Source organism: Flavobacterium salilacus subsp. salilacus, assembly GCF_004634195.1.
GTDB classification, from domain to species: domain Bacteria; phylum Bacteroidota; class Bacteroidia; order Flavobacteriales; family Flavobacteriaceae; genus Flavobacterium; species Flavobacterium salilacus.
Window position 1 is genome coordinate 115,343 of the sequence record NZ_SKBP01000001.1, and the last position, 115,343, is coordinate 230,685.

General features: G+C 36.9%; 123 protein-coding genes and 1 pseudogene (2 of these 124 running past the window's edge). 17 read left to right on the plus strand and 107 right to left on the minus strand.

Annotation, left to right across the window (positions count from 1 at the left end; genetic code table 11):
• The 31 genes and pseudogenes from E0W68_RS00575 to recR form a co-directional block, all read right to left on the minus strand.
• Positions 1 to 849 carry the 5' portion of a sugar-transfer associated ATP-grasp domain-containing protein gene (locus tag E0W68_RS00575; RefSeq protein WP_135217466.1) on the minus strand. It extends 165 nt beyond the left edge of the window, so only the first 849 of its 1,014 coding nucleotides appear in the window; it begins with the start codon at positions 847 to 849; its stop codon lies off the left edge, out of view.
• Between the two features lies 1 nt (position 850).
• Positions 851 to 1,456: a sugar transferase gene (locus E0W68_RS00580; RefSeq protein WP_135217467.1), complete on the minus strand. Its 606-nt coding sequence runs from the start codon at positions 1,454 to 1,456 to the stop codon at positions 851 to 853.
• The gene (locus E0W68_RS00585; protein WP_135217468.1) at positions 1,449 to 2,573 is read right to left on the minus strand and encodes a hypothetical protein; all 1,125 of its coding nucleotides are present in this window, start codon (positions 2,571 to 2,573) and stop codon (positions 1,449 to 1,451) included. Before E0W68_RS00585 ends, E0W68_RS00580 begins: the two co-directional genes overlap by 8 nt.
• A 48-nt stretch (positions 2,574 to 2,621) precedes the next feature.
• The gene (locus tag E0W68_RS00590; RefSeq protein WP_135217469.1) at positions 2,622 to 3,758 is read right to left on the minus strand and encodes a glycosyltransferase family 4 protein; all 1,137 of its coding nucleotides are present in this window, start codon (positions 3,756 to 3,758) and stop codon (positions 2,622 to 2,624) included.
• A gap of 7 nt (positions 3,759 to 3,765) precedes the next feature.
• A complete protein-coding gene (locus tag E0W68_RS00595; RefSeq protein ID WP_135217470.1) occupies positions 3,766 to 4,968 on the minus strand; it encodes a glycosyltransferase family 4 protein in 1,203 nt (400 codons plus the stop codon).
• 4 nt (positions 4,969 to 4,972) lie between these two features.
• Positions 4,973 to 6,112: a glycosyltransferase gene (locus E0W68_RS00600; protein WP_135217471.1), complete on the minus strand. Its 1,140-nt coding sequence runs from the start codon at positions 6,110 to 6,112 to the stop codon at positions 4,973 to 4,975.
• Positions 6,105 to 7,223, minus strand: coding sequence for a hypothetical protein (locus tag E0W68_RS00605; RefSeq protein WP_135217472.1), 1,119 nt, complete (start codon positions 7,221 to 7,223; stop codon positions 6,105 to 6,107). The genes E0W68_RS00600 and E0W68_RS00605 overlap by 8 nt, the downstream gene beginning before the upstream one ends.
• Entirely contained in the window at positions 7,223 to 8,059 is an 837-nt protein-coding gene (locus E0W68_RS00610) for an NAD-dependent epimerase/dehydratase family protein (protein ID WP_135217473.1), read from the minus strand. Before E0W68_RS00610 ends, E0W68_RS00605 begins: the two co-directional genes overlap by 1 nt.
• Positions 8,060 to 8,764 carry a sugar phosphate nucleotidyltransferase gene (locus E0W68_RS00615; RefSeq protein WP_135217474.1) on the minus strand — a complete coding sequence of 235 codons (705 nt, stop codon included), beginning with the start codon at positions 8,762 to 8,764 and terminating at the stop codon, positions 8,060 to 8,062.
• A gap of 94 nt (positions 8,765 to 8,858) precedes the next feature.
• Positions 8,859 to 10,046, minus strand: coding sequence for a UDP-N-acetylglucosamine 4,6-dehydratase (locus tag E0W68_RS00620; protein WP_205435307.1), 1,188 nt, complete (start codon positions 10,044 to 10,046; stop codon positions 8,859 to 8,861).
• Between the two features lie 43 nt (positions 10,047 to 10,089).
• A complete protein-coding gene (locus E0W68_RS00625; protein ID WP_135217476.1) occupies positions 10,090 to 11,346 on the minus strand; it encodes an EpsG family protein in 1,257 nt (418 codons plus the stop codon).
• A 7-nt stretch (positions 11,347 to 11,353) separates the two neighbouring features.
• On the minus strand, positions 11,354 to 12,406 hold the full coding sequence (locus tag E0W68_RS00630; RefSeq protein WP_135217477.1) for a hypothetical protein: 1,053 nt from the start codon (positions 12,404 to 12,406) through the stop codon (positions 11,354 to 11,356).
• 7 nt (positions 12,407 to 12,413) lie between these two features.
• Complete coding sequence (locus tag E0W68_RS00635; protein WP_135217478.1) at positions 12,414 to 13,046, minus strand: HAD family hydrolase; 633 nt, start codon at positions 13,044 to 13,046, stop codon at positions 12,414 to 12,416.
• Positions 13,039 to 13,764, minus strand: coding sequence for a 3-deoxy-manno-octulosonate cytidylyltransferase (locus E0W68_RS00640; RefSeq protein WP_135217479.1), 726 nt, complete (start codon positions 13,762 to 13,764; stop codon positions 13,039 to 13,041). The genes E0W68_RS00635 and E0W68_RS00640 overlap by 8 nt, the downstream gene beginning before the upstream one ends.
• Positions 13,765 to 13,770: 6 nt before the next feature.
• Positions 13,771 to 15,309: an aldolase catalytic domain-containing protein gene (locus E0W68_RS00645; protein WP_192824550.1), complete on the minus strand. Its 1,539-nt coding sequence runs from the start codon at positions 15,307 to 15,309 to the stop codon at positions 13,771 to 13,773.
• A gap of 12 nt (positions 15,310 to 15,321) precedes the next feature.
• Entirely contained in the window at positions 15,322 to 16,842 is a 1,521-nt protein-coding gene (locus E0W68_RS00650) for a capsular polysaccharide export protein, LipB/KpsS family (RefSeq protein WP_135217481.1), read from the minus strand.
• An 8-nt stretch (positions 16,843 to 16,850) separates the two neighbouring features.
• Positions 16,851 to 18,152 (minus strand): lipopolysaccharide biosynthesis protein, encoded by a 1,302-nt coding sequence (locus E0W68_RS00655; RefSeq protein WP_135217482.1) that lies wholly within the window; start codon positions 18,150 to 18,152, stop codon positions 16,851 to 16,853.
• Positions 18,153 to 18,155: 3 nt separating this feature from the next.
• On the minus strand, positions 18,156 to 19,181 hold the full coding sequence (gene pseI / locus E0W68_RS00660) for a pseudaminic acid synthase (RefSeq protein WP_225990314.1): 1,026 nt from the start codon (positions 19,179 to 19,181) through the stop codon (positions 18,156 to 18,158).
• Positions 19,150 to 19,677: an acyltransferase gene (locus tag E0W68_RS00665; RefSeq protein ID WP_135217483.1), complete on the minus strand. Its 528-nt coding sequence runs from the start codon at positions 19,675 to 19,677 to the stop codon at positions 19,150 to 19,152. Before E0W68_RS00665 ends, pseI begins: the two co-directional genes overlap by 32 nt.
• On the minus strand, positions 19,670 to 20,707 hold the full coding sequence (locus E0W68_RS00670; RefSeq protein WP_135217484.1) for a hypothetical protein: 1,038 nt from the start codon (positions 20,705 to 20,707) through the stop codon (positions 19,670 to 19,672). The genes E0W68_RS00665 and E0W68_RS00670 overlap by 8 nt, the downstream gene beginning before the upstream one ends.
• Complete coding sequence (locus tag E0W68_RS00675; protein WP_135217485.1) at positions 20,697 to 21,899, minus strand: ATP-grasp domain-containing protein; 1,203 nt, start codon at positions 21,897 to 21,899, stop codon at positions 20,697 to 20,699. Before E0W68_RS00675 ends, E0W68_RS00670 begins: the two co-directional genes overlap by 11 nt.
• A gap of 45 nt (positions 21,900 to 21,944) precedes the next feature.
• A complete protein-coding gene (locus E0W68_RS00680; protein WP_135217486.1) occupies positions 21,945 to 22,811 on the minus strand; it encodes a cytidylyltransferase domain-containing protein in 867 nt (288 codons plus the stop codon).
• Positions 22,789 to 23,580, minus strand: a complete 792-nt coding sequence (locus E0W68_RS00685) for an SDR family oxidoreductase (RefSeq protein ID WP_205435308.1) — start codon at positions 23,578 to 23,580, stop codon at positions 22,789 to 22,791. Before E0W68_RS00685 ends, E0W68_RS00680 begins: the two co-directional genes overlap by 23 nt.
• Positions 23,577 to 24,428, minus strand: coding sequence for an aldo/keto reductase (locus tag E0W68_RS00690; protein ID WP_135217487.1), 852 nt, complete (start codon positions 24,426 to 24,428; stop codon positions 23,577 to 23,579). The genes E0W68_RS00685 and E0W68_RS00690 overlap by 4 nt, the downstream gene beginning before the upstream one ends.
• A complete protein-coding gene (pseC, locus tag E0W68_RS00695) occupies positions 24,418 to 25,614 on the minus strand; it encodes a UDP-4-amino-4,6-dideoxy-N-acetyl-beta-L-altrosamine transaminase (protein WP_135217488.1) in 1,197 nt (398 codons plus the stop codon). The genes E0W68_RS00690 and pseC overlap by 11 nt, the downstream gene beginning before the upstream one ends.
• Entirely contained in the window at positions 25,614 to 26,624 is a 1,011-nt protein-coding gene (gene pseB, locus E0W68_RS00700; RefSeq protein WP_135217489.1) for a UDP-N-acetylglucosamine 4,6-dehydratase (inverting), read from the minus strand. The genes pseC and pseB overlap by 1 nt, the downstream gene beginning before the upstream one ends.
• Positions 26,625 to 26,797: 173 nt before the next feature.
• Entirely contained in the window at positions 26,798 to 27,808 is a 1,011-nt protein-coding gene (locus tag E0W68_RS00705; RefSeq protein WP_135217490.1) for an NAD-dependent epimerase, read from the minus strand.
• A gap of 97 nt (positions 27,809 to 27,905) precedes the next feature.
• Positions 27,906 to 29,297: a UDP-glucose 6-dehydrogenase gene (locus tag E0W68_RS00710; protein ID WP_135217491.1), complete on the minus strand. Its 1,392-nt coding sequence runs from the start codon at positions 29,295 to 29,297 to the stop codon at positions 27,906 to 27,908.
• Positions 29,298 to 29,328: 31 nt separating this feature from the next.
• The gene (locus E0W68_RS00715; RefSeq protein WP_135217492.1) at positions 29,329 to 30,600 is read right to left on the minus strand and encodes a nucleotide sugar dehydrogenase; all 1,272 of its coding nucleotides are present in this window, start codon (positions 30,598 to 30,600) and stop codon (positions 29,329 to 29,331) included.
• A gap of 83 nt (positions 30,601 to 30,683) precedes the next feature.
• A pseudogene (locus tag E0W68_RS13895) lies at positions 30,684 to 30,813 on the minus strand (NAD-dependent epimerase/dehydratase family protein); the annotation flags it as partial.
• A 170-nt stretch (positions 30,814 to 30,983) separates the two neighbouring features.
• Complete coding sequence (gene recR / locus E0W68_RS00725) at positions 30,984 to 31,604, minus strand: recombination mediator RecR (RefSeq protein WP_135217493.1); 621 nt, start codon at positions 31,602 to 31,604, stop codon at positions 30,984 to 30,986.
• Between the two features lie 112 nt (positions 31,605 to 31,716).
• On the opposite strand from recR, the gene E0W68_RS00730 reads away from it, so the two are divergent.
• Positions 31,717 to 33,231 (plus strand): sodium:solute symporter, encoded by a 1,515-nt coding sequence (locus E0W68_RS00730; protein ID WP_135217494.1) that lies wholly within the window; start codon positions 31,717 to 31,719, stop codon positions 33,229 to 33,231.
• Here E0W68_RS00730 and E0W68_RS00735 read toward each other — a convergent pair.
• From E0W68_RS00735 to E0W68_RS00745, 3 genes are all read right to left on the minus strand, one after another.
• On the minus strand, positions 33,215 to 33,583 hold the full coding sequence (locus E0W68_RS00735) for a CoA-binding protein (RefSeq protein ID WP_135217495.1): 369 nt from the start codon (positions 33,581 to 33,583) through the stop codon (positions 33,215 to 33,217). The two genes, E0W68_RS00730 and E0W68_RS00735, sit on opposite strands and share 17 nt — an antisense overlap.
• 84 nt (positions 33,584 to 33,667) lie before the next feature.
• Entirely contained in the window at positions 33,668 to 34,759 is a 1,092-nt protein-coding gene (locus tag E0W68_RS00740; RefSeq protein WP_135217496.1) for a carboxypeptidase-like regulatory domain-containing protein, read from the minus strand.
• A gap of 83 nt (positions 34,760 to 34,842) precedes the next feature.
• Positions 34,843 to 35,301, minus strand: coding sequence for a gliding motility lipoprotein GldH family protein (locus tag E0W68_RS00745; protein ID WP_135217497.1), 459 nt, complete (start codon positions 35,299 to 35,301; stop codon positions 34,843 to 34,845).
• Between the two features lie 281 nt (positions 35,302 to 35,582).
• Here E0W68_RS00745 and E0W68_RS00750 point away from each other — a divergent pair, with 281 nt between their 5' ends.
• A complete protein-coding gene (locus E0W68_RS00750; RefSeq protein ID WP_135217498.1) occupies positions 35,583 to 36,215 on the plus strand; it encodes a MarC family NAAT transporter in 633 nt (210 codons plus the stop codon).
• A gap of 58 nt (positions 36,216 to 36,273) precedes the next feature.
• Here E0W68_RS00750 and E0W68_RS00755 read toward each other — a convergent pair whose 3' ends face one another.
• From E0W68_RS00755 to rpsL, 45 genes are all read right to left on the minus strand, one after another.
• Positions 36,274 to 37,518 carry a sulfate adenylyltransferase subunit 1 gene (locus tag E0W68_RS00755; RefSeq protein ID WP_135217499.1) on the minus strand — a complete coding sequence of 415 codons (1,245 nt, stop codon included), beginning with the start codon at positions 37,516 to 37,518 and terminating at the stop codon, positions 36,274 to 36,276.
• 2 nt (positions 37,519 to 37,520) lie between these two features.
• Positions 37,521 to 38,426: a sulfate adenylyltransferase subunit CysD gene (gene cysD, locus E0W68_RS00760; RefSeq protein ID WP_135217500.1), complete on the minus strand. Its 906-nt coding sequence runs from the start codon at positions 38,424 to 38,426 to the stop codon at positions 37,521 to 37,523.
• A 2-nt stretch (positions 38,427 to 38,428) separates the two neighbouring features.
• Positions 38,429 to 39,148: a phosphoadenylyl-sulfate reductase gene (locus E0W68_RS00765; protein WP_135217501.1), complete on the minus strand. Its 720-nt coding sequence runs from the start codon at positions 39,146 to 39,148 to the stop codon at positions 38,429 to 38,431.
• The gene (locus tag E0W68_RS00770) at positions 39,135 to 39,380 is read right to left on the minus strand and encodes a DUF2061 domain-containing protein (protein ID WP_135217502.1); all 246 of its coding nucleotides are present in this window, start codon (positions 39,378 to 39,380) and stop codon (positions 39,135 to 39,137) included. The genes E0W68_RS00765 and E0W68_RS00770 overlap by 14 nt, the downstream gene beginning before the upstream one ends.
• A gap of 74 nt (positions 39,381 to 39,454) precedes the next feature.
• Positions 39,455 to 39,868, minus strand: a complete 414-nt coding sequence (locus E0W68_RS00775; protein ID WP_135217503.1) for an RrF2 family transcriptional regulator — start codon at positions 39,866 to 39,868, stop codon at positions 39,455 to 39,457.
• A gap of 3 nt (positions 39,869 to 39,871) precedes the next feature.
• Positions 39,872 to 40,807: a citrulline utilization hydrolase CtlX gene (ctlX, locus tag E0W68_RS00780; RefSeq protein ID WP_135217504.1), complete on the minus strand. Its 936-nt coding sequence runs from the start codon at positions 40,805 to 40,807 to the stop codon at positions 39,872 to 39,874.
• A 19-nt stretch (positions 40,808 to 40,826) separates the two neighbouring features.
• Positions 40,827 to 41,741 (minus strand): dimethylarginine dimethylaminohydrolase family protein, encoded by a 915-nt coding sequence (locus E0W68_RS00785; RefSeq protein ID WP_135217505.1) that lies wholly within the window; start codon positions 41,739 to 41,741, stop codon positions 40,827 to 40,829.
• A 198-nt stretch (positions 41,742 to 41,939) separates the two neighbouring features.
• On the minus strand, positions 41,940 to 43,223 hold the full coding sequence (locus E0W68_RS00790) for a citrate synthase (protein ID WP_135217506.1): 1,284 nt from the start codon (positions 43,221 to 43,223) through the stop codon (positions 41,940 to 41,942).
• Between the two features lie 189 nt (positions 43,224 to 43,412).
• Positions 43,413 to 45,794: a DUF7619 domain-containing protein gene (locus E0W68_RS00795; protein WP_135217507.1), complete on the minus strand. Its 2,382-nt coding sequence runs from the start codon at positions 45,792 to 45,794 to the stop codon at positions 43,413 to 43,415.
• A 75-nt stretch (positions 45,795 to 45,869) separates the two neighbouring features.
• A complete protein-coding gene (locus E0W68_RS00800; RefSeq protein ID WP_135217508.1) occupies positions 45,870 to 46,631 on the minus strand; it encodes a LytR/AlgR family response regulator transcription factor in 762 nt (253 codons plus the stop codon).
• On the minus strand, positions 46,628 to 48,613 hold the full coding sequence (locus E0W68_RS00805; protein WP_162845782.1) for a tetratricopeptide repeat-containing sensor histidine kinase: 1,986 nt from the start codon (positions 48,611 to 48,613) through the stop codon (positions 46,628 to 46,630). Before E0W68_RS00805 ends, E0W68_RS00800 begins: the two co-directional genes overlap by 4 nt.
• A gap of 157 nt (positions 48,614 to 48,770) precedes the next feature.
• Complete coding sequence (gene eno, locus E0W68_RS00810) at positions 48,771 to 50,063, minus strand: phosphopyruvate hydratase (RefSeq protein ID WP_135217510.1); 1,293 nt, start codon at positions 50,061 to 50,063, stop codon at positions 48,771 to 48,773.
• A 124-nt stretch (positions 50,064 to 50,187) separates the two neighbouring features.
• Positions 50,188 to 51,303, minus strand: coding sequence for a glutamine-hydrolyzing carbamoyl-phosphate synthase small subunit (gene carA, locus E0W68_RS00815; protein ID WP_135217511.1), 1,116 nt, complete (start codon positions 51,301 to 51,303; stop codon positions 50,188 to 50,190).
• Positions 51,304 to 51,471: 168 nt separating this feature from the next.
• Positions 51,472 to 51,969 carry a 50S ribosomal protein L17 gene (rplQ, locus tag E0W68_RS00820; RefSeq protein ID WP_135217512.1) on the minus strand — a complete coding sequence of 166 codons (498 nt, stop codon included), beginning with the start codon at positions 51,967 to 51,969 and terminating at the stop codon, positions 51,472 to 51,474.
• Positions 51,970 to 52,002: 33 nt separating this feature from the next.
• Positions 52,003 to 52,995 carry a DNA-directed RNA polymerase subunit alpha gene (locus E0W68_RS00825; RefSeq protein ID WP_135217513.1) on the minus strand — a complete coding sequence of 331 codons (993 nt, stop codon included), beginning with the start codon at positions 52,993 to 52,995 and terminating at the stop codon, positions 52,003 to 52,005.
• Positions 52,996 to 53,015: 20 nt separating this feature from the next.
• Entirely contained in the window at positions 53,016 to 53,621 is a 606-nt protein-coding gene (gene rpsD / locus E0W68_RS00830) for a 30S ribosomal protein S4 (protein ID WP_135217514.1), read from the minus strand.
• 90 nt (positions 53,622 to 53,711) lie between these two features.
• Positions 53,712 to 54,095: a 30S ribosomal protein S11 gene (gene rpsK / locus E0W68_RS00835; RefSeq protein WP_135217515.1), complete on the minus strand. Its 384-nt coding sequence runs from the start codon at positions 54,093 to 54,095 to the stop codon at positions 53,712 to 53,714.
• An 11-nt stretch (positions 54,096 to 54,106) separates the two neighbouring features.
• Entirely contained in the window at positions 54,107 to 54,481 is a 375-nt protein-coding gene (gene rpsM, locus E0W68_RS00840) for a 30S ribosomal protein S13 (RefSeq protein WP_135217516.1), read from the minus strand.
• A gap of 2 nt (positions 54,482 to 54,483) precedes the next feature.
• Positions 54,484 to 54,600, minus strand: coding sequence for a type B 50S ribosomal protein L36 (gene ykgO, locus E0W68_RS00845; RefSeq protein WP_114676954.1), 117 nt, complete (start codon positions 54,598 to 54,600; stop codon positions 54,484 to 54,486).
• A 12-nt stretch (positions 54,601 to 54,612) separates the two neighbouring features.
• Positions 54,613 to 54,828 carry a translation initiation factor IF-1 gene (gene infA / locus E0W68_RS00850; RefSeq protein ID WP_035129818.1) on the minus strand — a complete coding sequence of 72 codons (216 nt, stop codon included), beginning with the start codon at positions 54,826 to 54,828 and terminating at the stop codon, positions 54,613 to 54,615.
• An 8-nt stretch (positions 54,829 to 54,836) separates the two neighbouring features.
• On the minus strand, positions 54,837 to 56,180 hold the full coding sequence (secY, locus tag E0W68_RS00855; protein WP_135217517.1) for a preprotein translocase subunit SecY: 1,344 nt from the start codon (positions 56,178 to 56,180) through the stop codon (positions 54,837 to 54,839).
• A gap of 11 nt (positions 56,181 to 56,191) precedes the next feature.
• Positions 56,192 to 56,644 (minus strand): 50S ribosomal protein L15, encoded by a 453-nt coding sequence (gene rplO, locus E0W68_RS00860; protein ID WP_135217518.1) that lies wholly within the window; start codon positions 56,642 to 56,644, stop codon positions 56,192 to 56,194.
• Positions 56,645 to 56,656: 12 nt separating this feature from the next.
• The gene (gene rpmD / locus E0W68_RS00865; protein WP_135217519.1) at positions 56,657 to 56,839 is read right to left on the minus strand and encodes a 50S ribosomal protein L30; all 183 of its coding nucleotides are present in this window, start codon (positions 56,837 to 56,839) and stop codon (positions 56,657 to 56,659) included.
• A 12-nt stretch (positions 56,840 to 56,851) separates the two neighbouring features.
• Positions 56,852 to 57,376 carry a 30S ribosomal protein S5 gene (gene rpsE, locus E0W68_RS00870; protein WP_135217520.1) on the minus strand — a complete coding sequence of 175 codons (525 nt, stop codon included), beginning with the start codon at positions 57,374 to 57,376 and terminating at the stop codon, positions 56,852 to 56,854.
• A 6-nt stretch (positions 57,377 to 57,382) separates the two neighbouring features.
• Positions 57,383 to 57,733, minus strand: a complete 351-nt coding sequence (rplR, locus tag E0W68_RS00875) for a 50S ribosomal protein L18 (RefSeq protein WP_135217521.1) — start codon at positions 57,731 to 57,733, stop codon at positions 57,383 to 57,385.
• A gap of 11 nt (positions 57,734 to 57,744) precedes the next feature.
• Entirely contained in the window at positions 57,745 to 58,287 is a 543-nt protein-coding gene (gene rplF / locus E0W68_RS00880; RefSeq protein ID WP_135217522.1) for a 50S ribosomal protein L6, read from the minus strand.
• 19 nt (positions 58,288 to 58,306) lie between these two features.
• Positions 58,307 to 58,705, minus strand: coding sequence for a 30S ribosomal protein S8 (gene rpsH, locus E0W68_RS00885; protein WP_135217523.1), 399 nt, complete (start codon positions 58,703 to 58,705; stop codon positions 58,307 to 58,309).
• A 22-nt stretch (positions 58,706 to 58,727) separates the two neighbouring features.
• Positions 58,728 to 58,997: a 30S ribosomal protein S14 gene (rpsN, locus tag E0W68_RS00890; RefSeq protein ID WP_114676962.1), complete on the minus strand. Its 270-nt coding sequence runs from the start codon at positions 58,995 to 58,997 to the stop codon at positions 58,728 to 58,730.
• 3 nt (positions 58,998 to 59,000) lie between these two features.
• Complete coding sequence (rplE, locus tag E0W68_RS00895; RefSeq protein ID WP_135217524.1) at positions 59,001 to 59,552, minus strand: 50S ribosomal protein L5; 552 nt, start codon at positions 59,550 to 59,552, stop codon at positions 59,001 to 59,003.
• A 2-nt stretch (positions 59,553 to 59,554) separates the two neighbouring features.
• Positions 59,555 to 59,869 carry a 50S ribosomal protein L24 gene (rplX, locus tag E0W68_RS00900; RefSeq protein ID WP_135217525.1) on the minus strand — a complete coding sequence of 105 codons (315 nt, stop codon included), beginning with the start codon at positions 59,867 to 59,869 and terminating at the stop codon, positions 59,555 to 59,557.
• Positions 59,870 to 59,880: 11 nt separating this feature from the next.
• On the minus strand, positions 59,881 to 60,249 hold the full coding sequence (gene rplN, locus E0W68_RS00905; protein ID WP_091467604.1) for a 50S ribosomal protein L14: 369 nt from the start codon (positions 60,247 to 60,249) through the stop codon (positions 59,881 to 59,883).
• 2 nt (positions 60,250 to 60,251) lie between these two features.
• A complete protein-coding gene (gene rpsQ, locus E0W68_RS00910; RefSeq protein WP_135217526.1) occupies positions 60,252 to 60,509 on the minus strand; it encodes a 30S ribosomal protein S17 in 258 nt (85 codons plus the stop codon).
• Between the two features lie 18 nt (positions 60,510 to 60,527).
• On the minus strand, positions 60,528 to 60,719 hold the full coding sequence (gene rpmC / locus E0W68_RS00915; RefSeq protein WP_114676967.1) for a 50S ribosomal protein L29: 192 nt from the start codon (positions 60,717 to 60,719) through the stop codon (positions 60,528 to 60,530).
• A 13-nt stretch (positions 60,720 to 60,732) separates the two neighbouring features.
• Entirely contained in the window at positions 60,733 to 61,152 is a 420-nt protein-coding gene (gene rplP, locus E0W68_RS00920; protein ID WP_135217527.1) for a 50S ribosomal protein L16, read from the minus strand.
• Positions 61,153 to 61,171: 19 nt separating this feature from the next.
• A complete protein-coding gene (gene rpsC, locus E0W68_RS00925) occupies positions 61,172 to 61,915 on the minus strand; it encodes a 30S ribosomal protein S3 (protein WP_135217528.1) in 744 nt (247 codons plus the stop codon).
• 8 nt (positions 61,916 to 61,923) lie between these two features.
• Positions 61,924 to 62,337 carry a 50S ribosomal protein L22 gene (rplV, locus tag E0W68_RS00930; RefSeq protein WP_135217529.1) on the minus strand — a complete coding sequence of 138 codons (414 nt, stop codon included), beginning with the start codon at positions 62,335 to 62,337 and terminating at the stop codon, positions 61,924 to 61,926.
• Positions 62,338 to 62,346: 9 nt separating this feature from the next.
• Positions 62,347 to 62,625: a 30S ribosomal protein S19 gene (rpsS, locus tag E0W68_RS00935; RefSeq protein ID WP_135217530.1), complete on the minus strand. Its 279-nt coding sequence runs from the start codon at positions 62,623 to 62,625 to the stop codon at positions 62,347 to 62,349.
• A gap of 10 nt (positions 62,626 to 62,635) precedes the next feature.
• Entirely contained in the window at positions 62,636 to 63,460 is an 825-nt protein-coding gene (rplB, locus tag E0W68_RS00940; RefSeq protein ID WP_135217531.1) for a 50S ribosomal protein L2, read from the minus strand.
• Between the two features lie 6 nt (positions 63,461 to 63,466).
• Positions 63,467 to 63,757, minus strand: a complete 291-nt coding sequence (gene rplW, locus E0W68_RS00945; protein ID WP_135217532.1) for a 50S ribosomal protein L23 — start codon at positions 63,755 to 63,757, stop codon at positions 63,467 to 63,469.
• Between the two features lie 7 nt (positions 63,758 to 63,764).
• A complete protein-coding gene (rplD, locus tag E0W68_RS00950) occupies positions 63,765 to 64,394 on the minus strand; it encodes a 50S ribosomal protein L4 (protein WP_135217533.1) in 630 nt (209 codons plus the stop codon).
• Positions 64,394 to 65,011: a 50S ribosomal protein L3 gene (rplC, locus tag E0W68_RS00955; RefSeq protein WP_135217534.1), complete on the minus strand. Its 618-nt coding sequence runs from the start codon at positions 65,009 to 65,011 to the stop codon at positions 64,394 to 64,396. Before rplC ends, rplD begins: the two co-directional genes overlap by 1 nt.
• A gap of 115 nt (positions 65,012 to 65,126) precedes the next feature.
• On the minus strand, positions 65,127 to 65,432 hold the full coding sequence (rpsJ, locus tag E0W68_RS00960; protein WP_114676975.1) for a 30S ribosomal protein S10: 306 nt from the start codon (positions 65,430 to 65,432) through the stop codon (positions 65,127 to 65,129).
• An 11-nt stretch (positions 65,433 to 65,443) separates the two neighbouring features.
• A complete protein-coding gene (gene fusA / locus E0W68_RS00965) occupies positions 65,444 to 67,567 on the minus strand; it encodes an elongation factor G (protein WP_135217535.1) in 2,124 nt (707 codons plus the stop codon).
• 22 nt (positions 67,568 to 67,589) lie between these two features.
• The gene (rpsG, locus tag E0W68_RS00970; RefSeq protein WP_135217536.1) at positions 67,590 to 68,066 is read right to left on the minus strand and encodes a 30S ribosomal protein S7; all 477 of its coding nucleotides are present in this window, start codon (positions 68,064 to 68,066) and stop codon (positions 67,590 to 67,592) included.
• A 26-nt stretch (positions 68,067 to 68,092) separates the two neighbouring features.
• On the minus strand, positions 68,093 to 68,473 hold the full coding sequence (gene rpsL / locus E0W68_RS00975; protein ID WP_135217537.1) for a 30S ribosomal protein S12: 381 nt from the start codon (positions 68,471 to 68,473) through the stop codon (positions 68,093 to 68,095).
• A gap of 182 nt (positions 68,474 to 68,655) precedes the next feature.
• Between rpsL and E0W68_RS00980 the strand changes: the two genes are divergently transcribed.
• Positions 68,656 to 70,323 carry a BamA/TamA family outer membrane protein gene (locus tag E0W68_RS00980; protein ID WP_135217538.1) on the plus strand — a complete coding sequence of 556 codons (1,668 nt, stop codon included), beginning with the start codon at positions 68,656 to 68,658 and terminating at the stop codon, positions 70,321 to 70,323.
• Between the two features lie 65 nt (positions 70,324 to 70,388).
• Here E0W68_RS00980 and E0W68_RS00985 read toward each other — a convergent pair whose 3' ends face one another.
• Positions 70,389 to 73,127 carry a fibronectin type III domain-containing protein gene (locus E0W68_RS00985; protein ID WP_135217539.1) on the minus strand — a complete coding sequence of 913 codons (2,739 nt, stop codon included), beginning with the start codon at positions 73,125 to 73,127 and terminating at the stop codon, positions 70,389 to 70,391.
• Positions 73,128 to 73,356: 229 nt separating this feature from the next.
• Between E0W68_RS00985 and rlmB the strand changes: the two genes are divergently transcribed.
• Positions 73,357 to 74,091, plus strand: a complete 735-nt coding sequence (gene rlmB, locus E0W68_RS00990; RefSeq protein WP_135217540.1) for a 23S rRNA (guanosine(2251)-2'-O)-methyltransferase RlmB — start codon at positions 73,357 to 73,359, stop codon at positions 74,089 to 74,091.
• 11 nt (positions 74,092 to 74,102) lie between these two features.
• Here rlmB and E0W68_RS00995 read toward each other — a convergent pair whose 3' ends face one another.
• A complete protein-coding gene (locus tag E0W68_RS00995) occupies positions 74,103 to 74,906 on the minus strand; it encodes a rhomboid family intramembrane serine protease (protein ID WP_135217541.1) in 804 nt (267 codons plus the stop codon).
• Between the two features lie 93 nt (positions 74,907 to 74,999).
• Between E0W68_RS00995 and E0W68_RS01000 the strand changes: the two genes are divergently transcribed.
• Positions 75,000 to 76,277 carry a replication-associated recombination protein A gene (locus tag E0W68_RS01000; RefSeq protein ID WP_135217542.1) on the plus strand — a complete coding sequence of 426 codons (1,278 nt, stop codon included), beginning with the start codon at positions 75,000 to 75,002 and terminating at the stop codon, positions 76,275 to 76,277.
• A gap of 42 nt (positions 76,278 to 76,319) precedes the next feature.
• Here E0W68_RS01000 and E0W68_RS01005 read toward each other — a convergent pair whose 3' ends face one another.
• Genes E0W68_RS01005 through radC form a run of 6 tightly spaced genes read right to left on the minus strand, consistent with a single transcriptional unit; the run spans position 76,320 to position 80,926 of the window.
• A complete protein-coding gene (locus E0W68_RS01005; RefSeq protein WP_135217543.1) occupies positions 76,320 to 77,054 on the minus strand; it encodes a hypothetical protein in 735 nt (244 codons plus the stop codon).
• A 6-nt stretch (positions 77,055 to 77,060) separates the two neighbouring features.
• Positions 77,061 to 77,750, minus strand: a complete 690-nt coding sequence (locus E0W68_RS01010) for a YjjG family noncanonical pyrimidine nucleotidase (RefSeq protein ID WP_135217544.1) — start codon at positions 77,748 to 77,750, stop codon at positions 77,061 to 77,063.
• Positions 77,750 to 78,256: a hypothetical protein gene (locus E0W68_RS01015; protein ID WP_135217545.1), complete on the minus strand. Its 507-nt coding sequence runs from the start codon at positions 78,254 to 78,256 to the stop codon at positions 77,750 to 77,752. Before E0W68_RS01015 ends, E0W68_RS01010 begins: the two co-directional genes overlap by 1 nt.
• A complete protein-coding gene (locus tag E0W68_RS01020; RefSeq protein ID WP_135217546.1) occupies positions 78,249 to 79,556 on the minus strand; it encodes an ABC transporter permease in 1,308 nt (435 codons plus the stop codon). Before E0W68_RS01020 ends, E0W68_RS01015 begins: the two co-directional genes overlap by 8 nt.
• Complete coding sequence (locus tag E0W68_RS01025) at positions 79,553 to 80,182, minus strand: ABC transporter ATP-binding protein (RefSeq protein ID WP_135217547.1); 630 nt, start codon at positions 80,180 to 80,182, stop codon at positions 79,553 to 79,555. Before E0W68_RS01025 ends, E0W68_RS01020 begins: the two co-directional genes overlap by 4 nt.
• Positions 80,183 to 80,227: 45 nt before the next feature.
• The gene (radC, locus tag E0W68_RS01030) at positions 80,228 to 80,926 is read right to left on the minus strand and encodes a RadC family protein (RefSeq protein ID WP_135217548.1); all 699 of its coding nucleotides are present in this window, start codon (positions 80,924 to 80,926) and stop codon (positions 80,228 to 80,230) included.
• A 98-nt stretch (positions 80,927 to 81,024) separates the two neighbouring features.
• Between radC and E0W68_RS01035 the strand changes: the two genes are divergently transcribed.
• Positions 81,025 to 81,594, plus strand: coding sequence for a DUF1287 domain-containing protein (locus E0W68_RS01035; protein WP_135217549.1), 570 nt, complete (start codon positions 81,025 to 81,027; stop codon positions 81,592 to 81,594).
• Position 81,595: 1 nt separating this feature from the next.
• On the opposite strand, the gene E0W68_RS01040 is transcribed toward E0W68_RS01035, so the two are convergent.
• The 6 genes from E0W68_RS01040 to hpt form a co-directional block, all read right to left on the minus strand.
• Entirely contained in the window at positions 81,596 to 82,954 is a 1,359-nt protein-coding gene (locus tag E0W68_RS01040; protein ID WP_135217550.1) for a UDP-N-acetylmuramate--L-alanine ligase, read from the minus strand.
• A 106-nt stretch (positions 82,955 to 83,060) separates the two neighbouring features.
• Complete coding sequence (locus E0W68_RS01045; protein ID WP_135217551.1) at positions 83,061 to 85,205, minus strand: S46 family peptidase; 2,145 nt, start codon at positions 85,203 to 85,205, stop codon at positions 83,061 to 83,063.
• 195 nt (positions 85,206 to 85,400) lie between these two features.
• Complete coding sequence (obgE, locus tag E0W68_RS01050; protein ID WP_135217552.1) at positions 85,401 to 86,411, minus strand: GTPase ObgE; 1,011 nt, start codon at positions 86,409 to 86,411, stop codon at positions 85,401 to 85,403.
• A 78-nt stretch (positions 86,412 to 86,489) separates the two neighbouring features.
• Positions 86,490 to 87,713 (minus strand): hemolysin family protein, encoded by a 1,224-nt coding sequence (locus tag E0W68_RS01055; RefSeq protein WP_235831819.1) that lies wholly within the window; start codon positions 87,711 to 87,713, stop codon positions 86,490 to 86,492.
• 62 nt (positions 87,714 to 87,775) lie between these two features.
• Positions 87,776 to 88,351: an adenylate kinase gene (locus E0W68_RS13910; protein ID WP_192824549.1), complete on the minus strand. Its 576-nt coding sequence runs from the start codon at positions 88,349 to 88,351 to the stop codon at positions 87,776 to 87,778.
• Between the two features lie 21 nt (positions 88,352 to 88,372).
• Complete coding sequence (gene hpt, locus E0W68_RS13915; RefSeq protein ID WP_192824548.1) at positions 88,373 to 88,900, minus strand: hypoxanthine phosphoribosyltransferase; 528 nt, start codon at positions 88,898 to 88,900, stop codon at positions 88,373 to 88,375.
• A gap of 134 nt (positions 88,901 to 89,034) precedes the next feature.
• Here hpt and E0W68_RS01065 point away from each other — a divergent pair, with 134 nt between their 5' ends.
• Positions 89,035 to 89,598 (plus strand): hypothetical protein, encoded by a 564-nt coding sequence (locus tag E0W68_RS01065; protein ID WP_135217554.1) that lies wholly within the window; start codon positions 89,035 to 89,037, stop codon positions 89,596 to 89,598.
• Here the strand turns inward: E0W68_RS01065 and E0W68_RS01070 are convergent.
• Complete coding sequence (locus E0W68_RS01070) at positions 89,595 to 90,932, minus strand: MFS transporter (RefSeq protein ID WP_225990313.1); 1,338 nt, start codon at positions 90,930 to 90,932, stop codon at positions 89,595 to 89,597. The two genes, E0W68_RS01065 and E0W68_RS01070, sit on opposite strands and share 4 nt — an antisense overlap.
• A 135-nt stretch (positions 90,933 to 91,067) precedes the next feature.
• Between E0W68_RS01070 and E0W68_RS01075 the strand changes: the two genes are divergently transcribed.
• From E0W68_RS01075 to E0W68_RS01095, 5 genes are all read left to right on the plus strand, one after another.
• A complete protein-coding gene (locus E0W68_RS01075; protein WP_135217555.1) occupies positions 91,068 to 92,243 on the plus strand; it encodes a 5-(carboxyamino)imidazole ribonucleotide synthase in 1,176 nt (391 codons plus the stop codon).
• Positions 92,244 to 92,321: 78 nt separating this feature from the next.
• Complete coding sequence (purE, locus tag E0W68_RS01080) at positions 92,322 to 92,810, plus strand: 5-(carboxyamino)imidazole ribonucleotide mutase (RefSeq protein ID WP_135217556.1); 489 nt, start codon at positions 92,322 to 92,324, stop codon at positions 92,808 to 92,810.
• A gap of 30 nt (positions 92,811 to 92,840) precedes the next feature.
• Entirely contained in the window at positions 92,841 to 93,059 is a 219-nt protein-coding gene (locus E0W68_RS01085; protein WP_135217557.1) for a hypothetical protein, read from the plus strand.
• Positions 93,060 to 93,062: 3 nt separating this feature from the next.
• Positions 93,063 to 93,380 (plus strand): type II toxin-antitoxin system RelE/ParE family toxin, encoded by a 318-nt coding sequence (locus E0W68_RS01090; protein WP_135217558.1) that lies wholly within the window; start codon positions 93,063 to 93,065, stop codon positions 93,378 to 93,380.
• A gap of 9 nt (positions 93,381 to 93,389) precedes the next feature.
• A complete protein-coding gene (locus E0W68_RS01095; protein WP_135217559.1) occupies positions 93,390 to 95,417 on the plus strand; it encodes a M3 family metallopeptidase in 2,028 nt (675 codons plus the stop codon).
• Positions 95,418 to 95,471: 54 nt separating this feature from the next.
• On the opposite strand, the gene E0W68_RS01100 is transcribed toward E0W68_RS01095, so the two are convergent.
• The 5 genes from E0W68_RS01100 to E0W68_RS13810 all read right to left on the minus strand — a co-directional run bounded on the left by E0W68_RS01100 (position 95,472) and on the right by E0W68_RS13810 (position 102,878).
• A complete protein-coding gene (locus tag E0W68_RS01100) occupies positions 95,472 to 97,235 on the minus strand; it encodes an aromatic amino acid hydroxylase (protein ID WP_135217560.1) in 1,764 nt (587 codons plus the stop codon).
• Positions 97,236 to 97,502: 267 nt separating this feature from the next.
• The gene (locus E0W68_RS01105) at positions 97,503 to 99,908 is read right to left on the minus strand and encodes a DUF7619 domain-containing protein (protein WP_135217561.1); all 2,406 of its coding nucleotides are present in this window, start codon (positions 99,906 to 99,908) and stop codon (positions 97,503 to 97,505) included.
• A 143-nt stretch (positions 99,909 to 100,051) separates the two neighbouring features.
• Positions 100,052 to 100,585 (minus strand): DUF4136 domain-containing protein, encoded by a 534-nt coding sequence (locus E0W68_RS01110; RefSeq protein ID WP_135217562.1) that lies wholly within the window; start codon positions 100,583 to 100,585, stop codon positions 100,052 to 100,054.
• A 49-nt stretch (positions 100,586 to 100,634) separates the two neighbouring features.
• On the minus strand, positions 100,635 to 102,623 hold the full coding sequence (locus E0W68_RS01115) for a urocanate hydratase (protein WP_135217563.1): 1,989 nt from the start codon (positions 102,621 to 102,623) through the stop codon (positions 100,635 to 100,637).
• 81 nt (positions 102,624 to 102,704) lie between these two features.
• Positions 102,705 to 102,878 carry a DUF5522 domain-containing protein gene (locus tag E0W68_RS13810; protein ID WP_162845783.1) on the minus strand — a complete coding sequence of 58 codons (174 nt, stop codon included), beginning with the start codon at positions 102,876 to 102,878 and terminating at the stop codon, positions 102,705 to 102,707.
• A gap of 179 nt (positions 102,879 to 103,057) precedes the next feature.
• Here E0W68_RS13810 and E0W68_RS01120 point away from each other — a divergent pair, with 179 nt between their 5' ends.
• A complete protein-coding gene (locus E0W68_RS01120) occupies positions 103,058 to 103,540 on the plus strand; it encodes a DUF1761 domain-containing protein (RefSeq protein ID WP_135217564.1) in 483 nt (160 codons plus the stop codon).
• A gap of 60 nt (positions 103,541 to 103,600) precedes the next feature.
• Positions 103,601 to 104,743 carry a GNAT family N-acetyltransferase gene (locus E0W68_RS01125; protein ID WP_192824547.1) on the plus strand — a complete coding sequence of 381 codons (1,143 nt, stop codon included), beginning with the start codon at positions 103,601 to 103,603 and terminating at the stop codon, positions 104,741 to 104,743.
• Here E0W68_RS01125 and E0W68_RS01130 read toward each other — a convergent pair.
• Complete coding sequence (locus E0W68_RS01130) at positions 104,736 to 105,623, minus strand: diacylglycerol/lipid kinase family protein (protein ID WP_135217565.1); 888 nt, start codon at positions 105,621 to 105,623, stop codon at positions 104,736 to 104,738. The two genes, E0W68_RS01125 and E0W68_RS01130, sit on opposite strands and share 8 nt — an antisense overlap.
• A gap of 66 nt (positions 105,624 to 105,689) precedes the next feature.
• Between E0W68_RS01130 and E0W68_RS01135 the strand changes: the two genes are divergently transcribed.
• Together E0W68_RS01135 and E0W68_RS01140 are read left to right on the plus strand one after the other, a co-directional pair.
• A complete protein-coding gene (locus E0W68_RS01135; protein WP_135217566.1) occupies positions 105,690 to 106,658 on the plus strand; it encodes an App1 family protein in 969 nt (322 codons plus the stop codon).
• A gap of 72 nt (positions 106,659 to 106,730) precedes the next feature.
• Positions 106,731 to 107,003, plus strand: a complete 273-nt coding sequence (locus tag E0W68_RS01140; RefSeq protein WP_135217567.1) for a hypothetical protein — start codon at positions 106,731 to 106,733, stop codon at positions 107,001 to 107,003.
• Between the two features lie 49 nt (positions 107,004 to 107,052).
• On the opposite strand, the gene E0W68_RS01145 is transcribed toward E0W68_RS01140, so the two are convergent.
• Positions 107,053 to 108,963: an ABC-F family ATP-binding cassette domain-containing protein gene (locus E0W68_RS01145; protein WP_135217568.1), complete on the minus strand. Its 1,911-nt coding sequence runs from the start codon at positions 108,961 to 108,963 to the stop codon at positions 107,053 to 107,055.
• A gap of 54 nt (positions 108,964 to 109,017) precedes the next feature.
• Here E0W68_RS01145 and E0W68_RS01150 point away from each other — a divergent pair, with 54 nt between their 5' ends.
• On the plus strand, positions 109,018 to 109,413 hold the full coding sequence (locus tag E0W68_RS01150) for a DUF983 domain-containing protein (protein ID WP_135217569.1): 396 nt from the start codon (positions 109,018 to 109,020) through the stop codon (positions 109,411 to 109,413).
• On the opposite strand, the gene E0W68_RS01155 is transcribed toward E0W68_RS01150, so the two are convergent.
• The 6 genes from E0W68_RS01155 to E0W68_RS01180 all read right to left on the minus strand — a co-directional run.
• Positions 109,403 to 110,443, minus strand: a complete 1,041-nt coding sequence (locus E0W68_RS01155; RefSeq protein ID WP_135217570.1) for an NAD(P)/FAD-dependent oxidoreductase — start codon at positions 110,441 to 110,443, stop codon at positions 109,403 to 109,405. The two genes, E0W68_RS01150 and E0W68_RS01155, sit on opposite strands and share 11 nt — an antisense overlap.
• A 64-nt stretch (positions 110,444 to 110,507) precedes the next feature.
• The gene (porN, locus tag E0W68_RS01160) at positions 110,508 to 111,434 is read right to left on the minus strand and encodes a type IX secretion system ring subunit PorN/GldN (RefSeq protein ID WP_135217571.1); all 927 of its coding nucleotides are present in this window, start codon (positions 111,432 to 111,434) and stop codon (positions 110,508 to 110,510) included.
• Positions 111,435 to 111,478: 44 nt separating this feature from the next.
• On the minus strand, positions 111,479 to 113,029 hold the full coding sequence (gene porM / locus E0W68_RS01165) for a type IX secretion system motor protein PorM/GldM (protein ID WP_135217572.1): 1,551 nt from the start codon (positions 113,027 to 113,029) through the stop codon (positions 111,479 to 111,481).
• Between the two features lie 49 nt (positions 113,030 to 113,078).
• Entirely contained in the window at positions 113,079 to 113,714 is a 636-nt protein-coding gene (gene porL, locus E0W68_RS01170) for a type IX secretion system motor protein PorL/GldL (RefSeq protein ID WP_135217573.1), read from the minus strand.
• A 68-nt stretch (positions 113,715 to 113,782) separates the two neighbouring features.
• The gene (gene porK, locus E0W68_RS01175) at positions 113,783 to 115,165 is read right to left on the minus strand and encodes a T9SS ring complex lipoprotein PorK/GldK (RefSeq protein ID WP_135217574.1); all 1,383 of its coding nucleotides are present in this window, start codon (positions 115,163 to 115,165) and stop codon (positions 113,783 to 113,785) included.
• A gap of 149 nt (positions 115,166 to 115,314) precedes the next feature.
• On the minus strand, positions 115,315 to 115,343 hold the final stretch of the coding sequence (locus E0W68_RS01180; protein ID WP_135217575.1) for a formimidoylglutamase. 1,123 nt of this gene lie beyond the right edge of the window; 29 of the gene's 1,152 nt are visible here — the last part of the coding sequence; its start codon lies off the right edge, out of view; its stop codon occupies positions 115,315 to 115,317.

Here is a 115,343-nt window from a genome sequence, read left to right on the forward strand (position 1 = left end):
TAGTGCTGCTTTTTTTACCATATCAATGGTCTCTGCCCAATAAGGAATTTCAAAACCTACAATAGATACTCCTGTAACCGGATGTACTTCTTCATCTTTCTTGGTAATATCACTATAAACACCAGGGCCTTCTACTACTCCGGTAGCAACATTAATAGGTGCCGCTATATTACCCGCTGCAAGATTATCTACAGAGGAGTTTATTGTTATTCTAAATCTGGCGCCCAGTATATCTACGTTACTATCTTTATCTAATTGGGTAATGATTCTTATAGTATTAAGTCCTGATGGAGACATTCCGTTGATTTTGTCATGCTGCATAACATACTCTTCTGCAAAATCATTATTAAGCTCTTCTAATCGTTTAATGAGGCTTTCGGGAGTAAAATCAGAAGAATTCCTTACTTCAATACCTCTTCCGCATTGACCGTCAGAACCTTTTAAAACTATTTTTCCTGATTTATTGGATAATATCCTGTTTGCCACGCCCGGGTCTTTAAGATCTCCTATTGACGCGAAATCATGAAAAACACAATCTTTATATACTTCAAGAAACTGAAGTTTATCTTCGAGTACATTTCTGCTACTTTTCGGATTCATTTTTAGCTGATACTCATACATAAATCCTGTACCGGCATAGGTTTCTCGCAACTCTTTATTGCTTTTATAAAAATGGAAAAGGTAATATTCGTTAATAGAGATATTATATTTTAATGAAGATATTAATATATCTGCATATAATCCTATTTTTGACTTGTTGTAATTAGATACTACATAGTTAGTAAATTTCCTGAACTTTTCCTTATCGAGTTCCTTTAGATAATATCCAAAATATAATAATCTTTTCATATTAATTATTTCCGTTAAATGGTTGCATTGGTCTGTCATCACTCTGATTAACATCTGCTCTTTTGATTACTTTCATAACAGTTTGCCAAAGTATTTTAATATCCAAAAGTAATGAAACATTATTAACATAATATACATCTAACTTAAACTTATCTGTCCAGCTAATGCTGTTGCGCCCGTTTACTTGTGCCCAACCTGTTATTCCCGGCCTTACTTCATGCCTTCTCAACTGCTCAGTATTGTATAATGAGATATATTTAAAAAGTAACGGGCGTGGGCCTACCAAACTCATATCTCCTTTTAAAACATTGATTAACTGAGGTAACTCGTCCATTGAAGTTTTGCGTACTATACCTCCAAGTTTAGTTATCCTTTCGTTATCGGGAAGCAAATTACCATCGGTATCTTTTGCATCTGTCATCGATTTAAATTTGATTATCTTAAAGGCTTTTTGGTCTTTACCAGGCCTTGTTTGAAAAAAGAAAGGCTTACCGTTATTTTGAATACTTAACAATATAATCACAATAATCAATACAGGAGACAATAAAATCAGCCCTGTAAGAGCGGCCACAAAATCGATTATACGTTTAAAAAAAAATTTATACATCTTTCTCTGCCAGTATTAATTCGCCTAATTCATTGGCTGCCATAAACTCTGCTTCAGGCCAGCGCGTAACTATCTGCTTTAGTAATTCTTTAAGATCTTCAAGCCCTTTTTGCCTGTTCTTTTCGTCAATATGCCCACAAAAATTAACTCTATGCGAACTTATAACCGCAGGTTTTTTCCATTTAAAAGCTGTAGCTACCTGTTTCATAGTATTGCCTACCCAATCTCTTCCGTCTTGCGTGGGTTCAAAAACAGCATTCCTTACCAAATATACCTGTCCTAAATCATTCATTTTACCCATGTAGTTATATACTTTTCTGTACTCTCCGTTGCCTAAATGTTCTTTTTTATTAGAAGGTTCATCAAGTATTTTTATTCCGTTTTCTTTCAGCCATGAGTGTACTATTGGGTGTTCCCTGCCTCCTGGTGGGTTAAAGTGTATTGCTTTATACCCGAAAACTTTTTCAAATGCATTAAGCCCGTCAACTATTATTTCTTTAAAACTTTCGTTTTCTTCAAATTTATCAAAATCAAAAGCGGCACTAATTGCTATTGATGGATATTTATTAAAATTAATGCTTGTATAAGAGCGGTTTTGTAATGCTGTTATAATCTGAGGGTCTTTGGCTGCAAGAAGTTCTTTAAAAACTTTCAGGTTAAGGTGTTCTCTGCCATGAAACTGTGGTACCAGTAACCTGTTTTTCATACCTTCCTGCCACAAGCCCCAAACTTTTTCATATCCGGGCAGCTTATTAAGTGTATCCGGTAAAAGTTCATAATAATATTCTTGGTAGTTATTCTCGATTATCTTTTCAAAGTCAATATTTGCAGGGAGCGCAAAGGGCGTAAATACAGCATGGCTTCCGTTTTTATCTTTCACGCTCGTAAGAACATCAAATAAATATTCTAAATCCTCCTGAGTTTCCAGTGTGTCATACTGATCAAACCTCGATTCTACAGGCATACCTGCTTTATCAAGATTATCTCGTGCTTCTTTGGACGCCAGCCTGACATTGCCATAATCATCTACAGAGAACACTATAATTTTCCTGTCAGTTTTCCAACCCTTAATATTTTTAAAGTTGTTGGTCAATTCTGTTTTTAATTTGCCAAGCATAACTATTTAATTTGCATTTTAATTACACAACTACTTCTTTATTCGGAATTAAGATTCATAAAGCCCGTACATTGCTTCCCAAATTACTTCAGGTTTAAAATTTTTAGCCCATTCCACACCATTTTCGCCATATTTTTTTACTTCTTCCTGATTATTATAGAAGTACTCCATAGCTTCTTCAAATTCAGAAACTGAATATGGGGCTACGAGCACTCCGTTATATCCGTTACTAACCGCATCTTTGCAACCGGTAGAATTTGTACCTATAATAGGCACACCCATGGCTGCTGCCTGTGTTAATACATTTCCGAAACCTTCCCACCATGCCGGTAAGACAAAAACATTAAATACCGAAAGAAATGCAGGTATGGTATCCTGTGGCTGTATACCTGCCATTACAATACCGGGATGCGAATTGTAATCGTCAATAAGTTTAGGATTTTTTATCTGATCCCAATATGGGCGGCCTACTACTAATAGCTTTACATTTTTATTCCTGCTATAAAGGTTGTCAAATGCGGCATATAGTTCAGCAATTCCTTTTCTGTCCACAAGCCTGCCTACAAAACCATATACATAAAAGCCTTCTAAACCATATTTCTCGATATACTCTTTACGTTCTTCCTCTGTAACCCTGTCTCTGCTAAAAAGTTCGAGGTTTAATCCGTTACTGCTTCCTTTACCAAAAACTACGACTTTGGATTCTTTAAATATTCCTTCGGAGATACCTAAATCTTTTACGGAATTACTAATGCATATAACTTTATGGGAACAAGAGGATATGAGCTTCTCAATAGTAATAAGAAATTTTCTGAAACGTCCTTTTTCGTGCTCAAACCTAAAGCCTCTACAGGTATATATACGTTTAGGTACTCCCGTAATTTTGGCTGCTATCATCCCGACAAGACTAATTTTCGGGGTGCCTAGATTTACTATATCCGGTCGGTACTTAAGGAAAATAAGTATAATCTGTATCAAAGATATAAAATCATAGAAAAGATGAATGTTTCTTTCTATTTTTACGGGTATATGCTTGGCGTTTTCTTTTTTGCAAAAATCAACAACCTGCTCTGTATCAGGCGCTAAAAGATACACATCATATCCTTTTTGCACAAAAAAATTTAACTGCCCGTTTATTAAGTCTACGCTTTGCGGAGCGGTTATACCAACTATAAGCTTTTTCATACTTGCTTTAATTATTATTTAGTCCGTGATCTTCAAGAAACCTGTCATAGAAAGAGAATCTTCTTTCTGCAAGCACATGAGATACATAATCTTTTGATGTATTAAAGTTGGTTTCTGCCATTTGCAAAAGTTCATCCTTTTTTAGCATACTTAACAGTTCTGCTATTTTGTTTACATCTCCTTTTTCAAATATATACTTATTATCAATAAGTTCCGGGATACCGCCTGTACGGGCTCCTAAAACAGGGCAAGCCATGCTCATAGCTTCTATAACAGCTCTTGGCAGCCCCTCCTGTTTACTTGGTTGTATATAAATATCTATTTTTTTTAAAAATTCAAAAACCTCATCGTGCTTCAGCGGCCCTACAATTTCTACATTGTCATTAAGGTTATATTTATCAATTTTAGATTGAAGATATGCCGGATTACCCTGCCCTATGAGCTTATACTTAAAGTTTATGCCTTGTTTTTTAAGCTTGTGTAATGCTTCAATTACATCTGCCTGCCCCTTATAAAGTACATCTATAGCCGCTACTGTACATAGTGTAAGTACCTCGTCTTGGGTATAGGAATTAATTTTTTCTTTTCTGGCTATTAACGATTCTTCTTTTACTTCTTTGAGTTCTACATTAGAACAATTGGTTGAAATACCTTTGGTGGGGTAACGTTGTTGTAAAAACTCTTTTGTTACATATACTACATAGGGTACTTCATTCTTCATGCGCAATTTTTGCCTAATAAAAAAGTATGGCGCTACTAGCTTTCCTTTAAGGCTATGATTCCACAAGGCATCCCAACTGCATGCTACAAATTCGCACATCAGCGGTTTTTTATGTTTATTGGCATATGTAATGGCAATAGACCCTAACATACTGGGTATTCTGGCTACAATAATGTCATGATCTAAAACGGCTTGCTCTACAATTTTCTCAACCTCTTTTTTATTGAATAAAAAACGGCTCATTTTTTTAAAATCATCCCGTATCTCGATAACTCCAAAATTATCGGGGTTAATTGGAGAATATTTAGATGTATTTTCTTGAGGAATATGCTTTGTGCGTATCAAGGCAGTCATTTTGCCCCCCATATAAAGGTATCTTTCTTTTATTTTATTGGTTATATGGATACCATAGTAATTACCGGCAGCATCTTTAAACAAAGGCCCATCGTGTGCAAACAAAACTTTTCTTTCGCTCTTTTCCTTTTTCATGTGCTTAATTTTTGTTATTTCCTATCAGGCTATAATATTGCTGCATTGCAGTTTCATCATCAAAGAATTTTGCCCTTGTCAGTGCAAGTTCCGCATATTCTTTTCTTAAATCTTCACTGTCAATCAATTTTTCAAGCCCGTTTGCAATCGATTCTCCTTCCGGCTCTACCATTATTCCATACTTACCATTATCAATTACTTCCCTGCATCCCGAAACATTGGTTGCTACCAGCGGCCTGCCTAAAATAGCAGCCTCTATAGGCGCAGTTGGCAATCCTTCGGAGTAAGAAGGTATTATATAAATATCAGAATTTTTAATTATTGGGTATGGGTTTTCTACAAACCCATGTAATGTTACATATTTTTCCACCTTCAACTCTGTTATTAGGGCATTAAGGTCGTTTTCCAACGGTCCTTTCCCTATAATATGTATATGGAAGGATTTGTTTCTGTCTTTAAGTATTGCTGCTGCTTTAATTAAATTCTCAAATCCTTTTATAGGTATTAGCCTACCAATGGCAACTATGGAAATAGCTGAATCAGGATGGGAATAAGTTCCCTGATTGGCCATTTCAAGTACTTTATTTAGATTGATAGGGTTGAATATTACCCTTATCTTATCATTTTTTCCAAAAAATGCTTCAAAGTCATCTTTAATACTTTGAGAAGAGGCAATTATGCCATCAACTTTTTCATAGCGTGAGGTTGCTCTTTTCATGTTACTCGCCGTTAAGTACTTTGTTTTTTGCTTATAGTTACTGTAGCTGCTTTGCACCACCGTATAATAAGCATTGTACTTAAGGTTACTCATAAAAACATAGTCTGTAAAAACGCCATCCAAAAAGCAAAAAACAGTATCGTAACTACCTTTTAATTTTCGGGCAAGGGTTTTTACTAAAATAGGGTTGTTATACTTGCCATACAAATAGTTGGCTGTCCTATAATATAAATCAGAATGTGCAAGGTGCTGCACCTTAACCTGAGGAGGTACTTTTTCCAGTAGTACTCCTTTTTTTAATATAACGCACAAATCCACCTCATAAGATTCAAAATCAAACAGGTTCAGTAAATTAATAAGTACTGTTTCAGCCCCACCGGTATTTAGGGTAGATATAATAAATAATACTTTTTTCTTGTTACTCATAAATCTTATCGCTACTTAAAAATTGTACATCCGGCCAGCGTTCTAAAACCTTACTAATTAGTAATTTTAAAAGTCTAAGGTTTTCATCTCTATTGTTTATATCCCTGCTGCCTATAAAATTCAATCTGTGTACGCTTATTACTGCAGGTTTTCCAAACTTAAAGGCAAACTCTATTTCTTTAAGGCACTTTCTGTATTCTTCTTCTCTGGAGGTATATAGCGAGGGCTCAAAAAAAGCATTTCTCAATATATATTGCTGTCCATATTTATTTTTCCTGCCAAAGTAATTATGCTTTACCGTATATGGGTTGCCCTTTCCGCGTGGTATTTTTTGTCCGTAAATGCCTTGCAGGTACTTTACTCCAAGCTCTGACAATGCTTTTTCGTGCTCCTCGCCCCATGTGTAGCACTGTGCTATAAATGTAAGCGGAGAAAAACCGAAAATGCGTTCAAATTCTTTAAATGATTGTACCAACGCATCTTTTTGAAACTCAAGCTCTGCATTTTCCTGATAGTCTAATGCTGCTTTAAAATCTCTCCTATTGCCTATCCTGTTATTAACAGGTATGCACGAAACATTTAGTTTACAGGCTTCCTGAAGATTAGTATTGTTTTGCATTTCGCGCAGCCACGGAATTACATTTAAATGTTCCCTGCCGTGCAGTTGTGGCATAAATACTTTCTCTTTAATTCCTTTGTGCCAATGTTCTAAAATATTACTGCCTGACGAATATTTATCAAGAGTAACATCCAAAGGTTCAAAATAAAATTCTTTATAATGGTTTTCGGAAATTTTATCAAAATCCGGGTTACCCATATTTGTGTTGGCTGTAATTACCGGCGGATTACCATTTACATCTTTAAAACTTAGCAATAAATCAAATAGGGTATCTAAATCTTCAATAGATGCTATATTATCATACTTGCTATATGGGTCGCTATCTACTGGAAAGCCTAACCCTTTAATTTTATCAAATGTTTTATTATCAGAAATAGTTACCGACCCCCAGTCATCTGATTCAAAAACTATAACTTTTCTTTTTGAATAAGGTGGAACGGCGCTATAAGCTAATTTTCCTGAATAGGATTTTAATGTTTTTAAAACTGACATTAAATCAAAGTTTTCAATCCGGCTTTTAAATCGGTTTTTGGCATCCAGCCCAGCTTGTTTTTAATTTTGGAGATATCGGCTACAGAATCTAATACTTCACCTTTTCTAAACTCATTAGTATATTCTACATCAAATGAAAGTTCATCAAAACTCTGTAACGTATCTACCAGTTCTTTTACAGAATATGATTGCCCATAACCAAGGTTATAAATATCAAAACCTTCATTTCGGGACTCAATTTCTGTAATAACTGCATCTACCACATCATTAATGTGTATATAATCTCTTTTTGGTCTTGGGTCTTTTAAAACCACACGCCCTGTTTTCACTTGGTCTAATATTGTTGGCAATAACAGCATACCTGTTTGACCGGGTCCGTAAATATTAAAAAGTCGGAATGCTGTACATGAAATATCAAAATCTCTGTGATATGCTTTACAAAGCTCTTCCGAAATTAATTTTGTTTCCGCATAAGGGTTATGAGGGTGAAGCCCATGTTGCTCATCTACAGGAAGGTATTGAGGTGGTCCATAAAAATAGGAACTCATGTATATTACTTTTGCCTTCCATTTTCTTGCAAGCTCCAATGCATTAATAGTTGCAGAGAAATTAACATTATAGAAATCTCTTGGGTTATCAAATGAATCAGGTACATAAGTCCTTGCCGCAAGGTGTACTACTATATCGCAGGCAGGCAGTTCTTTAACCTGATCCCAGTCGCAAATGTCCAAACCTTGAGCACGGGAAACTTCTAAAACGTCAAACCCTTTTTCCTTTAGCAAGGGAACAAGGTTGCTCCCTATAAACCCTGAACTTCCCGTTACAGCTATACGCATTTATATCTCGATTTCGGAGTTAGTAACTTTATTAACTGCAATTTCATAATCAGACGGGCGTCCTATGTCAAGCCAGTAACCGTTGTATTCGTATATTTTTGGAAGCCTTTTTTCATCAAGTAGTTTGTACATGAGGTGGTCAAACCCAAAAAATGTATCTTCCGGTACATATTGTAAAACATTTTTGCTAACCATATATACACCCATACTTACTAAAAAGTTATAGTCAGGCTTTTCTTCAAACTTTATAAGTTCGCCATTTTCATTTTGATGCAACAGACCATAATCAATTTTATCTGTTCTTCTAAATGATCCTATTGTAAAAACTGCTCCATTTTCCTTATGATAATCATAAAATGCACTATAGTTCATATCTGTAAGTACATCGCCGTTCATAACTAAGAAATTATCGGGCAGGTCATTAATAAGTGTTAATGGCCCTATAGTGCTTAAGGCCTTGGTTTCTGTGGTATAGTCTATTTTAATATTCCATTTAGAACCATCTCCAAAGAATGCCTTGATTATGTCGGCCATATGATTAACCGTAATAGTGATGTGATCAAAACCATGCTTTTTTAACTGAGATATTATGATTTCAAGTATTGGTTTATCACCAACAGGAACTAAAGGTTTTGGTAAGCTAACTGTATATGGCTTTAAACGAGTTCCTTTTCCTCCTGCTAAAATTACAGCTCTTTTGCTCATATTTAATAAGTGTTTGTGTTGTTAAAGTGGTAAAATTACCTATTTTAATTTAGTTATTGCTACAAAAATGTTAACAAATATTTATTAATATCACTTACATTTTACTATCCAAATATTTCCCCAGCTCCTTGTGTTCAAAAAGTGGAAGGAGTTCATGAAACAATTCCACAATATCTGTTTTACTCCAGACACCTTGTTCTTTAAAGTATTCTATCTTGCTTTCAAAATAGTTTAGTTTGGCTTCATCAAAATCAAGCCTACTTTTTACTATGCCTAAATTTTCGAATCTTTCAAGGTCCAGCTGCTCGTTTTCGGTAAAAAATTCTTCAAAATCTTTTTCTCCAGTTGTGTCGCTGGGAGCAAAGAGACATGGCCATTTTTTTTGGGCTACCAGTTCGTCAATTCTTGATCTTGCTTCATCTTCATTACTACACAGGTAGGGTTCATAACCCAATTCGTTAAGGTATAATACAGCTATATCTGAAAAAGTTATGAGATGTAACGATTCGCTTAATTTTGGAAAAAAAATGTCATTTTTTTCTCCTAACATACAGGAAAAAAGGCAAAGTTGTCCTGCTTCTTCAGGGGTTACAAAATATCTTTTAACGTCGTTTGGTGCTACTATAGGCTGCCTTTTTTGTATACGCATATTAAAGCCATGAAGTAATGAGCCATCAGAAAATGCTACATTGGCAAAACGTGCTGTAGATATATCTATATTTTTGCTTTCACGCATCAAAAACATTTCCATAATTCTTTTGGAAGCTCCCATCATATTAACCGGATTAGCGGCTTTATCTGTTGATACTGCAAAATATTTTACACTCCCTTTGTTTAGCGATTGCCTTACTGTTTTTACTGTATTAAAAATATTTACATCTATCATCCTCATTAATGTAAATTCATCTTTTTCGCTTCGCACGTGTTTAAGAGCAGAAAGATTTAGTACATAATCATACTCACCATCTTTATTTATAAAAGCATCATATTGCCAGGAGCCGGCATCTAGCGCAAATGTTTTGAAGTCGCCATCTATATATCCAATAGAGCTTCTCAAATCGCGCACTAGTTCTACCATGTTATTTTCGCTGATATCTACAACGTGGAGTTTTTTGGGATTTCGCTTAAAAATCTCTTTTGTAACTGCCTGCCCTATAGAGCCTGCTCCTCCAATGACTAAAAACGAAGAGGTCTTTACAAGATTATTAAGTTCTTCCCCAAAATTCTTAAGGTCATTTTCAAAAAGAGGACGACTCCTCCCAATTAATTTTAGGATATCCATAATTTGTGTATTAAAAGTTAAGCATGGTGTATGTCAAACTGAATTATTTTATAAAGTTTATAATGTTTTCGTTACTATGATAAAACATTAACATTAAAGGGTTTGATATTAGAGTATCTATGGTCATGGTATCAAACCAGCCTCTTATGCTGACTATTATAAATAATGAGGCAGCCGCTATATAATAGGGGTGAATTTTACGGTACCATTGTGTGTTTTTCTTTTTAAGAAAAAACAAAAACAGGAATGCGTAAATAAACATTTGCCCAATGCGGTTATATCGTCCAAAAACTGGTACTGAGCTCATTATTGTAAAGGAAATAGAAAATATAAAAAGACCGGCACAAAATAATGGCAACAAATCACTCTGTGTAATCTCATCTTTATGTTTAAAGAATATAATTGCCAAAATCAGGAAAGTGAGATATTTTACAGGTAGCGATCTGTATTTTGCATACCAATTTAAACTTTGAGAACTTTCGGCTCGGTCTTCAATATAGCCTTCGCTTGTATAACCTGTTGTTTTATCATCCAAGGACTCTATTGATGTTGTGGGAAGAACACTTTGTACAGACTTAGTTATATTAAACTGTCCTAAAAATATTGAGGACATTAAAATGATAAAGTGTATTGTAATCTTATTGCCTATTAGTTTATATATAAAAAAGAGGATTATGACAAAAACGAAACTGAAATGAATAAAAGGGGTAATAAATATTGCTAAATAGGCTATATTTTTTTTGTGAAAAAGAATTTTAAAGCCTGCCAAAACGAAGATATGTGCTGCTAACCAAAACCTGAAAGAATTAATTTCCCACATGGGTATGGTAATAGCGAACATAAAAAGGAAGATAGCAGAATATTTATTAATTTTAAGGTTGTAATAACTTAATATGAAGCGAATATTCCTTGAATAAAAATATCCAAACAAACAACCCAGAACACCATAAAAAATATTTGGGTCATCTGTAACACGGCTTACCAAAAACTTAAGTAGTGGTAGTAATATATCTACAAAACTCACATCATCACCATACAATCGGTTTAGAAAGTAGTCAAATGTCATTTCTCTCTCTGTTGCCCATCTCAAAAAGTCTTCCCTATGCCTGAAAGAATCCATGGTATTACGTACAGGGTAAAAGGTATAACCATAAAAAGTACAAAATAGCCAAATAATGTTTGTAAAGTATTTAGACAAGTAATCTCTGCCGGAAACAACCAGAGAGAGAAACGGATTAATAAAAAATATTATTAATATCCAGAAAGAATTACTTTTTTTTCCTTGTTCACTATACTCCATCTATTCTTTAATATATTATTTCATCAACGTTATACACATCTTTTATATGTTTAGTAGGGTTAATTATAGACCACCATTTCATCAGCTTCTGCTTTTCAAGCATTTTTTGAAGCCAATAGAACTTACAGGTAGGATTATTTATTAATAAAGATGCCGACCAAAAACTGAAAATAATACTGTTAGTTAAATTAGCAATAAATATTTCGGCAGGAATAGTACTTTTATTAAGTATTACCCTGTCAATTTTTTCCAAACGCTCTACTTGAAACTTATGAGTATTAGGATGCAATTTTATATATATCTTCTTATCCGGATATCTCTCTAAAAGTGCTTTTAATATTTCTATCTCAAAGTCATATACTTTAAATTCTACATACCATTGGTTAAGATAAAACAAAATACCATCACGTTCTGGTATTTCTTTTTGTATATCAAAATCAAAAACTTTTGATGCAAGCTCTATCTCTTCTGGTGTAGTAAAAAACTCTACAGGAACCACTTTTTTGCGTGTAAGGTTAGGGTACTTTTCAGGATGATTTATCATCACCTCTTCAGTTTCTTTTAAATACCCGTTCTTATTAGTAACAAAGTAAAATTTGTTTATTTTTAATTTTTGTGTTCGGTAAAAACGATAATTTTTTAAAGTAGCTTTAATTCTGGAGGGTAAAGCAGCTTTTGCTATCGTTATATAAGGCTTAGTGCCTTCGGGAGCAAGCGTAATAATAGTATCTGTAACCGAAAGTTTATTAACAAGATATTGATTTATTGCGGTTTGTTCTAAAAAAAAGATGAACCTTTCATAATCTTTTGATAGAATTCTCTCTAAAGTTTCAGAAACTACAGGATCAAATTTTTTGGAATTAAGATCTATTTCAAGAATAATTACATTAGACTTAAGGTGCTCAAAAGAATGGGTGTTTTTAAATTGGTTAACTCCCTTATTTGTTTGTATTACGATTGTAACATTATATTTTGACGTGTCCCAATACATCTGCTTTATCAAGCTGCTGATAATAAATATATGGTACTCGGTATTAATTGAAAATAAAATATTTTTCATGGAACTGCTAATACAAAATTTTTAAAACATCTCTTAAATCATCAACATATAGTTCTGAATCTTTTAGACTATCATTATGATATCCTATAAAGCTTATATTGTTAGCCTGAGCCGCATCTCTGTCATTAATAGCATCGCCAATTAATATAAATTCCGAAGGTTCAAAATCGCTATCTGTAATTATCTGGCGTACAAGTTCTTTTTTTGTAATGGGCGACCCGTAAATGAATTTAAAATTATCAGAAATTCCAAGCTCACCACAAAGATAGTTTAATTCTTTACCATCAGACCCTGAAGCTATAGAATGTACAAATTTATTACCTATTTCTTCCATCAAAGAAACCCATTCTTTATTTATAAGCTTCCTATCCGTTAATGCCTCACGCATTATTACAGAAAATTCTTCGGCATGCTTATTTATCTGTTCTTCCGTTATAGGCTCTCCTAGTACATTTTCATAAAAGTATTTTATTTTTACATAGCGAGAAAGCCCTCCGTTTTGAAGATGGTAATCAATTAGCTTTTGAACCAATTCGTTTGAGTGATTTTCAAAAACTTTCCTGAACCCATATTCTCTTACAGCATCCGAGAGCAATATAACACCATCAAAATCCCAAATAATTTCTTTGTATCTACTCATTTTCAAGTCTTTTCATTACTTTTTCAAGGTCCTCAGGATGATCTACGGGTATAGAAGTATCTGACAACTCCAGCATTCTTACCTCATATCCTAATTCAAGGAAACGCAATATCTCAATATCCTCCATCTCCTCAAGAACGGTTTTATGTTTTATAGAAGAGAAATCCAGTAATGCCTTTTTTGGAAATGCATATATACATACCTGTCTCCATGATTTTATAAATGCCTCTTTTTTATTACCGGGTATAGCAGCTCTGGACATATAAAGCATTCTTCCGTCAGGTCTGAAAACAACCTTAGGTACGGAAACACTTTTATATTGTTCCTCTTCATGTATAGCACAATAGCCGTTTATAATTTCCCCTTTATATTTATCAAGGTTGCTTATTACCTTTGTAATATCTTCGGGATCAAAAACAGGTTCATCTCCTTGCACATTGATATAATAATCAGCCTCTATTTGTAGCGCAGCTTCGGCAATTCTGTCTGTACCGGTAAGGCAGTTATCAGATGTTAATATACACTGCATTCCATGACTTTTACAATGCTCTTCTATACGGCTATCTTCTGTAGCTACATATATTTTATCGGCAGGGAAAGCTTTGGCACATTGTTCATATACCCTTTGTATCATGCTTTTTCCTTTAATATCTGTTAAAGGCTTACCGGGAAAACGTGTAGATTTATACCGTGCGGGTATTATTAAAACAATTTCCATCCTAACTTATATTATATGTGCATATACCGAATTGGCTTTAAGCCCTTTATAACGAGTTGGTGTCAGTGAAACAGGGCTAATACCAAATGTTGCAATATCCTTAAATAATGCTTCGTTTTCTACAAATAACTCTTGTTCTTTAGTACCTATTTTAGCGTTACTATACCCGTCATATCCTGTTACATAAATTTCTTTAACTCCAAGCTCTATAGCTGTTTGTAAAGCTAATACAGTATGAGAGTCATTAACAACATCTGTAAATGTTACACTTTCAAGCTCATAACTGGTATTTCTTACCTTTTCAGGAATAAAAGTTCCCATTTTTCTAGGATAAGGAGGTAAAATACATTTTCCGCTAAAATTTTCAATTTTATCAAAAACCGCCGATAAGCGCAATCCTTCATTACCTACAAGGCTATAATACTGTTCTTTCTCTATATCTGCAAAAACACCTGCATTTTTAGAGCTTGCAAAAATAACGCACATATCGTCTGTCTTTTCTATAAAAGACCTTAAAGCTTTTTTATGATTTATTGTTGAAGGTCCGCCACCAATAATTAAAGCTTTTGAAAATTTCTTTTCGGTTTTAAATAAAGGTAAACTCTCGTTATCTTTCACATTTTCTTTTTGGTTATGAAGAGCACGTATAATACTGTTGAAAGAATAATAACGTTTGCTAACCCACTCCATAACGTCTTTTTGCGGTAGCGAGTTTGCCCCTGATACCATATAAGGCAAGTTAGTACCCCATCCGTACTCCATCTGAAGTTCTTCAAAAGCATCTGTTACTTGGCTAAGACTGTTAAAATCAACTTCAAGACCATCACGAGCATTAAGAGCTGTTAAAAGTAATTCTGTTTTAAGGTTACCTGCTCCCCTGCCCATTCCTGTAACCGTTGCATCTACCATCTCGGCTCCGCACTCTATTGCAGTCAATGTGTTTATAAGTCCCATTTCTAGGTTATTATGACCATGAAAACCTATGGGCACAGTTGTTTTTTCTTTTACAAGGTTGTAAATAGACTTAACATCTTCTGGAAAAACTCCTCCATAAGAGTCTACCATATAAAATATATCGGCAATACCTGTAACCTCACCTATTAAATCAAGAAAATCTTTGTTTTCTTTCCATGAAGACATGTACATAACATTAAACCCAACTTCAAATCCCATTTTTTTAACTTCTTGGGCTAAACCAAGAGCTCTTTTAAAGTTTTGAGGGTCTATAGCCATCCTAACCATAGTTACTATGCCTTTACATGGTTCGAGTAAAGAAACTGCATCTTCCTTTAAAACATCTTTCTCGTCAAGAATAATAACCAATTTTTTATCTGATATTTTTTTTATACTATCCAGTACATAATCCGGACAATAAAAATACTCACCCAAATATTTGTTCATAGGTTTTGAACGGTAGCCAATTTCTAAATATTCTACCGGAAGGTTATTGAAGGAATGAAAGTACTTTTGTACAATATCAGAACTAAAATCCCAGTTAGTATAATATCCTCCATCTCTAAGTGTACAGTCTAATATTTTGGACATAATAATAGTTTTTTAAATTCCCTTTTTGGGAATAGTTATTTTTTTTGAGAAAAATTTATTGCCTATAATTTGTAATGATCGCTCAGTAATTCTGTATAAAATTTTGCTTCCAAATATTTTAAGATGATGATGCCCTAAACCAATATCCTTTCCTAACGCTTTCAGTGGTACAGGACTAAACTTATTCTTTCTTGTATATTTACTGTAACTCATAAGATAATAGCCATATTTGGCAGCTTCTACTTTTGGTTTTGGCTCTAAATCCTGCATAAGAAGGATATATAGTTCGTCAGGTGCTTTGGGTTTGTATGCCACATTTTGATGGTAGTAGAGAGAACCTGCCAGTAATATTACCGGTTTACCCCAATAGCATGCCTCTACCCCTGTAGTGGAGCCGAATGCTATAACAGTGTTTGATGCATCTATTACTGCATAAGTACTTACTTTAGAGTCTGCAAGTATTAACGTGAGGTTAGAGAACTTTTGTTCGAGCTCTAAAAGCCTTGTGTGGTATGAATATGTGATGTTAACGAGGTTAGGATGAAGTCTTACATAGAAATGCATTTGGTTATTATCTGCAAAATGTTCAAGAATATTTATAATTCCTGTTTCCTGAGTTTTAAATACAGCCAATTTTTCAAATATATCTCCTATAGCTGCAAACTCATCCTCGGATGAAACAAAAATAGCAATGTTTTTTTTGTTGATGTCCCAGTTAGCAGGAAGTAGCCCTTGCTGCTGACCGGCTGTATATACACGCTTATCACGCACTAATATACCGTTTCTTCTGTTTTCAAAAAAGGCACTCCCTATTTTAACTTTTTCTTCAACACTCTCTTGCGATTCATCCCAAACTCTGTTCATTCGTTGTGTGTGAAAATCTATATCGTGAGGCAAGCAATTAATAAATTCATTTATATAAAATTCATCTTTTTTCTTCCGAATCATCTCAAGCGAAATAAAGGGAATATCTCTCGATTTGCTTATATCATATAATGGTCTTGTATCAGCAGTCCTGCCATTAAAAAAATAAGTATTGGTAATTTTTTTATTTTCTATAATTTCCAATAGTGCCTCGGTAAGGTTTACCTGAGAATTTAAAATACTATCAAAATATTTTCTAAAATCTTCATCCATTACCGGCTCTAGATTTCTTGTAAAGGAAATATATGAAGATAAAGCGCCATAACCAATATTTACATCTTTATATTTAATTTTTTTTATGTCTTCAACACTAGTATAATCATATACAGGATAATCACGTTTATTTGTAAATTCTGAAAGTTTTATTGTTTCGATTTTATCTCCAAAAGGCTTCAGTCCAATATCATTATTAAATCGACATATAGAGCATACCGCAGGATCAGCATACCTATTAGTATAACAGGGCTTTAAAGGACCGTCACAACTCATAAAGTATATTTTGCCTTCCTTGCCTTTCATCTCGTCAATTATAGAGTGTAGTTTTTCTATCACTATACCAAAATGAACGGGTTTAGTTTGCCAACTGTAATAAAATAGGATATTCTTCATTTTTTTAACTATTTCTTTTTAAAATTAAAAAGCCATGGCATAGGATAAACTTTTTGGCTATAATAAGCCACTGTAATGGCTTTTAACAGACTCCCAACTATCAATGAAAATGATGCCCCTATAGTGCCAAATTTATTTATTAAAGGTATGGTTAATGCTCCCTGTATAATACCAACTGCAATGGTAATAATGCCTAGATATTTGGTGTTTTTGCTATAAAAAACAAACATTGACACTAAATTGTAAACAAAATTAAAAAACATTGCAATAAAAAAAAACGGAAAGTAAATTATGGAACTCTGGTAGGTATCATTAAAAAAAAGCTTTACAAATACAGTAAGCACAATATCGGCTATTATAAGTAATACTGCAAAGCCTATTGCTGACATATAGGATTTTTTTATAATCCCTCTTTTAATTTTATGCTCTTCTCCCTCTGAATCTTCTGCTGCTTTTAGCTCTTTATAAACATATGGGGTGTAAGCCCCAAAAAATGAGGTTGTAAATAGTGATACCGCGTTCGAAATATTTGCCCCGAAAGAGTATAATCCTGTATCCTGTATCCCTACTTTTGTGGTAATCATTATCCTGTCAAAACCACTCCTTATCCAAGTAGAAAGCTTATGAGGCATTAATGGAAGCCCAAACTTTAAAGAATCTTTAATTCTGACTTTATCTATTGTTAATGTTAACATACCTCTTTTATGAAAACTCACTACTGCTAATATAAAGACGAGTAGATTCGTTACAAGCAAGGCATATACACGCCCCTGCCATGACATTAAAAAGACCACTACAAACAGAAGGCTAAATCCTGCCGATGATAAAGATCTCAAAATCTGATAACGACTATAGAGCCTTAGTTTTTCTTCCATCCTTAGATAGACAACAAACATATCTGTAATAGAAGAAAATAACATCATAAGGCATCCTAAAAGCTGCCACATTAATGCGATTGCAAAAAACTCTTCCAAATAATTAGTAAATATTGCTACTAATATAAAAGTTATAAGAGCGAAAAAGACGTTAACAAAAATTAGGTTTGATAACAATATCGGTTTTTGTGTAGTATCTGTCCTGTAATAATCTACCGAAAAATAAGAATTGGTATTCATACCTATAAAAGCACCTATCATTTGGGTAAAAACAAGATAATTACTTGCTACACCAAACTCTGAAGGAGAAAGATACAGTGCTATTACTGGCATTATTAAAAAGGGCACTGCCTTGCTGAGACCATCTGTCAGCACATATACAGCCATTCGTTTTACTACAGGCTGCCCTAATACATTCTTAATCTTTTTTCTCATCAATTAATTTATCAGACTCCAGGAAAGCGGAGTTCCTTTTTCAATATCTTCATTAACTTTTTTTCCTATTACAGTATTAAAGTTTTTTGGATGAAGGCCAAATCCCGGCCTCACACATTTTATATTTTCTTCTGACAAAATATCTCCTTTTTTTATGTCTTTAGATACATATATAGACCTCCTGCGGGTTTTATCTTTATCAGAAATGGAATATGTTACATTTCCTACAGCAACTTCTGCTTCTCTTACAGCATTTACCATTGCTGCAAATTCATGGGGTTCCATCGAAAATGCCGAATCAGGTCCTCCAAGAGAACGATCTAAAATAAAATGTTTTTCTACTACTGTAGCACCGAGTGCAACTGCAACAACCGGTACGGTACTACCCATTGTATGATCAGATACTCCTACCTTTACATTAAAAGTTTCCCTTAAATTAGAAATTGTTGCCAGGTTAGCTGCTGCCACAGTAGCAGGATATTCTGACGTGCATTTAAGCAGTGTTATATCATCAACACCATTTTTACGGCATGTTGCTACAGCCAGCTCAATATCAGAAAGTTCTGCAACACCGGTTGAAATTATCATAGGTTTCTTTTTGGAAGCAACATAGTCTATTAGAGGAATGTCGGTAATCTCGAAAGAAGCTATTTTATATAATTCGACATCCATACCCTCCAAAAAGTCAACTCCATGCCTATCAAAAGGAGAACTGAAAAATTTTAATCCAAGCTCTTCAGTAATTTTTTTAAGTTTTGGTTGCCATTCATATGGCATACTTCCTTCTTTAAATATTTCGTAGGGGCGCTTACCTTTCCACAAGCCTTCTTTTCTGGGACCAAAATGCTCATTATCAACATCAAGTGTTAATGAATCTGCAGTATATGTTTGAACTTTAACTGCATCTGCCCCTGCTTTGGCCATTGCCTCTATAGTTTTTACCGCTATATCAAAATTATTATTATGATTGGCAGACAATTCTGCTATAATAAATGTTTTATATCCCATATTTTTCTTTAAATTTTTCAATTGTACTTATTTTGGTTGCCGGCACACCGCCAATAACACAATCATCCTCAAAAGATTTTGTAACTATCGCTCCGCTAGCAACTAAACATGAGCTACCTATAGTTACGCCTGCCATGATAGAACTTTGTGCACCTAGCCATGTCCCTTTGCCCACAGTAATTTTTTCAGCTTTGTAACCTCCAAACCTAAAACTTCCATCTTTCATAAGATGATTAGATGCTGTAATAGAAACAAAGTTACCAATTAAAACTTCATCTTTAAGCTCAATTTCTCCTTGCCCCAGATAGGAATTAAACCCTATATAAACATTATCACCTACTTCTAAACCGTTTGGATTAAAAATGTAAGCTTGGCTTCCTACTTTAAAGTTTTTACCAAATTTTTTAAGATACGGCTCATACAGTTTCCCTCTGGCTCTGTCACCAAAAGGTCCGTCAGGTATAAATAGCATACGCCATTTCATCCATAATCGTCTTCCTTTTGTTAGTTTAAGCATTCTTGTTATAATTTAATATTGTTTGTACAATGTTTTTACTGCCAGTTGTATCAATGATTTTTTTCATAGTACTACTAATCTGCTTTCTTTTATCAGGATTCTGAATTAGAGCAGTAACCGCACTCCGAATATCAGAGGTACTAAGTTGTGTGCCTATTCCTAAATTTATACCTGCACCTGTACTTGTAACTTTTTCAGTGATATCATATTGTACTTGATGTATAGAAATAGCTATGAAGGGAACACCAAGTGCACAGGCTTCATATCTTGTAAGACCACCATTAATTAACAACACTTTATGAGAATACATTATTTCGGCAATACTATTACTAAAAGTAATAACAGACACGTTGGCATTTTTATCTTCTACTTCTTTTACTTTATCGTATGTATTTGACGAGGCAGATAATAAAACGGTAATACTATACCCGGAGTCTTTAAGTGCATTGAGTGCTTTTAATGTGAAACCCTCAGGATCAGTACCACCCATTGTTATCAATACATCCTTCTTATCTATTTCCTTAACATCATATTCTAATGCAAACTCGGGTCTAATAGTAAGGTAGTTTTTTCCGCTATATAACTTAACTTTGCCGTATTCTGATAAATATTCTGCTTCAGTATTTTCTGTAAAATCAGGAAAAAAACTAATATCCTCATAACGTTTATCCAAGCTGAACAAGAATAAGGTTATGGTAACCAACAATACATCATTACTAAGCTGTTGTTTTAATGGGGATAGTGTTAAATAATCTTCCTCTATTGTATCTATAATTACAACGCTTATGCTGTTACTGGTAATAAATGATGATAGTTCTTTTTTATTTATACTTTCATTAAAACTTTTTACAACCTCTGCTTTATAACCTCTTTGTTCTATTACCGGTATAAAGGTACACGATTCAGAAACCAGAAAAATTGAGGAATAACCTAGACTTTTAAATTCATCGGCTATTAAAAGCGACCGGGATATATGCCCAAAACCTGTTTGAGAATCACCTTTGGTTATAAAAAGAATATTATTGCTCATCAATAATAAATTTCAAATTATCTTTCAATTGTTGTGCATAAGCCTCAGCTTCTTCAACTGTTTTACCCAGAGTAACTATTTTTCCTATCCTGTCCGTACCCTTACGAAGCTTGTTTACAGCTTCTCCTTCCATCACTGTTAATTCAAACTCTACAAGATTAGGGTTTTCCTCCGGTTGGTTATCGCATTTTTTAAATAGACCATCTGCGGGAGACTCGAGTATTAACGCCGCAACCGCCTGATTTTTTACAGGTGTTAAACTGTAATCCTCACCCATACAATTGTGTACAGCGGCTCCTACCCAGTTAATACCGGTATGATACTCTACCAGCTCAGGAAGGCAAGTTGCACCTATTCGTGCTCCAATTTCGATGACTTTTACACTGTTAGATTTTTTATCTAATATGAGGTCTACATTTGCCGGCCCCTCGTTTATACCTAATGCTTCTACTGCCTCTTTAATATCTTTGACAGCTTGTTTTTTTTCATCATCAGACAAATGCATAAAAGGGAAAGAGTGTCCGACGGGAATCATATATGGAGGTTGAGACATCGTATCGTTGTGTAATAAAACAGTAGTACATACACCCTTAACAGAAAATGTTTGTGCTCCGAATTCTAATCCTTCGATATATTCTTCAACCAATATTTCAGATAAACGTGTATATTTTAATGCTTCATTATATGCAGCTTCGGTTTCAGATTCTGATGAAATTTTTGTAACTCCTCTACTGCCGGAACTATCCGGTGATTTTACTACACATGGCAATCCTATTTCTGCTACTGCTTTTTTTGCTTCTTCTAGGGTTGTAACAATCCTGAAATTTGGTTGGGCGCAATTTTTTACAGCTAAACGTTTTCGGGTTTCTGTTTTATTACTACAAAAATTAGCAACCTCAAGCGATATGCCATTAAGCCCAAGTACATCATTAACATAACCAACTGTTGGAACAGCAATATCACTTTGCATTGTCATAATACCATTTACAGCATGTTTTTTAGCTATTTCAAGCACTGCATTTTTATCTATAATATCAATTTCATAAAAATGATTTGCCATTTTAGCTCCCATAGCATTTGGATTCTTGTCTACTACAAAAGTTTCTATGTTATTATCATTAGCATATTTTATTGCCGGAACTTGTCCTAAACCTGCACCTACAATCAGTATTGCTTTTTTGTCTTTTTCCATGTTTTTCTTAAAGTTTAGTAAACGAACTACCTTTGTACTATATACTTAATATTTTATATTTCTTGCCTTTATAGTTTCTAGCTCCAATTTTAAATATTTTAAATCGAGTTGTTCTGCAAGTACAATAGCATAATTTAACTCATCATATAGATTATTGAATTGTTTTTTTTGCATGTTACTGTTATTAATTCGTTTAATCCATGAATTTTGAGCTAAAAACTTGAAAACAGTTTCCGGGTTATAATCTTCAAGATTATCTAAATAGGTCATTATAATATTAAGCGCAGCATAATCGCTGGGATAATCAACCGTAAGCCTTACATCAGGAAATTCGGTATCGGGAAAATGATTTTGCTCCGCAATCTTAAACATCTCACTATTACGCTTAATATATAGTGTAACATGCTCCCTGTCATCAATATTATTGCTGTTTTGGAGTATTTTTTCCAAGGCTGCCGCCGAAACAATTTCAAAACTTGTCCCGTATGGCATATTGATATTTCGGGTATAATCATACTCTCCGTTAATATGATATTGTATATTTTTTTCTATAATCTCTTTAAAAATTATAGGGTTATCACCTGTAATGCGCACTACTGTATGCAAATCATGTGCTTTTGCAGCTTCAGAAAAACGTAGCAATACATCATCTTTACTGCCTCTAAATAAAGGTACTCCTAATTTTTCGGCCTCATCGGCAATAGGGTCATCGCTACTTTCAATGCTTGTGGCGATAATTATTTTTAAATCTTTTATTTGTTGAAGTCTCTCCACTATGTTTGCCAAAACCGATTTGCCCGACATATAGGGAAGCTCCAATAAAGCCTTGCCCGGTAGTCGGGAAGAATCATATCGCACTTGTATTATAGCTCCTATACCCATAGTTATATTACCAAATTGTCCATCCGCCATCAACAATAATATTTTGTCCTGTAATAAAATCAGAACCTCGAGAAGACAGCAGGACGGTAACACCCATTAAATCTTCGGGTTTCCCAATTTTATGAAGCGGATTTTTACTTTTTAAACGCTCAACGAAAATTTCATTCTCTTGTTGTATGCCTTCTTTTGGAAAAGGACCCGGCGTTACTGCATTAACTTGTATATTATGCTTACCTAAATAAGCTGCAAAATATTTAGTAAGCTGTATTATGCCTGCCTTAGCTGCGCCATAATGCGGTGGGTTAATGTAAGGCTCGCAGTTATCTCCTTCATATAATCTAAAATCAGGGCTAACTACTCCGTACATAGACGAAACATTGATAATTTTACCACTGTTTTGTTTTTTCATATAGGGTATCACGGCTTTTATACATTTGTGTATCGAGCCTAATACGCCATCCATTGTATATGCCCAATCATCATCAGCCATATCTTCCTGCCCTTTACCTTTGGCTGAATGTGCATTGTTAACTAAAACATCTATTTTACCAAAATCTGCATTAACATTTTTAAAAAATGTATTTATAGATTCAGCATTCATTATATCAATATCTCTGAAAAAAAGCGAGGTTTTATCTTCAATATGCTTAAATTTTTCATCAAACTTATCTTTATTCCTTCCTGCTACAATTACTTTGGCATTTTGGTTTAAAAGTCCCTCAACCATTGCAGAGCCCAGATGTCCGTAACCTCCTGTAACTATTGCTATTTTGTCCGTTAAGTCAAACATATTCATCATACTTTCTTTTTTGGCCAGTTAGATGGTATCAATATTTCTTGTGTAATGTTGTAGTTTAAATTTGGCAGTGTTTCGGCTACATTTAAACTTTCTAAATTATCCTTTAATTGCTGTAGTGTATTTACACCTATAATTACTTTATCAATAAAATCTTTTTCCAGACAATATTTTAATAACATTCCGGCTAAAACACCTTTATCTTTATACTCTTTAAGCTGATTGAGGAGTGGAATAATATCATTAAAATAAGGATCAAGATTATTTATATCGCTAAAAAAGAGACCTTGCAGGAAAGCTGAACGTACATGTACTTCGCATCCTCTGCTTTTCAACTCCTGCATTATTTTAACAAACCTGTTGTCAAGATAATTAAAAGGAACTTGTACTAAATCAGGCCATAAACCCGCTTTCATTACAGTTTCAGCCTCTTCGGTTGTATTAAATGAAAATCCTATTTTTTCAATAAGCCCTTCACTCTTCATTTGTTTAAGATTATCCCATATACTTGGGTTATCTGTAACATTTAATGGTCGATGCGCTAAAAAACCATATATTCTATCAACATTCAGTCTCTGTAAAGACCGTTCAAACTCATCTTTAATATTCAAACTTGATTCTGATAATGAAAATTTGGTAACTATGCGGAAATTATTTTTTATGTTCCTGCCCAAAACCTCTTCGCTTATACCATATGCAGAGGCGGTATCAATAGTATTAACACCGGCAGACCAAGCATAGGATAGTATATTTCTTATCTCTTCTTCAGGAGTTATACCCTCATTATTGCTAATTCCGTAATTAATCCCAAACTGAACGGTACCTAAACCAAGCTTAGAACTATAGTCCATAAAATGCTTTTACTTTATTTATTACGTATTCCTGCTCTTCATCTGTAAGTGTAGGATACATAGGTAAACTAAGACAGTTTTTATAATATTCTTCTGCTTTTGGCATATCATTTTCTTTCCACCCTTGACTTTGATAGTATGGCATAAGATGGCACGGAATATAATGTACTTGCGCAAAAATTTTGTTTTCTCTCAAAAAATTATATAGTCCTATCCTGTTTTCAGTTTCTATTATATACAAATGATAAGCGTGCCCCTCAATAGATTCTGATTGTCCTTTTATAAAAGGCATATCTCTAAATGCGTCATAATAACGTGCGGCAATTTTTCGTCTTCTTTCCACGCCTTCATCAGCTCTTTTCATTTGGCTTAATCCTAATGCTGCCTGAATATCTGTTAAGCGGTAATTATATCCCAGCACCTGCATCTCCATGTACCATGCAGGATAATTTTCCTGGTTTTCGGCACCCGCAGCAAAATTTGCCGAGTTTTTAAATGCATCTGTATCTCTGGTTATACCATGAGTTCTTAATACCATTAATTTTTTATATAACTCCTCATCATTAGTTGTTATCATCCCTCCTTCACCGGATGCTATGTGCTTAACAGGATGGAAAGAAAAGATAGCAAGATTGGCATAATTACCATTTCCGCAAAGCTGCTCTTTGTTAGCCGAGTCTATAAAATAACCTCCGGGTGCATGGCAGGCATCTTCAATAATCCACATACCATATTCATCTGCCAAAGCTCTGAATTTTTCAAGATTTACTGCTCTTCCTGCAAAATCTACGGGAATAATTCCTTTATATGTTCCTTTGGGAGAAGATTCAACTAACTGTTTTACCTTTTCAAAATCCAAAAGGTATGTATCAGGATCTATATCAGAGAAAACTACTTCGCCTCCGCAATAACGTATGCAGTTTGCAGATGCTGCAAAGGTTATTGGGGTAGTTATTACTTTATCTCCTTCCTGCACGTTAAGAGCCATAGCACACAGGTGCAATGCAGCAGTACCATTGGCAAGTGCCACAGCATATTTTGCGCCTACATAATCTGCAAAAGCATCTTCAAACTCTTTAATTTTAGGCCCTTGAGTCAAATAATCTGACTTTAATGTTTCTATTACCGTTGCAATATCTTCATCGGTAATGTTTTGCCTGCCGTATGGTATAGGATTTTGTTGCATTATACTTCAAATGTTGAATCTACGTGTTCCTTAATTAGTTCTCTCAGGCTCTCAACAGTTTCCCATTCATCATTATCTCCTGAGTTGTAAGCAAAGCCTTGTTCAACAAGTTTTGCATTGAAAGTGTTGATAAAATCATCGAGCTTCCATTTATGTGTAGCGGGAAGTATGGTATAATATTTACCAAGATCATAAGTATAAAAAGAATCTGAAGGTGTAATCATTTCTTCATGTACTTTTTCACCCGGTCTTATACCCACAACAACTTGTTCACATGAAGGTCCTATTGCTGTCGCAACATCAGTTATCCTGTAAGATGGTATTTTTGGTACAAAAATTTCACCTCCCCATGCATGTTCAAGGGCGTGCATAACCATATCTACACCTCCCTGTAAGGAAATATTAAATCTTGTCATGTTAAGATCGGTTATTGGCAATATTCCTTCTTTTTTCTTTTTTATAAAGAATGGTATTACAGATCCGTTAGACCCCATAACATTACCATATCGTACTACCGAGAAACGAATAGGGTTATTTCCCCTTATGTTGTTTGCAGCCACAAATAATTTATCTGATGTAAGCTTTGTAGCTCCATATAGATTGATAGGCGCGCATGCTTTATCAGTAGATAAAGCTACAACTCTTTCTACTCTTGTTTCTAAACAAGCATCTACAACATTTTGTGCGCCATTAATGTTTGTTTTAATACATTCGTCAGGATTATATTCAGCAATAGGCACATGCTTCATAGCGGCAGCGTGTATTACATAATCAATACCTTGCATTGCTCTTGTCAATCTGTCTTTATCTCTTACGTCTCCGATAAAGAATCGTAATTGGGGATATTGATTGGCAGGATACTCCATCGCCATCTGAAACTGTTTCTGCTCATCGCGTGAGAAAATAACAAGGCGTTTTACATCGGGATACTTGGAAAGTATGTGCTGGGTAAGAGCTTTACCCAAAGAACCGGTACCTCCTGTAATTAAAATTGATTTATTAGTCAGCATAATCTACATTAATTAATTTATAAATACTCTTTGCTTTTTATTGTAACTATAAAGCTTAAAACTATCAAATTATAAACAAAATAGCTGTTTACATTTTAATTCTATTTTTTATTCACCTATATAAAACCCTATATATACTATTACTATATAAGTCATTTCTATAATTATGACTTTTATATATTATAGTATGCTCTATACCAATTTACAAATTCCTTAACCCCTACATCTATACCTGTAGAAGGCTTATAATTAAAGGTTTTTTCAAGACCACTGGTATCTGCCCATGTTTTTTCAACATCACCCGGCTGCATTGGCAAATAGTTTTTGGCTGCTGTTTTACCTGTAACTTTCTCTATTTCAGAAATAAAATCCATTAACTTAACAGGCTGGCTGTTGCCTATGTTGTATAACTCGTATAACGGTGCATTTGGGTCGTTTTCCTGAAGCAACGTTGCAATAACTCCTTCAACAATATCATCAATATAGGTAAAATCGCGCGATAAATTGCCTTTATTAAATACATTTATCGGTTTATCGTTAAAAACAGCATCTGTAAACAGGAACATAGCCATATCAGGCCTGCCCCACGGACCATATACCGTAAAGAAACGAAGCCCTATGGTTTTTATACCGAACAGATGGCTGTAGGTATGTGCCATAAGCTCATTACTTTTCTTGGTAGCTGCATAAAGACTCACCGGATTATCTACATTATCATCGGTAGAGAAAGGAATCTTATCATTTAAACCGTAAACACTGGAGCTACTTGCATATACGATTTTTTTTACATTATAATTACGACAGGCTTCAAGAATATTTATAAAGCCTACTATGTTACTTTCAATATAGGCATGTGGATTTTCGATACTGTAACGCACTCCTGCCTGGGCTGCTAAGTTACATATACTATCAAATTGCTCTTTCTCAAAAAGTTTATTTATAGCCTCTCTGTCTTCCAGATTTAGCTTTATAAATTTAAATTTATCATTATGAATACTACCCGAAAGCAATACATTATATTCTACTTGTTCTATACCCAGTTGTTTTAGCCTTGCAAGTTTCAGGTTAACATCATAGTAGTCATTAATATTATCTAACCCAACTACAGTATGACCTAGTGATAATAGTTTTTCAGAAAGATGATACCCTATAAAACCCGCTGCACCGGTTACTAATATTTTCATAATTATAATAATTAAACTATGTATGTTGTTCTTATTCTAAACTTCATATTTGTTTTTTTGATAAAAAATAAATATTTTTTATCAAATGTATCTTTGCCTACTTACCTATAGAACTAAAAACAAAACCTTTGCTTCTCATCTCTTCAACATCAAGAACATTCCTGCCGTCAAAAACAAAGGCGGGTTTTTTCATGTTATGATATATTCTATCCCAATCATACTGTTTAAACTCATCCCACTCTGTTAAAATGGCTATGGCATGAGCATCACGGCAGGCTTCATACGGATCTTCAAAAACAGTAACACCTTCTTTATTTTCCTCCGGTTTTCTTGTTGCCAAATAATCAAGATCTCTAAATATGGTATGTTCTTCCACTTTAGGGTCATATACGGCAATATTAGCCTGCTCGAACAATAAATCGTCGGCAACATATATGGCTGCCGATTCACGAGTATCATTAGTGTCTTTTTTGAATGCCCAGCCCAGAAAAGCTATTTTTTTACCTGAAACAGTATTGTAAAGCGTTTTTATAATATTTGCTGCAAAACGCCTTTTCTGGTGGTCGTTCATTATAATTACTTGTTCCCAGTAATCAGCAACTTCATTAAGACCATAAGACTTAGCAATATAAACCAAATTAAGTATATCTTTTTGGAAACAAGAGCCACCAAAACCTACAGATGCCTTTAAAAATTTAGACCCTATACGACTGTCCATGCCTATGGCGCGTGCCACCTCGCTTACATCTGCTCCTGTTTTTTCGCATAACTCAGACATTGCATTTATAGATGATACACGCTGTGCTAAGAATGCATTTGCAGTTAGTTTTGACAATTCGGATGACCATACATTGGTAGTAAGTATTCTCTCCTTAGGTATCCAGTTAGCATATACTTCTACAAGTGCTTCTATCGCTTCTTGACCTTTTGTATCGGTACCTCCACCTATCAAAACTCGGTCAGGGTTTAATAAATCATCAATAGCAGTACCCTCTGCTAAAAATTCAGGGTTAGACAGTATTTGAAACTCTACTCCATTTCCTGTATTATCTAATATATTTTTAATCGCTTCGGCAGTTCTTACCGGTAAGGTCGATTTTTCTACTACAATTTTATTGTTTTTTGATACAGCGGCAATTTGCCTTGCACAAAGTTCTATATATTTAAGATCGGCAGCCATACCCTTACCCAAACCATAGGTTTTTGTAGGTGTATTTACAGATATAAATATCATTTCCGCTTCGTCTATAGCCTTTTCAACATCGGTAGAAAAGAAAAGATTTCTACCTCTTGCAGATAGTACAATCTTATCAAGTCCTGGCTCATATACAGGTAAATTTTCTGTATTTTCATCATTCCAGTCAGCTATACGCTGTGCATTAAGATCTACAATAGTAACTTTAATATCAGGACATTTATGAGCTATAACAGCCATTGTAGGTCCTCCTACATATCCTGCTCCAATGCAACAAATATTTTTTATCTTCATTTTTTTATATATTTATTTAAACGCTATTGTATTATAACCTGTAATCTGCGACAGTTCCTAAAATACCTTTAACATCATATACTACACTATTTTCTTTTTTTACAACACTAAGATCCATTGCTGCAAACTCTTTATGTGATACACCAAGCACTATTACATCAAACTTATCACTTGGCATTGTGTTTACTATTGTTAAACCGTACTCATTTTCAACTTCAGAACTATTTGCCCAAGGATCAAATATAGTAACAGTAATACCATAATCTTTAAGAGCTTTAATGACATCTGCAATTTTGGTATTACGAACGTCAGGGCAGTTTTCTTTAAATGTTATACCTAACATTAAAAGGCTCGAGCCGTTTACTATAACTCCTTTTTTAATCATTTGCTTTACAACCTGAGAGGCAACATATTCACTCATACTGTCATTCAATCTTCTGCCTGCAAGAATTATTTCCGGATGATAGCCTATTTCCTGAGCTTTATGCGCAAGGTAGTACGGATCTACACCTATACAGTGACCTCCTACTAATCCCGGTTTAAAAGGAAGAAAATTCCACTTAGTACCCGCGGCTTCAAGAACAGCATGAGTATCGATACCCATACAATTGAATATTTTAGCTAACTCGTTTACAAAAGCAATATTAATATCCCGCTGTGAGTTTTCAATTACTTTAGCTGCTTCAGCAACTTTAATAGTAGGAGCTAGGTGTGTACCTGCTGCAATTACCGATTTATACAAATCATTTACCTTCTCTCCTATTTCGGTAGTAGACCCTGAAGTAACTTTAAGTATTTTTTCTACAGTATGCTCTTTATCACCTGGATTTACCCTTTCAGGAGAGTACCCTGCAAAGAAATCTTCATTAAATTTAAGACCGCTGACTTGCTCCAGTACAGGAATACACTCTTCTTCGGTAGCTCCTGGATATACTGTAGATTCATAAATAACAATATCTCCTTTTTTAAGGACTTTACCTACTGTCTCGCTCGACTTATACAAATGAGTAAGATCAGGTTTGTTATTTTTATCTACAGGAGTAGGAACAGTAACTATGTAATAGCTGCAATCTTTTATGTCATCCAAATTTGTAGTGCAATACAAGCCTATTTCTTGAGAAGGAGTATCAACTAATACTGATTTTAAAAGATCGTTCTCCACTTCAAGTGTGCTATCTACACCAGAGTTTAATTCGTCAACCCTGTGTTGATTAATATCAAATCCTACTACAGGATATTTTGTTGCAAACAACCTTGCTAATGGCAACCCTACATATCCTAATCCTATTACAGCTACACTCATTAATCAACTACAATTCAATCAATTAAAAATTAATTACTTTATTCTTTCCCTAACATCATCCCACAACCTGTTCAACACTTTATAATTTTTTTCCTGTACCCGGTAGCAAAATTATCTAAGCAAACTACCTTATAATTTTTACTTAAAAAAATAATCACATAAGTTAGAACCTATAAATCCTGCTCCTCCGGTTATAAGGATTTTTTTATCCATCATTAGTGTTAAAATTTACATTTACCACAAATTTAAGCCACAAATATATGTACTTATATTTTAACATAATATTATTTATATGAATAATATCAGTCATTTTAAACTATTACAAATAACATTTATTTCACAAGTATTTAACAAGAAAAAATATATTAATTTTTTAAGTCTTTCTAATTATTCCTGAACGAATTTTCATAAGGTACTCTTTGTATAATACTCCTGCCCAAAGTTACCTCATCGGCAAATTCAAGTTCATCGCCTACGGCAATACCTCTTGCTATAGCAGAGGTTATAACATTATAATCCTTTATCTGTTTGTAAATATAAAAATTGGTAGTATCGCCCTCCATGGTAGAGCTTAATGCAAAAATAAGTTCTTTAACACCACCCTCTTTAACTTTATTTACTAATGAATTGATAGTAAGCTGGCTTGGTCCTACTCCGTCTATAGGGGATATTTTACCGCCCAGCACATGATATTGCCCTTTAAAAAGTCCTGTATTCTCTATAGCCATTACATCCCTTACATCCTCAACCACGCAAATAATGGACTTGTCGCGTAGCGGGTTAGCACACAACTCGCAAACATCATTATCGGATATGTTGTGGCATTGATTGCAAAACTTAATTTCCTCCCTCATTTTTTTCAGGGCTTCAGCCAAGTGCTGCGATTGTTCAGGGGGCTGTTTCAGCAGGTGCAAAGCAAGCCTTAGCGCGGTGCGCTTGCCTATACCGGGTAGTTGTGATATTTCGGCTACCGCTTTTTCCAGTAATTTTGAAGACATTTCCATAATACGGCAAAGGTAGTAAAGTGCGGGCAGTAACCCATTTTAAGCATCCAAAATAATACAAGTATAGTTTTTTGCAAAAATTTTTAGTTGCTTTGTGTTCAAACTATCCTCTATGACACCGGAAACTATACTTGCTATTATTATTGCTTATTTTGGATTACTGATTATAATATCAAGACTGGTTAGCGGTAAGGATGGCGGAAACGATGCTTTTTTTAAAGCTAATAAAAACTCGAAATGGTATTTGGTAGCTTTTGGTATGATTGGTACTGCGCTATCAGGCGTTACCTTTATATCTGTACCCGGCGAGGTAGGTTCGCCCAACGGCGAGCAGTTTAAATACTTCCAGTTTGTACTGGGCAATGCCATAGGCTTTATTATTATTGCCAAAGTACTCTTACCCTTATATTACAGGCTTAACCTCACCTCTATATATACGTATATTGAGGAAAGGCTTGGTTTTTACAGTTACAAAACCGCCGCCATGATATTCCTGATAAGCCGTACCATAGGCTCAGCATTCAGGTTATATCTGGTAGTTATAGTACTGCAACGCTATGTTTTTGATGCTTTTAAAGTTCCTTTTTGGGCAACGGTGCTTATATCGTTACTGCTCATTTTTGCATATACTTATAAAGGCGGACTAAAAACCATTATTATTACGGATACTTTACAAACGTTCTTTTTAGTGTCATCAGTACTGTTTACCATCTATTTTATTTGCGAAAGCCTTAATCTCAATTTTGCGGAAGCTTTTGAAACGGTGAAAGAAAGTAACTATTCTAAAATATTTTTCTTTGATGATTTTATAGGAAGCCGTTATCACTTTATTAAACAAATACTAGGCGGTATTTTTGTAACCATTGCTATGGTGGGGCTTGACCAGGACTTGATGCAGAAAAACCTGAGCTGTAAAAACATTGGCGAAGCTCAAAAAAATATGTTCTCCTTTACAGGGATATTTGTAATCATCAACCTGTTCTTTTTAGGGGTAGGCGCACTCCTTTATATATATGCCGATAAATATGGTATTGCTGTACCTACTGATAGTTTGGGCAACCCAAGAACCGATTTGTTATTTCCTGAAATAGCTTTTAATCATTTAACTATTGTTCCCGCTGTAATATTCCTATTGGGGCTAACTGCTGCTACCTTTGCCACCACCGACTCGGCACTAACGGCACTTACCACTTCTTTTTGTGTCGATTTTTTGGGTATGGACAAAGCTGTAAATTCTGCCAAGCCCAATATAGTGCGCACACGACACTGGGTGCATATCTCATTTTCGTTACTTATGTTTTTGGTAATAATAGTATTTAATACCCTAAATGATGCATCGGTAGTAAGTATGATATTCAGAATAGCATCTTATACCTATGGCCCGTTACTGGGGCTATATTCGTTTGGATTATTAATGAAGAGTAAAACCGTTCACGATAAGTTTGTACCCGTTATTTGCATAGCGTCACCTCTGCTCACACTATTACTAAGTATGAACTCAACGGTTATATTTGGTAATTATGTTTTTGATAATGAGCTTATCATTGTAAACGGGCTTATAACTTTTATGCTATTGCTATTTGTGAGCAAAAAGCAACAACCACCTATAGTTAGTACTGATTTGTAGTAAGCATAACGAGTGTACAGCCAACATCTACCGATATATTATGTTGCTCTAATAAGGAATAAAATTCAGGGTTTTCTGTACCGGGGTTAAAAACCACACGTTTGGGTTTCAAACTTATGATGTAGTCGTAATACTCTTTTTGATGAACAGGGTTTACATATAGGGTTACAGTATCTATATCTTGAAAGGGTAATTTTTCTTTCTCAATTTTAACGCCGTCAATAGTACCATCCTGCTTACCAATAGCTACTACAGGATGATTATGTTGCAGCAGCATTTTTACGGCTCGGTTAGCATAACGTTCAGGGTTTACGGATGCGCCTATTACCAGTGTTTTTTTAATTGTACTCATAGTCTTTATTTTTGCATACCAAATTTACTAAAAGCCATTGATACATCTTTTCAATTTAAGGCAATAATAACACTTTGGGAACTTCTATCTATAATCTGCGGGCAGCATATCGCCTGCTTTCAAATCTCCCATATAACCACCAAATTGCAATTCCGATATAGGAAAATACTGTCCGTTGGAATCTATATAAAAAGTACCTGTATTGTATTTAAAATACGATTGGTCTTTATCGTCATAAAGAATGTCAAACCGAAGGTTATCTCTCTTTTTTTGGGATTCTTCCTGAATTTTCTGCATTTGCTCCTCACTTATACCTGACAGCCTGACATTTAAAGGCTTTATATTTTCAGATTTAAATTGCATTTCCACTTTTTTTAAGCCTAAAGTATCTGTTACTTTCAAATAGTTATGGGGGCTGGCGGGAGCTCCGTTTACATACAGTGCAAATTTTTGCTCTTTCCAGTCATTAGAAGCAATAGTTTTCATAAGGTGTTGTGTAGAGCCATAATATGTTTTTCTTCTGTGTTTATCAACAGATGTGTTTTCAGAAACATCCGTAAAAGAAGTTGTTCCCACAAAATACATTCCTTTTTGATATACCTCATCTAATGTTTTTCGCCTGTATTGAATTGTACATTCATCAAGATCAAACATTATATTATACTTTAAATATTGATTTTTTATTTGTAAAGGTTTTAGGGATGAGGCATGTAGTGTAAATGTCTTACTGTCATAATATAACTCTATATCCTCTTCATTAATAATTTCACATGATTTGCCTGCACGGGTTTTGCCCAAAAAGCTCTCCCGAAAAGCTTTAAGCATCTGCTTGCGGGTAAACGGTCCTTTACCATTTATTACTACCTCTTTTAGCTCAAGGGCATTTTGACGCATCAGTATTTTTACCGGTGCGGTGTACTGGTAAGGGTTGGTTACTTTAAAAGTACTGTAACCTATGTAACGCACTATAAGGTCGGTATTAAACTTTTGTTTGGTAATAATTTTAAAATAGCCCAAAGAGTCGGTACTGGCAGAGAGTGTAGTGCCATCTAAATAAACAAAGGCTCCCTGAAGCGGCAGGTTTTCTTCCTCATCATATACATACCCCGAAAGGGTTTGCGAATGCACCCCCGAAGCACAAAACAAAATACAAAGCACAAAGTAAACAAGTTTCATAGCACTAATATAGATAATTAAGTAAATAGCTTAATAAAAAAAAGCAGCCCAAAGGCTGCCTTATTATATAAACTAAAAACTATTTAATCCTCATTTTCAACCATTATGCCAAGTGCCAGCACGTTTGGAATGTACTCTCCTTCAAACTTATTTTCTACCGTTATAATATACTTACCGGCCAACATTTTCATTTCTTCTTTTAAATTCATCTCAAGGTCGCAAATATCTCCTGCACAGTCAGATATTGAATTGCCCGACCCGTCTTTAAGCTGTAAGTTAAGAAACATATTATCCTTTACACCATCAGGGCTTTGTATTGTAAGTTCAAGAGGTACTCTTTCATATTGCGGGTCGAAAGTATGCGAAAAAATAAGTTTAATATCCGCGTTTTCAACATCTTTTTTGATATCAAACTCAAATGTTTTTACTTCGCTTTTTTGCCAACGATTATTATCAAAATCATCAATGGTTTTGGTAAAGAGGGTTGTTTTGTTGCAAGAAAATAATAGCAGCAGGGGTAAAAGGAAAACAAATTTCTTCATAAGACATTATTTTAGGAATTATTTAATTGATATATTTGTTATCATGTGTTGCTTTATTTACACCTCTTGCATTTTAAACCATCTTCCTAACAAATTTAATCAATTTTTTAACATTATGTTTAATTATATCAGATATTTAAACATTAAAATCTTTTTTTATTCTTAATACAAGAAAAACATCGGTTTTTTAACTATTAATGAATGCGGGAACTGCAATTAGGCATTCTGTTAAGTTATTTATAAACCTAAATAAATATCTTTGCAATACTAAATATATATTGATGGAGTTATTCATATACATTTTTGCGGCGCTTTTTTCGGTTATCAACCCGCTTGGGGCTGTACCTATTTTTGTTGGGCTTACACAGCATGACTCTAAAGCCGAGCGTTCGCGAATATCATTATGGGCCGCCATAAATGTTTTTATTATACTTATCATCTCTTTCTTTATCGGGCAATATGTACTGGCATTTTTTGGTATCAGTATTGATGCACTGCGTATAGCGGGCGGTTTTATAATTGTTAATTCGGGATTTTCGCTTCTAACCGGTAAGTTCAGCAAAACACGCGGTATAAATAAGGAGGTAGAGCATGACGCTCAAAACAGGAATGATATAGCCCTCTCCCCGCTTGCCATACCCATGTTGGCAGGGCCGGGTTCTATATCGCTGCTTATAGCATTATATCAGGAATATACCGGTATAACCGACCAGGTTATAGCCTGCCTTGCTATGGCGGCAGTAGCATTTGTTATTTTTTTTACTATGCGCAGTGCCCATTATCTTTCGCGTATATTGGGCGCATCGGGAATTGTGGCAATATCAAGAATTATCGGCTTTATTGTTATTGCTATAGGAATACAATACATAAGCAGTTCTATTGTAAACATACTTCAAACAATAGATTTCAACTAAAAAAAGCTGCTCCCTTTTGAGAGCAGCAACAAAACTAATCATACAACAAAAAAATTCTTTATTCTTCTGTAAAGCCCACTGCTGCAGTGGTATTAGTGAGTGCATCAATCAATATAAAAGCCCCGTTGAGCCTGTTATAATCAAATGCATCCAAAAACAGCGGAGTAGCCACTTTTAACCGGACTTTAGCAATATCATTTAATGCCAGAAATTCGGCATCCTGAAACTCATCGGGCTTTTCAGGTAAAATCAATCCTTTTATAGCCTCCAGCCTGCACTGGCTTGTGCGTGTACCTGACTGTAGTATATATTTACCCGAAAGCACGGCAGGCTTTTCATCCATCCATACCAGCGTGGCGGTAATATTTTTAGATAGTAGCGTTTCTTCTTTTTTATTTACCAGCATCATCCCTCTGCTAATGTCAATATCATCTTTCAGTTGTATTTGTATCGACTCTCCTGCACTTGCCGATGCCGGTGTATTGGTAAATTTTCTTATACCAACCACTTCACTCACTATGCCCGATGGCAAAATCGTTATACTGTCGCCTACTGAAACGGTACCGCTTATTACCTTTCCTGCATAAGCTCTGTAATCGATAAACTCTTTATTTTGTACATGAATTACCTGTTGCACATCAAAACGTAAATTTTTACTGCCCTGCCCTCCGGGTTTGATGGTATGTAATATTTGCGAAAGCGTTTTACCTTTATACCAACTCATAGCTGCCGAGGGTATAACTACATTATCGCCTTTAAGTGAGCTAATAGGCAATATATACACATCTGGCTTATAGCTATACTGCGCGGTCATTTTATTAATATCAGTTGCTATCGCTAAAAATACATCTTCGCTATAATCAACAATATCCATCTTGTTAATGCAAAAAACAACGGTTTTAAGCCGAAGCAGATTGCTTATAAAATAATGCCTGTAGGTTTGCTCCAGTAATCCCTTACGGGCATCGATAAGAATTATGGAAACTTCGGAGTTGGATGCTCCTGTTACCATATTGCGAGTATATTCCACATGCCCCGGACTGTCGGCTATTATAAATTTTCTCTCGGATGAAGAAAAGTAGATGTGGGCAACATCAATGGTAATGCCCTGCTCTCTCTCAGCAATAAGCCCATCGGTTATTACCGAAAAATCGAGATCTTCCAGTCCTTTCTCTTTCGTCTTCCTTGCTATCAGTGCTTCCTGCTCTATAGTAAGTGCATTACTGTCATTAAGAAAACGCCCTATCAGCGTGCTCTTGCCGTCATCTACACTGCCTGCTGTGTTTATTCGTAATAAATCCATAATTAAAAATAGCCTCCTTTCTTTCTTTCTTCCAATGCTGCTTCCGAACGTTTATCATCAATACGCGCTCCCCGCTCTGAAGATTTTGAGGCTTTGTTTTCATGCATAATTTCATTTATTGTTGCTGCCTCTGAAATAAAAGCTGCTGTACAGGTCATGTCTCCCACCGTTCTGAACCGTACTGTCGTTTCAGTAATCTCATCGGTTTCTACAAGGTTTAAATAAGCTGAATAAGCGAGATAAGCCCCGTCACGATATACCAGTTTACGCCTGTGGGCAAAATAGATGGAAGGCAATCCTATCTGTTCTTGTGCTATATAGTTCCAAACATCCTCCTCTGTCCAGTTGCTTATGGGAAATGCACGGACGTTTTCGCCAAAATGTATTTTACCGTTAAGTGTGCTAAACAATTCCGGGCGTTGCTTTTTGGCATCCCACTGCCCAAAATCGTCCCGCACAGAAAAAATACGCTCTTTAGCTCTCGATTTTTCCTCATCACGTCGAGCACCGCCCATGCAGGCATCAAAGCCAAACTCCTCTATCGCATCAAGTAGTGTTACGGTTTGCAGGGCATTCCGGCTGGCATGTTTGCCTGTTTCTTCCTGCACCTTGTTTTGGTCTATGCTGTCCTGCACGTAGCGCACTATGAGTTCAACACCCAGCTCGTTTACCAGCTTATCTCTGTAGGCGATGGTTTCAGGGAAATTATGCCCCGTATCAATATGTAAAAAAGGGAATGGAATTTTAGCAGGATAAAATGCTTTTTGTGCCAACCGTGCTAATGTTATAGAGTCTTTTCCTCCTGAAAAAAGCAATACCGGTTTCCTGAATTGTCCTACTACTTCGCGGATAATATAGATACTTTCATCCTCAAGTGTTTGCAGGTGTGATTGTAAATAATTTGTCATTATTAATAATTTTTGTTTGAATGAATGTGCAGCCCACATTCTTTTTTACCGTTTTCCCACCACCAGCGTCCGGCTCTAAAATCTTCGCCTTCAGCAAGGGCGCGGGTGCATGGCGCACAGCCTATACTTAAATAGCCTCTTTTGTAAAGGCTGTTTATGGGTATTTTGTATAAATCGACCTCAGTTTCTACTTCTTTTAGCGTATAATGCAGTAAAGGGTTAAATTTTATTAACTGATTTGCTTCATCCCATTCTAAAAACTGCATGCTTTCCCTATTGGCAGATTGTTCTGCGCGCAAACCCGTTATCCATAGGTTTACTCCTGCTATAGCCCGTTGCAATGGTTTTACTTTACGTATATGACAACATTTTTTCCTGTTCTCGACACTTTCATAAAAACCATTAATACCATAGTTGTTTACATACTGCTGTACATCCGTTTCTTCAGGATAATAGGTTTTAATAGCAAGCGACGGATATTTATCGAGGGTTTTCTGAAATACATCATAGGTTTCATTAAACTGCCTTCCTGTATCGAGGGTAAAAACCTCAACTTTATTTATATAAGGAATTATGTAATGCGTGAGTAGCTGGTCTTCTATCCCAAAAGAGGTAGAAAAAACTTTTTTACCCTGAATGGTATCTAACACAAAGGTTATGGCTTCTGCCGGAGCCATATCTGCTATAGCCTTGTTATAATAATTTAACTTACTCGCCTCCATGTCTCCTTGTTATTTTTGCCCAAGCGCGTTCGTGAATAAAATAGAGAAGCATTTTAGAAAACACTTCAAAACCGCCTATAGAGAATGCAATAGTTGCATTTCCCGTTAACAGAAATGATATTACAATAGTATCTATTGTACCGACAATGCGCCAAGTAACCGCTTTGAGAGCAGATATTTTAGGGTCGTCCTTTAGCGAAATACTATTTTTGGTCTTTAATAAATCAAGCATACAATGGTTGCTTTTATTTTTTTTCAAATATACTATTAGTCTATCGATTTAATAGACTAATAACGTAAATTTTTTTACACTATTATTAAGTCGTATAATGTTTTTTTTTGCAAAAGATTAAGTGTATTATCGCGAACTTCTGCCATAAAATGGTTTAAAATACACGCTTTTTCATTAGGGCAATCATCGCAAGGTTCGTAAAAATTAAGACTTACACAGGGTAGCATGGCTATGGGTCCGTCAAGAACCCGTATCAGAGTTGCCATACTAATGGTTTTAGGATCTTTCATAAGGTAGTAGCCCCCTCCTTTACCCTTTTTAGATCCAAGTATGCCAAACTTTTTGAGGTCGAGCAATATGGTTTCAAGAAATTTTTTGGGGATATTTTCTTTCTCCGAAATATCAGAAATAAGCACAGGCCCTAATCCACCCTGCTTTGCAATGTAGATTAGAGCCTTTAGCCCATATTTCGTTTTCTTTGAAAGCATAATTTATTCTTTTGACAAAAACACCTCTGCCATCATACAGCGGGCACTACCGCCTCCGCAAGCTTCTATAATATCAAGGCTTGCCGAAAGTATTTCTGTATGGTTCTCTATTTTGGCAATTTGGTCTTGTGTAAGGCTTTGGTGTGCCGAGTTACTCATTAGCAGATAACTTTTATCATTTGCTCCGGTTACCTGAAGCATATTGCCTGCAAAATGGTTGAGCTGTTCTTCCGTAAGCAATATAATTTCCTTACCATCGTCTTTAAGACTGGAAAGTACCATTTTACGCTCTTTTTTATCATCTATACAATCGGCACAGATAACGGCAAAGGTATCTCCCACGCACATCATAACATTGGTATGATATATATGTTTGCGTTCGCCGTTTACTGTTTGGAATGCTTCGAATATAATGGGTGTATATTCAAAATCTTCACAAAATTCTATAAACAACTCTTCGTCAGCACGAGGTGACAGGGCACAATAGGCTTTATGGCTCACTCTGTCCAACACTATACTGCCTGTGCCTTCTAAAAAAATACCATCTTCTTCTGCCGAAGTATAATCTACAATATTATCAATAACAAAACCTTTTTCTTCTATCAGGTCAAGTATATCTTCTCTTCGTTCATGCCTGCGGTTTTCGGCAAACATAGGGTATAAAGCCACATCATTATTTTCATGAAATGATACCCAATTGTTTGGGAATATCGAGTCGGGAGTATCAGGATTAAGCGTATCGTCAACAACAATAACGTTTACTCCTACTGCCCTTAGTTTTTCTACAAAAGCATCAAACTCCTGCTGTGCCTTGGCATTTACAGTATCAGGCAAAAGGTTATCCAGAACTTTTTGATAATAATTATTTACCGCCGTTTGCTCGTTCATCCTGAATGCCACAGGGCGTATCATCAATATGGTATTGGTAGTTTGTTTCATTCTTAATTAAATATAGTAATTATTCTCTTATTAATGGTAATGTTGAGCAGCGTAGTAGCCCTTCCTGTTTTGCTATTTCGGCATAAGTCACTTCTTCTACTGTAAAACCACGTTCTAAAAGCCAGTTTTTTAATCTCGTAAAATTCTTTTCTATCACTACCACATCAGTATCTATCGAAAAGAAATTGGATGTCATGTTGTACATTTCCTCGCGCTCTATATGGAAAAGGTTTTGTTTACCGAATAAGTTTACAAGATACATATAATCTGCCTCTTCACGGAATCCGCTTTTATAAATAACGCCTTTATCTTTACCTACTGGCTGAAAACAGCAGTCTAAGTGCAGGGCATTGTCCCTGGCTTCAATACGTGATTTGACAAGGTCAAATTCCTTTACTGTTTTATGAGGGAACATTTCTTTTATATAGTTTACTCCCTGCATGTTAGTGCGTGCCGTTATATAATCTTTATAATCGCTTCCTTTGTATGTACCTATAAAAATATGGTCGTCCCACAGCATTACATCGCCTCCTTCAATATGCACCTCTTCGGGCGGGCGCAATACCTTGGCCGGATTCATTTTGTCTATCACATACTGTATCGCATCAAGTTCGCGCTCTCTGTCGGGCAATATGTTGGCTTTTATAAAAATATCATCAATAACAAAACCTATATCCCTGCTGAATATCTGGTTGTAATCTTTTATAATTTCCGGACGATATACCTCAACATCATATTTTTTGAAAACATCGTTAAATGCTTCCATCTCCTTTACCATATCAGCCTCTACAGGATAGGTTCCTGCTTTAATGTGTTCTAACGACTTAGGGTCGTACGCTTCATACGCTTCGGGTGTAGGTCCGTTACTCACGGCAGTACCCAATATAACCGTCTTTAATCGAGACGTTTCGTTCTTTACGTTTAGTTGTAACATACGTTTTCAGCTTTTAAGCAAATATAGAAAATGCCCTTAAATAATATACAATTCAAACATTATTAGTTTATAACATAAAAATATATCAATCAGCATAGTGTAAACTGATTTATTTTTACACAATAAACAAAGTAACCTTTCAAAAAAAATCCCGATTGCACAAGCAATCGGGATAAATTAACCTTTTATGTTTAATAACTATCGTTTATCAACAGGTTTAAAATCTCTTAGTGGCTCTCCAACATATATTTGTCTTGGTCTGCCAATAGGCTCTTTATTAACACGCATTTCTTTCCATTGTGCAATCCAGCCCGGAAGGCGACCGATAGCAAAAAGTACTGTAAACATTTCTGTTGGGATACCCATAGCTCTGTAAATGATACCTGAATAGAAATCTACGTTAGGATAAAGACTTCTTGATTTGAAGTATTCATCTTCAAGAGCAGATTCTTCAAGTTTTTTAGCTATTGTAAGTATCGGGTCATCTACGCCCAATGAAGCCAGTACGTCATCGGCTGCTTTCTTAATAATCTTGGCTCTTGGATCAAAGTTTTTATAAACTCTGTGCCCGAAGCCCATAAGGCGGAACGGATCTTCTTTATCTTTTGCTTTTGCAAGATATTTATCTGCATCGCCACCATTTTTCTGTATTTCTTCAAGCATCTCCAATACAGCCTGGTTAGCCCCGCCGTGTAATGGTCCCCAAAGTGCAGAAACTCCTGCTGAGATAGAAGCAAACAAGCCTGCATGTGATGAACCTACTATGCGCACTGTAGATGTAGAACAATTTTGCTCGTGGTCGGCATGAAGGATAAATAATTTATCTAAAGCATCAACAACTACAGGATTTGATTGGTAAGGCTCTGTTGGCAAACCAAACATCAGTTGCATAAAGTTTTCTACATACCCCTGAGTATTGTCATAATAATTAAGCGGGAATCCTTTTGCTTTTCTGTATGTCCATGTAGCAATAACTAAAAATTTAGCCATTGTTTTACATACAGCCTCATACATTTCTTTTTCGTTATTTACATCTACCGATTTAGGGTTAAATGCAGTAAGTGCACTTGTTAACGAAGCAAGCACTCCCATAGGGTGTGCCGTTTTAGGAAAACCATCGATGATGTTTTTCATCTCCTCATTTACAAGCGTATATTTGTGTATTGTGTTTTCAAATTTTGTAAGCTCGGCAGCCGTAGGCAGCTCTCCAAAAATTAACAGGTAAGATACTTCAAGAAAGTTTGACTTCCCTGCAAGGTCTTCAATAGAATATCCTCTGTATCTAAGAATACCTTTTTCGCCATCAAGAAAAGTAATCTCACTTTTACATGAGCCCGAATTTTTATAACCGGGATCTAATGTTATCGCGCCTGTTTCGCCGCGTAATTTATCAATATCAATGGCAACCTCATTTTCAGTCCCCACAACTACCGGGAACTCATATTTTTTGCCATCAATTTCCAATGTAGCTATATTTGACATGTTGGTTATGATGTGTTAATTGTTGAAAATATTAATTCCTGCGAATTTAATAAATTAGAATTTATTAATGAAGAAAACCGGTTGTTTAAATCGTTAAATATCTGATAAAAAACAAAAGTCAATGCGGTAATGCATTGACTTTTGATAATTTTTTAATTTTTCACTCTGTTTCAGGAATATATACTAATGTTATTCCTTTATGAGTTTCTCTACTTTAACTCCTTTTTCTGTAGTAATTTTCACAAAATACAAGTCTGAGGGTTGTGCTGATAGATCCAGTTTTGCAGTTGTATCATTAGCTGTATTTACCTGTAACAATCTGCCCTGTATATCATACACTTGGATTGACAGGATTGTGGTATTTGCTGTTATTGTAGCTACACCTTTGGACGGATTAGGGTATAATCCTATCGTATTATCTAACTCAACCTCACTACCGGCTAATGCTTCAAATGTAGTATTGGCATCATTGGTTTGTATCGGAGCATTATAGTCAAAATAAATATTGGCATTGTTCGTAACCATATCATTAGCCATAAGGCTCGATTTGCTTTTTACTTTAAACAGTATATTGCCATGGTCGGCTACAGAGAGATTGATATTATTAAAAACAAATTCTATTATATTTTCTTCCACTCTTGCCGAAACTTCGTGTGAGCTGTTGAGCAGTTGAAGGCTGGCAATTTCAAACTGCGACTCATCAATCTCATGCCTTACCACAACAGAGTTAGCAGTGGCGTTACCCGTATTTGCAAAATTCACTATATAATGCAGGTATTCCCCTATATTTTCAGCAGGTTCTGTATCGCCCTGTATGCAGGTAATGCTGTTGGACGGATAAGACCCCACCACAACCTGGTCTAATAGGAAATTGTTATCCGCAGGGTTTTCATCATCTCCAACGATTACTACATCGGCAGTAAAAGGCAATACATCGCCAATATTTACTGCGGGGATATCGGTAGGAGTATTTACATTAAGCGTCATCAATATCTCTCTGTTTTCAAAAGGCTGTAAGTTATTAAAATACCACGTGTATGTTCCTGCCCCTATTACATCTGCCATAGGATTTATACTCACAAATTCCAACAAAGCATCGTTCCATTCGCAGCTCACACCTCCTGACAGTACTGTGTTTCCTTTATTTTTATAAATAATTTTATACAGGGCATCCATGCCTGGTTGTGCCGGTCCTACAGGAATCATAACTACTTCTATGTCGGCATGCTCACCATCAGAAGTAATACAAAAATCTTCTGTAGCTATCGAGCTATCCGCAGTAGGAAAATTAACTGTGATATTGGCAGGTGATGCTGAAAAGTAGTTGTTTTCAAACTGGGGTGTTACTGTAAACTCTCCTGCACCTGTATAAAAATTATAATTTCCTGTAGTGCCGGTAAAAACAGTTTCGCTGTTTGTGCCATCGGTAACATTCATTTTTATGAAAGAGTGTGCCGGATCTGTCACATCGCAACCATCATTATCTAAATCATAGGTTAAAATCCCTGTAATAGTATTGTAATCTCCTCCCGGAGTAAAAGAACAGTATGTATTTACATTAATATCGGTATAATTGTTAACCTCTAACAAATCATTTATAATTTCAAGTTCGTCCTCATCAGCGCATAAATAAGTAAGCGGATTCTCTGACCAGCTATTATCCCAATCTGATACATCACTATGTACCACACCATTTTTCAGATTGATAGAGGCTATATTATTATGAGAACAGGAAAGACTATACACCAAAGTCCCTGAAAGGTCAAGTTCTGTTAATAAATTATAGGAGCATTCAAGCACATGCACTTTAGGTGTTGCCGAAAAATCTAAAGCGGAAATTTGATTGTGCCCACAATCAAGCCCACTTAAATTATTTACATCAGAAATATCCAAAGCTGTAAGTAAATTGTAGGCACATATTAGTCCTTCAAGATTTTCAAGGCTCGATATGTCTATACTTGGTATCTGGTTATTGCTACAGTCAATATAAATAATATCAGGAACTACTGAAAAGTCAATTTCGGTTAAAAGATTGTTGTTACATTCTAAAGTTACCAAATTACTTACTGTGCTCAGGTCAAGAGCAGAAAGCTGGTTTTCGTTACAATTTAAAAACTGAAGCGCAACCGCATCTGATATATCGATAGCGGTTAAATTATTGCTTGCACAATCTATCTCGATTAAATTATCAAGCCCTGTTATATCAAGGTCGATTATTTCATTATTACTGCACGACAAGGTTGTTAAACCTGGTAATGCCGAAACATCCAGAACCGATATATTATTAGATGTACAATATAAATGCTCCAGGTTTGTAAAATATTCAATTCCTGTAAGTGAATTTATATCCTGCGCGGAAACATCGAGCCCTATTACCTGTAAAGCCTCAGTTTCCTGAATTTCATTATCATTATTTGTATCAATAACGATGCTATTACCCTCGCTATCCTGAGCTATGCCCGATGACATTAACAAGGCATTTTTAAAATTGGTATCGGGTATATTTATTATCTGTGCCTTGGCAATACCCGAAGCAATGAGGAGTATTATGAGGAGTAGTTTTCTTTTCATAACTATTTAATTTTATGTATGGTATCTGTCTAAATATAAGCAATTTATTTTTTCAATCGGTTTTAAATTATTGTTCTATAGTGTTCGTAACAGCTCCTGCAAACGCTCTTTTTTACGTTGCGATATGGGCAGGTGGCTGTTATCTGCCATCACGGCATAACCGCCGTCTTTTTTAATATACGATTTCAGGTATGCCAAATTTATAAGATGCGACTGGTGTATCCGCTCAAACCCCTGCTCCGAGAGCAAATCTTCATATTCTTTAAGTGTTTTGGATATCAATACCGGCTTATTATCTTTTATATAAAACTTGGTATAGTTATCCTGCGATTCTAAACGAATAATATCGCTCACTTCAAAAAGGTGTATTCCTTCGGCTGTAGAGAGTGCAATACGCTTAAACTTATCGACCTTTTTCCGTATATTTTCTAATAACAAGTCAATATGGGCAAAGCTCTCATTATCATTCAGTACTTTTTTTATCTTTTCAATTACCATACGTAAATCTTCAGGATCAACCGGTTTTAACAGGTAGTCGAGCGCACTAAAGCGGAATGCTTTTACGGCATACTGCTCGTGGGCGGTTATAAAAACTACATGGGCATTAATACTGCCCCGCTTTTGCATCAACTGTTCCAGAATGTCAAACCCTGTACCGTCGCCAAGCTGTATATCCAGAAATATAACATTAGGCTGATGGTATTCTATAGCGTTTATGCCTGCCTTTACACTATCTACCTCCCCAAGTATATTTATATCGGGGGCATACATCCCCAATAAGCCTTTCATCCCGTTCCTCAGGTTACTGTCATCGTCTATTAATAATGCTTTTATCATAATCTGTTAGATGCGTATTGTATAGGTAAATTTAAAATTATTTTAGTTCCCGCAGGCACTCCCTCGTCGTTAAACAGCTCTTTTATTTCTACTTGCGATGTTTTGGATGTAAATGCCTGTATCACCTCAAGTCGCTTACGGGTTATTTCCAGAGCCATCGACTTATGTACGGTTACTGAGTTTTCTTTCAATTCTTTCGATTTTGAAAATCCAATACCGTCATCTATAACTGTGCATACTAATTTATCATTTACCAATGCAAAATCTATTGTAATACTTCCTTTCTCTTTTTTAGGCACTATACCGTGTATGATGGCATTTTCTACAAAAGGTTGCAATAATAAGGGCGGTATTGCCATATCATCTTCTATATTGGGGTCTTTTGTAATAGAAAAGTCAAACATCTGGTTAAAACGAAGCTGCTCCAACTCGAGGTAATTTTGTAAACCTTCTATTTCGCTGTCAATGGGTATCAGGGATTCTTTTGAATACTCCAGTGTAAGCCGCATCAGCTTACTGAATTTTGATAAATACTTTATAGCCGAATCTGTCCCGTTTTGCACTATAAAACTGGAAATAGAACCCAAGCAGTTAAACACAAAGTGCGGGTTCATTTGCAGGTGTAAAGCCTTTTGCTCATATTCGGCAAGGTCACGCTGTAGCGTAAGTGTCTTTTTAAGTTGTAGCCTGTTATATACTACAAATGCAAGCCCGAATAACAGTACCGCCAATACCCCTATAAACAGCATCTGCTGGCGGTATCTTTTATTTTGTTCCTTGTATATCGCTTCTCTCTTTTCGGCTTCCGTTTTTTGTAATGCTTCCTTGCGCTCCATCTCATAGTTCATCTCCTCGCGCACCATGTTTTTTATATTCTCGGCATTGTTAATACTATCCTTAGCAACCGAATATTTTTTATAATGTATAAGTGCTTCTTTATAATTGCCCTTTTCTTCATATAGTTCGCTAATGCTTTTTTCCGAATCCTTTACCTGCTCCAGCACACCAATCTCCTCAGCCATAACTGAGGAACGTTTTAAATAATCTAACGCTTCGTTACTCTCTCCCTGCTTTGCATATATAGTACCTAAAAATGCTAATGATGCCGATGTTCCATATTTTTCGCCAACGCTGTCAAATATTTCTAATGCTTTTTTATAACTTTTTTCCGCTTTGGCAGTATCGCCTGTTTTATTGTAATAATTACCTAAGTTGTTATACAACTCGCCCTCTCCTCTTTTGTTTTCATGCTCTTGGAAGATAGATAATGCTTCGTTATACGATTGTAATGCTCTGTCATTTTTATCTTGTGCCAGGTATATATTACCAATATTAGTTATGGTAATAGCCGATGTGTTATCGCCTATTTTTTTTTGTACTTCGAGGGCTTTTCTAAAATAATCGAGGGCTTTATCATATTCTTTATGGGTTTTATATACAATGCCTATATTGTTGTACAGGCGCGCTACAATATCTTCCTGCTTTGTATCCTGATATATTTTTAACGCCTTAAAATAATATTTGAGTGCCCCCGCATAATTATTCTGCTCCGAGCATACAATTCCAATACTGCCATAAGCCCTTGCCAATGCACTTTTTATATCATCTTCATTGGCAACCTCTTTTTCAGTCAAAAGTTTTTCCAATATATCCTGAGAGTTACTAAAACTGATGAGCGCATCGGTATAACGGCTCATCATAATATTGGCATTACCTATATTAAGCCACGAGTCCGCCTCTTGTTCTCTAAGTTCTTTTTTTTGTGCTAATGTTAATGCCTTTCGGGCATACTCCATCATTTTTTCAGGATCATTCTCTATGTATTCAGATGCAATTGCATTAAGCAACGCTACCCGCTCCTTATCGCTTTTTGCATTTTGCTGTGCTGCGAAAAGACTGTCCAGTACTTTTTGCTGCGAAAAAGCAGGCGTAATAGCCGCAGCAAAAAGAATAAACAGATAAAGATTTTTTACTAATTTCATAAAGGGAAAATTATAACCAAACAAAATTATCATTTCTACGCAATTAACAATACATCGATTAGAATTTGAAGTATATGATTTAGAATTTGATATCATTTCATAAAAAAACACCTGCCTATAAGGCAGGTGTTGGTCATATAGTGTAAAACTTAAATGATTATTTTACTTTAAAAGCGTTTTCGCCGGGAAAGTAAGCCACATCAGCAAGTTCTTCTTCAATTCGTAATAACTGGTTGTATTTTGCCATACGGTCGCTACGTGAAGCCGAACCTGTTTTAATCTGTCCGCAGTTAAGTGCCACAGCAAGGTCAGCAATCGTGTTATCTTCCGTTTCGCCTGAACGGTGCGACATTACTGAGGTGTAACCTGCATTGTGTGCCATGTTTACAGCTGCAATAGTCTCAGTAAGTGTACCTATTTGGTTTACTTTAATCAATATCGAGTTAGCAATACCGTTAGCAATACCTTTGCTTAAACGCTCTACATTGGTAACAAATAAATCATCACCCACAAGTTGTATTTTATTGCCTACAAGTTCCGTTAGGTATTTCCATCCCTCCCAGTCATTCTCATCCATACCGTCTTCTATAGAAACAATAGGGTATTTAGTAGTAAGCTCGGCAAGGTATTCTGCTTGTTCTTTAGATGTTCTTACCACACCTTTATCGCCTTCAAATTTAGTATAGTCATATTTACCATCTACATAAAACTCAGCCGAAGCACAGTCAAGAGCAATCTTAACTTCGTCGCCAAATTTATATCCTGCATTTTCAACGGCTTTTTTAATAGTATCCAGCGCATCTTCTGTACCACCTGCAAGGTTTGGTGCAAAACCGCCTTCATCGCCTACTGCCGTACTCAGGTTGCGGTCATGCAATACTTTTTTAAGGTTATGAAAAACCTCTGTGCCTATTTGCATAGCATGCGTAAAGCTTTCTGCTTTTACAGGCATAATCATAAATTCCTGAAAAGCGATAGGTGCATCTGAATGCGAGCCTCCGTTGATGATATTCATCATTGGTACAGGAAGCGTGTTAGCCGAAACGCCGCCCACATATCTGTATAATGGCATGCCCAACTCATTAGCGGCAGCTTTTGCCACAGCAAGCGATACGCCTAATATAGCATTTGCACCAAGGTTAGACTTGTTAGCAGTACCGTCAAGCTCAATCATCATTTTGTCTATAGCATTTTGCTCAAATACTGATGTTCCTATTATCTCGCCGGCAATAGTAGTATTTACATTTTCTACCGCTTTAGATACGCCTTTGCCCATATAAGCCTTACCACCGTCGCGAAGCTCTACCGCTTCATGTTCTCCTGTAGAGGCTCCTGAAGGCACTGCTGCTCTTCCCAGCACTCCGTTTTCAGTAACAACATCTACTTCAACTGTAGGATTTCCGCGTGAATCCAATATTTGTCTTGCATGTACTTGAATAATGATACTCATGATTTTGATTTTATTAATTTTTGGTTGATTTTATTGCATGAAAAACAAATTTAAATATTTTAAAATACCAAATTCGCTTATTTACAAAAACTTATAAACGCAAACGTTATAGAAAACAATCTTTTTATCTATTTTGTTTTGCACTCTCAATATTGGCTATAAACGTATCAAAAAGATAGGTGGCATCATGAGGACCGGGGCTTGCTTCGGGGTGATATTGTACTGAAAAACAGTTTTTACTCTTCATACGCATTCCCGCTACAGTTCCATCATTAATATGTTCGTGGGTAATTTCAAAATCAGGGTTATTTTCCAAGTCTTCGCGCACTACTGCAAAACCATGATTTTGCGATGTAATTTCACCTTCGCCTGTAAGTATATTCCTTACAGGATGATTGATACCCCTGTGCCCATTAAACATTTTATAGGTACCTATACCATTGGCAAGTGCCAGCACCTGATGTCCAAGGCAAATACCAAAAACAGGCTCATTTTTCTCCAGTATCTTTTTAGCAGTTTCCTGCGCTACTACCAGCGGGGCAGGATCTCCGGGGCCATTAGATAAAAAGTAACCATCCGGGTTAAAGCTTTTCATATCCTCATAACTTGCGTCATAGGGGAATACTTTTATGTAACAATCCCTTTTGGCAAGGTTGCGTAGGATGTTCTTTTTAATACCAAGATCGAGTGCCGAAATTTTATATTTCGCGTCAGGATTACCCACAAAATAGGGTTCTTTTGTAGATACTTTAGATGATAGTTCCAACCCTTCCATGTTTGGTACTTCCGCAAGTTGTTTGCGCAGCTCTTCAACAGGTGTACCATCCGTACATATAGCAGCATTCATAGCACCATTATCACGAATATAACTTACTAATGCTCTTGTATCAACATCAGATATTGCTACGAGGTTTTGGGCTTCAAAATATTCTTTAAGCCCGTCGGAAGAATTTACCCGGGAGTGGTTAAAACTAAAGTTTTTACATACTAATCCTGAAATCATGATAGTATCTGCTTCAATTTCTTCTGCGTTTGTACCATAATTGCCAATATGGGCATTTGATGCTACCATAATCTGCCCGAAGTACGATGGGTCAGTAAAAATTTCCTGATAACCCGTCATTCCTGTATTAAAGCATACTTCGCCAAAAACTGTTCCTTCTATACCTATAGATTTTCCATAAAATATAGTACCATCTGCCAAAAGAAGTATGGCCTTATCTCTGTTAGAATATTTCATTTATGTTGTTTGTTGTTGTGTTGCGTGCAAATTTACTTTAAAAAATCGTTTTACTAAAAACGTTTGGCACAATTTGCATTACTGTACCAAAGTGTGTGTCAAAAAAAAAAGGACAAACTAAATAGTTTATCCTTTTTTAATATTATTGAAAAATCAGTTGTTTCATGATTATTCAGTCGCTTCTTTGTTTTCTTCTGTATCAGCTGCCGGAGCAGTTGTTGCAGGAGCAGCATCATCCGCTTTTTTAGAAGATCTGCTACGACGTGTCGTCGTTTTCTTAGCTTCTTTTTTAGTAGCGTTATACAGTTCGTTAAAATCTACTAACTCTATCATTGCCATATCAGCGTTGTCACCAAGACGATTACCCAATTTAATGATACGGGTATATCCTCCCGGACGATCGCCTACCTTTGCAGATACTTCTCTGAAAAGTTCAGTAACCGCATATTTATTTCTAAGGTATGTAAAAACGATACGTCTGTTATGTGTAGTATCTTCTTTAGATTTTGTGATCAAAGGCTCAACAAACTGCTTCAATGCTTTTGCTTTGGCAACGGTAGTGTTGATGCGCTTGTGTTCTATAAGTGAGCAAGCCATATTGGCAAGCATAGCTTTTCTATGCCCACGCTGCCTGCCTAAGTGATTTATTTTTTTTCCGTGTCTCATTGCTATCTGTAATGTGAATCGTAAAGATTCAGATTATTCTTTATCTAATTTATATTTCGTCAAATCCATTCCGAAGTGTAAATTTTTGGCAGCAACAAGCTCATCAAGCTCAGTCAGTGACTTTTTACCAAAGTTACGGAACTTCATTAAATCATTTTTATTGAACGATACTAAGTCACCTAATGTATCAACTTCAGCCGCTTTCAAACAATTTAATGCTCTTACAGAAAGATCCATATCTACAAGCTTAGTTTTAAGAAGCTGCCTCATATGTAATGACTCTTCGTCATACGATTCTGTTTGTGCGATTTCATCGGCCTCAAGTGTTATCCTTTCATCAGAGAACAGCATAAAGTGGTGAATAAGTGTTTTTGCTGCCTCAGTAAGAGCATCTTTAGGATGAATAGAACCATCAGTAATTATCTCGAAAACTAATTTTTCATAATCGGTTTTCTGCTCTACACGAAAGTTTTCTATTGTATATTTTACATTCTTTACAGGTGTGTAAATAGAATCTGTAAAAATAGTTCCTATAGCTGCATTTTGCTTTTTGTTCTCCTCTGCCGGTACATAACCCCTACCTTTTTCAATAGTAAGTTCCATGTTTATGTTTATGCTGCTGTCCATGTTGCAGATAACAAGATCAGGGTTTAAAACCTGAAAACCTGAAATAAACTTTTGGAAGTCACCTGCTGTAAGCTGATCTTTTCCGGTATAAGAAATAGTAACAGATTCGTTATCAACATCTTCTATCTGACGTTTGAAACGAACTTGTTTTAAATTCAGGATTATTTCTGTAACATCTTCAACTACCCCGGGAATTGTGGAGAATTCATGTTCTACTCCTTCAATACGAACTGAAGTAATTGCATAACCTTCGAGTGAAGAAAGCAAAACTCTTCTAAGTGCGTTACCAACGGTCAATCCATATCCAGGTTCCAATGGGCGAAATTCGAATTTCCCCACGAAATCTGTAGAATCGATCATTATAACTTTATCGGGCTTCTGAAAATTAAATATTGCCATATTACGACTAATGTCAATTATTATTTGTTATACAACTCAACGATTAGTTGTTCTTTGATGTTTTCAGGAATTTGTATCCTGGCAGGTACTGAAACAAAAGTACCTTCTTTTGTATCGTTATTCCATGTAATCCACTCATATACGTGTGCAGAATTAGATAAAGAACGCTCGATAGCCTCAAGAGATTTAGATTTTTCGCGTACTGCTACTTTATCTCCCGGTTTTAAATGATATGAAGGTATGTTTACCAATTCTCCATTTACAGTGATGTGCCTGTGAGAAACAATTTGTCTTGCAGCCCTTCTTGAAGGTGCAATTCCCATTCTGTACACAACATTATCAAGTCTTGCCTCACAAAGCTGTAAAAGCACTTCGCCGGTTACTCCTTTGGTAGCGGCTGCTTTTTCATATAAATTTCTGAATTGTTTTTCAAGAATACCATATGAGTATTTTGCTTTTTGCTTCTCCATAAGCTGGATAGCATATTCAGATTTTTTACCTCTACGCTTAGCGTTACCGTGTTGTCCCGGTGGGTAATTTCTTTTTTCGAAAGACTTATCGTCTCCGAAAATTGCCTCGCCAAATTTACGGGCAATTTTAGTTTTTGGACCAGTATATCTTGCCATTTCTAAAAATTAATAAACAGGGGATTATGAATTCAGGTCATATCCTCCGATAATCCTTATATCCTGTTTGTGTTTATACTATAAAATAAATTAAACTCTTCTTCTCTTCGGAGGGCGACAACCATTGTGTGGTAGCGGAGTTACATCAATAATTTCTGTAACTTCAATTCCTCCGTTATGTAAGGATCTGATTGCGGATTCTCTTCCGTTACCCGGTCCTTTAACGTAAACTTTCACTTTCTTAAGTCCAGCTTCAAGAGCAACTTTACTACAATCTTCAGCAGCCATCTGAGCAGCATAAGGAGTGTTCTTTTTAGAACCCCTAAAGCCCATTTTTCCGGCAGAAGACCAAGAAATAACTTCACCTTTCTTATTGGTTAAAGAAATAATGATATTATTAAAAGTTGCAGATATGTGAGCTTCGCCAGTTGATTCTACAACAACTTTACGTTTTTTTGTACTTGCTTTAGCCATACTACTACTTATTATTTAGTTGCTTTTTTCTTGTTAGCAACAGTTTTTCTCTTACCTTTTCTAGTTCTGGAGTTATTTTTAGTGCGTTGTCCCCTTAATGGTAACCCTGCTCTGTGACGAATACCTCTGTAACATCCGATATCCATTAAACGCTTAATGTTTAATGATATTTCTGAACGCAATTCACCTTCAATCTTGAAGTAAGAAACTGCATCACGGATGGCACTGATTTCATCATCATTCCAATCCTGTACTTTTTTATCTTCGCTAACCTGAGCTTTTTGTAAAATCTCCGTAGCTCTGCTTTTACCAATACCAAAGATATATGTTAAAGCAATTATTCCTCTCTTGTTTTTAGGTATATCTACCCCTGCAATTCTCGCCATAATTATCCTTGTCTTTGTTTAAATCTAGGATTCTTTTTGTTAATAACGTATAACCTGCCTTTTCTGCGAACAATTACACAGTCGGCACTTCTTTTCTTTACTGATGCTCTTACTTTCATTTTTATATAGCTTTAATATCTATAAGTAATTCTTGCTTTTGACAAATCGTAAGGGCTCATTTCCAGTTTTACTTTATCACCAGGTAATAATTTAATATAATGCATACGCATCTTTCCTGAAATATGAGCAATCACTACATGTCCGTTTTCTAATTCAACACGGAACATTGCATTAGACAATGCCTCAATGATTGATCCGTCCTGTTCTATTGCTGCTTGTTTTGCCATAAAAATTATTAAGCTACTGCTTTTCTATTTTTACCACTTTTCATTAAACCGTCATAATGCCTGTTAAGCAGATATGAATTTATTTGCTGAATCGTATCGATTGCAACCCCAACCATAATGAGTAACGATGTTCCGCCATAAAACAACGCCCACTGTGATTGTACCCCGAAACTAACTGCTATGGCCGGTAATATAGCTATCATAGCAAGGAATAAAGATCCTGGGAATGTGATTAATGACATGATTTTATCCAGATAATCTCCGGTTTCTACACCTGGTCTGATACCGGGTATAAAACCGCCGCTTCGTTTAAGATCGTCTGCCATTTTGTTGGTAGGTACTGTAATCGCGGTGTAAAAGTACGTAAAAATTATAATTAATAATGCAAATACAACATTGTAGGTTAAACCGAACACGTTTTGAAATTGTGCTGTAATGGTTTGAGCTGTATCAGACTTGGATAAACCTGCCAATGCCGCAGGAATAAACATAATTGCCTGAGCAAATATAATTGGCATAACTCCCGAAGCATTAAGCTTTAATGGTATCCACTGCCTGTTGCCACCCATAAGGTCTTGTTCATAATCTCCGCTTGTTGTACGTCTTGCATACTGTACGGGAATTTTTCGAACAGCCATAATAAGTAATATACAAACAATTATTACCAGTAACCATGCAACAACTTCAAGAACCAATATTAGCGGACCACCATTGTTGTTTGTTACCACAGTAGTAAACTCCTGTATAAATGCTTGAGGCATTCTGGCAATAATACCCACCAAAATTAATAGCGATATACCGTTACCAATACCTTTATCAGTAATTTTTTCTCCAAGCCACATAGCAAATATGGTACCTGTTGTAAGTATTACTACTGATGAGAATAGGAATGGGAACGAATCAGACGGTAGCAAGAACGCTTCTCGAGGAAGTGTATTGTACAGGTTATAAATATAACCGGGACCTTGTACCAACGTGATAAGAATGGTTAACCAACGGGTAATCTGATTTATTTTTTTAGTACCACTTTCGCCTTCTTTCTGCAATTTTTGCAGATAGGGTATTGCGATACCCATAAGCTGAACTACGATTGAGGCTGAAATGTATGGCATAATACCTAATGCAAATACAGATGCCTGCGAAAATGCACCACCTGTAAATACATCAATAAGCCAACCGATACCTTGTTGAGTCTGATCTGTTAAGTTATTTAATTTTGTAGCATCAATACCTGGCAAAGTAACGTGTGCACCAAAACGGTACACAAGTAACAATCCCAAAGTAACTAAAATTCTGTTTTTTAGTTCCTCTATTTTCCAGACATTGAGAAACGCTTCGAAAAATTTCTTCATTGTTATAAAGATTATAATGTTACAGCTTCGCCACCGGCAGCCTCAATAGCCGCTTTAGCAGTTGCTGTAAATTTGTGAGCAGTTACTTTTAGTTTTGCCTTAAGCTCTCCTCTTCCCAAAATCTTTACCTGTTCATTTTTAGTAGCCAGACGATTTTCTACCATTACTGTAAAATCTACAGCATCAGTAACAACACCATTGTCTACAAGAGCTTGAAGCGTGTCAAGGTTAACACCTGCATATTCCTTACGGTTTATGTTTTTGAAACCAAACTTAGGAACACGTCTTTGTAAAGGCATCTGTCCACCTTCAAAACCAATTTTCTTAGAGTATCCTGAGCGCGATTTGGCACCTTTATGCCCACGCGTAGAAGTACCACCCTTACCGGATCCTTCGCCCCTACCTACTCTTTTGCTTTTACTTTGAACTGAACCTTCAGCCGGTTGTAAGTTACTTAAATCCATTACTGTATTTTGTTATTCAGTTTCTTCTACAGAAACTAAGTGTTTAACTTTGTTTACCATTCCAAGGATAGCAGGAGTAGCGTCATGTTCAACAACCTGTCCTAACTTACGAAGCCCTAAAGACTCAAGTGTAAGCTTTTGTGTTTGCGGACAGTTGATTTTACTCTTAACTTGTTTTACTTTAATTTTTCCCATGATTTCCTTGAATTAACCTTTAAATACTTTATCTAAAGAAACGCCTCTTTGTTTTGCAACAGTGGCAGCACTTCTCATTTGAAGTAAAGCATCAAAAGTAGCTTTAACAACATTGTGAGGGTTTGATGAACCCTGAGATTTTGATAATACATCGTGTACTCCTACTGACTCCAGAACTGAACGAACAGCACCACCGGCAATTACTCCTGTACCATGAGAGGCAGGCATAAGCAGTACGCGGGCACCACCAAATTTACCTTTTTGCTCATGAGGAACGGACTGACCGTATAGTGGTATTCTTACCAGGTTCTTTTTAGCATCTTCTACTGCTTTGGCAATAGCTTCTGATACGTCTTTAGATTTACCAAGCCCGTGACCTACAACTCCGTTCTCGTCACCTACCACAACAATGGCAGAGAAACCGAAGGCACGTCCACCTTTTGTAACTTTAGTAACACGATTTACTGCAACCAAACGATCTTTAAGTTCAAGTCCGCTTGGTTTTACTAGTTCTACATTTTTATAATTATGATACATAATTTCTTAGAATTTAAGTCCGGCTGCTCTTGCGCCTTCAGCTAATGATTTAACACGTCCGTGGTAAAGATATCCGCCTCTGTCAAAAGAGATAGTGTCTATACCCGCTTCGATAGCTTTTTCGGCAATAAGCTTTCCAACAGCCGCAGCAGTTTCTATATTAGTTCCTTTTACAATAGCTTTATCTCTAGAAGAAACAGCCAGCAAAGTTACACCATTCACATCATCTATGATTTGAGCATAGATTTCTTTATTACTTCTGAAAACAGAAAGTCTTGGTCTAGCAGCAGTTCCGCTTACAATCTTTCTGATTCTGAACTTAATTCTTTGTCTTCTTTCAGATTTGTTTAATGACATAGTCTTAATTTTTAAGCTGATTTACCTGCTTTTCTTCTTAATACCTCACCTACAAATTTAACTCCTTTTCCTTTGTATGGTTCAGGCTTACGGAACGAACGGATTTTTGCCGCTATTTGTCCCACAAGCTGTTTATCATGTGAAGTTAATTTTACGATAGGGTTTTTACCTTTTTCTGATACGGTCTCTACAGTAACTTCTGGAACAACCTCAAGAACTATATTGTGAGAGAAACCTAATGCTAAATCAAGTTTCTGTCCTTGGTTAGAAGCTCTGTAACCTACTCCTACCAACTCAAGCTCTTTAGTAAATCCTTCGGAAACACCAATAACCATATTGTTTATCAAAGATCTGTATAAGCCATGTTTAGAACGCAGCTCTTTATCATCAGATGATCTTTCTACTAGAACTTGCCCATCTTCAACTTTTATAGTAACATCTACAAAGTCTTGCTTAAGCTCGCCTTTTTTACCTTTTACTGTAACAATATTACCGTTAACCTCTACGGTTACACCGGCTGGTATTATTACTGGATTTTTACCTATTCTTGACATCGTATAAAGTCTTTATATATTAGTATACGTAACAGATTACTTCGCCACCAACATTTTGCTGTTTTGCCTGTTTTCCTGTCATCAAACCTTTTGATGTAGATACTATGGCAATACCTAATCCGTTAAGGATTCTTGGTAGGCTGTCTGAACCTGCATATTTACGTAAACCCGGTTTACTAATTCTTTGGATATCTTTAATTACAGACTCTTTTGTATCTTTATCATACTTAAGAGCTATTTTGATTGTACCCTGAACAGAGTTATCATCAAACTTGTAACTTAAAATATATCCCTGATCAAATAAAATCTTTGTGATTTCTTTTTTCAGGTTAGACGCAGGGATTTCTACCACTTTGTGGTTAGCTCTTACTGCATTTCTAATCCTGGTCAAAAAATCTGCTATAGGATCTGTGTACATTTTTTTTCCTTTTAAAACTTAATTACCAACTTGACTTTTTAACTCCCGGTATCAATCCATTATTAGCCATCTCACGAAAAGTTACTCGTGAAATACCAAACTGACGCATATACCCTCTTGGCCTACCTGTAAGTTTGCAACGATTGTGTAAACGAACCGGTGAAGCATTTTTGGGCAATTTTTGCAAGCCTTCATAATCTCCAGCTTCTAATAAAGCTTTCCTTTTCTCAGCATACTTAGCTACCATTGCCTCTCTTTTAGCCTCACGGGCTTTCATTGATTCTTTAGCCATATTTTAATTCTTTTTAAAAGGTAATCCCAGTTCTCCTAATAATGATTTCGCTTCTTTATCTGTTTGGGCAGAAGTTACAAATGTAATATCTAAACCTGATATTTTGTTTACTTTATCAATATCAATTTCAGGGAAAATGATTTGTTCAGTAATACCTAAGTTATAGTTACCTCTTCCGTCAAAACCTGTAGCTTTAATACCGCCAAAATCTCTTACTCGTGGTAAAGCAGATGTAATTAACCTATCAAGGAATTCATACATTCTTTCTCCACGAAGCGTTACTTTAGCGCCAATCGGCATACCTTTTCTAAGTTTGAATGACGCAACGTCTTTCTTAGAAATGGTAGAAACAGCTTTCTGTCCGGTTATTTTTGTAAGCTCATCTACTGCATAGTCAATCAATTTCTTGTCTGACACAGCAGCTCCAACTCCACGGCTCAAAACGATTTTTTCAAGTTTAGGAACCTGCATCACGTTTTTATAGCCAAACTCTTCTGTAAGAGCAGGTATTACCCTCTCTCTATATTCACTCTTTAATCTTGGTATATAAGCCATCACTATAATACTTGATTAGATTTTTTTGAAAATCTCACTTTCTTATCTCCTTCTTCTCTAACGCCTGTTCTTGTAGCTTCCTTTGTTTTAGGATCTATTAGTGCAATGTTAGAAATATGAATAGGAGCTTCTTTCTTAACAATACCGCCTTGGGGGTTTTTAGCACTTGGCTTAGTGTGTTTAGACACCATGTTTACACCCTCAATTACTGCTTTGTTTTTTTCACGAAGTACACGTAGTACTTTACCTTCAGATCCTTTGTGGTCTCCGGCAATTACTTTAACCGTATCTCCTGATTTTATCTTTAGCTTTATCATCTTTAAATCAATTAAAGCACTTCGGGTGCTAATGATACAATTTTCATGAATTGTTTTTCACGAAGTTCTCTTGCTACAGGACCAAAAACACGAGTTCCCCTCATTTCACCGGCAGCATTTAACAATACGCAAGCGTTATCGTCAAATCTGATGTATGAACCATCGGCTCTTCTCACTTCTTTTTTGGTACGTACAACAACTGCAGTTGATACACTACCTTTTTTAACGTTACCGTTAGGTGTTGCATCCTTTATAGAAACTACAATTTTATCTCCAACAGAGGCATAACGACGTTTCGTTCCTCCTAAAACACGGATAGTTAAAACTTCTTTAGCTCCCGTGTTATCTGCTACTTTTAGTCTGGATTCTTGTTGTACCATAATTACTTCGCTCTTTCAATGATTTCTACTAATCTCCAACATTTGGATTTACTTAAAGGACGTGTTTCCATAATCCTTACAGTATCGCCAATGTTACAGTCGTTTGTTTCGTCGTGCGCAACATATTTCTTAGTTTTTAACACGAACTTACCGTATAACGGGTGTTTTACTTTTCTTGTTTCAGAAACAACAATAGACTTAGTCATTTTGTTACTAGTAACAACACCTATTCGTTCTTTTCTTAAATTTCTTTTTTCCATCTTTCAGCTAGACTACAATTATTGCAATTCGCGTTTGCTTAGCTCAGTAGCTACTCTCGCAATAGACCTTCTTACAGTTCTAATCTGTAATGGGTTTTCAATAGGAGATATAGCGTGAGCTGATTTTAGATCAGCATATGTCTTTCTCAATTCACCAAGTTTACCTTGTAACTCAGCTGCAGATAGATCTTTAATTTCTGATTGTTTCATAATAAATGTTTAATTATGCTTCAAAGTCTCTGGCAACAATAAACTTAGTTTTCACAGGAAGCTTCTGTGCAGCAAGACGTAAAGCCTCTTTTGCTACCGTTATTGGTACTCCTCCTACTTCAAACATGATTCTTCCGGGTTTAACAACTGCAGCCCAATATTCAACCGCACCTTTACCTTTACCCATACGTACCTCAAGAGGTTTCTTGGTGATAGGTTTATCCGGAAAGATTTTAATCCACAATTGACCTTCCCTTTTCATAAAACGAGTTGCTGCGATACGGGCAGCTTCTATTTGACGGGAAGTAATAAAAGATGAATCTAAAGACTTTATACCAAACATTCCATTAGAGAGTTCGTGTCCTCTTTGAGACAGTCCCTTCATTCTACCTTTCTGTACCTTACGGTATTTTGTTCTTTTTGGCTGTAACATTTTTCTTTAGTTTAAATAATTACTTTCTTTTGCGTTGGTTTGGTCTTCCGCCTGGTCCACCTGCATTAGGTCTTCCCTGAGATCCTGAAGATTTGGATTGTTTTTTATCCATACCTACTAACGGAGAAAGATCTCTCTTGCCGTAAACTTCACCTTTCATGATCCACACTTTAATTCCCATTCTACCATAAGTAGTATGAGCTTCAGCAAGTGCATAATCAATATCTGCTCTGAAAGTTGATAGAGGAATTCTACCTTCCTTGAACATTTCAGAACGTGCCATTTCAGCACCATTCAAACGACCTGAAATCATAATCTTAATACCTTCTGCATTCATTCGCATAGCTGCAGCAATAGCCATTTTAATTGCCCTTCTGTAAGAAATACGGCTTTCAATCTGACGAGCCACGCTTGCACCTACAAGATAAGCATCAAGTTCAGGTCTTTTAATTTCAAAGATGTTGATTTGAACCTCTTTGTCTGTAATTTTCTTAAGTTCTTCTTTCAGCTTGTCTACCTCCTGACCGCCTTTACCAATAATGATACCTGGGCGTGCCGTGGTGATAGTAACGGTTACAAGTTTTAGAGTTCTCTCGATTATTACTTTTGATACACTAGCTTTTGATAAACGCGCATGGATATACTTTCTGATTTTATGATCTTCGGCAAGTTTATCACCGTAATCATTTCCACCATACCAGTTAGAATCCCATCCTCTGATGATGCCAAGGCGATTTCCTATCGGATTTGTCTTTTGTCCCATACTGTATATTAATTGCTTTGTGTATTATTGTTAATAGCTCCAAGCACGATTGTAACGTGATTAGAACGTTTTCTTATTCTATGAGCGCGACCCTGTGGTGCAGGTCTAAGTCTTTTTAACATTGTTCCGCCATCCACTCTGATCTCTTTTACAAAAAGACCGGCTTCTTCAAGATTTTCCTCGCTGTTTTTTTGTTGCCAGTTATTAATAGCTGATAACAAAAGTTTTTCAAGTTTACGAGAAGCTTCTTTACTATTAAATTTCAATATATTAAGAGCCAATTCTACCCTTTTACCTCTTACCAAATCTGCAACTATACGCATTTTTCGTGGCGAAGTTGGGCAGTTATTAAGCTTGGCAAATGCAATCTGCCTGTTAGCTTCTTTTATCTGCTCTGCTCTTTCTCTTTTACGAACTCCCATAGCTTCTTATTATTTTTTACCTTTATTTTTAGCACCGGCGTGACCTCTGAAAGAGCGCGTTGGTGAAAATTCTCCTAGTTTATGACCTACCATATTCTCTGTAACGTAAACGGGAACGAATTGACGTCCGTTATGCACTGCTATAGTTTGTCCAACAAAATCAGGGGTAATCATTGAAGCGCGAGACCATGTCTTAACAACACCTTTATTACCTTTCTCTATATTTTCTTGAACTTTTTTCTCTAATTTATAATGAACGTAAGGTCCTTTTTTTAATGAACGTGCCATATCTACTTAATTATTTTTTTCTACGTTCTATAATATACTTATTACTCGGATTAACTTTAGAACGAGTCCTGTAACCTTTAGCCGGAAGACCTTTTCTAGAGCGTGGGTGACCTCCTGAAGAACGTCCTTCACCACCACCCATCGGGTGATCAACAGGGTTCATAGCTACCGGTCTTGTTCTTGGTCTTCTGCCCAACCATCTGGATCTACCCGCTTTACCGGAAACAATCAACTGATGGTCTGAGTTAGAAACCGCACCAATAGTAGCCGTACAGGTTAAAAGGATTAACCTTGTTTCTCCTGAAGGCATTTTTATTGTTGCATATTTTCCGTCTCTTGCCATTAACTGGGCAAAAGTACCTGCGCTACGTGCTATTACAGCACCTTGACCCGGACGTAGTTCAATACAAGATATAACAGTTCCCAGAGGAATTTTACTTAAAGGTAATGCATTACCGATTTCGGGCGCAGCATCTTCTCCTGAAACTACAGTTTGACCTACCTGAAGCCCGTTTTGGGCAACTATGTAAGCTTTTTCTCCGTCAGCATATTCCAATAAAGAAATAAATGCTGAACGGTTTGGATCGTATTCAATAGTTTTAACCGTAGCAGGCGCACCTACTCTGGTTCTTTTAAAATCAATGATACGATATCTACGTTTGTGACCACCGCCTACATAACGCATGGTCATTTTTCCTTGACTATTTCTACCTCCTGAGTTTTTTATCGGTGCGATTAATGAACGCTCCGGCTTATCAGTTGTAATAGTGTCAAAGCTATTAACAACTCTAAAACGCTGACCCGGGGTAATAGGTTTTAATTTTCTTACTGACATTTTATCTTAGATATTGTTGTAAAAATCTATTGTTTCTCCTTCTTGTACTTGTACAATTGCTTTTTTGTAAGCATTTGTCTTTCCTGATATTAAACCACTTTTAGTGTATTTAACTGATCTATCAGCTCTGTAAATCATCGTATTAACATTTAGTACAGAAACCCCATAAGCAGCCTCAACAGCCTTTTTTATCTGGATTTTATTAGCACGTTTGTCAACAACAAAACCAAAACGGTTGAAAACTTCTCCCTCTTTGGTAATTTTTTCAGTGATGATAGGCTTAATTATAATGCTCATATCGCTATTATTTGCTTAAATTTTCTACAATCCCCTCTAATGAACCCTCCGTAAGAACTAAAGTATTCGCATGAATAACTGCGTAAGTATTTAATTCTGAACTAGTTATAACAGTAGAGCTTTTTAAATTGCGTGACGACAAATATACGTTTTTATTTGTATCACCCAACACAAATAAAGATTTTTTATTATCTAACCCTAAAGCTTTCAAAACATTAATGAAATTTTTAGTGTTTGGCACATCAAAATTGAAATCTTCTACAACAACTAAGTTTGAATCTTTCGCTTTTAATGCTAATGCCGATTTTCTTGCAAGACGCTTAAGGTTTTTATTCAATTTAAAAGAATAACTTCTTGGTCTTGGTCCGAAAATAGTACCTCCACCCTTAAATACCGGGCTCTTAATACTACCTGCACGTGCAGTACCGGTACCTTTTTGTTTCTTTATTTTACGTGTACTTCCTGTTACTTCAGCTCTTTCTTTAGCCTTATGAGTACCCTGCCTTTGGTTAGCAAGGTATTGCTTAACATCAAGGTAAACAGCATGCTTGTTAGGCTCAATTGCGAATACTGAATCAGAAAGGGTTACCGTTCTGCCAGTTTCTTTTCCGTTGATATCTAATACTTTTACTTCCATTACTTCTGAATGATTACATACGAGTTTTTATGGCCCGGCACAGCACCTTTTATAACAAGAAGATTTTTCTCTGCCACCACTTTTAAAACTGTAAGGTTTTGTATTGTTACATTTTCTCCACCTGTTCTTCCTGCCATACGCATACCCTTAAATACTCTTGAAGGATAAGACGACGCACCCACAGAACCCGGTGCTCTTAATCGGTTATGCTGACCGTGTGTAGCTTGACCAACTCCACCAAAACCGTGACGTTTTACTACACCCTGAAAGCCTTTACCTTTAGATACTCCTTGTACATCTACAAATTCGCCCTCTTTGAACAAATCTACAGTTAGAACATCACCTAAGTTATGCTCTTCTTCAAAATACTTGAATTCAACAACTTTTTTCTTGCCAGAAGTACCTGCTTTTTTAAAGTGACCTTCGGCCGCTTTTACTACATGTTTTTCTGCTTTGTCATCGAAACCAAGTTGTAACGCTTTATACCCGTCAACCTCTTTGGTTCTGACTTGGGTAACGACACAAGGACCTGCTTCGATTACTGTACACGGTATGTTTTTACCGTTTTCATCGAAAATACTGGTCATGCCGATTTTTCTTCCAATTAACCCAGACATATTAAACTAATTATTAATTACTATTTATTAAAAACTCTTTATTGGTAGGAGATATAAGAATTGAGTATCGAGTCTTATCTCGATACTCAACTTAATAAACTCATTTCCTTTATAATTACACCTTTATTTCAACTTCTACACCACTGGGAAGCTCTAATTTCATTAGTGCATCGATAGTTTTAGAAGAAGAACTGTAGATGTCAAGAAGTCTTTTGTATGAACTAACTTCAAACTGCTCTCTTGATTTTTTATTTACGTGCGGAGAACGCAGTACTGTAAAAATCTTTTTGTTCGTTGGCAACGGTATAGGGCCGGTAACTACGGCTCCTGTGCTTTTTACCGTTTTAACGATCTTCTCTGCAGACTTATCTACAAGGCTATGATCGTATGATTTTAATTTTATTCTGATTTTTTGACTCATTTTCTTTAAAATTAAGCGTTTCCTTTAGCTTTTTTGATTACTTCCTCCGATATATTTGAAGGTGTCTCTGCATAGTGAGAAAATTCCATTGTAGATGTAGCTCTACCTGAAGATAATGTTCTTAAAGTAGTTACATAACCAAACATTTCTGATAAAGGAACATTTGCTTTAATGGTTTTAGCTCCCGCTCTGTCACCCATATCACTCACCTGACCTCTTCTTCTGTTAAGGTCACCCACGATATCACCCATGTTTTCTTCAGGAGTAATAACTTCCATTTTCATTATAGGCTCAAGGATAACGGCACCGGCAGCACGACCGGATTCTTTATAACCCATTTTTGCAGCTAATTCAAATGATAATGCATCTGAATCGACAGGGTGGAAAGATCCGTCTTTCAAAATTACTTTTAAGCTGTCAACTTCATAACCTGCAAGCGGTCCTTGTTTCATAGCCATTTTAAAGCCTTTTTCTACAGATGGGATATATTCTTTAGGAACGTTACCACCTTTTACCTCATTAATGAACTGAAGTCCTACAACACCTTCGTCTGCAGGTCCTATTTCGAAAACGATATCAGCAAATTTACCACGACCACCTGATTGCTTTTTATAAACCTCTCTGTGTTGGGCATTTTTAGTAAACGCTTCTTTATATTCAACCTGAGGCTCTCCTTGGTTAACCTCAACTTTAAACTCTCTTTTAAGACGGTCAACAAGGATGTCAAGGTGAAGCTCACCCATACCTGATATAATAGTTTGACCTGAAGCTTCATCTGTTTTAACCTGGAATGTTGGATCTTCTTCTGCAAGTTTAGCCAAAGCCATACCCATTTTATCAACATCCGCTTTAGTTTTAGGCTCAATAGCGATACCTATTACCGGATCAGGAAAATCCATACTTTCAAGTACTATAGGATGTTTTTCATCACATAGTGTATCTCCGGTCTTGATGTCTTTAAATCCTACTGCTGCTCCAATATCACCCGCCTCGATATATTCGATTGGGTTTTGTTTGTTAGCGTGCATTTGGTAAATACGAGAGATACGCTCTTTGTTGCCGGAACGTGTGTTTAACACATAAGAACCTGCATCAAGACGACCTGAATAAGCCCTGAAGAATGCTAAACGACCAACAAAAGGATCTGTAGCAATTTTAAATGCCAAAGCAGCAAAAGGTGCCGCAACATCAGGCTTACGTAATTCTTCTTTTTCGCTGTCAGGATTAGTTCCCATAATACCTTCTTTATCCATTGGAGACGGAAGGTATTTACAAACTGCATCCAGCATAAACTGAACACCTTTATTTTTAAATGCCGAACCACATATCATTGGTATGATAGACATATCAATAGTAGCTTTTCTTAAAGCGGCATTAATTTCATCTTCTGTGATAGAGTCTTCATCCTCAAAGAATTTTTCCATAAGAGTTTCATCATAGTCAGCAACAGCCTCTATAAGAGTAGCTCTGTACTGATGAACTTCTTCTTTCATATCTTCAGGAATAGGCACTATATCAAATGTTGCTCCCTGTGTTTCATCATGCCATATAATAGCTTGATTTTTAACAAGATCTACAACACCTTTAAAATCATTTTCCTCACCAATCGGCAAAGTAATAGCAACAGCATTAGATTTTAGCATGTCTCTTACCTGCTGGCATACTGCAAGGAAATTAGAACCCTGCCGGTCCATTTTATTTACAAAGCCCATACGAGGCACTTTGTAATTATCTGCAAGTCTCCAGTTTGTTTCAGATTGTGGCTCAACACCATCAACTGCGCTAAAAAGGAAAACAAGCCCATCAAGTACCCTTAACGAACGGTTTACCTCTACGGTAAAGTCAACGTGTCCGGGAGTATCAATAATATTAAAGTGGTAAGGTAATGTTTCAGGAAGTGGCTTACCTTGTTCTGTTGGAAAATTCCAAGTACAAGTTGTAGCAGCCGAAGTAATGGTAATACCTCTTTCCTGCTCCTGCGCCATCCAGTCCATCGTAGCTGCACCATCGTGCACCTCACCAATTTTGTGCGATTTACCGGTATAAAAAAGGATACGCTCTGTTGTTGTCGTTTTACCGGCATCAATGTGAGCCGCAATCCCTATGTTTCTCGTGAATTTTAAATCTCTTGCCATTGTATTGTTGTTTCTTTATGAATTAAAATCTAAAGTGAGAGAATGCTTTGTTAGCCTCTGCCATTTTATGAGTATCCATTCTCTTTTTAACAGCAGCACCTTCTTCTTTAGCAGCAGCTAAAATTTCTGATGCCAGTCTTTGAGCCATAGATTTCTCATTTCTTCTTCTTGCATAAAGTATTAACCATTTCATAGCCATAGATATTTTCCTGTCAGGACGTATCTGCATTGGTATTTGAAAGGTAGCACCACCTACCCTGCGGCTTCTTACCTCTACGTGAGGCATAACATTAGTTAATGCATCTTTCCACATTTCTAATGCTGATTTTTCTTCGTCCTGTTTTTTAGCCTCTACGATGTCTATTGCATCATAAAACACTTTAAAAGCAGTAGATTTCTTACCATCCCACATTAAGTTATTTACAAAACGTGTTACCAGCTGGTCATTAAACCTTGGATCTGGTAAAAGAGGTCTCTTTTTTGCCTGTCTTTTTCTCATGTTTTCTCTTTAAAACTCTTTAAAAATTACTTTTTGTCTTTAGGGCGTTTAGCACCATACTTAGATCTTCTCTGTAACCTTCCGCTTACGCCGGCAGTATCCAGAGCACCACGAACAATGTGGTATCTAACACCTGGTAAATCTTTAACCCTTCCACCCCTAACTAATACTATCGAGTGCTCTTGTAAGTTATGTCCTTCTCCGGGAATGTAAGCATTCACTTCATTTCCGTTTGTTAAACGTACCCTTGCAACTTTACGCATTGCAGAGTTTGGTTTTTTAGGTGTAGTTGTGTAAACACGTGTACATACACCTCTTCTTTGAGGACAAGAATCTAACGCAGCCGATTTACTCTTCTTAGTTATTTGGGTTCTCCCTGTTCTTACTAATTGTTGAATTGTAGGCATAATTATTATTAAAAATTTCTTATAATTAAAAAATCCCGCTTTTTTCGGGGTTGCAAATGTAGGAATTATAATTAATAAAACAAATCTTAACCTATTAATTTTCAAACGAATTCTCAACATAAAATGCACTTTATATTTTTTCAGGTTTTTTTGCGTTATTTTTACCGACAACACTTTTTGTATTGAAAAAAATTTCCCTCATATTTTTACTATTCGTGCTCTGCTTTTCGGTAAAAGCGCAAAACCTTTACTTGAAAGTGGAAGGCAGCACTGTTGCCGAAACAAAAGTTATCGATTCAATATCCTATAATAAAGTACACCAAGACGCCAAATCTATAATGGAAGAGGCGGCACTATTATCAGAAACTTTATTAAGAGCAGGCTATTTGGAGAATAGGGAAATTGCGCACCGCAAAGTGAATGACTCTGTATTTAACTATATATTTTCGATAGGGCAAAAAACGAATACTATACGTATATATACCGATAAGCTCTCTGATTTTCATAAACAGCTTTTAAATATCACGCAAGATACCATTACCCTATCCATTGCTGAAACCGAAAGCTTTATGAACAACAATATGGCTTTACTGGAAAAAAAGGGTTATTCTTTAAGTAATTTACAGTTAATAAACCTCGAAAAAAAGGATGCTGTTTTAACGGCTTCGCTTACAACTACAATAGAGAAGAAACGAACGCTTGACGGGCTGGTACTGGAAGGGTATAAAAAATTTCCCGAAGGCATACGCCGAAGCATATTACGAAAATATCGGGGCAAAACTTTTAACCGCGAAAACCTGCAACGGGTATATAACGATTTTAATGCCATACGATTTATAAACCAAGTGCGATATCCCGAAATACTGTTTAAAGAAGATACTACTAAAGTATATGTATATCTGGAAAAAGCAAAACCCAATACTTTTGACGGGTATATAGGTTTTTCTAACGATGAAAATGAAGGTAATGTTCGTTTTAACGGCTACTTGGATTTACTGCTCATCAATATACTGAACTCAGGAGAGCGGTTTAACCTGTATTGGAAGAACAACGGCGATGAGCAAACTACTTTTAACACCTCGCTGGAATTGCCTTATATTTTTAAAAGCCCGATAGGTATAAAAGCAAGCCTTAACATATTTAAACAGGACAGTACTTTTCAAACTACCGTTACCGACCTGAATGTTGGTTACTACTTTAATTACAACTCTCGGGTGTATTTGGGTTACAAACAAACCGAATCAGTAGATATACAAAATTTAGATAACAGTACCCTGAGTGATTACTCCAGTACATTCTATACTTCTACTTATGAATATACAGGCTATAGTTTTGATGATTTTCTGTTCCCCGAAAAAACATCGGTTTTCCTGAAAGGAGGCTTTGGCGCAAGAGACACCAAAACAAGCAGTACAGACCAATATTTTATACAAACTGATGTTTCGCATAACCTCTATCTTAATAAGCGTAATATTATTAATTTGAAAAATGAATCGTTTTACCTAAGCAGTAGCTCCTATATTATTAATGAGCTTTTCCGCTTTGGCGGTATTAATTCTATAAGAGGTTTTAACGAAAACAGCCTGCAGGCGAGTTTATATACTGCGCTCATGGCGGAATATCGATATGTAGTTGCACCTAACCTATATGTATATTCTATTACCGACTATGGCTACTTTCAGGATAAAACATCCGGGCTGAATGATAACCTGCTGGGGCTGGGGTTTGGGTTTGGGCTGTTTACTAACAACGGACTTTTTAATATTGTGTATGCTAACGGCAGCACTAAAGATGACAATATAAAATTATCTAACTCTATAGTACACCTCAGTTTTAAAACACGCTTTTAGCACACATTATATAACAGGAAAGGCTGCCAATGGCAGCCTTTGTATAAACATACTGAAAGAAGATGTTAGTCAACAATCACTTTCACGTTATATATTTTATTAGAATGTATCTTTAGTAAATAAACACCCGTAGGAAGACTTTGGTTTATTAAAGAGAAGTTATAATCATTAATATTTTTAGATGTATAGAACAGGTTACCTGTCATATCAAACACATCAATTTGGTCTATCGGGTATTTACATTTCACAAATGTTTTCTCTCCTTTCTTAACTGGATTAGGATATACCATAACAGCTTTTTCGCTGCTAAACTCGTCTAAGCCTGCATTAGGATCTTCTACTTGGAAAGAAACCCTGTTAGAAACTTCATTATAGGAATCATCTGTAAATATTACTATGAAGTACCCCCCTACTTCAGTTGGTAGGTTTTCATCAGGTATAATTTTACTACCCTCCGGCTGCCCGTCAAAATAAGTGTAACTTACTAATTCATCTTCATTAGGGTCATCACCTTCATTATATATACCTATCCAGTCTTTTATAATACCCGGAGCATCTGTCCATGTAGCAATTATATTTTCGTTAAGGTTATAAATCGTTTTGTTTATAGCCAGTTGTGTTATTTGGCTACCTACCTGAAAAAATACTCGCTCACCTATACTTTGGTAGCCGTCTTCTAAGAAATATTCAACAAAGTAATAACCATCTGCCAAACCTTCAAACGTAAACTCACCACTTGGCGTTGTAACATAACTCCATTGTACAGAGGCTGGTCCACCAGGAGTCTGCCCCACTTTATATATACCTATCCAGTCATTAGTAAGGTTAGGTCCGTTTTCATAACTAACAATTACATCACTACCCGACTCATACGTACTTTGATTTGTAGTTACCTCAACAAAAGGACCTACATAAAAAGCCTGTCTGTCAACTATCTCGGTATAACTGTCATTTTCAAAAAGAGTGGCATAATACATACCATAATCTGTAAGACCGCTAAATACTATATTACCACTTACCTGACCGTTAGTATAAGCCCAGTCCTGAGAAGGGCTTCCGCCACCCGGAGTTTGCTCATCTTTATATAATGCAACCCAGTCAGTAGCATTACCCGGAGTATCAGAGAAAGACACTGTTATAGGGGTATTAGGCTGGTATGCTATAGTATCGAGCTGTATTTGTGTATTAGCATAAGTACTATTAATAATATTAAATGATTTTGTATCACTCCATGGCGACCAGCTAAGATTCTGATCTCTGTGACGTACTTTTACAAAATATTGTCCATTAGGCACTTCATTCTCAGCAAGTGTAAGTTTTGTAATATCCACATTCAGATTAACGTTGGCAGATGTATCTACCTGAGTACCCACAGGACCATATAGGTCTTCAAAATCACGGTAAACGTCTTTTTCTATAATGTCAAAGTCAGCATTTTTACCAATCATAAACTGGGTACTGTTAAGCAATTCCTCTGATGTAGTGGTATAATCAGAACTTTCTATAACAAGCGGAAGTTCTACATCGCCCCCATCAAACTCATTTGTAATTTCAGGCTGTGCAGGAGCTTCAATACCTTTATAATGGTGGAATTCGTCCATCAGCTCATTATCTTTCCACTGATAAACACTTCCTATAGAATAAGACTCTACATCAAATGTATTGTTGTTTACATCTACATCAATAATTTGATACATCCAGTTAGAAATTGTTTTCTGTACATCTTCATAATTTTCTTCGGCAGCCATACCCCAGTACTGATCCCAAGCTACACCACCTGATATTATTTGGTAGGTTGGTGTGTCTTTAAGTTGTCCTCTGTGATATAAGTGGTGGTGCGCCCCTATATGAAGAATATGTTTTGGCGAAGTAACTAACACAGGCATTACCGTGTTGCGTACCCATTGCGAAATATCGCCTATATACTGCTCTGCCTGGTAAGGTCTGTGTCCCAATGATACTATCCACTCTACTGTATCATCATTATTAGCAGCTACCAATACTTGGTTTACCCAGTTTAGCTGTTGTGCTCCTGTATGCTCGGTATCAAGTGCTATAAAAAGCACATTACCTACTTGGTTAGCATAGTAATTTTCTGTTCCCGAAGATATACCCTGATATGACATCTCATCAAGTATGTAGTGGTCATAATAAGCCTGCATTGCCAGTGTACCATACGTTTCATGATTACCTACAAGTGTTTGTATAGGCAGGTATCCTGAAAGAGCTTTGTTTTTCTTGAAGTGTACATTTTCGTAATGATCCAGTGTACCTACGTCAACTTGGTCACCCACCATAACTGTCATAGCTATGTTGTCGGCAGGATCAAGACTTGTTCCCCATTTTTGTCCGATTTTACGCTTTGCAGCACTAACAAGCGAATCAAATCGAGGTACATTACGCATTTGATTATCACCCAATATCAGAAAACGAAGATGACCATCGACCGTAGCAGCTTCTCCTGCCAAAGGCATTGTTTTAAAAGAATAAACATCAGAAGTTATAGCTCCAGTCTTTATTCTGTAATAATACTTGGTGTTTGGGGTTAAACCTTCAACTTTTACCGTATGGTAAAAATAGTTAGCAGCATACCCTGTGTCAGAAAAAACCTCTGTAGAACCATTAACGATGTTAGTAAGAGCATCAGGAGTAGTACCGTACTCTACTATAGATTCGGTATTACTCTCTGTTTTCCAGTTTACATAAATTGAATTGGAAGTGGGTGCCTGTAAGTACGGGTAAATTGTTTGCGCTTTTAAGAACAGGAAGCTTAAAAGCATTACCATTAGGTAAACTTTTTTCATGATGTGTGTGTTGTAAATTAGTTTAGGAAATAATGGGCAAAATTAGCCTTGTAGTTCAACAAAAGGGTTAGATAATTTTAAAGAAAAGGTAACTATAGCACTATCTAAAGGTTAACTACATTAGCTTTTATTTAAATGTATCCTGAACTATTGTATATCTTAATTTAATACACTATCCTTTTGTCGATAGCAGTATTATTACCACAATAGAAGTTACTATATTTGCCGTATGGAAAAAGAGCATCAGATATTCGGGATAAGAGCCATTATAGAGGCAATACAGGCAGGCAAGGAAATAGATAAAGTGTTTATACAAAAAGAAGCTCAGGGCGACCTGATGCGTGACCTTATGAAAGTAATGAAACGCAACAGCATTAACTTTAGCTATGTACCTGTAGAAAAATTGAACCGACTGACCCCTAATAACCATCAGGGTGCAGTGGCAACCATTGCCCCAATTAAGTTCCATAATCTTGAGGTGCTTGTAGAGCAGGTTATGGAAAGTGGTAAAACTCCCCTATTCCTGATATTGGATCAGCTATCCGATGCGCGCAACTTTGGTGCAATAATCCGTACGGCTGAGTGTACCGGTGTAGATGGTATTATTATTCAAAAACAAGGCTCTGCACCCGTAAACGGCGATACCGTAAAAACATCGGCAGGAGCCGTATTTAATGTACCCATTTGTAAAGTAGAACACATTAAAGATGCTATTTTCCATTTGCAAGGCTCGGGTATAAAAACCATTGCCGCTACCGAAAAAACGGAAGATACCATTTATGATATCTCCTTTAAAGAGCCATTGGCAATCATTATGGGTTCGGAAGACAGGGGTATTAACCCATCGGTACTAAAAATAGTAGATGAAAAAGCAAAGCTGCCCATGTTTGGTACAATACAATCGTTAAATGTATCGGTTGCATGCGGTGCTTTTTTATATGAAGCTGTACGACAACGAATATAGATTTTAGAATATTAGATTTTTAGATTATCAGTCTCCTCATCATTATCTTCTTCGGTTGCTTTGGTATAGTTGTACACAATTCTTATTCGAGGCATAGTAGCTGAAACAGGCTGCACTGTTTCTTCTTCCTCTAACTCAGGTTCAGGTTTTGGCGGATTTATAAAATTACCGTTTTCATCAAACCGCTTCATAAAAGCATCCTCATCAGGATTAAAGTCCGGTCTTTGCCAATCATATACTATCGGTTTTTGGTAATCGGGAGCATCATATAATCGTGAGAAAACCACTCCTGTAATGAGCCCTGCCAAATGCCCTTCCCATGATATGCCTTTATCTACATCAGGAAAAACATACCATATCATACCGCCATACAGCATTATTATAGTGAGCGATAATGCTACCAATCGGTAGTAACCTGTTTGTATCCCTTTAAAAAACATAAAACTTACCAGTACATATATCAGCCCACTCGCTCCTATATGGTAAGACTCCCGCCCTATAAGCCAGGTAATAAACCCTGATAACAAAATACCATACCCAATAACCTGCAAGGCGTGTTTCCTGTAAAAAAAGCGTAATGCAGCAATGAGTACTAATAATGGTATCGAGTTATTATAAAGATGCTCAAGACTACCGTGTATAAACGGGCTGAACAGGATTCCCCTAAGCCCTTTTAAGGTGCGTGGGTAAACACCGTACTGCGCAAAGTTTACGGGAAATTTTATATCGATCCAGTATAGCAACCACAACAACACTACAAAATAGAGTGACCAAGCTACTACAGAGGGAGAAAATTTAAAGCGATTATCATTCACGGCAAAAGGTTATATCAAATGTAGTAATAGCTTGTCAAGAATTTAACCAATTTTTATATCGTGCAATTTTGTCATAATGATTAATTTTACATTATGGAAGCACCTTTGGCAGAACGCATACGTCCGCAACATTTATCAGAATATATTAGTCAGCAACACTTGGTAGGACCGCAAGGTTCGTTAACCCACCAAATTGCAAAAGGCATTATCCCCTCGTTATTGCTGTGGGGACCTCCCGGTACCGGAAAAACCACTCTTGCCCAAATTATGGCGCAGGAGTCGAAACGACCGTTTTATGTACTGAGTGCTATAAATTCAGGGGTAAAAGAAGTGCGTGAAGTTATAGAAAAGGCAAAGCAAAGTGGCGGACTATTTACAGCTAAAAACCCTATCCTTTTTATCGATGAGATTCATCGTTTCAGCAAATCGCAACAGGATTCATTACTTGCTGCTGTTGAAAAAGGCTGGGTAACGCTGATAGGCGCTACTACCGAAAATCCGAGTTTTGAAGTTATCCCTGCTTTATTGTCAAGATGTCAGGTATATGTGCTAAATCCGTTTTCGCGCGAAGATCTTGAAGCACTATTACACCGTGCTATGGAAAAAGATGAAATACTGAAACATAAAAATATTAATCTTAAAGAAACTGAGGCCTTACTGCGGCTATCGGGTGGCGACGGCAGGAAATTGCTCAATATTTTTGAGCTGGTTATCAATGCTACCGATGGCGATACTATTGAAATTACCAATGACAGGGTGATGCAACTGGCGCAAAAAAACACGGTACTGTATGACAAAACAGGAGAGCAGCATTATGATATTATTTCGGCTTTTATAAAATCGATGCGGGGCAGCGACCCTAACGGGGCGGTGTATTGGCTGGCACGCATGATAGAGGGCGGTGAAGACTTAAAGTTTATAGCCCGCCGTATGCTGATACTGGCAAGTGAAGATATCGGCAATGCTAACCCAACAGCGCTGATTATGGCTAACAATGCTTTTCAGGCAGTAGCAACTATCGGTTACCCTGAATCGCGCATTATACTGAGCCAGTGTGCAGTATATCTTGCCACTTCGCCAAAAAGTAATGCAAGCTACATGGCTATAAACAAAGCGCAGCAAATGGTAAAACAAACGGGCGACCTGCCTATACCGTTACACCTGCGTAATGCACCTACTAAGTTGATGAAGGAGTTAGGTTATGGCGAGGATTATAAATACTCACATGATTATGCTAATAACTTTGCCGAGCAGGAATTTTTACCGGATGAGATAAGCAATACTAAGTTTTATGACCCGGGTAATAACAGCAGAGAAAACAGCACTCGCGATTTCCTGAAAAACAGGTGGAAAGATAAGTATGGGTATTAAAAGGTGCTTAGACTCTTAGTAACTAAGAACCTAAGTGGCTCTTTAGAATTTTATATTCAGTTTTTCTATTACCAATTCTTCTTTTTGATAATACTGAAAAAACCAATTGCCGTCGTCTTTTAAAACAATACCGTTTTTGCCTTCGGCTGTGGCAATGTAGGAATCAGGCTGTGAGGTTTTGTATATTTTCAGTACTACTTTTGGGGCACTATCTACCAACTGATAGCCATTGGTAATGGGCTGGGCGAAAAGAGTTGATGCATCATTGCCGCTATCTGTTTTCGCTTCTACAAATCTTACTGTCGGCTCTTTGGGTTTAGTAACAGATGTGGTAGGTTTGGCATTCTCATTATAATCATATTGCATGGTATCGAGTGAGCGCGATGCTTCGCGCAATGCCTCGTAGTAAGCGTTTTTCAAAGCTTTCTCTTTACTCTCGCCTTTTATTGAAGTAAATAAGGTTTTACCCCAACAATCATTAATAGTAATAGTCAATCCGGTTTTAAACATGCTCGAATCTTCTGTTATGTCAGCATATAATGCCTTGCATCTATCAAAAGCCAGCTCATCGGGCATTTTATCTTTAGCATAAAACACGGTAAAGCCGTATTTCTCAAAAAGCATTTTGGTAAGCTCATTCAGGTTATACTCGCCACTCTTTTTTTGAAATTCAAACCTTTCGGGTACAATCAAATATTTGTAATCACTTATATCCTTATTTTGTGAAAAAGCTGAAAATGTCAGTAAAAAAGAAAGCAGTACTATAATTTTTCTCATAAGTGATTACAATAAATTTTTAAGATCCAGTAAATGATTGATCTGTTTGATAGAGGTATGCGTTTGTTTATTAAATTCGTTAAAATAGATAGCGTCAAGCCCATAATCCAAAGCTCCCTGTACATCCGCCTCTATACAGTCGCCTATCATTATACTGGTGTGTTTCTCAGCTTTTGCAGCTCTTAAAGCATACTCATATATAGCGGGATTGGGCTTTTTACACCCTGCAAGTTCCGAATTAGTTACTGTTTCGAAATAGTGATGAATATTTGAGTTTTTAAGTTTGCCATTTTGCACCTCGTGGAAACCGTTGGTAATAATGTGCAGACTATATTTTGGTTTTAAATATTCTAAAACTTCAACAGCTCCTTCATATAAATAATTGTATGTGGGAAGATATTTTATATAATCATCCGAGAGCAGGTTAATCATATCATCTTCGATAACAAAACCCAGAATATCAAACGCTTCTTTAAATCGCTGATAGCGCAGTTCCTGTTGGGTAATTTTGCCGTCGCGATACAGTTTCCAATATTTAAGATTTATAGGAACATATTGTGCTATAAACTCTGAAATCTCAACACCAATGTTGTGCTTAACCAATATCGTTTCAAATGTAAATGCTGAATTTTTCTCAAAATCCCACAGCGTATGGTCGAGGTCAAAAAAGACTGTCTTCTTGTCGGTTATTCGCATTACTTCCCTTTTACAATAACAGCATTTTCTATATGATAAATCCAGTCGTCAACATCCGAATCGTTATAACGAAAAGTACCCTGTAAGGTTACATACTGATCTGTTTTCAGTCGAATTGACGGGTCTTTAAATTTTATTCCCATAATCGTTTCCGGTCCTGCCTGTCCGCAAAAAAAGCAGGATGCAAAAACATTTTTACTCAAAGCATAGTTTTTATTATCAATAGGTATAATAAAACCGCTCATTACTATGGGTTCCTTATTTTTGGCTTTCAGTGTTGTATTTACCACCGGGTACATTACCCCTTCAGGATAATCATCGCTCGGTTTTTTTATATACTTAATCTCTCCCAACAACTTCCAACTTAGCGTATCAGCAAAAGTGCTGTAATTAAAAGCCTCGTTGTCAAAAATATGTCCACCGTATATCGCAGACGGGGTACTTAAAGCTGTCAGAAAAAATCCGGATGAAATTAATAATGATAAAATGAAAAATGTTTTACGCATTTGCCAATGTTTTTGATATGTTTAAACTATATGCTTTTACGGCGGGGATTACGGCTGCCAAAATCCCTACAAAGATAGTGAGCAGAAATAAATATCCCTCTTTCTCCCAAACAAACTCGAGGGGATTGAACGACATTTTAAATTCCTCTTCCGATGAACCCGAAATTAGCACTAATGCTATTCTCCCAACAATCGTTCCAAACAAAAAGCCTGTAATGCATAATAATAAACTTTCTATAAGCACCAATGCCAATAATTGAAAACGGCTTGCACCATTAACGCGCAATAAGGCAAATTCGTATTTTCTTTCCTTTAATGTATTGTAAAGCGCGATAAATATACTGATGCCCGAAATTAGCATGATACCATAGGCTAAGTACTGCAATGCCTGTAACCCGATACCAAAAAGCCCGAACAATCGGTTTATTTCTTTCCCCGGCGAAGCTGCCTGCATTTTGGTATTCATGGGTATCATAAATTGCCAGGACAAGAGCGCCGGTTTATTCTTCATTTTTATCAGTACCGCAGTTATCTCTTTCCCCTCTTCACTTATCTGTATTTCTTCTGTATGGTTGTGGGCTTCCTCATTTTCATGGTCGTGGTCATGCTCATCATGGTTGTGTACCTCTCCCGCTGCTTCGTGGTGTTCATGTTCATCATGGCTATGCTCCTCTCCTTCTGCATGGTCATGATCGTGCATTGCCCATACACTTTGTATGTTACAAAGTATAAGATTATCAACAACTTTACCGGTTTCGGCACTAATACCCACCACTTTATAGGCATGGTCTTTATGTACCTCGCCTTCTTCGCTGTCGCCATGCGACCCAAAAAATGTATCGCCTATTTTAAGCTTCATTTTTTCGGCTACAGCACTCCCTATTACTACTTCAAAATTTGTACTGAAAATTTTACCTTGTTGTATTTTAGCGTCATATTTTTTCAGATAATCGGGGGTAGTTCCCACTATACGGAAACCCCTGTAATTATCGCCAAAGGCGAGTGGTATTGCTGTTTCTACAAACGGATGATCCATCCATTTTTTCGCCTCCGTATAATTGATGTTACCCGTAGGGGCATCTACCTGATAAACGGATGAGAGTATCAATTGTAACGGACTGCCCTGTGCCCCAAGCACCAAATCGATACCGTCTATATTGCTGTTAAATTTCTTTTCGAATTGGTTTTGTAAAAGTATAAGCAACGTAATTATAGCCACACTTGCCGTAAGCAATATAATACTAAGCAAGGTATTGAGTGGTTTAAACCAAATGTTTCTCCAAGCTATTTTCGTAATCATGATAAAGTTATTTGGTTAGAAAAACGGTCTTTCAGCCTTTGGTCGTGGGTTACAATTACTAACGCCGTGCCATACTGTTTTGCCAAACCCGAAAGCATATCGGCTACAATAAAAGCGTTTTCATCATCGAGGCTCGAGGTGGGTTCGTCAGCCAAAAGCAATTTGGGTTCGTTGATTAAAGCTCGTGCTATTGAAGCTCGTTGCTGCTGCCCGATACTCAGTTGTGAAGGGAGTTTATGCATCTGGTCTTTCAGCCCCAGTTGTTCCAGTAGTTGCCGGGCTTTTTGTACCGCCTGCCTGCCTGTGGCAAGCCACGAAGCCAAAACAACATTTTCTTCTACACTTAAAGATTCTACAAAATATGATTGCTGTAGTACCAGCCCTATATTTTGCCCTCTGAAACGGTCTAATTTTTTATCGGATAATGTAGGTAAGTTGGTATCTTCAATACGTATCTCTCCCGACTGCGGCTTGAGTAAACCGCCCAAAAGGTGTAGCAATGTAGTTTTACCTTTACCGGAACCACCTGTTATTAATAAGGTTTCTCCGCGTTGTGCTGTTATATCAGGGAAATTAAATTCAGTGCCTTTTCCGTACGAAAACTGAATATTTCTTGTACTTATCATGCAGTAACATTTTATATGCCCTGCAAGTTAGGCAAAAAGCAGGGATTATAAAACACCCTCATCGGCAAAACTGTAGTACCCGTTTTCGGTTACAATTACATGATCCAGTACACTAATATTAAGGCTTTTTCCTGCTGTCTTTAATTGGCGTGTTATATTTTTATCTTCATCACTTGGTCGTAGGTTTCCCGAAGGGTGATTGTGTACCACAATAATTCCTACGGCATTTTGTTCCAATGCGGTTTTAAACACAATGCGAACATCAACCACAGTACCTGTAATACCTCCTTTACTCAATTGGTTTTTATAAATTACTTTGTTGGAATTATTAAGGTAAATAATCCAAAATTCCTCATGGGGCAATTCGCCTATTATGGGTTGCATAATCTGGAAAACAGCACGGCTGGACGTAATTTGTTTCAGGTCGATACCATCCTCTTCCCTGCGCCTGCGTCCGAGTTCCATAGCTGCGGCAATACTTATGGCTTTGGCTTCGCCTATCCCTTTAAACTGCATGAGTTGTTGTAAAGAGAGTTTGCCCAAAGCATTCAGGTTATTATCTACACTTGCCAGTATGCGCTTACTCAGTTCTACCGCGCTTTCATTTCGACTGCCCGAACCGATAAGAATGGCAATAAGCTCGGCATCGCTAAGAGCGGTTTTACCTTTTTGCATCAATTTCTCACGAGGCTTGTCGTCTTCTGCCCAGTGTTTTATCGAAAAGGGGCTTTGTGTTTCTTCCATACCAATTTTAAGAAGTGATAGGTGCTAATATACCCTTTTTTTAAAAACGGATATACTATGTGTAAATATTCTTACGTTTTTATAACAAACCAACTGATATGAAATACATTATACCTTTATTATTTCTATTACTAAGCCCTGTTCAGGATACTTTTTCGGAAAAACTTTCTGATGCTGCGATATCGCTTACAAAAGATTATGTACACTATGATGGCAGTTACCGTAAGATATCCTACCCTAATGGCGATGTACCTAAAAATGTGGGTGTATGTACGGATGTAGTAATACGTGCCTACCGTAAACTGGGCGTTGATCTGCAAAAAGAGGTACACGAAGACATGAAAGCGAATTTTTCGAAATATCCTAAAAACTGGGGTATGAAACATACAGACACCAATATTGACCACAGGCGTGTGCCTAACCTGCAAACATTCTTTACACGAAAAGGGAAATCATTATCTGTTACTCAAAATGCTGCCGACTATAAACCGGGCGACATTGTAACTTGGATGCTTACCCCCAGCCTGCCCCATATAGGCATTGTGGTGAACCGAAAATCAAAAGACGGTAAACGCTATATGATAGTACACAATATCGGGAGCGGGCAAAACCTTGAAGATTGTCTTTTCAGTTATACCCTGTCGGAGCATTACAGATATGCTCCCTAACCTATAAGAGCGTCTTAACTTCATCAAAATTAAGTCCGCCATAATTACCGGAACTCATTAATAGTAAAGCCATTCCTCCATCACTTTTATTCAAATTGAAAAGGTAGTCTTTAAACTCCGTAGGATTAGTATAAATAATCAAATCTTCACGGTTGAATGCTTTGGCAATCTGCTCATAAGTAACCTCTTCAAGCTGTTTTATTTTTACCGCGTCCGGGGAATAAAACACCACGGCTACATCGGCATTATCCAAAGCCCCTTCATATTCCTTTAAAAATTCAGCATTAAGGCTGCTGTAAGTATGCAGTTCAAGGCAGGCAATCAATGTACGGTCAGGATACTGTTCTTTTACCGCCTTAGTAGTTGCAGCTACTTTACTGGGCGAATGGGCAAAGTCTTTATAGGCTACATTCTTACCACTCTCCGCTATTTTTTCAAGGCGTTTGCTGGCTCCTTTAAAGGTGGCAATGGCTTCATAAAAATCAGCTTCATCCACACCCATATTCTGGCATATCCATTTCGCTCCCGCAAGATTGTTTAGGTTATGTGCGCCAAATACCTCTATCGGCATTGGTCCTTCGGGCGTTTCAAGATAGGTAACACCATTTTGCACGGTATATTCAGGAGTATGGTATGGTAATTTACGTATGGGGTTGGTAGCAGCTTCTGCTACGCGCTTTACTTCAGGGTCATTTTCGTTATACACCAAAATACCGCCATTGGTTATCTGCTGAATGAATACTTCAAACTGCTCTACATAATTCTCATACGTAGGAAACACGTTAATATGATCCCAGGCTATGCCACTTATCAAGGCAATATTGGGCTGGTATAAGTGAAATTTCGGTCGTCTGTCCATAGGAGATGAGAGGTATTCATCGCCTTCCAGCACTATAAAGTCATTATCTGCCGTGAGGCGCACCATAGTATCAAAACCTGCAAGCTGAGCCCCCACCATATAATCTACATCAATATTGTGATAGTGCATTACGTGCAGTATCATACTGGTAATGGTGGTTTTGCCATGCGAACCGCCTATTACTACTCGTGTTTTATCTTTAGATTGCTCATAAAGAAACTCTGGGTACGAATATATTTTCAAACCAAGTTCTTGTGCTTTCAGCAATTCCGGATTATCAGCTTTGGCATGCATACCTAATATTACCGCATCAATGTCGGTAGTTATTTTCTCAGGAAACCAACCCATTTCGGCAGGTAATAATCCTTTATTTTCCAGCCTTGTACGTGACGGCTCGAATATAGCATCATCACTACCGGTTACTTTATATCCTTTTTCATGAAGCGCCAATGCAAGGTTGTGCATAGCAGCACCGCCTATGGCAATAAAATGTGTACGCATGTTTGTAATAATTTCCTCAAAAGTAACAAAACTACCTATGATTATGAAAATAAAAAAACGTCCCGCAAATGCGGGACGTTCTTAATTTGAACCAATAATTATATAATTAACGAACAAGCGTCATTTCATCAACAATGTGTTTAGCGCCTGCATATTTGTCGATAATCCAAAGTACATAACGGATATCAACATTTATAGTGCGCTGTAAATCTTTATCAAAAATAACATCGCCTGCCATAGCTTCGATATTACCATCAAAAGCAAGACCTATAAGCTCTCCTTTACCGTTAAGTACCGGAGAACCTGAGTTACCTCCTGTAATATCATTATCTGTAAGGAAGTTTATCGGCATATAGCCTGCCTTGTCAGCATACTGACCGAAATCTTTCTTTTCGTAAAGCTCCATCAGCCTTTTAGGAAGATCAAATTCCTCATCGTTTGGCTTGTATTTTGCTACTTCCCCTTTCATAGTGGTATAGTAGTTTACTTTAGCATCGTTTCTTTTATCAGCAGGAAGTGAGCGTACTTTACCATAGGTTAAACGCAGGGTACTGTTAGCATCGGGGTAGTATTTCTCATTTGGGTTAGCTTCGCGCATACCTTGCACTAATAAACGGAATGCTCGGGCATAATCGGCATCAAGTTGTGCCTGCTCATCCGTTTTAGCTCTGTATTGTGCAATGATAGCATTAGACAGTTTGTATAACGAATCATTATTTAATGCATCAATATCAGGGTTTTGTAACCATGCTAATACTTTCTCTTTTGTTGTAAACATACTCGCATTAAATGCATTGTTTACAAAAGCTGTATAGTCATAATTGTTACTCTTTCCTACCTCATCAATGTATGATGCAATTGGGTAGCCTTTAGATTTTGTAGCATACAGGTTAAGTTGTGCAGCAAGCACATCCTTCTCTAATGGCAGGTATAGTGTTTTATATGACTCATTAACAGCCTCTTCAAGCTCCGGCAACATAGCTGCACGACCATTCTCGTTAGAATTTGCATACGCCTGGAGTCCTCTGCCTAAGCTGTATGGCAATACGGCAAAAGTACTGGTACGCAATAAACCTGTAAGGTAGTTATCATGGCGTGCTTTCTCGTTAGTTTTAGCATAGTAGTTGTTTATCGTAGCGATAACCTCACCATACTTGGCTTTATTCTCTTTTTTATTTGCCCACTTGTTAAATTTCTCTTCATCTTTTGCTTTGGCAGCAGCCGTTTTGTGCTTAGTAAGCGCATCTATCATCCCTTGGCGGTTTTTCCAGTAATTGGCTACCTGTGCATATTGCGATGCATAGTTAAGGCGTACTTGGTCGCTTTTATCCATATGCACTTTCATCTTGTCCATACCTAACTTAGAAGCTTCTACCCATGCAGGATAAGCAAACTTAACGTTTTGCTCTATCCCTCCTGATGGCATCCAACGGTTGGTACGCCCGGGATAACCTAATATCATGGCAAAATCATTTTCCTGAACTCCTTGCATACTTACAGGAAGATAGTGCTTTGGCTTTAACGGAACATTGTTTGGTGAATATTCGGCAGGGTTACCGTCTTTATCGGCATAAACACGAAACATAGAGAAATCTCCTGTGTGGCGTGGCCATTCCCAGTTATCAGTATCTCCACCAAATTTACCTATGCTTTCCGGCGGTGTACCTACCAAACGTACATCGGTATAATCCTGATATACAAAGTAGTAAAATTCGTTACCTTGGAAGAATGAACGTACAGATACGGTATATTTACCCCCCTCATTATTTTCCTGTTCTATTTTTGCAATTTCCTGATTAATGGCTTTTTCTCTTTCAGCCTCTGTCATCTGGTCGTTTACTTTGCCTAATATTCTTTTAGATACGTCGTCCATTCTTACAAAGAAACGTACATATAAATCTTTAGGTTTAAGCTCGCCTTGGCGGGTTGATGCCCAAAAGCCGTTTTTAAGATAGTTAGCTTCGGGAGTAGAAAGTTCTGCAATAGCATCATATCCACAGTGGTGGTTGGTTAATACCAGCCCTTCTTTCGAGATAATTTCGGCAGTACAACCTCCGTTAAACTGCACAATGGCATCTTTAAGGCTATGGTTGTTTATGCTGTAAATTTCATCAGGTGTAAGCTGAAGTCCCATTTTTTGCATATCCCTGTAGTTAAGGCGTTCAATATGCATCAGGAACCACATTCCTTCGTCTGCCCTTGCCGGCAATACCATGATAAGCATGGTTACAAACAAAATTAGTTTTTTCATTAATTTGATAGAAATAAGGTTAATAGTTAAAATCAATAGGTAAACGATATACTTAGGAATTGTTACACCGTTACTGAAATTTTATTTTTTGTAATGCGAAGATAGCTTTTTTTGAGAATTTCGTAAAATAAAGGCAATTTAAAAATTATATAATTTTACATGAAACCTAACAAAAAAACGCCCGAAGGCGTTTTTCTATTCTGTATCAACATTTAGCATCTGCCATAGTTTGTCTTTCAGTTCCGTAAGTCCCTGCTGCGCTACCGATGATATAAACATATAGGGTATTCCTTTAAAGTCTTTATCCAGTTGTGTTTTCATTTCCTTTTTCAGTTCTTCATCCAGCATATCGCTTTTAGATACTACAACCAGCCTGTCTTTATCCAGCATTTCTGGGTTATATCTCCTTAATTCATCAAGTAAAATATCATATTCTTTCTTTATATCCTCCGCATCGGCAGGAACAAGAAACAGCAATGTAGAGTTTCGCTCTATATGTCTCAAAAAATAATGCCCCAGCCCCTTACCTTCGGCAGCACCCTCTATAATACCCGGTATATCGGCAATTACAAACGATTGAAAATCCCTGTAGGCGACAATTCCCAAATTAGGTTTTAATGTTGTAAAAGGATAGTCGGCTATTTTAGGTTTTGCAGAAGTAAGTACTGAAAGCAGTGTAGATTTTCCGGCATTGGGGAAACCTACCAAGCCCACATCGGCAAGTACTTTAAGTTCTAAAATTATATCAATCTGTTCGCCCTCCATACCCGGCTGCGCATAACGCGGTGTTTGGTTGGTCGAGCTACGAAAATGCCAGTTACCCAAACCGCCTTTACCGCCTTTGGCAAGTATTTTTTGCTCGCCGTCTTCGGTTATTTCAAAAAGTACTTCGTTGGTTTCTTTATCGCGTACTACGGTTCCTAAGGGTACTTCAATATATTTATCTTCACCATCGGCGCCGGTACTGCGTGCGCTACCGCCATCGCCACCATGCCCTGCTTTAATGTGCCGTGCAAACTTGAGGTGAAACAATGTCCATAGCCCTTTGTTCCCTACCAAATATACGTGTCCGCCACGACCGCCGTCGCCACCGTCAGGACCGCCTTTTTCAATAAATTTTTCCCTGTGCAGGTGTGTAGATCCCTTCCCTCCTTTACCGGAGGCTACATATATCTTTACATAATCTACAAAATTTCCTTCTGTCATTGTTTTTGTTTCGGGTTTCGGATTTTATACCAAATCCTGATTATTAACTATTGGCTAATGCCTGATATCTTTTGGCTGTTACTCTTTTAGAGCCTTTACTTTTACTTTATCAATTTTAACACCATCCATTTTAAGGACTTCCAGTTCATACAAGTTCCAAGCCAGTTTCTCTCCTTGTTTAGGTATGTATGATAATTCGGTCATAATAAGACCGCTCACAGTTGTTACTTCATAATCGCCTGTAAGCTCATCCAAATCAAAATAAGTAAGAAAGTCATGTAACGGGTAATGCCCATCCACTGTCCAGGTACCATCAGGGTTGGCTACTAATTGAAATTCATCATCATAAAAATCAGAAGCATCTCCTACCAGTGCTTCCAGTATATCATTCAGCGTTATAATGCCCTGAAATACGCCATATTCATCGGTTACAAAAGCATAATGCACTTTGGTTTTCTTAAATATTTCCAGTGCTTTGTATGCCGATGTGTGTTCTATTAAATATACGGGTTCTTTGGTTATATTCCTTAGGTTAAAGCCCGGCTTTTCATAATTGGCAAACATATCTTTTAATGACACCATACCCACCACGTCGTCAAGATTATCTTCGCATACGGGGTAAATGGAGTGCATTTCCTCAAGCATTATTTCCTTAATACGGGTTTTATCTGCCTGAAATGTAAGGTAAGCTACTGATTTTCGGTGTGTCATCAGCGAGTTTACTTTCCTGTCGCCAATATGAAACACACGCTCCATAATATCATGTTCTATCTCCTGTACCTCTCCTCCTTCTGTTCCTTCTTTTATTATAGCTTTTATTTCTTCTTCGGTTACTTTGCCATCTGCCGTAGGGCGAATGTTAAATATTTTCATCAAAGAGTCGGTAGAGATCATTAATAACCATATAAATGGTGCTGTAATAATAGACACATACTTCATGGGCAACGCCACAAATTTTGCTATGGCTTCCGGATAAATAAGTCCCAAACGTTTGGGCATCAGTTCACCCAACACTAGCGTAAAAAATGTAAGTACTACAAGTACAATGCCTACAGCTATATTTTCTGCATACGGCTCCAGTATCTCAAATTTACTTATAAAGGTCTCAACATCATCGGTAATTTTATCGCCACTATAAATACCGGTAAGAATCCCTATAAGTGTAATTCCTATTTGTACTGTAGATAGAAATTTATTGGGCGAGTTGGCTAGTTTTAATGCGGCTACTGCACTGGCATTTCCTTTTTTTGCAGCCGTTTCCAGACGGTTTTTTCTTGCAGAAATCAGTGCAATCTCCGACATGGAGAAAACACCATTAAGCAATATCAGTAATAATATTATGACTATTTCCAATCGTTGAAATTTTAGTTAAGTTTATCTATTACCAGGCTCAGCCTTTCGGTTACCTCAGTAATAGATCCTATACCGTTTACTGCATAAAATTTATGCTGGTTTTTATAGTAATCCATCAAAGGAGCTGTTTTCTCGTTATATTCTTCATAACGGTTTCTTATCAGGCTTTCATCCTGGTCATCAGGTCTTCCGCTGGTTTTACCGCGTTCCAAAAGGCGCTGTATCAATATTTCATCGTCAGCTTCAAGGGCTACGGTAGCCGTTACTCTCCAGTCTTTGGTTGCCAAAAAAGTATCTAGAGCTTCTGCTTGTGCAATCGTTCTGGGAAAACCGTCAAAAAGAAAACCTGCGGTGTCAGGGTGTTTTTCTACCTCATCCTGCAACATCTTTATGGTTATGGAATCAGGTACAAGGTCGCCCCTGTCTATAAACACTTTGGCTTCTCTGCCCAGTTGGGTGTCATTTTTAAGATTATACCGAAAAACATCTCCTGTAGAAATATGTGTAAGGTTGTATTTCGTTTTTAAAAACTCTGCCTGTGTTCCTTTTCCTGCTCCCGGTTTCCCGAATAATACGATATTAATCATTATTGTTGTTATTGTTGTTAGTTATTGCAATTGGTATATTTCAGGTAAGTTGCGCCCCAGTCCGTCATAGTCCAGCCCAAAGCCTACTATAAATTTATTAGGAATTTCAAACCCTATATAGTCGAGCTTTACATCTTTAGTATAAGCCTCAGGTTTAAAAAACAGGGTGGCTATTTTAAGCGATTTTACTTTTTGCGCTTCAAACATTTTTTTGAGTTCCACAACCGTATTGCCGGTATCTACTATATCTTCAATTATTATAACGGTTTTACCCTCCAAACTCTCACTAAGCCCTATCAGTTGCTTAACATCGTTAGTAGATGCCGTACCTTCATAGGAAGACAGTTTTACAAAACTTACCTCGCAGGGTTTTTTATAATGTTTCATAAAGTCGGAAACCACCATAAAAGCACCGTTAAGCACTCCTACAAAAACAGGAATTTCATTTCCCATATCGTTTTCTACCTGCTTTGCCATACGTGCAATGGCGGTATCAATTTTGGCTGCGTCTATAAAAGGCACAAAATATTTATCGTGAAGCTGTATCAATTTTTTTTATTATTGTAAATAATTTGCAAATATACTAATTACAAAGTAGCTCTATGTAAACTGTGGTTTATTTTATATATTTATTACCCTATGTTTATATTGATTCAGCAATTTTAGGTTATTCAAAACAACTAATGGATATTTTCTTTTACAATAAAGTAATAAACAGTACGGCACATCGCGCCATTCGCGATGAATTATCCGCTATGGTACTTAATGACAAAAACCTGTTTCCTGACTTATTACATATAGGCTTTGATATCCAAGATAAAAACCATCATAAAGCCTGCTGGATATTAGAACTGGTTTGCGAAGCAAATATCGAATGGCTAAAGGACTATTTGCATTTTTTTTGTGAAAGACTGCCAAACTTTACCAATGAGAGTGCGATACGACCTATTGCCAAAATATGCCTTTTTGCTGTGAAGCACAGTAGTAAAAATCCTGATTTTATCAGCGAAAAGCAATTACAACAAATAACAGAAGTTTGTTTTGACTGGTTGATTAACCCTGATGAAAAAGTAGCAGCAAAGGCATACGCCATGCGAACACTATATTTGTTGGGTGAGAATAACGACTGGATATACCCGGAATTACAAATAACACTGGAACAAGATTTTTCGCAACATACCGCAGCGTATAAAGCAGCAGCTAAAGATATTTTACAAAAAATAAGAAAGCAGCAAAAAAAGCATTAGTCGTCTGTTTCCTCCTCTTCAAAACCAAACCTTCGAAGCTGTGGCGCACTGAAAAAGGTTACTGCAACTACCCCAAGCGTAAGGCAACCACCCACTACAACCGCCCGAACCGTTCCCAGCCAGTGTGCCATAACGCCGCTCTCGAAATCGCCTAACTCGTTAGATGAACTTACAAACATAGTATTTACCGAGGCTACGCGCCCGCGCATATGGTCTGGAGTTACCAGTTGTAATATAGTACTGCGAATTACTACGCTCACCGCATCGAACATACCCGAAAACAAAAGCATGAAAAACGAAAGTATAAAATTGGTAGAAATACCGAATATAATAATCGAAAGTGCAAACCCTGTAACAGCCATAAACAGCTTCCGCCCGGGGTAGGTTCGCAACGGCAGGAATGCCAATATACTCATAGTGAGCAATGCCCCGATACCGGGTGCAGCACGAAGAATACCAAAACCCACCTCATCTACATGCAATATCTCTTTTTGATATACCGGCAGCAGTGCAACCGCACCCCCAAACAGTACCGAGAACATATCGAGCAACTGTGCGCCCAGCAATTCCGGTGTTTTCAATACGAAGCGTATGCCCATCGTCAGGCTTTTTAGTATCGGTTCTTTTTCTTTCTTCAATATTGGCTTTACACTTATAGAGAGTATCGGGATAAGCAATAATACCTCAACCACTACAACGGCAAGCATCCCGGCTATTACACCGTCAAGAGCAATAAGTATTCCTGCTGCAAGCGGTCCTATAACCGAGCCCATTTGCCATGCCATACTGCCCCAACTGGTGGCATTAGCATAGTTTTTTCGGGGCACGATAAGCCCGAATAATGAAAATACCGAAGGTCCCATAAACGAACGGATTACACCTCCGCAAAACACAAAAAAGTAAATTAAGTAAAGTGTCGTATTAAGTCCTAACGCATCAAAAACATAAGGTGTGGTAAGGGCAAAAAGGCTTAGCCCCAACAGTATGTATGCGGAAATGCAAACCAGTACCATTTTTCTTTTCTCTACAAGATCTACGTAATGCCCTGCAAAAAGTGAAAACCCGATAGCGGGTATTACCTCTGCCAAGCCCACAAAACCAAGTGATAACTTATCATTGGTGATATGGTAAACCCAATAAAAAACAATGGTTATTTGCATATTCAGGGCAAAAATGAGCCCAAATCGTATACTTAAAAACGAAAGAAATTCACGGATTTTAAGCACGGGATTCTTCTTTAAGAATGCCGATTCCTTTTTACCCGCATCGCCCTGTTCCATAGCTGCTGTAAATTTGGCGCAAATATACAACAGTATATGGCTCCCATAGCTCATTTTCAATCTAAATGAATAGAGAAATTAGTTAAAAATCATCTTACGGATTATACCCAAAACGTATAAATATCATCATTTAATAGTAAAATTTTACAGCATTAAGTATCTTTGACATTGCTAACAACAACACGATAAATGAACTATTTTTCTTCTGATTTTAAATTGGGAATTTTGGGTGGCGGACAACTTGGAAAAATGCTGCTTACCGAAACCCGAAAATTTGATATACAAACGTATGTACTCGACCCAAGTGATGAAGCCCCTTGTAAAATAGGCAGTAATAAATTCTTTCAGGGCAGCCTGATGGATTTTGATACCGTTTACAACTTCGGGAAACAGGTTGATGTACTCACGTTTGAAATTGAACACGTTAACGTAGCCGCACTCGAAAAGTTGGAAAGCGAGGGCATAAAAGTATATCCGTCGCCTGCTACATTAAAACAAATACAAAATAAAGGCGACCAAAAAGACTTTTACATTGCCAACAAAATACCAACGGCTGACTACAGGCGTTTTGAAAACTTAAGCGACCTGAAACTGGCTGTTGAAGAAGAACAGATACTAATGCCTTTTGTATGGAAAAGTACCGAAGGAGGGTATGACGGCAATGGGGTAAAAATAATTCGCTCTGCCGAAAGTTTTGAAGGTTTACCCGATGTGCAGTGCATAGCTGAAGTAATGGTTCCTTTTATACATGAACTCGCCGTAATTGTAGCACGCAACCCGTCAGGAGAAATAAAAACCTACCCTGTGGTAGAAATGGAATTTCACCCCGAAGCCAATCAGGTGGAATATGTTATCTGCCCGGCGCGCATACCGGATGCTGTTTCGGAAGATGCCAGGGATATCGCTTTAAAAGTTTCCGAAGCATTTAATCATGTTGGGTTACTGGCTGTAGAAATGTTCAGGACAGAGGACGACCAAATAGTAGTAAACGAGGTAGCACCAAGACCGCACAACAGCGGACACTACTCTATCGAGGCTAGTTATACTTCGCAGTTTGAACAACATTTGCGTGCCATACTCAACCTGCCATTAGGCAATACCGACAGTAAAGCAGCGGGTATTATGGTAAACCTTGTAGGTGCAGAAGGTTATAGTGGCAATGTAGTATATGAAAATATTGAAAATATATTAGGTAAAGTCGGGGTTACTCCGCACATATACGGCAAAAAACAAACACGTCCTTTCCGAAAAATGGGGCATGTAACCATAGTGAACGAGGATATTGACGAAGCAAGACGTATAGCCGAAGAAGTTAAAAACACGATAAGAGTGATAAGCCACCCAATCCCAAAAGCGGGTTTGTAATATAGGGACTAAATTAATAACTAAACCCTACCACCCCTTGTAGGCAGTTCCTCCTTCGGGGGATAGGGGGCAAAAATTATGAAAGTAGGAATTATAATGGGCAGTATATCGGATATGCCGGTAATGCAGGCTGCCATAGATATATTAAAAGAATTTGGAATAGCAACAGAGGTAGATATTGTATCGGCACACCGCACACCCGAAAAATTATACGAATACAGCAAAGAAGCGCATAACAGAGGAATTTCGGTAATTATTGCGGGAGCCGGCGGGGCTGCCCACCTGCCGGGCATGGTTGCCGCTATGTCGCCACTGCCTGTTATAGGCGTTCCTGTAAAATCCAGCAATTCTATTGACGGGTGGGACAGCGTGCTCTCTATACTCCAAATGCCGGGTGGTGTTCCTGTAGCTACCGTAGCACTTAACGGAGCTAAAAATGCGGGCATACTTGCCACGCAAATATTGGGCAGTCATGATAAATTGGTACAGGCAAAAATTATAGCTTATAAACAAGGGCTTAAAGATGCTGTAAACAAAGCATCGGACGATTTGAAAAACCAGCAATAGTTTTTTGTAACTTTGGTAAAAGCAATTATTATGGATATTCAAACCTCAAAAATAGAACTTGTAAAAATGATTTTGGAATTGGAGGATTCTAAACTCATTGAGAAAGTACGTAAACTCATCGTAAAAGAAAAAAGAGATTTTTACAATGATTTATCAGAAGACGAAAAACTGGAAATTAGATACGGTCTTGAACAATTAGAGCGTGGAGAAAAAACATCATGGGAAGAGATTTATAAAAAAATCTCGTAGCTTATGAAGGTAGCATTTTCAAACCTTGCTTATAGAAAATTGGAACAAGTTTCGGAATATTTAGAGGAAGAATGGTCTGAAAAAGTAAAGAAAAAGTTTATAGCCACTTTAAAAGAAAAAATTGAACAAATTTCAAGTTTTCCTGAAAGCTGTATAAAATCTGATTTTCATGATAACTTACGAATGTGTATAATTACGAAACAAACTTCTTTGCTATACAGAATAAATGATAACGAAATTGAAGTTATTACTTTATTTGATAATCGAACAAATTTTAAAAAAATAACTACAGAAATACGAAAACACTATGGTCGTATTTAGAATCACGCTATGAATATACTCACACAAAAATTCAACACAAAACACGATACCGCCCCTTTCAGTAAAATAAAAAATGAGGATTACCTGCCTGCCTTCAAGGAAGGGATAGCTTCGGCTAAGACAGAGATTGATGCTATTGTAAATAATGCTTCAGCACCGACCTTTGAAAACACAATAGTTGCCATGTCCTATAGTGGTGATATGCTGGACAGAATTTCCAGTATATTTTTCAACTTGCATTCGGCTGAAACCAATGATGAAATCCAGAAGATAGCACAGGAGGTTTCTCCTCTGCTTTCAGAGTTTGGTAACGATGTGAGGTTAAACAAGGAATTGTTTGAAAAAGTAAAAGCAGTGTATAACAAAAAAGATTCGCTTGACCTTACAACGGAACAGGAAACCTTACTGGATAAAACATATAAAAGTTTTTCACGAAACGGAGCTAACCTACCTGAGGATAAGAAAACCAAGCTAAGGGAGATTGACAAAGAGCTGTCTAAACTAAGCCTGCAATTCGGCGAAAATGTACTGGCAGAAACGCATGCTTTTCATTTACATATAACAAACGAGAAAGACCTTTCGGGCTTACCCGAAGGTGTTATTGAAGCCGCGCAGGAAGTTGCCAAAAGCATGGAAAAAGAGGGATGGGTATTTACTTTAGACTACCCAAGCTACATACCGTTTATGACGTATGCCGATAACCGTGAATTGCGTAAAAAACTGGCTTTGGCTTTTGGTGCAAAGGGTTTCCAAAAAAATGAATATGACAATCAGGAAATCGTATTGCAAATTGTAAAGCTACGCCATGAGCGTGCTCAACTGCTGGGTTATACATCGCATGCAGATTTTGTTTTGGAAGAACGCATGGCAGAAAGCCCTGAAAAGGTTAAGTCTTTCCTGAGTGACCTGTTGGAAAAAGCAAAGCCGGCAGCACAAAAAGAGTTTGAAGAGCTAACCGCTTTCGCAAAAGAGCTTGACGGCATTGACAGGCTTGAAAAATGGGATGGTGCTTATTATTCTGAAAAATTAAAGCAAAAACTTTTTAACCTTGATGACGAGAAACTAAAACCCTACTTTCAGTTAGAAAAAGTGCTTAACGGTGCTTTTACCATAGCAGGAAAACTATACGGACTTAAATTTGAGGAAGTACAGGATATAGATAAATATCATAAAGATGTAACTACCTATGAGGTAAAAGGCGAAAACAACGAACTTGTTGCTGTTTTTTATGCTGATTTCTTCCCCCGCAAGGGAAAACGTAACGGCGCATGGATGACATCGTACAAATCGCAGTACATAAAAAACGGCATTAACGAAAGACCTCATGTTTCAATAGTTTGCAACTTTACCAAGCCTACCGAAACCAAACCTTCGTTGCTTACTTTCAATGAAGTAACTACACTTTTCCACGAGTTTGGACACGCACTGCATGGTATGCTTGCCAATACAACTTACCCTAACCTATCAGGAACAAGCGTATATTGGGATTTTGTAGAATTACCAAGTCAGGTAATGGAAAACTGGTGCTACGAACCCGAAGCATTAGAATTATTTGCGCACCACTACAAAACGGACGAGATGATTCCGATGGAATACATCAAAAAGATTAAAGAAAGTGCAAGTTTTCAGGAAGGCATGGCTACACTGCGTCAGCTTAGTTTTAGTATGCTCGATATGGGCTGGCACAGCTTTGACCCTACCGGTATAGTTGATGTTAAAACTTTTGAACTGGAACAGTTTGCCGCTACGCAACTATATCCTGATGTAGCCGAAAATGCTATGAGTACTGCTTTTAGCCATATTTTTCAGGGCGGCTACTCATCGGGTTATTATAGCTATAAATGGGCGGAGGTGCTGGATGCCGATACGTTTGAGTTATTTCAGGAAAAAGGAATTTTTGATGCAGCCACAGCAGCTTCATTTAAAGAAAATATACTTTCTAAAGGGGGTACAGAGCACCCTATGACGTTGTATAAACGTTTTAGAGGTCAGGAACCAAAACCTGAAGCACTGCTAAAAAGAGCAGGGTTATTATAAAATATAACCGTTATATAAAATAAAAAAGGATGCTTAATAAGCATCCTTTTTTCGTTAATCCAGTGATCTTTCTTTCTCAAAAATAAGTTCGAGCCCTCCGTCAATTAAGTGTACAACTTCGGGACGATTGCTTTTCACCGTATCAAGATGAGCCATTACTTGTTGTAATAACTCATTTGTATTATTTTTCTTCAGCAATTCGGCTATTTCTACTGATAATAACCAATCGTTAGGGTGATTTTGCTTCAACGTTGCAAATACACTTTCTAATGCAGTATATTCTCCTTTTCCTTCTCTGATATTTCTTACTGTTTGATACAGACCTTCCAATTCTTGTCTTGCAGGCGATTTTTTAGCTTTTATTGTTTGGCTTGAGGGTACGTGGGTTATCAAATCAAAACTATTTACATCGGCAGGGCCGGAAAAAGCAGAAACTACTTTTTTACCCACTGCCATATCATAAACGCCCCATTCCGGCTGGAATAATACTGTATCATTATGGGTAACGGTACAATCTTTAAAGCTGATGAGTATTATTTTACCTTGCAGGTTACGTGTTCCGGTTATAATCTCTCCCGATACCTTTATGTTACCCTCAAATTCGAGGGTTACACGTTCGCCTTCATATATGGCGTATGCCTGCAAATCTCTCGGGCTCATATCCTCAATTGCAAGGTTAATGCCTTTCAGTTTCCCAATAGGGCTCCCAAAACCTTCGGCATGATAAAGTGTACCATGCCCTACCAATTCTTTTTCCCTGTATGATAATGCCGTAGCTCCTGTAGTTTGTATATATACCGATTTGCCATCGTCTTCAATAACATTGGCAAACACTCCGGATACCTGAAGCCCTGTACTAAGCTCTATAGTTCCTAAAGCGTTAGATTGTATTAGTTTATTAATACCGCTGAGCCCGCCTGTGCGTAATGCCATTTTATTGGCAAATTCTTCTAATACTGAATTAAGATGAGCAAAGTCTGGGGTTACATATAGCTGTGGCTGTGGCTTGGTTATATCAAAGCTTTGGTAGGCTGCATTGATATCATAGGGTAATTTTTTCACATTGTCTGTCATGCACCAGGTACTTTCGCCGATAGATGACAGTAGCCCTGCCCCGTATATTTTCGGGTTATCCACAGTACCTATGAGTCCGTACTCAACTGTCCACCAATGCAGGTTACGAATCAAAGCCATTTCAGACAATTCGCCCATGTTATTCTGCAATTCATCCACACGTTTTTCAGCTGCATCTATATCTTCCTGTGGCGTATCTTCTGCTTCTTTTAATATTGATAATAACCTTATGGCTTCATACATTTCATAATCTCTTGCCGATGATATGGCTTTACAGCCTATCTCACCAAAACGGCGCAGGTACTCGGCATATTCAGGATTGGCAATTATGGGTGCATGCCCTGCTCCTTCGTGAATGATATCCGGCGCAGGGGTATATTCTATATGCTCTAACTGGCGGATATCTGAAGCGATTACCAGCACATTATACGCCTGAAACTCCATAAAGGCATTAGGCGGTATAAAACCATCTACCGCTACAGCAGCCCATCCAATTTCTTTCAATATACGGTTCATACCATACATGCTGGGAATATTCTCTATCTCTATACCTGTTTTTCTTAACCCGTCAAGATAGGATTTATGAGCAACTTTACTAAGGTAGTCTACATTTTTACGCATTACATAGCGCCACACCGCCTGGTTTATAGGCGTGTAATCATCATAATCCTGCGGTTTTATAAACTGCCTTAAATGCTTGGGCAACTTGTCTAATAACGGATTGCTCTCTATGGTTGCACTCATAATATATTGCGTTGTTGTTATAGTGTAAAATTACGAATTTCTCACGATTTGCAAATAATTTATAACGATTATATCCATATTTTAATTAAGAAAAACTATAAATTAAAAAATAAGCAAAATTGATTAATTGCCAGTAAAAAAGCCACAGCATGTACTGTGGCTTTTACAGAAAGTAAAACAAAAAGTAATTAATGAATCTAAAAGGTGATAAAACTATAGTATAAACTCACATATTACCTTTCTTAGTATATCGTGTTTCTTAAATTTTTACTCTTTAACTATTTTCTCTACTTTAGTGCCGTTTTCAGTAATTACTTTAACAAAATACAATCCTGACGGTTTTTCTGTTAGGTTGATTGTGGCTTGGGTGTCGTTAATCGTATTTACCTGTAACAATCTGCCCTGTATATCATAAAGTTCTACTGATTTTACTATTGTATCGGCTATTACGGTTACATTGCCTGTCGTTGGGTTAGGATATAATTTTACCGTACTGTGTTTTGTGAAAACAGTATTACTTAACGTTGCAAATGTAGTGTTAGCTTCGTTGGTTTCTATCGGGAAGTTGTAATCGAAGAAGATGTTTGCCTGTTGTGTAACTGTATCTTCAGGCAGCAGTGTGCTTAATGTTTTTATTTTGTATAGCGCATTTCCTTTTCCGCCATTGGCAGCCAAGTTAATATCTCCAAAATAAAACTCTACTGTGTTTCCTGTAATTCGGGTTTCCACATTATGTGAAGCATCCATTAACTGCAGGGTGTTGATGTCAAACTGCTCTTGATTGATTTCATTCTTTACTACAATGAAAGTAGCAGGAGCTGTACCTGTATTTTCAAAATTGATGTTATAGTGCAGGTACTCGCCAATATGAATCATGTTTACGGCTTCGCCTTCCAAGCATGTAATATCATTAGGGTCGTAGGAGCCTACTACGTTTTGCGCCAGTGTAAAGTTGTTGTTCTCAGGAGTTTCATCTCCTGTTATTGGGGTAACATTGGCTGTAAATACTAATAAATCATCAATATTTACGGCAGGGTCTTCCATCGGGCTGTTTACGTTGAGCGTAAGGTTTATATTTCTTGTCTCAAAAGGTTGCAGGTTGTTGTAATTCCATGCGAAAACATTTCCTGAGGTCGTAACTCCCGAAGTAGACGAAACATAATCCAGTACTGCATCATTATAGGATAAAGAAACACTCCCTGACAGGGTTTGGTTTCCTTTGTTTCGATAGGTTATTTTATAAGAAGCATTAAATCCGGGTTGAGCCGGTACTGTAGGCACAATAACGACTTCTACATCCGGGTGCTCCCCATTAGGAGCTACACAAAAGTTTTGTGTTTCAGTACTGTTATTATCATCAGCAAATGTTACCGTGGCTGATGTGGGGGATATGGTAAACCAATCGCTGTTTTCTATATTTGGAGTTAAAGTAAATGTACCTGCCTCTGTATAGAAATTATAGTTACCATCATTATTACTAAAAGTCGAACCGCTTTCTGTTCCGTCATTAATATTTACTCTTACCATGTTGCCAAAGTTATCTCCTGTATCACAACCGTTATTATCTCCGTCAAAAGTAAAATTACCGGTTATGGTATTGTAATTACCTCCAGGAGTAAAGGAGCAATAGCTGCTAAAATGATAATTAGGGTTTTCCAGATAGTATATAGGAAAAGTCAGCTCTTCATCTTCATCAACACAAACGAATACCGATGCCTCAGTACTATTAATCAAAGAGATCCCTTGGGTACTGCCATTCTTGATGTTTAGATATATTTCATTAATGTTTTCAAGACTTACTCCTTCAAGGTTAGGACACTCACTAAAATCTAACTCTGTTACGCCATATACATCACCATAAAACGAGAATAATGCAGGTAGTTCTCCCATGGTTACAGATTCGAGAGGCGTACTGTCCGTTCCTCCGCATTCAATCAATTCAAGTGATACACATGGTGAAATATCCAGATTTTGAATTGGTGTTGAATTACAGTATAACTCTATTAATGAAACACAGTTCTCTAAATTTAACTGTGTTAATTGACTGTGATACACGTTTAGGTTCTCTAAGTTTACATATCCTGTTAAATCTAATGCAGTTATTGCTGTTTCTGATAAATTTATATTTTTTAAGTTTATATTATCATCCAAAATAACAGATGATATAGTACTATTTTTACAAGATAAATATTCTATATTAATCAATCCTGTTAAATCCAATACAGTTAAACTATTGTCACTACAATGTAACTCCTTAAGAGTTGACATTCCTGTTACATTTAACGTTGTCAAATCTTCACTATTATTATAATTGCCACAAGTCAAATTTTCTAAAAATTCTAATGAAGTAACATCAATAGTTTCAACTGGATTGTTTTTCAAACGTAATGTTCTTAGATTGACGAATGCATCTATACCTTCTATTGAAGACACTGTTCCTTGCATATTAATGTTTATATGCCATACCGCTTCTGCTTCACTAACTTGTATTTCACCATCGTTATTGGCATCTATCGCAAGTGTATAATTATTTTCATCTTTGGCTATATCAGTAAAACCCGGATCTCCAGATTGCACCAACAAATTCTTAAAATCAGCATCAGGAATATTTACAATTTGGGCACTCCCCATTACTGATAATAGCAATAAAAAGAAAAGTAACTGTTTTTTCATAACATCTTGTTTTTGGTAAAGTTGAATTTCGGCTAAAATAATACAATTTTTCTGATGTTATGTTGCCTCTTGTTTAATTTTCAATGCATTAAAAAGCCCCTGCCATTGGCAGGAGCTTTTACTATTATCATCCATACAACTTATTATTTTTGCTGCGGAGGGTATTCTTTCATTATTTCCATGACAAATTCGTTGATGCGCTCCTGTTTTCTTTCTCTGTCCAGAGTTAGCACTCCTGTGCCTATACCCTGCCAAACAAGCTCTTTTTTGCGGGCATCCAGTATATCAATATAAAGTGTTCCTTCGGTAGAAGTGCTAACGCTTGCATAGTTACCGCCCCACATCCAGGGGTTGTAACCCCAGCCCCAGCCCCAACCGTAGCCCCAGTTGTTCACATTTACCTGCTCGGTAGAACGGGTAAAAATATTAACCAGCATATCGGGGTTTTCGCTTTTGGCAAAACCTTTCTTCTGCATTTCGGCATCTATAGCACGCAGTATACGTTTCTTGTCAAGATCGGATATTTCAGCCTTGTCTATCCCTTCTTTAAAAAAGGCATAGGTTTTATACTGATTAAAATCAACAGCATTATCATAGTCCGTAGCTACACGAATAGAAGTACACGAAACTATTAAAGTGGTAATAAATAGTAGTGACAGCAATTTTATCTTTTTCATAATCTAATAATTTTTGTCTTCAACATTAATTGGCATCACATGTAAGTGTTTATCCTAACAATGCGTCATCTACTTTATTGGGCAGGGTAACTTGCAGTAACGGCTGACTTTCCATAGCTCTTTTTATGGCAAAAATAGCCTCGTCATTCCTTGCCCAGCTCCTGCGGGCTATACCGTTATTTACATCCCAGAAAAGCATTGATTCTAAACGCCTTGATGCTTCCTGAGAACCATCAAGAACCATACCAAATCCACCGTTTATAACCTCTCCCCAGCCTACACCTCCGCCGTTGTGGATGCTTACCCAGGTAGCACCGCGAAAGCTGTCGCCAATTACATTGTGTATTGCCATATCGGCTGTAAAACGGGAGCCGTCATATATATTGGATGTTTCTCTGTATGGAGAGTCTGTCCCGCTCACATCGTGGTGATCACGCCCTAATATTATATATCCTATTTCACCTTTAGCAATCGCTTCGTTAAATGCTCTTGCAATAGCAATACGCCCTTCGGCATCGGCATACAGTATGCGTGCCTGCGAACCTACTACCAATTTATTTTCCTGTGCGCCTTGTATCCACTTAATGTTATCCTGCATTTGCTGCTTTATTTCATCAGGCGCATCCTTAGCCATTTCTTCTAACACTTTAGATGCTATAGCATCAGTCTTAACAAGGTCATCCGGATTACCTGATGCGCATACCCAACGGAACGGACCAAAACCATAATCAAAACACATGGGCCCCATTATATCCTGTACATAACTCGGGTATTTAAAATCGATGCCGTTTTCAGCCATTACATCTGCTCCTGCCCTCGAAGCTTCAAGCAGAAAGGCATTACCGTAATCAAAAAAGTAAGTGCCTTTTGCCGTATGTTTATTTATGGCAGCAGCATGCCTTCGCAGGGTGTCTTGTATTACTATTTTAAATGTAGCAGGATCGGCAGCCATTAATTCATTCGCTTCTTCAAACGAAAGTCCTACCGGGTAATAGCCTCCTGCCCATGGATTGTGCAACGAAGATTGATCGCTGCCCAAGTCGATATATATGTTTTCAGTATCAAATGTTTCCCAAATATCTACTATGTTACCTTGATAGGCTATAGATACTACTTCTTTATTTTCTTTAGCTTCGCGAACTCTTTTTACAAGTACGTTTATATCTTTAATTACCTCATCTACCCATCCTTGCGAATGGCGGGTATGTACTGCCTTGGGGTTAACCTCTGCACATACGGTAATACACCCGGCAATATTTCCTGCTTTTGGTTGTGCGCCACTCATACCGCCAAGCCCTGAGGTCACAAATAGTTTGCCTTCCAGCCCCTCTCCGTTTTTAGATATTTTTCTGCCGCCGTTAAGCACTGTAATGGTAGTACCGTGCACAATACCCTGTGGTCCTATATACATATAGCTGCCTGCCGTCATTTGCCCGTATTGGGTAACACCCAGCGCATTGAATTTTTCCCAATCGTCGGGCTTTGAATAGTTGGGTATCATCATCCCATTGGTTACTACTACTCTGGGGGCTTCTTTATGCGACGGGAACAACCCCATAGGGTGACCGGAGTACATAACCAATGTTTGCTCATCGGTCATTTCGCTAAGGTATTTCATAGTAAGCCTGTATTGTGCCCAGTTTTGGAACACCGCTCCGTTACCGCCATAAGTTATCAACTCATGCGGGTGTTGTGCCACAGCATAGTCCAGGTTGTTTTGCATCATTAGCATGATGGCTTTTGCCTGTTCTGATTTTCCCGGATATTCCGATATCGGGCGGGCATACATTTTATAATCAGGACGTAAGCGATACATATAAATACGACCGTATTTTTCTAATTCGTCCGAAAATTCTTTAATCAGTTCGGCATGATGTTTCGGCTCAAAATAGCGAAGCGCATTGCGTAGTGCCAGTTTTTTTTCTTCTGCCGATAGTATTTCTTTTCGTTTTGGCGCGTGGTTTATAGTAGGGTCATACGGTTGTGGTTGTGGTAAAACTGCCGGTATTCCTTCCTGTATTTGTTCGTGAAATGTCATATTCTATGGTGTTCGTTATTTATTGTTTCGAGTTGGGTGTTACGAGTTTTAGGTTTTGAACTGAAAACTTTAAACTATTAACTATTTTTTAAATTCGCCTGTTTTCTTGTCATACCCATACGGGCAATGACGGCAACCGCTTTTACAGCAATATCCTCGTTGCAAGTGGTATTTCTCTGTAAATACTTTATATCCTTCGGGAGTAAGGTAATAATCCTCCCCTTCTACTAAATCATTAGGATTGTGACTATACATGCTCACAAATTTATGAACTTTACAGTGAATGACAGTACTTCTATTTAAAGATTTACTCACGAAAGGCTAAATCCCTTTTTTAAGATATTCTTTATTAATTTATAATAAATTGATTATTTGATAAATTATATGGGTAAAAAATATAAATTTGCTACCATCAACCTTAAACAATAAAAATTATGGAGATAAATTTCTTAGCCGTTATCGTGGCTGCATTATCCACCATGGCAGTAGGGGCTATATGGTATAACCCAAAAGTTTTTGGCACTGCCTGGATGAAAGAAACAGGTATGACCGAAGAGAAAGCAAAAGGTGCTAACATGTTCAAAATATTTGGCATGGCAATTCTGTTTGCAATTATGGCATCCTTTATACTACAATTTTTAGTAATACACCAATTTGGAGCTATCGGGATGGTAGGCGCTTCGCCCGAAACGGCTAAACCATCTTATGAAGCTTTTATGACCGACTACGGCGATGTTTTTCGGACTTTTAAGCATGGTGCTTTACACGGTTTTATGGCGGGCTTGTTTCTTGCACTGCCTATAACAGGTACTAACGCTCTTTTTGAAAGAAGAAGTGCCAGATATATTTTGATAAACAGTGGCTACTGGATAGTGTGCCTTACCATAATGGGTGGTATATTATGTGCATGGAAATAATTATATTTACAATCTTAACAAACTAAAATCTCCTAAGGGAGATTTTTTATTACAATTATCTTGACCCCAAATTTATCTTACAAACTATATACTTGTGCCATAGATTTTCCTGCTGAATGGGATGGTATTGCTATGCAAAACATATTCCTTTCGCGCGCGGGGCTTGCCGTTCTGGAAAAAGCAGCTCCTAAAAACATGAAGTGTCATTTTGTGGGGCTTTTTAAAGATGGTAAACTTTCGGGGATGGCTATAATTCAATTTATTAACTTAGCCAATGTAACTACATTTAAGGATAATAAAAGAAGTTTTTGCCTTAAAGAATTTTTATTCAAAAAGTTTACTTCGCATATACTTTTCATTGGTAATAATACGCTTACAGGGCAAAATGCTTATTTGCATACCAATGATATAACCGAAACAGAGGCACTGCAATTAATGCAAAAAGCATTGAAACAAGTAGAAAAGGAGTACAATAGTAATGGGCAAAAGATAAACCTTTTGGCGGTAAAAGATTTTAACGAACAGGAGTTTCCAAACTTTGAAGCTGTGGGATTTAAAAATTACTTTAAGTTTTGTACTCAGCCGAATATGATATTTAGCATAAGAAAAGAGTGGAACAGTATAGAGGATTACCTAAACGCCCTGAATACAAAATACCGCACACAGTATAATCGTGCCCGAAAAAAGGCAGAAGGTATTATTAAAAGAAAACTTACCGCCGATGAAATACAGGCACAACAGCACCGGGTAAATAAACTGTACCATACTGTTGCCAACAGGGCATCATTTAACACGTTCTTTTTGCCTGAGAATCATTTTGAGGTTATGAAACGGGAGCTTGGAGATAATTTCAGGTTTTATGGTTATTTTATGAATGATGAACTCGTTGGGTTTAGCACGCTGATTAAAAACGGTAAGGATATGGATACTTATTTTTTAGGGTATGATGAAATGGTACAAAAAGAAAAAATGCTGTATCTGAATATGCTTTATGATATGGTAGCCTATGCTGTAAAAAAACAATACAGCCATATAATATTTGCACGATCGGCAATGGAGATAAAAAGCAGCGTAGGCGCAAAAGCAGAGGAGGTATATGGTATAATAAAACACACTAACCCTTTTATAAACCTGTTTATAGGAAGATTATTTAATTATTTTGAACCCAAGATAGAATGGAAATCGCGTAACCCCTTTAAATAGGTTTTGGCACTATCATCTTTAGCTGAGGGTGTATTATTTTTATATCAAGCTCATTTACGCTCCCGCAAAACTCGCCGTCTATTTGAAAACTAACCGAGATATTTGTAGTTATCAAGGCTTCATCAGTAGAAATTATAACTATATTTTCATTTTCGTCCACAGGTATATTACCTGAAAGTATCTTACCGATAACGAGTATATCGAGGTTTTTAAGAATAACAATCTCAAATTTCCCATCATCCATCTTTCCTACAGGATTAATAGTTACACCTGTGCCATACCTGTTGGTATTGGCTATTACCACCATTCGGGCTTCTGTTTCAATACTTTCGCCATTGGCTTTGATAGTTGCATTAAAAGGCTCTCCGAGATCTGTTAAGGTATTAAGTGCCTGCAAGGCATAGCCCAGTTTTCCTCTCATACTGCCGTTTTCATAATTACGTATCAAGTCGGCATTAACACCAATATCGCTAAGGTGCAAACTGTTTTTACCATTAATAGTAATAATGTCCATAGGTTTTACAACCCCGTTAAAAGCCACCTCAAGATTGGCTTCAACAGTATCGGGCAGGTTTAAATCGACCGATAGCCCGTTAGCGGAACCCGCCGGCAGTACCGCAATAATTACATCTTGATTCAATGTCGCTTCGGCAACCATTTTTATAGTGCCATCGCCTCCCGCTACCAGTATGCGTTGTGGGTTATGCTCATCAACAAGTTTTCTTATAGCTTCTTCATCATTATCTCCTGTAGTCTCATAGCAAATGAGGGTTACGCCCCTGTCTTCAGCATATAATTTTACCTTTTCTATTAAATCTGATTTATCATTACCCCCGGCAATGGGGTTTATTACAAATAAAAAAATCTCTTGCTGAGCCATGTTATATTTTTGATTAAATTTAATTAAATTGTGGTATCACACATCTTATAAAAAACATAATTTTTAATGAAGCCTATTTTAAAACTTTACCGTGGTTATGCTAATGAGCAGGAGCTAATGGTTTTTGGTCATGTTTTTAACTCCAGCACGGCAAGCGGGTATGAATTCGAAAAGAAACGTTTTAAAAATGCGCGTTCTGTAATAAAGATGTTTATGGTAAAAACAATTGCTAATGCAGACGTTTACTTAGAGCATAATGGCAAAAAAATACATACCAAAACGCTTAAAGATGGATATTTTAAATTCTGTATTCCGTTAAAAAATGATTTAGAACACGGTTGGTCAAGCTATTGTGTAAGTACTTTTTATGATGACGAAGAAATAAAAGAAAGCGGTACTTATGTAAGACCTTTTGAAGGCGATTTAGGTTTTATATCAGATATCGACGATACTTTTTTAGTGTCGCATACACGTAATGTTTTTAAGAAGTTATACATACTGCTTTGGAAAAACATTAATGCCCGACGTATATTTGAAGGTGTAGTCCCATTTTATCAGGCTTTGAGCAATGCGGGAAGAGAGACCACAGAAGAACAAAATGCTTTTTTTTATGTGTCCAGCAGTGAATGGAATTTGTACAGCTTTATTGTAAAGTTTACCAAAATACACGAATTGCCCCGTGCTGTAATGCTATTAAAAGATATTAAAACCGGTTTGATGGATTTTTTGGTAACCGGGCGTGGCAACCATAACCACAAGTTCGATAAGATAAAGCACATACTGGAGTTTTACCCCCATCTTAAATACACTCTGCTGGGCGATGACTCACAGCACGACCCTTATCTTTACGAAAGCATCTGCAAGATATTCCCTGTTACTGTAAAGGCGGTATATATAAGGCAAACAGGCAGATATAAAAAGCAAAAAGTGAGCGATACGCTCAAAAACATTGAGACATTAAGTATAGAGACCTGTTACTTTAAAGATAGTGAGGAGGCTATACTACATGCCAAAGCAATAGGCTTGATTTCTTAAAATTGAGTTATTTTATAACTGTTTGTAACTTATAATGAGTATCTTGGTAAAAAGTAACCTAAAGACTATTTTATGAAAAAAGTGATAGTACTATCAGGAGTAATGGCGCTTGCGCTTTTAACCTCCTGTAAAGACAAAAAAGAAACACCGCCACCAACACCGCCTGCGGTAGAAAATCCTGCTCCGCCCCCTGCACCAGAGCCAAGGGTTGAGGAAGAAGATAACGACGGAACATCGGTAAATATTAATGGAAATGGTGTGAGTGTTAAAAATAAAAATGGTGACAAGGAGAGCAATGTAACCATTACAGATGATAAAAAAGAAGTCAACATTAAAACTGACTAATCATAAAAAATCCCGCTTTAAGAGCGGGATTTTTTTATCCATATATAAGTTATACCCTTTCTATCTCTTCATGTACCAGCTCCCACTCCTCCATGAGTTCGTCAAGCTTTTTCTTTTTATTCTCGTAGGCTCTAAAAAAAGCAGCATCAGCCATTAGCTTTTCATAATCGGTTTCAAGCCGTTTATTATCATGCTTAATTTCTTTTTCCAACTGCTGTATCTGGCTTTCTATTTTAGATAATTTGTTTTGTAACGATTTGTTTTTCTTTTGGTCTTGATACGACACCTGTTGCTGCTTATTGTCTTTAGCGGCTTCTTTAATCACATCTCTTTTTTCTACCTCGCGCATATTTTGCATATTACGCTGCTCCAGATAAAAGTTGATGTCGCCCAAATACTCTCTTATTTTTTGATCTTTAAACTCATATACAATATTGGACATCCCCTGAAGGAAATCCCTGTCGTGCGATACCAGTAACAAAGTACCTTCAAATTTTTGTAAAGCTGCCTTTAGCACATTTTTAGATTTTATATCTAAGTGATTGGTAGGCTCATCCATTACCAAAACATTGATGGGTTGCAAAAGCAGTTTACATAACGCAAGACGGTTTCGCTCGCCTCCCGAAAGTACCTTTACTTTTTTCTCAACATCATCGCCTCTAAAAAGGAATGCTCCCAGCATATCGCGCACTTTACTCCTGTTGGTATCAGTAGCTGCGTTTTCCATTGTTTCCAAAAGCGTTATTTCGCCATCCAGATACTCTGCCTGATTTTGTGCAAAATAGCCCAACTGTACATTATGCCCCAGTTTAATAGTGCCCTGATAGTCAATATCTTTAGTAATTGCCTTTATGAGTGTTGATTTTCCCTGGCCGTTTTGCCCTACAAAAGCAATTTTACTACCGCGTTCTACCAGCAGGTCAATATCTTTCAATATCGTTTTATCGCCATATTTTTTAGTTACATCTTCAACTTCTACCACCACGCGACCGGGCGTCATTGATACCGGAAAAGAAATATTCATTACCGAATTATCATCTTCATCTACTTCAATACGCTCTACTTTGTCCAGTTTTTTAATCAGCGATTGCGCCATAGATGCCTTTGATGCCTTAGCCCTAAACTTTTCGATAAGTTTCTCGGTGTGCTCTATTTTCTTTTCCTGATTTTTTTGTGTGGCAAGCTGTTTTTCTCTTATTTCTCCCCGAAGTTCAAGGTATTCCGTATAAGGCTTATTAAAGTCATATATTTTACCCAATGAAATTTCGATAGTACGATTGGTTACGTTATCCAAAAACATTTTATCGTGAGATACTATAATTACTACGCCGGGATAATTCCTTAAAAATTGTTCCAGCCAAATAATACTTTCTATATCCAGGTGGTTGGTAGGCTCATCCAGCAATAATATATCATTATATTGTAACAGCAACTTGGCAAGTTCTATACGCATACGCCACCCACCCGAAAAAGTATCGGTAGGTTTATCAAAATCCTCACGCTTAAAGCCTAATCCTAACAGGATTTTCTCTGTATCGCCAACATAATTGTAACCGCCCAGTATTTCATAATGATGCGTAACATCACTAAGATCTTCTATGAGTTTAGAATACTCTTCGCTTTCATAATCGGTACGGGTAGTCAACTGGTGGTTGATATCTTCTATTTTTCCTTCTGCTCTTTTTATTTCTTCAAATGCCTGATAAGCCTCTTCCAGAACCGTTCTTCCTTTTATAAAATCGATATCCTGTTTCAGGAAGCCAATCTTTACTTCTTTCTCCGTTGCAATTACACCGGAGTCAGGCGCAAGCTCTCTGGATAAAATTTTAAGCATGGTCGATTTTCCTGCTCCATTCTTCCCAACAAGCCCTACTCTGTCGCCTGCCCCAAGCCTAAAAGTAACTTCTTCAAACAGGTAAGTACCACCAAAAGAAACCGATAAATTATGTATGTTCAGCATTATTATTATGTCTTATTTATATCGTAAATTTGGATGTACCAAATAATTTTGCAAATGTTAAAAAAAGGATCCAAATTATATAGCATTTTAACAGGAACCTGCCCCCGATGCCATCAGGAAAGCATGTATTTAGATAAAAACCCATATAACTTAGCCAATGTATATAAGATGCACGAAAATTGCAGCCACTGCGGTTTGCATTATAAAATTGAGCCTTCTTTTTTTTACGGTGCTATGTATGTAAGTTATGGTCTTGGTGTTGCCTTTAGCGTTGCTGCTTTTATTGTTGCAAAGGTATTCCTAAAAACTTCACTAAAAACATCATTTTATACCATAATAGGTACTCTAGTTGTGTTTATGCCAATCATTATGCGCTTATCACGTAATATATGGATCAATATTTTTATTAAATACAATAAAAACTGGAAAGACAGAAATCTTAAACCTTAAATCTGTTAAGGTTTACCGCTCTGGGTATCTCTTTACCTTTCTCTATAGACTCCAATAACTCCAGTGCCATTGGCGGTCCTAACATTACCCCTCGTGTGCCCAACCCATTAAGCAAATGCAACCGTGAATGCTTTGGGTGTGTCCCAATCAAAGGTTTCCTGTCTTTAACAGTAGGTCGCACACCTGCAAAATGTTCTATAATTTCGTAATCGCAAGTAATTAATTCATCCAGCTTCTCTGTTAGCTCTTGTTTTCCCGCTTCTGTAGGTTCTTGGGTTTTATCCTCCCACTCATACGTAGCTCCTACTTTATAATAATCATTTCCCATAGGCAAAATAAATATACTGGCGTTTACTATAACATCCAATTGTAAATCAGGAGCTTTTATAAGTAAGAGTTCACCTTTAGTACCATCAAGCGGTAAATAATTAAAGTAGGGGTTCTCATGAATCCCAAAACCTTCGGCAAACACAATGTGTTTTGCTGAAATATCTTTGTAATGTACACTATCCTCTACTACCTGTAACGCGCTGTAGTCGAAAGTGTCCTCTATAAACAATCCATCACTTAACAATTCAGCACAGTAAGCATTTATAAATGCACCGGTATCCATATAGCCGGTACTATACACCCTGCCAAAACCATAAGGAGAAGGCAAAGCCGGATATTTTATATGTTTAATTTCAGTATCCAGAAAAGGGGCTAATGCTGTTTTATCACAGGCTTCAAACCAGTTATTTTGTTCCTCTGCCGAAGCGAATTTTCTATATACAGGAACATCATGCATAAACTGTAAACCAATCCTATTCTCTATACTCTGATAAAAAGGAGTTATATATTCCATATGTTTTGCGGTATCGGCAGGCAAACTGAAACGTTTCAATATAACAGGGTTATAAATTCCCGCTGCAACCAGTGTAGAATTGTGCGAAGCATCACTTATAACAGTAAACGATTTAGTATTGAAACGACAAGTCTCCGCAAAATTTATACCTGCTAAACCGGCACCAACAATTATAAAATCTTTCATAGTGCAAAAATAAAAAAACTCTTACCACAAGGGTAAGAGTTTTTTTGTATAGTTACGAGAATTATTAGTAATTCCACATATCTTGTTCAAAGTTGCGTATTTTATCTTTTATACGCTCTGATTCCAGAAGTTGTAGCTGAGCATTATCTTTAAGATACTCTTTGATAAGCCTGTCGCCATACACATTCTCTTCTTTATATATCACGGCACTAAAACGTCTTGAGTTTAACAAGTGATCGAATGTAATAGGCATTGCAGAGTTTTTCTCATTAAATGCTTTTGCTTGGTGCAGTACATCTCTTGCTCCCGGATAAAATACCCAGAAAAGTTCGATAGGTTCTGCAGTTTCACCCATCCTTAACTTACTCAAAGCATCAACTGCCATTGGGCAAATACCAAGAATTCTGTACTTAAGCTCACCTTGTCTCTTATCGAAATACCAAGTTCCTACTATTTTGTATGCAGCGACATCATTAGCAGTTACTTCCTGTGTATCATAATGCTCGGCAGTAAGTACTCCTCTATCTTTAAGAGCTTCTTCTGTTTCTCCCGGATATTGGTTCATGGTAGTAACACCATAGCTATTCAACATACTTACATAAAAATTCTCTTGAATCTCTTCTAAAGTTTTTTTAGCAGTAAAATAAGAGTCACCATATACTTCAGTAAGTCTGCCATCTTTTATAGCTGTAATAAGTACATTGAAAAGCGATTTCCTATCATCACCAATATTCTCTTCCACAGGAAAAAGCATAGGAAAGTTAACCCTTTGGTTAAGGTCGATTACTTCCCAAACTTTTCTGGCAAACAAAACGTCTCTATCTCCAACGTAACCGTAAGGCAGGGGATTGTCATTATCTAACAATTCCTGCTCAGCAGTTTTCTGTCCTATCTCATCCGGCGTTTTTGCATTCAACAGGTTCGATTGAGCAACTGAAGAACCAATCCCTGTAAAAAATAATGCTGCTAATAAAAAATTTTTGCTGTTCATATCCTTAATTTATTCTATAAAAGAAAAACGATCTTTTAATTATATTATTGTACTTCCCAAATAAACGGGCTGGACTCTTGCATTCTGTAACTTCCGCCACCTTTAAGTTTTGTCTTAATGGCCATAATTTGAATTTGGTCGCCTCTTTTTGCTCTGTTAATAGCAGCCTGAGCTTTTCCATCAAATCTATTACCCTGAACTATCATACCGGGTTGTCCTGGAACATAAAGCTCAAAGGAAACTACATCAACCTCTACATTATAAACAAAACCTGGAAACTCAACGTTAACAGTAGATATCGCTAAATCCTGAGCACGACCTTTAGAAGAGTTTATTTTACCTCTAATTGAAGCCGTAGGAGCAGGAATATCTCTTACGATAAACTCCTTTTTAGAGTTTACTGATGTTCCATCAGGAAGTTTACCTGTTACATTAACGATAGCCTTTGTTCCAGAAATAGTTGTAACATTCCAATTATATTTACCCGCACCAGTTGCTTTTTTAAGCCCAGGAGCAGTTGCTGTAACATCGCTGTCTGCAATACCTGCAAATGAAATTGTCATTGGGTTGTCCAAACCTCTATATACAGAGTTCATTTTATCAGCAGAAATTGTAGCCTCATTAGGGCGAGGTACTACTGCATAATTACCTGTAATTGGAATTTCAATTTCTTTACCATCTTCAAGGAACACAAACTGCCCTTTCAAATCATGTTCACCTACAGAGCCTGCAGTAATTTCAAAATTAGCCTGACCATTCTCCATTTTAACAACACCGCCATCTACACCTACTCTAGTAGGCACCGTCTGGTCATCATAACGACCAAGAACCACTTTTCCTGTTACTTTTTCACCTGAGAAAAATGCAGATTTATCAGTAATAACTATAGCTTTATATTTGTTCATCGAAGTAGCTTCTATAGCTGCTTTACCAAGGGCAATGTTGTATACATTTGCCTCCATCGTTTCAACATTATTCTGCATAGCAGATAACTTAGTCAACGATGCAATTGCAGGGAAACCTTTATAATGGTAATCAAGATATTTCTTTTTAACACCTTCACCATCCTTAATATCCTCAGTACTGAACTTACTGTTTATCTCTTGCTTAAGAGCATTATATTTATTTTCAGTACCAAAAGCTGCTATCATATCTGCTTTATACTTGTTGATAGTTGCAATAATTTCCTGACCTTTCTTTGAGTATCCGTCACCTGCAAACCAAGCTTCATCAATCATCTCTCCCTTATCCATAGCTTCATAAGGAAGCTTACCATTTTCTTTTTCAAAGTGCTTGGTTATGTCTCCCTTAAGCCCTTCAATATAGGTATAAAAAGAATTAGAGATATTCTTAACTTTATCAGCTATATTTTTTGCTTCAGCAAACTGAGGTGACTCAGATGCCTTTTGTGCTAAAACACCATGAAGATCTTTATTTGTATTTTTAGCTTGAATATTTGCTTCTTCAAACTGTTCATTCATCAATCCAAAAGCGGATAGTACCTCTTTGGACATATTTAGTGCCAGCATCGCGATGAAAACCAGATACATCAGGTTAATCATCTTTTGTCTAGGGGTTAATTTTCCTCCTGCCATATCTAATCAGTCTCTTTGTTTTTTGTTATGTAATAAAAATCCTAATTAATTAGGCTCTGTTGCCCATTGCAGAAAGCATTCCACCATATACATTGTTTAATGAAGCGATGTTTTGTGTCATAGCTCTCATTTCTTCTTGTAGCTTAGCAGCATTTTCAGCGATTTCTCTGTTAGCTTCAGCATTACGAGATGCGCTTTCAAGCTGCACTTTGTAAAGGCTGTTTAATGACTCCATTTGAGCTGCAGCCATAGACATTTCTTCGCTGTATTTTTTCTGAGAAGATATAGAATCTACTGTTGGAGATATTCCTTTAGCTGCAGATTCGAAATTCTTAATACTTGCGCCAAGGCTTGCCATTAATTCACCATCAATTTTAGCTTCTTTTAACAGGTTATCAAGTTTTTGAGAAAGTAATCCTTGTGCATCCGCAGGGCTTTCTTTCTTAGCATCTTTTTTCTTAGCATCACCTCCTGCTAATTCAGGATATACTAAAGACCAGTCCAGTTCTTTATCTACAGGGTCAAAAGCAGAAAGACCAAAAATGAAAGCTTCAGTTCCCAGTCCGGCAATAAGCATCGCACTTGCACCAGGCCAGTGCATCAATTTGAAAAGTGCTCCGATAATAACAACTGCTGCCCCCATACCATAGGCAAAATTCATAACTTTTTTAGGTAGTGCCATAATAAAATAATTTTAGTTTTTAGTTAAGTTAAATAATTTAAATATTCAAAAATTTGAGTTGGTTCAAGTAATTATTGGTTAGCTGTATTTTGAGTACCCATGTAATCCTGTACAGTTCTGAAACCGATGTAGCTTCTTGCAGAATCGGCATATTCCCAATCTCTTGTACTTACTTGAAGGAAGTATGCCACATCTTTCCATGAACCACCTCGCGTTACCTTTCTTCTGTTAGAAGGATCCGGAGCATTCGGGTTCATTGTAGATACGTATTCGTAAGAGGCTGCATCATAAGACGAGTCTGTCCATTCTGCAACGTTACCTGACATGTTATACAAATTGTACTCATTCGGGTCAAATGATTGTGCTTCTACAGTATAAAGCGCACCATCGGCAGCATAATCTCCTCTGTTTGGTTTAAAGTTAGCCAAAAAGCAACCTCTGTCGTTTTTAGCATAAGGACCTCCCCAAGGGAATGTAGCTGATTGCAAACCTCCTCTGGCAGCATATTCCCACTCTGCCTCGGTTGGTAAACGGAATGAATTTATTTGTTGTCTGCCTTTATCTTTTTGATAGGCATTTTTGTATAGGGTTCTCCATGCACAAAATGCTTTTGCCTGACCCCAAGTAACACCTACAACAGGATATTCACCGTAAGCTTCATGCCAAAAATAATCATTGTGCATAGGCTCGTTGTATGAGTAAGAGAAGTCTTTTATCCACACGGTAGTATCAGGATATACTTCTACCTGTTCTTTTACCATGTACTTGCTTCTTTTTTCTCTGGTATTTTTAGATTTATCTTTAGCAGCAGCAGCAATATCCATCCATGAGTATTTGAACTTAAGCTTAGAAACATCCATGGTTCTTAATCCGTTGTATGATTCTGAAGCAGGAAGATACATAGAGTCCATCACCTCAACATAATACTCATCAGGGTATTGTTGCGGGTCTTCAATCAGTTTAGGCTGGTGGTTAAGTTTTCTGCCTGCATATGGATCATCGGCATCACCAATACTGTAATAGTTTTCATACATATATTTATCATATGGTGATTGTTCTTCTCCTTCACCTACCTGATCTTTGAATGCATACTCACCAATACCTCCTTCACCACCCGGCTTCTGACCCATTTCATCGGCAAGGATAGCCAGTCTTGTTCTGATTGTAGAATCTTTAACCCACTCTACAAACTGACGGTATTCACTATTGGTAATCTCTGTTTCGTCCATATAAAAAGATCGAACAGTTACTGTTTTTGTAGGAGCATCCTGCACATTAGCCAAATCATCGTCTGATTTACCCATAATGTATGCGCCACCAGGAATTAATGTCATACCATATGGCTTCTCAGGTCTCCACTTTTTTCCTCTAACACCTACCAGTTCCCCCCGGTCACTGGAACCACAGCTGATTAATAATGATAAAGTTGCTGTTAATGCAATGAACTTCTTCATAAATTTGGGTTATTAATGTAATTCTATTTTTAAGGGCGTAAACCTATTTATTTATTTTTAAAAAAACAATTTTTTTATTAAAAAAACCTTAACTAAAAGAAAAGATTTGTGTACTTAATGAAATACAAGACAGTTTTATAACAAAAAACTTATATTATGTTCTTTCTTTGTGCTTTCC

What these genes read in the sequence shown, in the direction of transcription:
- E0W68_RS00580 (WP_135217467.1), bottom strand. Translation starts at nt 1,456, where the DNA reads ATGTATAAATTTTTTTTTAAACGTATAATCGATTTTGTGGCCGCTCTT.
- E0W68_RS00585 (WP_135217468.1), bottom strand. Translation starts at nt 2,573, where the DNA reads ATGCTTGGCAAATTAAAAACAGAATTGACCAACAACTTTAAAAATATT.
- E0W68_RS00590 (WP_135217469.1), bottom strand. Translation starts at nt 3,758, where the DNA reads ATGAAAAAGCTTATAGTTGGTATAACCGCTCCGCAAAGCGTAGACTTA.
- E0W68_RS00595 (WP_135217470.1), bottom strand. Translation starts at nt 4,968, where the DNA reads ATGAAAAAGGAAAAGAGCGAAAGAAAAGTTTTGTTTGCACACGATGGG.
- E0W68_RS00600 (WP_135217471.1), bottom strand. Translation starts at nt 6,112, where the DNA reads ATGAGTAACAAGAAAAAAGTATTATTTATTATATCTACCCTAAATACC.
- E0W68_RS00605 (WP_135217472.1), bottom strand. Translation starts at nt 7,223, where the DNA reads ATGTCAGTTTTAAAAACATTAAAATCCTATTCAGGAAAATTAGCTTAT.
- E0W68_RS00610 (WP_135217473.1), bottom strand. Translation starts at nt 8,059, where the DNA reads ATGCGTATAGCTGTAACGGGAAGTTCAGGGTTTATAGGGAGCAACCTT.
- E0W68_RS00615 (WP_135217474.1), bottom strand. Translation starts at nt 8,764, where the DNA reads ATGAGCAAAAGAGCTGTAATTTTAGCAGGAGGAAAAGGAACTCGTTTA.
- E0W68_RS00620 (WP_205435307.1), bottom strand. Translation starts at nt 10,046, where the DNA reads ATGGATATCCTAAAATTAATTGGGAGGAGTCGTCCTCTTTTTGAAAAT.
- E0W68_RS00625 (WP_135217476.1), bottom strand. Translation starts at nt 11,346, where the DNA reads ATGGAGTATAGTGAACAAGGAAAAAAAAGTAATTCTTTCTGGATATTA.
- E0W68_RS00630 (WP_135217477.1), bottom strand. Translation starts at nt 12,406, where the DNA reads ATGAAAAATATTTTATTTTCAATTAATACCGAGTACCATATATTTATT.
- E0W68_RS00635 (WP_135217478.1), bottom strand. Translation starts at nt 13,046, where the DNA reads ATGAGTAGATACAAAGAAATTATTTGGGATTTTGATGGTGTTATATTG.
- E0W68_RS00640 (WP_135217479.1), bottom strand. Translation starts at nt 13,764, where the DNA reads ATGGAAATTGTTTTAATAATACCCGCACGGTATAAATCTACACGTTTT.
- E0W68_RS00645 (WP_192824550.1), bottom strand. Translation starts at nt 15,309, where the DNA reads ATGTCCAAAATATTAGACTGTACACTTAGAGATGGAGGATATTATACT.
- E0W68_RS00650 (WP_135217481.1), bottom strand. Translation starts at nt 16,842, where the DNA reads ATGAAGAATATCCTATTTTATTACAGTTGGCAAACTAAACCCGTTCAT.
- E0W68_RS00655 (WP_135217482.1), bottom strand. Translation starts at nt 18,152, where the DNA reads ATGAGAAAAAAGATTAAGAATGTATTAGGGCAGCCTGTAGTAAAACGA.
- E0W68_RS00665 (WP_135217483.1), bottom strand. Translation starts at nt 19,677, where the DNA reads ATGCTTAAACTAACAAAAGGAAGACGATTATGGATGAAATGGCGTATG.
- E0W68_RS00670 (WP_135217484.1), bottom strand. Translation starts at nt 20,707, where the DNA reads ATGAGCAATAATATTCTTTTTATAACCAAAGGTGATTCTCAAACAGGT.
- E0W68_RS00675 (WP_135217485.1), bottom strand. Translation starts at nt 21,899, where the DNA reads ATGGAAAAAGACAAAAAAGCAATACTGATTGTAGGTGCAGGTTTAGGA.
- E0W68_RS00680 (WP_135217486.1), bottom strand. Translation starts at nt 22,811, where the DNA reads ATGGCGGATGGACAATTTGGTAATATAACTATGGGTATAGGAGCTATA.
- E0W68_RS00685 (WP_205435308.1), bottom strand. Translation starts at nt 23,580, where the DNA reads ATGATGAATATGTTTGACTTAACGGACAAAATAGCAATAGTTACAGGA.
- E0W68_RS00690 (WP_135217487.1), bottom strand. Translation starts at nt 24,428, where the DNA reads ATGGACTATAGTTCTAAGCTTGGTTTAGGTACCGTTCAGTTTGGGATT.
- pseC (WP_135217488.1), bottom strand. Translation starts at nt 25,614, where the DNA reads ATGCAACAAAATCCTATACCATACGGCAGGCAAAACATTACCGATGAA.
- pseB (WP_135217489.1), bottom strand. Translation starts at nt 26,624, where the DNA reads ATGCTGACTAATAAATCAATTTTAATTACAGGAGGTACCGGTTCTTTG.
- E0W68_RS00705 (WP_135217490.1), bottom strand. Translation starts at nt 27,808, where the DNA reads ATGAAAATATTAGTAACCGGTGCAGCGGGTTTTATAGGGTATCATCTT.
- E0W68_RS00710 (WP_135217491.1), bottom strand. Translation starts at nt 29,297, where the DNA reads ATGAAGATAAAAAATATTTGTTGCATTGGAGCAGGATATGTAGGAGGA.
- E0W68_RS00715 (WP_135217492.1), bottom strand. Translation starts at nt 30,600, where the DNA reads ATGAGTGTAGCTGTAATAGGATTAGGATATGTAGGGTTGCCATTAGCA.
- recR (WP_135217493.1), bottom strand. Translation starts at nt 31,604, where the DNA reads ATGGAAATGTCTTCAAAATTACTGGAAAAAGCGGTAGCCGAAATATCA.
- E0W68_RS00730 (WP_135217494.1), top strand. Translation starts at nt 31,717, where the DNA reads ATGACACCGGAAACTATACTTGCTATTATTATTGCTTATTTTGGATTA.
- E0W68_RS00735 (WP_135217495.1), bottom strand. Translation starts at nt 33,583, where the DNA reads ATGAGTACAATTAAAAAAACACTGGTAATAGGCGCATCCGTAAACCCT.
- E0W68_RS00740 (WP_135217496.1), bottom strand. Translation starts at nt 34,759, where the DNA reads ATGAAACTTGTTTACTTTGTGCTTTGTATTTTGTTTTGTGCTTCGGGG.
- E0W68_RS00745 (WP_135217497.1), bottom strand. Translation starts at nt 35,301, where the DNA reads ATGAAGAAATTTGTTTTCCTTTTACCCCTGCTGCTATTATTTTCTTGC.
- E0W68_RS00750 (WP_135217498.1), top strand. Translation starts at nt 35,583, where the DNA reads ATGGAGTTATTCATATACATTTTTGCGGCGCTTTTTTCGGTTATCAAC.
- E0W68_RS00755 (WP_135217499.1), bottom strand. Translation starts at nt 37,518, where the DNA reads ATGGATTTATTACGAATAAACACAGCAGGCAGTGTAGATGACGGCAAG.
- cysD (WP_135217500.1), bottom strand. Translation starts at nt 38,426, where the DNA reads ATGACAAATTATTTACAATCACACCTGCAAACACTTGAGGATGAAAGT.
- E0W68_RS00765 (WP_135217501.1), bottom strand. Translation starts at nt 39,148, where the DNA reads ATGGAGGCGAGTAAGTTAAATTATTATAACAAGGCTATAGCAGATATG.
- E0W68_RS00770 (WP_135217502.1), bottom strand. Translation starts at nt 39,380, where the DNA reads ATGCTTGATTTATTAAAGACCAAAAATAGTATTTCGCTAAAGGACGAC.
- E0W68_RS00775 (WP_135217503.1), bottom strand. Translation starts at nt 39,868, where the DNA reads ATGCTTTCAAAGAAAACGAAATATGGGCTAAAGGCTCTAATCTACATT.
- ctlX (WP_135217504.1), bottom strand. Translation starts at nt 40,807, where the DNA reads ATGAAACAAACTACCAATACCATATTGATGATACGCCCTGTGGCATTC.
- E0W68_RS00785 (WP_135217505.1), bottom strand. Translation starts at nt 41,741, where the DNA reads ATGTTACAACTAAACGTAAAGAACGAAACGTCTCGATTAAAGACGGTT.
- E0W68_RS00790 (WP_135217506.1), bottom strand. Translation starts at nt 43,223, where the DNA reads ATGTCAAATATAGCTACATTGGAAATTGATGGCAAAAAATATGAGTTC.
- E0W68_RS00795 (WP_135217507.1), bottom strand. Translation starts at nt 45,794, where the DNA reads ATGAAAAGAAAACTACTCCTCATAATACTCCTCATTGCTTCGGGTATT.
- E0W68_RS00800 (WP_135217508.1), bottom strand. Translation starts at nt 46,631, where the DNA reads ATGATAAAAGCATTATTAATAGACGATGACAGTAACCTGAGGAACGGG.
- E0W68_RS00805 (WP_162845782.1), bottom strand. Translation starts at nt 48,613, where the DNA reads ATGAAATTAGTAAAAAATCTTTATCTGTTTATTCTTTTTGCTGCGGCT.
- eno (WP_135217510.1), bottom strand. Translation starts at nt 50,063, where the DNA reads ATGAGTATCATTATTCAAGTACATGCAAGACAAATATTGGATTCACGC.
- carA (WP_135217511.1), bottom strand. Translation starts at nt 51,303, where the DNA reads ATGAAATATTCTAACAGAGATAAGGCCATACTTCTTTTGGCAGATGGT.
- rplQ (WP_135217512.1), bottom strand. Translation starts at nt 51,969, where the DNA reads ATGAGACACGGAAAAAAAATAAATCACTTAGGCAGGCAGCGTGGGCAT.
- E0W68_RS00825 (WP_135217513.1), bottom strand. Translation starts at nt 52,995, where the DNA reads ATGGCAATATTTAATTTTCAGAAGCCCGATAAAGTTATAATGATCGAT.
- rpsD (WP_135217514.1), bottom strand. Translation starts at nt 53,621, where the DNA reads ATGGCAAGATATACTGGTCCAAAAACTAAAATTGCCCGTAAATTTGGC.
- rpsK (WP_135217515.1), bottom strand. Translation starts at nt 54,095, where the DNA reads ATGGCTAAAGCAAGTACAAAAAAACGTAAAGTTGTTGTAGAATCAACT.
- rpsM (WP_135217516.1), bottom strand. Translation starts at nt 54,481, where the DNA reads ATGGCGAGAATTGCAGGGGTAGATATACCTAAAAACAAGAGAGGAATA.
- ykgO (WP_114676954.1), bottom strand. Translation starts at nt 54,600, where the DNA reads ATGAAAGTAAGAGCATCAGTAAAGAAAAGAAGTGCCGACTGTGTAATT.
- infA (WP_035129818.1), bottom strand. Translation starts at nt 54,828, where the DNA reads ATGGCAAAACAAGCAGCAATAGAACAGGACGGATCAATCATTGAGGCA.
- secY (WP_135217517.1), bottom strand. Translation starts at nt 56,180, where the DNA reads ATGAAGAAATTTTTCGAAGCGTTTCTCAATGTCTGGAAAATAGAGGAA.
- rplO (WP_135217518.1), bottom strand. Translation starts at nt 56,644, where the DNA reads ATGGATTTAAGTAACTTACAACCGGCTGAAGGTTCAGTTCAAAGTAAA.
- rpmD (WP_135217519.1), bottom strand. Translation starts at nt 56,839, where the DNA reads ATGGGAAAAATTAAAGTAAAACAAGTTAAGAGTAAAATCAACTGTCCG.
- rpsE (WP_135217520.1), bottom strand. Translation starts at nt 57,376, where the DNA reads ATGTATCATAATTATAAAAATGTAGAACTAGTAAAACCAAGCGGACTT.
- rplR (WP_135217521.1), bottom strand. Translation starts at nt 57,733, where the DNA reads ATGTCATTAAACAAATCTGAAAGAAGACAAAGAATTAAGTTCAGAATC.
- rplF (WP_135217522.1), bottom strand. Translation starts at nt 58,287, where the DNA reads ATGTCAAGAATAGGTAAAAATCCAGTAATAATACCAGCCGGTGTAACC.
- rpsH (WP_135217523.1), bottom strand. Translation starts at nt 58,705, where the DNA reads ATGTACACAGATCCTATAGCAGATTTTTTGACCAGGATTAGAAATGCA.
- rpsN (WP_114676962.1), bottom strand. Translation starts at nt 58,997, where the DNA reads ATGGCTAAAGAATCAATGAAAGCCCGTGAGGCTAAAAGAGAGGCAATG.
- rplE (WP_135217524.1), bottom strand. Translation starts at nt 59,552, where the DNA reads ATGGCTTATATACCAAGATTAAAGAGTGAATATAGAGAGAGGGTAATA.
- rplX (WP_135217525.1), bottom strand. Translation starts at nt 59,869, where the DNA reads ATGATAAAGCTAAAGATAAAATCAGGAGATACGGTTAAAGTAATTGCC.
- rplN (WP_091467604.1), bottom strand. Translation starts at nt 60,249, where the DNA reads ATGGTACAACAAGAATCCAGACTAAAAGTAGCAGATAACACGGGAGCT.
- rpsQ (WP_135217526.1), bottom strand. Translation starts at nt 60,509, where the DNA reads ATGGAAAAAAGAAATTTAAGAAAAGAACGAATAGGTGTTGTTACTAGT.
- rpmC (WP_114676967.1), bottom strand. Translation starts at nt 60,719, where the DNA reads ATGAAACAATCAGAAATTAAAGATCTATCTGCAGCTGAGTTACAAGGT.
- rplP (WP_135217527.1), bottom strand. Translation starts at nt 61,152, where the DNA reads ATGTTACAGCCAAAAAGAACAAAATACCGTAAGGTACAGAAAGGTAGA.
- rpsC (WP_135217528.1), bottom strand. Translation starts at nt 61,915, where the DNA reads ATGGGACAAAAGACAAATCCGATAGGAAATCGCCTTGGCATCATCAGA.
- rplV (WP_135217529.1), bottom strand. Translation starts at nt 62,337, where the DNA reads ATGGGAGTTCGTAAAAGAGAAAGAGCAGAGCAGATAAAAGAAGCTAAC.
- rpsS (WP_135217530.1), bottom strand. Translation starts at nt 62,625, where the DNA reads ATGGCACGTTCATTAAAAAAAGGACCTTACGTTCATTATAAATTAGAG.
- rplB (WP_135217531.1), bottom strand. Translation starts at nt 63,460, where the DNA reads ATGTCAGTAAGAAAATTAAAACCTATTACCCCGGGTCAGCGTTTTAGA.
- rplW (WP_135217532.1), bottom strand. Translation starts at nt 63,757, where the DNA reads ATGAGCATTATAATTAAGCCTATCATCACTGAAAAAATTACCAAAGAG.
- rplD (WP_135217533.1), bottom strand. Translation starts at nt 64,394, where the DNA reads ATGGAAGTAAAAGTATTAGATATCAACGGAAAAGAAACTGGCAGAACG.
- rplC (WP_135217534.1), bottom strand. Translation starts at nt 65,011, where the DNA reads ATGTCTGGGTTAATTGGAAGAAAAATCGGCATGACCAGTATTTTCGAT.
- rpsJ (WP_114676975.1), bottom strand. Translation starts at nt 65,432, where the DNA reads ATGAGTCAAAAAATCAGAATAAAATTAAAATCATACGATCATAGCCTT.
- fusA (WP_135217535.1), bottom strand. Translation starts at nt 67,567, where the DNA reads ATGGCAAGAGATTTAAAATTCACGAGAAACATAGGGATTGCGGCTCAC.
- rpsG (WP_135217536.1), bottom strand. Translation starts at nt 68,066, where the DNA reads ATGAGAAAAAGACAGGCAAAAAAGAGACCTCTTTTACCAGATCCAAGG.
- rpsL (WP_135217537.1), bottom strand. Translation starts at nt 68,473, where the DNA reads ATGCCTACAATTCAACAATTAGTAAGAACAGGGAGAACCCAAATAACT.
- E0W68_RS00985 (WP_135217539.1), bottom strand. Translation starts at nt 73,127, where the DNA reads ATGAAAAAAGTTTACCTAATGGTAATGCTTTTAAGCTTCCTGTTCTTA.
- rlmB (WP_135217540.1), top strand. Translation starts at nt 73,357, where the DNA reads ATGGAAAAAGAGCATCAGATATTCGGGATAAGAGCCATTATAGAGGCA.
- E0W68_RS01000 (WP_135217542.1), top strand. Translation starts at nt 75,000, where the DNA reads ATGGAAGCACCTTTGGCAGAACGCATACGTCCGCAACATTTATCAGAA.
- E0W68_RS01005 (WP_135217543.1), bottom strand. Translation starts at nt 77,054, where the DNA reads ATGAGAAAAATTATAGTACTGCTTTCTTTTTTACTGACATTTTCAGCT.
- E0W68_RS01010 (WP_135217544.1), bottom strand. Translation starts at nt 77,750, where the DNA reads ATGCGAATAACCGACAAGAAGACAGTCTTTTTTGACCTCGACCATACG.
- E0W68_RS01015 (WP_135217545.1), bottom strand. Translation starts at nt 78,256, where the DNA reads ATGCGTAAAACATTTTTCATTTTATCATTATTAATTTCATCCGGATTT.
- E0W68_RS01020 (WP_135217546.1), bottom strand. Translation starts at nt 79,556, where the DNA reads ATGATTACGAAAATAGCTTGGAGAAACATTTGGTTTAAACCACTCAAT.
- E0W68_RS01025 (WP_135217547.1), bottom strand. Translation starts at nt 80,182, where the DNA reads ATGATAAGTACAAGAAATATTCAGTTTTCGTACGGAAAAGGCACTGAA.
- radC (WP_135217548.1), bottom strand. Translation starts at nt 80,926, where the DNA reads ATGGAAGAAACACAAAGCCCCTTTTCGATAAAACACTGGGCAGAAGAC.
- E0W68_RS01035 (WP_135217549.1), top strand. Translation starts at nt 81,025, where the DNA reads ATGAAATACATTATACCTTTATTATTTCTATTACTAAGCCCTGTTCAG.
- E0W68_RS01040 (WP_135217550.1), bottom strand. Translation starts at nt 82,954, where the DNA reads ATGCGTACACATTTTATTGCCATAGGCGGTGCTGCTATGCACAACCTT.
- E0W68_RS01045 (WP_135217551.1), bottom strand. Translation starts at nt 85,205, where the DNA reads ATGAAAAAACTAATTTTGTTTGTAACCATGCTTATCATGGTATTGCCG.
- obgE (WP_135217552.1), bottom strand. Translation starts at nt 86,411, where the DNA reads ATGACAGAAGGAAATTTTGTAGATTATGTAAAGATATATGTAGCCTCC.
- E0W68_RS01055 (WP_235831819.1), bottom strand. Translation starts at nt 87,713, where the DNA reads ATGTCGGAGATTGCACTGATTTCTGCAAGAAAAAACCGTCTGGAAACG.
- E0W68_RS13910 (WP_192824549.1), bottom strand. Translation starts at nt 88,351, where the DNA reads ATGATTAATATCGTATTATTCGGGAAACCGGGAGCAGGAAAAGGAACA.
- E0W68_RS01065 (WP_135217554.1), top strand. Translation starts at nt 89,035, where the DNA reads ATGGATATTTTCTTTTACAATAAAGTAATAAACAGTACGGCACATCGC.
- E0W68_RS01070 (WP_225990313.1), bottom strand. Translation starts at nt 90,932, where the DNA reads ATGAGCTATGGGAGCCATATACTGTTGTATATTTGCGCCAAATTTACA.
- E0W68_RS01075 (WP_135217555.1), top strand. Translation starts at nt 91,068, where the DNA reads ATGAACTATTTTTCTTCTGATTTTAAATTGGGAATTTTGGGTGGCGGA.
- purE (WP_135217556.1), top strand. Translation starts at nt 92,322, where the DNA reads ATGAAAGTAGGAATTATAATGGGCAGTATATCGGATATGCCGGTAATG.
- E0W68_RS01085 (WP_135217557.1), top strand. Translation starts at nt 92,841, where the DNA reads ATGGATATTCAAACCTCAAAAATAGAACTTGTAAAAATGATTTTGGAA.
- E0W68_RS01090 (WP_135217558.1), top strand. Translation starts at nt 93,063, where the DNA reads ATGAAGGTAGCATTTTCAAACCTTGCTTATAGAAAATTGGAACAAGTT.
- E0W68_RS01095 (WP_135217559.1), top strand. Translation starts at nt 93,390, where the DNA reads ATGAATATACTCACACAAAAATTCAACACAAAACACGATACCGCCCCT.
- E0W68_RS01100 (WP_135217560.1), bottom strand. Translation starts at nt 97,235, where the DNA reads ATGAGTGCAACCATAGAGAGCAATCCGTTATTAGACAAGTTGCCCAAG.
- E0W68_RS01105 (WP_135217561.1), bottom strand. Translation starts at nt 99,908, where the DNA reads ATGAAAAAACAGTTACTTTTCTTTTTATTGCTATTATCAGTAATGGGG.
- E0W68_RS01110 (WP_135217562.1), bottom strand. Translation starts at nt 100,585, where the DNA reads ATGAAAAAGATAAAATTGCTGTCACTACTATTTATTACCACTTTAATA.
- E0W68_RS01115 (WP_135217563.1), bottom strand. Translation starts at nt 102,623, where the DNA reads ATGACATTTCACGAACAAATACAGGAAGGAATACCGGCAGTTTTACCA.
- E0W68_RS13810 (WP_162845783.1), bottom strand. Translation starts at nt 102,878, where the DNA reads ATGTATAGTCACAATCCTAATGATTTAGTAGAAGGGGAGGATTATTAC.
- E0W68_RS01120 (WP_135217564.1), top strand. Translation starts at nt 103,058, where the DNA reads ATGGAGATAAATTTCTTAGCCGTTATCGTGGCTGCATTATCCACCATG.
- E0W68_RS01130 (WP_135217565.1), bottom strand. Translation starts at nt 105,623, where the DNA reads ATGGCTCAGCAAGAGATTTTTTTATTTGTAATAAACCCCATTGCCGGG.
- E0W68_RS01135 (WP_135217566.1), top strand. Translation starts at nt 105,690, where the DNA reads ATGAAGCCTATTTTAAAACTTTACCGTGGTTATGCTAATGAGCAGGAG.
- E0W68_RS01140 (WP_135217567.1), top strand. Translation starts at nt 106,731, where the DNA reads ATGAAAAAAGTGATAGTACTATCAGGAGTAATGGCGCTTGCGCTTTTA.
- E0W68_RS01145 (WP_135217568.1), bottom strand. Translation starts at nt 108,963, where the DNA reads ATGCTGAACATACATAATTTATCGGTTTCTTTTGGTGGTACTTACCTG.
- E0W68_RS01150 (WP_135217569.1), top strand. Translation starts at nt 109,018, where the DNA reads ATGTTAAAAAAAGGATCCAAATTATATAGCATTTTAACAGGAACCTGC.
- E0W68_RS01155 (WP_135217570.1), bottom strand. Translation starts at nt 110,443, where the DNA reads ATGAAAGATTTTATAATTGTTGGTGCCGGTTTAGCAGGTATAAATTTT.
- porN (WP_135217571.1), bottom strand. Translation starts at nt 111,434, where the DNA reads ATGAACAGCAAAAATTTTTTATTAGCAGCATTATTTTTTACAGGGATT.
- porM (WP_135217572.1), bottom strand. Translation starts at nt 113,029, where the DNA reads ATGGCAGGAGGAAAATTAACCCCTAGACAAAAGATGATTAACCTGATG.
- porK (WP_135217574.1), bottom strand. Translation starts at nt 115,165, where the DNA reads ATGAAGAAGTTCATTGCATTAACAGCAACTTTATCATTATTAATCAGC.